The sequence below is a fragment of the Streptomyces nymphaeiformis genome, assembly GCF_014203895.1.
GTDB lineage: Bacteria > Actinomycetota > Actinomycetes > Streptomycetales > Streptomycetaceae > Streptomyces > Streptomyces nymphaeiformis.
On sequence record NZ_JACHJY010000011.1, the window covers coordinates 111,349 to 225,340 of the forward strand.

The 113,992-nt window shown below is 72.0% G+C and carries 104 protein-coding genes, 2 tRNA genes and 1 pseudogene (1 of these 107 cut by a window edge); 54 read left to right on the plus strand and 53 right to left on the minus strand.

All coding sequences use genetic code 11. From position 1 onward, the window contains the following. Window positions 1–117: 117 nt before the first annotated feature. Window positions 118–900 (minus strand): SDR family oxidoreductase, encoded by a 783-nt coding sequence (locus GGE06_RS33780; protein ID WP_184932573.1) that lies wholly within the window; start codon window positions 898–900, stop codon window positions 118–120. An 82-nt stretch (window positions 901–982) separates the two neighbouring features. Here GGE06_RS33780 and GGE06_RS33785 point away from each other — a divergent pair, with 82 nt between their 5' ends. After that, on the plus strand, window positions 983–1,816 hold the full coding sequence (locus GGE06_RS33785; RefSeq protein WP_184932574.1) for a hypothetical protein: 834 nt from the start codon (window positions 983–985) through the stop codon (window positions 1,814–1,816). A gap of 97 nt (window positions 1,817–1,913) precedes the next feature. Here the strand turns inward: GGE06_RS33785 and GGE06_RS33790 are convergent, their stop codons facing one another. From GGE06_RS33790 to GGE06_RS33800, 3 genes are all read right to left on the minus strand, one after another. Then, window positions 1,914–2,114, minus strand: a complete 201-nt coding sequence (locus tag GGE06_RS33790; RefSeq protein WP_116160455.1) for a DUF397 domain-containing protein — start codon at window positions 2,112–2,114, stop codon at window positions 1,914–1,916. 180 nt (window positions 2,115–2,294) lie between these two features. Further along, window positions 2,295–3,155 carry a helix-turn-helix domain-containing protein gene (locus GGE06_RS33795; RefSeq protein WP_116160456.1) on the minus strand — a complete coding sequence of 287 codons (861 nt, stop codon included), beginning with the start codon at window positions 3,153–3,155 and terminating at the stop codon, window positions 2,295–2,297. 206 nt (window positions 3,156–3,361) lie between these two features. Continuing rightward, window positions 3,362–4,060 carry a GOLPH3/VPS74 family protein gene (locus GGE06_RS33800; protein WP_116160457.1) on the minus strand — a complete coding sequence of 233 codons (699 nt, stop codon included), beginning with the start codon at window positions 4,058–4,060 and terminating at the stop codon, window positions 3,362–3,364. 183 nt (window positions 4,061–4,243) lie between these two features. On the opposite strand from GGE06_RS33800, the gene GGE06_RS33805 reads away from it, so the two are divergent. Continuing rightward, window positions 4,244–6,613 (plus strand): D-alanyl-D-alanine carboxypeptidase family protein, encoded by a 2,370-nt coding sequence (locus GGE06_RS33805; RefSeq protein WP_184932575.1) that lies wholly within the window; start codon window positions 4,244–4,246, stop codon window positions 6,611–6,613. Window positions 6,614–7,038: 425 nt separating this feature from the next. Next, window positions 7,039–8,697 (plus strand): DUF8823 domain-containing protein, encoded by a 1,659-nt coding sequence (locus GGE06_RS33810; RefSeq protein ID WP_246532915.1) that lies wholly within the window; start codon window positions 7,039–7,041, stop codon window positions 8,695–8,697. Between the two features lie 10 nt (window positions 8,698–8,707). On the opposite strand, the gene GGE06_RS33815 is transcribed toward GGE06_RS33810, so the two are convergent. Continuing rightward, window positions 8,708–9,073 (minus strand): hypothetical protein, encoded by a 366-nt coding sequence (locus tag GGE06_RS33815; RefSeq protein ID WP_116160459.1) that lies wholly within the window; start codon window positions 9,071–9,073, stop codon window positions 8,708–8,710. A gap of 159 nt (window positions 9,074–9,232) precedes the next feature. Between GGE06_RS33815 and GGE06_RS33820 the strand changes: the two genes are divergently transcribed. Next, entirely contained in the window at window positions 9,233–9,526 is a 294-nt protein-coding gene (locus GGE06_RS33820) for a hypothetical protein (RefSeq protein WP_181924609.1), read from the plus strand. Between the two features lie 53 nt (window positions 9,527–9,579). Here the strand turns inward: GGE06_RS33820 and GGE06_RS33825 are convergent. After that, window positions 9,580–9,652 (minus strand) — tRNA-Arg (locus GGE06_RS33825). Between the two features lie 163 nt (window positions 9,653–9,815). Between GGE06_RS33825 and GGE06_RS33830 the strand changes: the two genes are divergently transcribed. Then, on the plus strand, window positions 9,816–11,435 hold the full coding sequence (locus GGE06_RS33830) for a class I adenylate-forming enzyme family protein (RefSeq protein WP_184932654.1): 1,620 nt from the start codon (window positions 9,816–9,818) through the stop codon (window positions 11,433–11,435). Here the strand turns inward: GGE06_RS33830 and GGE06_RS33835 are convergent. Next, window positions 11,422–12,693 (minus strand): M6 family metalloprotease domain-containing protein, encoded by a 1,272-nt coding sequence (locus tag GGE06_RS33835; RefSeq protein WP_116160461.1) that lies wholly within the window; start codon window positions 12,691–12,693, stop codon window positions 11,422–11,424. The two genes, GGE06_RS33830 and GGE06_RS33835, sit on opposite strands and share 14 nt — an antisense overlap. A gap of 327 nt (window positions 12,694–13,020) precedes the next feature. Here GGE06_RS33835 and GGE06_RS33840 point away from each other — a divergent pair, with 327 nt between their 5' ends. Both GGE06_RS33840 and GGE06_RS33845 read left to right on the plus strand, forming a co-directional pair. Beyond that, on the plus strand, window positions 13,021–13,683 hold the full coding sequence (locus tag GGE06_RS33840) for a TetR/AcrR family transcriptional regulator (protein ID WP_116160462.1): 663 nt from the start codon (window positions 13,021–13,023) through the stop codon (window positions 13,681–13,683). Window positions 13,684–13,766: 83 nt separating this feature from the next. Then, complete coding sequence (locus GGE06_RS33845; protein WP_184932576.1) at window positions 13,767–15,302, plus strand: MFS transporter; 1,536 nt, start codon at window positions 13,767–13,769, stop codon at window positions 15,300–15,302. 75 nt (window positions 15,303–15,377) lie between these two features. Here the strand turns inward: GGE06_RS33845 and GGE06_RS33850 are convergent, their stop codons facing one another. Further along, window positions 15,378–15,884 (minus strand): MarR family winged helix-turn-helix transcriptional regulator, encoded by a 507-nt coding sequence (locus tag GGE06_RS33850; RefSeq protein ID WP_184932655.1) that lies wholly within the window; start codon window positions 15,882–15,884, stop codon window positions 15,378–15,380. Between the two features lie 99 nt (window positions 15,885–15,983). On the opposite strand from GGE06_RS33850, the gene GGE06_RS33855 reads away from it, so the two are divergent. Next, entirely contained in the window at window positions 15,984–16,772 is a 789-nt protein-coding gene (locus tag GGE06_RS33855; RefSeq protein WP_116160464.1) for a dioxygenase family protein, read from the plus strand. Window positions 16,773–16,775: 3 nt separating this feature from the next. Here GGE06_RS33855 and GGE06_RS33860 read toward each other — a convergent pair whose 3' ends face one another. After that, window positions 16,776–17,783 (minus strand): questin oxidase family protein, encoded by a 1,008-nt coding sequence (locus GGE06_RS33860; protein WP_116160465.1) that lies wholly within the window; start codon window positions 17,781–17,783, stop codon window positions 16,776–16,778. Window positions 17,784–18,155: 372 nt separating this feature from the next. Between GGE06_RS33860 and GGE06_RS33865 the strand changes: the two genes are divergently transcribed. After that, the gene (locus tag GGE06_RS33865; protein ID WP_116160466.1) at window positions 18,156–19,157 is read left to right on the plus strand and encodes a sigma-70 family RNA polymerase sigma factor; all 1,002 of its coding nucleotides are present in this window, start codon (window positions 18,156–18,158) and stop codon (window positions 19,155–19,157) included. Window positions 19,158–19,457: 300 nt separating this feature from the next. On the opposite strand, the gene GGE06_RS33870 is transcribed toward GGE06_RS33865, so the two are convergent. Continuing rightward, the gene (locus tag GGE06_RS33870; RefSeq protein ID WP_184932577.1) at window positions 19,458–20,417 is read right to left on the minus strand and encodes a helix-turn-helix transcriptional regulator; all 960 of its coding nucleotides are present in this window, start codon (window positions 20,415–20,417) and stop codon (window positions 19,458–19,460) included. A gap of 62 nt (window positions 20,418–20,479) precedes the next feature. Between GGE06_RS33870 and GGE06_RS33875 the strand changes: the two genes are divergently transcribed. Next, window positions 20,480–22,015, plus strand: a complete 1,536-nt coding sequence (locus GGE06_RS33875; protein ID WP_116160467.1) for an MFS transporter — start codon at window positions 20,480–20,482, stop codon at window positions 22,013–22,015. A gap of 124 nt (window positions 22,016–22,139) precedes the next feature. On the opposite strand, the gene GGE06_RS33880 is transcribed toward GGE06_RS33875, so the two are convergent. The 5 genes from GGE06_RS33880 to GGE06_RS33900 form a co-directional block, all read right to left on the minus strand. After that, window positions 22,140–22,982 (minus strand): DUF6227 family protein, encoded by an 843-nt coding sequence (locus tag GGE06_RS33880; protein ID WP_246532905.1) that lies wholly within the window; start codon window positions 22,980–22,982, stop codon window positions 22,140–22,142. A 72-nt stretch (window positions 22,983–23,054) separates the two neighbouring features. Further along, window positions 23,055–24,134 carry a P1 family peptidase gene (locus GGE06_RS33885; protein WP_116160469.1) on the minus strand — a complete coding sequence of 360 codons (1,080 nt, stop codon included), beginning with the start codon at window positions 24,132–24,134 and terminating at the stop codon, window positions 23,055–23,057. Window positions 24,135–24,160: 26 nt separating this feature from the next. Then, on the minus strand, window positions 24,161–24,937 hold the full coding sequence (locus GGE06_RS33890) for an SDR family oxidoreductase (protein ID WP_184932578.1): 777 nt from the start codon (window positions 24,935–24,937) through the stop codon (window positions 24,161–24,163). Between the two features lie 142 nt (window positions 24,938–25,079). Continuing rightward, entirely contained in the window at window positions 25,080–27,542 is a 2,463-nt protein-coding gene (locus GGE06_RS43545; protein ID WP_184932579.1) for an ATP-binding protein, read from the minus strand. Window positions 27,543–27,574: 32 nt separating this feature from the next. Continuing rightward, window positions 27,575–28,756 carry a low temperature requirement protein A gene (locus GGE06_RS33900; RefSeq protein WP_116160472.1) on the minus strand — a complete coding sequence of 394 codons (1,182 nt, stop codon included), beginning with the start codon at window positions 28,754–28,756 and terminating at the stop codon, window positions 27,575–27,577. A gap of 115 nt (window positions 28,757–28,871) precedes the next feature. On the opposite strand from GGE06_RS33900, the gene GGE06_RS33905 reads away from it, so the two are divergent. From GGE06_RS33905 to GGE06_RS33930, 6 genes and pseudogenes are all read left to right on the plus strand, one after another. After that, complete coding sequence (locus tag GGE06_RS33905) at window positions 28,872–30,017, plus strand: MFS transporter (protein WP_184932580.1); 1,146 nt, start codon at window positions 28,872–28,874, stop codon at window positions 30,015–30,017. Next, complete coding sequence (locus tag GGE06_RS33910) at window positions 30,014–32,338, plus strand: molybdopterin oxidoreductase family protein (protein ID WP_116160474.1); 2,325 nt, start codon at window positions 30,014–30,016, stop codon at window positions 32,336–32,338. The genes GGE06_RS33905 and GGE06_RS33910 overlap by 4 nt, the downstream gene beginning before the upstream one ends. Window positions 32,339–32,345: 7 nt before the next feature. After that, entirely contained in the window at window positions 32,346–32,945 is a 600-nt protein-coding gene (locus GGE06_RS33915) for a 4Fe-4S dicluster domain-containing protein (RefSeq protein ID WP_116160475.1), read from the plus strand. Continuing rightward, window positions 32,942–33,580: a QcrA and Rieske domain-containing protein gene (locus GGE06_RS33920; protein ID WP_184932581.1), complete on the plus strand. Its 639-nt coding sequence runs from the start codon at window positions 32,942–32,944 to the stop codon at window positions 33,578–33,580. The genes GGE06_RS33915 and GGE06_RS33920 overlap by 4 nt, the downstream gene beginning before the upstream one ends. Before the next feature lie 5 nt (window positions 33,581–33,585). Beyond that, window positions 33,586–33,894: pseudogene (locus tag GGE06_RS33925) on the plus strand (hypothetical protein); the annotation flags it as partial. Between the two features lie 42 nt (window positions 33,895–33,936). Continuing rightward, window positions 33,937–34,161, plus strand: coding sequence for a hypothetical protein (locus GGE06_RS33930; RefSeq protein WP_116160477.1), 225 nt, complete (start codon window positions 33,937–33,939; stop codon window positions 34,159–34,161). Between the two features lie 19 nt (window positions 34,162–34,180). Here GGE06_RS33930 and mscL read toward each other — a convergent pair whose 3' ends face one another. The 6 genes from mscL to GGE06_RS33960 all read right to left on the minus strand — a co-directional run bounded on the left by mscL (window position 34,181) and on the right by GGE06_RS33960 (window position 39,946). After that, window positions 34,181–34,702 carry a large conductance mechanosensitive channel protein MscL gene (mscL, locus tag GGE06_RS33935; protein ID WP_116160478.1) on the minus strand — a complete coding sequence of 174 codons (522 nt, stop codon included), beginning with the start codon at window positions 34,700–34,702 and terminating at the stop codon, window positions 34,181–34,183. 126 nt (window positions 34,703–34,828) lie between these two features. Continuing rightward, window positions 34,829–35,341 carry a hypothetical protein gene (locus tag GGE06_RS33940; protein ID WP_184932582.1) on the minus strand — a complete coding sequence of 171 codons (513 nt, stop codon included), beginning with the start codon at window positions 35,339–35,341 and terminating at the stop codon, window positions 34,829–34,831. Between the two features lie 123 nt (window positions 35,342–35,464). Then, complete coding sequence (locus tag GGE06_RS33945) at window positions 35,465–36,310, minus strand: S-methyl-5'-thioadenosine phosphorylase (protein ID WP_116160480.1); 846 nt, start codon at window positions 36,308–36,310, stop codon at window positions 35,465–35,467. A 97-nt stretch (window positions 36,311–36,407) separates the two neighbouring features. Then, a complete protein-coding gene (locus tag GGE06_RS33950; RefSeq protein ID WP_116160481.1) occupies window positions 36,408–36,731 on the minus strand; it encodes an FmdB family zinc ribbon protein in 324 nt (107 codons plus the stop codon). Window positions 36,732–36,799: 68 nt separating this feature from the next. Beyond that, window positions 36,800–38,080, minus strand: a complete 1,281-nt coding sequence (locus GGE06_RS33955; RefSeq protein WP_184932583.1) for an MFS transporter — start codon at window positions 38,078–38,080, stop codon at window positions 36,800–36,802. A gap of 252 nt (window positions 38,081–38,332) precedes the next feature. After that, window positions 38,333–39,946 carry a potassium/proton antiporter gene (locus GGE06_RS33960; RefSeq protein WP_246532916.1) on the minus strand — a complete coding sequence of 538 codons (1,614 nt, stop codon included), beginning with the start codon at window positions 39,944–39,946 and terminating at the stop codon, window positions 38,333–38,335. A gap of 214 nt (window positions 39,947–40,160) precedes the next feature. Here GGE06_RS33960 and GGE06_RS33965 point away from each other — a divergent pair, with 214 nt between their 5' ends. Beyond that, window positions 40,161–42,908 carry a penicillin acylase family protein gene (locus GGE06_RS33965; RefSeq protein WP_184932584.1) on the plus strand — a complete coding sequence of 916 codons (2,748 nt, stop codon included), beginning with the start codon at window positions 40,161–40,163 and terminating at the stop codon, window positions 42,906–42,908. An 18-nt stretch (window positions 42,909–42,926) separates the two neighbouring features. On the opposite strand, the gene GGE06_RS33970 is transcribed toward GGE06_RS33965, so the two are convergent. Continuing rightward, the gene (locus GGE06_RS33970; RefSeq protein WP_184932585.1) at window positions 42,927–43,529 is read right to left on the minus strand and encodes a 5-formyltetrahydrofolate cyclo-ligase; all 603 of its coding nucleotides are present in this window, start codon (window positions 43,527–43,529) and stop codon (window positions 42,927–42,929) included. Window positions 43,530–43,633: 104 nt separating this feature from the next. Between GGE06_RS33970 and galU the strand changes: the two genes are divergently transcribed. From galU to GGE06_RS34005, 7 genes are all read left to right on the plus strand, one after another. Beyond that, window positions 43,634–44,545: a UTP--glucose-1-phosphate uridylyltransferase GalU gene (gene galU, locus GGE06_RS33975; protein ID WP_116160485.1), complete on the plus strand. Its 912-nt coding sequence runs from the start codon at window positions 43,634–43,636 to the stop codon at window positions 44,543–44,545. A 4-nt stretch (window positions 44,546–44,549) separates the two neighbouring features. After that, a complete protein-coding gene (gene glp, locus GGE06_RS33980; protein ID WP_376582317.1) occupies window positions 44,550–45,899 on the plus strand; it encodes a molybdotransferase-like divisome protein Glp in 1,350 nt (449 codons plus the stop codon). A 59-nt stretch (window positions 45,900–45,958) separates the two neighbouring features. Beyond that, window positions 45,959–46,444 (plus strand): cyclic pyranopterin monophosphate synthase MoaC, encoded by a 486-nt coding sequence (gene moaC, locus GGE06_RS33985; RefSeq protein ID WP_116160486.1) that lies wholly within the window; start codon window positions 45,959–45,961, stop codon window positions 46,442–46,444. Next, window positions 46,441–47,007, plus strand: a complete 567-nt coding sequence (locus GGE06_RS33990; protein WP_181924610.1) for a MogA/MoaB family molybdenum cofactor biosynthesis protein — start codon at window positions 46,441–46,443, stop codon at window positions 47,005–47,007. The genes moaC and GGE06_RS33990 overlap by 4 nt, the downstream gene beginning before the upstream one ends. Next, a complete protein-coding gene (locus tag GGE06_RS33995) occupies window positions 47,004–47,615 on the plus strand; it encodes a GNAT family N-acetyltransferase (RefSeq protein ID WP_116160487.1) in 612 nt (203 codons plus the stop codon). The genes GGE06_RS33990 and GGE06_RS33995 overlap by 4 nt, the downstream gene beginning before the upstream one ends. Window positions 47,616–47,752: 137 nt before the next feature. Then, window positions 47,753–48,790 (plus strand): divisome protein SepX/GlpR, encoded by a 1,038-nt coding sequence (gene sepX, locus GGE06_RS34000; RefSeq protein WP_116160488.1) that lies wholly within the window; start codon window positions 47,753–47,755, stop codon window positions 48,788–48,790. A 96-nt stretch (window positions 48,791–48,886) separates the two neighbouring features. Then, a tRNA-Ala gene (locus GGE06_RS34005) sits at window positions 48,887–48,960 on the plus strand. Window positions 48,961–49,025: 65 nt separating this feature from the next. Here the strand turns inward: GGE06_RS34005 and GGE06_RS34010 are convergent. The 13 genes from GGE06_RS34010 to GGE06_RS34070 all read right to left on the minus strand — a co-directional run bounded on the left by GGE06_RS34010 (window position 49,026) and on the right by GGE06_RS34070 (window position 60,660). Further along, entirely contained in the window at window positions 49,026–49,751 is a 726-nt protein-coding gene (locus GGE06_RS34010) for a class I SAM-dependent methyltransferase (RefSeq protein WP_116160489.1), read from the minus strand. A 124-nt stretch (window positions 49,752–49,875) separates the two neighbouring features. Further along, window positions 49,876–50,541, minus strand: coding sequence for an O-methyltransferase (locus GGE06_RS34015; protein WP_184932586.1), 666 nt, complete (start codon window positions 50,539–50,541; stop codon window positions 49,876–49,878). Window positions 50,542–50,557: 16 nt separating this feature from the next. Next, on the minus strand, window positions 50,558–51,364 hold the full coding sequence (locus GGE06_RS34020; protein WP_116160491.1) for an aspartyl/asparaginyl beta-hydroxylase domain-containing protein: 807 nt from the start codon (window positions 51,362–51,364) through the stop codon (window positions 50,558–50,560). 45 nt (window positions 51,365–51,409) lie between these two features. Then, window positions 51,410–52,144 (minus strand): 2OG-Fe(II) oxygenase, encoded by a 735-nt coding sequence (locus GGE06_RS34025; protein WP_116160492.1) that lies wholly within the window; start codon window positions 52,142–52,144, stop codon window positions 51,410–51,412. A 28-nt stretch (window positions 52,145–52,172) separates the two neighbouring features. Beyond that, window positions 52,173–52,490, minus strand: coding sequence for an acyl carrier protein (locus GGE06_RS34030; RefSeq protein ID WP_181924611.1), 318 nt, complete (start codon window positions 52,488–52,490; stop codon window positions 52,173–52,175). Further along, a complete protein-coding gene (locus GGE06_RS34035) occupies window positions 52,487–53,794 on the minus strand; it encodes an AMP-binding protein (protein ID WP_184932587.1) in 1,308 nt (435 codons plus the stop codon). The genes GGE06_RS34030 and GGE06_RS34035 overlap by 4 nt, the downstream gene beginning before the upstream one ends. Then, the gene (locus tag GGE06_RS34040; RefSeq protein ID WP_116160495.1) at window positions 53,787–55,070 is read right to left on the minus strand and encodes an MFS transporter; all 1,284 of its coding nucleotides are present in this window, start codon (window positions 55,068–55,070) and stop codon (window positions 53,787–53,789) included. Before GGE06_RS34040 ends, GGE06_RS34035 begins: the two co-directional genes overlap by 8 nt. Continuing rightward, entirely contained in the window at window positions 55,070–56,071 is a 1,002-nt protein-coding gene (locus tag GGE06_RS34045) for a biotin synthase BioB (RefSeq protein WP_147321088.1), read from the minus strand. Before GGE06_RS34045 ends, GGE06_RS34040 begins: the two co-directional genes overlap by 1 nt. Further along, window positions 56,065–57,300: an alpha/beta hydrolase family protein gene (locus tag GGE06_RS34050; protein WP_184932588.1), complete on the minus strand. Its 1,236-nt coding sequence runs from the start codon at window positions 57,298–57,300 to the stop codon at window positions 56,065–56,067. Before GGE06_RS34050 ends, GGE06_RS34045 begins: the two co-directional genes overlap by 7 nt. Beyond that, window positions 57,297–58,190 carry a GNAT family N-acetyltransferase gene (locus tag GGE06_RS34055; protein ID WP_116160498.1) on the minus strand — a complete coding sequence of 298 codons (894 nt, stop codon included), beginning with the start codon at window positions 58,188–58,190 and terminating at the stop codon, window positions 57,297–57,299. Before GGE06_RS34055 ends, GGE06_RS34050 begins: the two co-directional genes overlap by 4 nt. Continuing rightward, window positions 58,174–59,559: a B12-binding domain-containing radical SAM protein gene (locus tag GGE06_RS34060; protein ID WP_116160499.1), complete on the minus strand. Its 1,386-nt coding sequence runs from the start codon at window positions 59,557–59,559 to the stop codon at window positions 58,174–58,176. The genes GGE06_RS34055 and GGE06_RS34060 overlap by 17 nt, the downstream gene beginning before the upstream one ends. Window positions 59,560–59,699: 140 nt before the next feature. After that, the gene (locus GGE06_RS34065; protein WP_116160500.1) at window positions 59,700–59,993 is read right to left on the minus strand and encodes a hypothetical protein; all 294 of its coding nucleotides are present in this window, start codon (window positions 59,991–59,993) and stop codon (window positions 59,700–59,702) included. A 187-nt stretch (window positions 59,994–60,180) separates the two neighbouring features. Further along, the gene (locus GGE06_RS34070; protein ID WP_116160501.1) at window positions 60,181–60,660 is read right to left on the minus strand and encodes a GNAT family N-acetyltransferase; all 480 of its coding nucleotides are present in this window, start codon (window positions 60,658–60,660) and stop codon (window positions 60,181–60,183) included. A gap of 49 nt (window positions 60,661–60,709) precedes the next feature. Here GGE06_RS34070 and GGE06_RS34075 point away from each other — a divergent pair, with 49 nt between their 5' ends. Beyond that, window positions 60,710–61,513 carry an exodeoxyribonuclease III gene (locus GGE06_RS34075; RefSeq protein ID WP_184932589.1) on the plus strand — a complete coding sequence of 268 codons (804 nt, stop codon included), beginning with the start codon at window positions 60,710–60,712 and terminating at the stop codon, window positions 61,511–61,513. A 74-nt stretch (window positions 61,514–61,587) separates the two neighbouring features. On the opposite strand, the gene GGE06_RS34080 is transcribed toward GGE06_RS34075, so the two are convergent. Beyond that, a complete protein-coding gene (locus tag GGE06_RS34080) occupies window positions 61,588–62,217 on the minus strand; it encodes a MerR family transcriptional regulator (RefSeq protein ID WP_184932656.1) in 630 nt (209 codons plus the stop codon). Window positions 62,218–62,413: 196 nt separating this feature from the next. Here GGE06_RS34080 and GGE06_RS34085 point away from each other — a divergent pair, with 196 nt between their 5' ends. From GGE06_RS34085 to GGE06_RS34105, 5 genes are all read left to right on the plus strand, one after another. After that, window positions 62,414–63,937 carry a flavin-containing monooxygenase gene (locus tag GGE06_RS34085; protein ID WP_184932590.1) on the plus strand — a complete coding sequence of 508 codons (1,524 nt, stop codon included), beginning with the start codon at window positions 62,414–62,416 and terminating at the stop codon, window positions 63,935–63,937. After that, window positions 63,934–64,851 (plus strand): alpha/beta fold hydrolase, encoded by a 918-nt coding sequence (locus GGE06_RS34090; protein WP_116160510.1) that lies wholly within the window; start codon window positions 63,934–63,936, stop codon window positions 64,849–64,851. The genes GGE06_RS34085 and GGE06_RS34090 overlap by 4 nt, the downstream gene beginning before the upstream one ends. Continuing rightward, window positions 64,848–65,750: an SDR family oxidoreductase gene (locus GGE06_RS34095; protein WP_116160511.1), complete on the plus strand. Its 903-nt coding sequence runs from the start codon at window positions 64,848–64,850 to the stop codon at window positions 65,748–65,750. Before GGE06_RS34090 ends, GGE06_RS34095 begins: the two co-directional genes overlap by 4 nt. 111 nt (window positions 65,751–65,861) lie before the next feature. Then, the gene (locus GGE06_RS34100) at window positions 65,862–66,035 is read left to right on the plus strand and encodes a hypothetical protein (protein WP_181924612.1); all 174 of its coding nucleotides are present in this window, start codon (window positions 65,862–65,864) and stop codon (window positions 66,033–66,035) included. Window positions 66,036–66,159: 124 nt separating this feature from the next. Beyond that, entirely contained in the window at window positions 66,160–66,666 is a 507-nt protein-coding gene (locus tag GGE06_RS34105) for a GNAT family N-acetyltransferase (protein WP_116160512.1), read from the plus strand. A 51-nt stretch (window positions 66,667–66,717) separates the two neighbouring features. Here GGE06_RS34105 and GGE06_RS34110 read toward each other — a convergent pair whose 3' ends face one another. Beyond that, window positions 66,718–70,092, minus strand: coding sequence for a S41 family peptidase (locus GGE06_RS34110; RefSeq protein WP_184932591.1), 3,375 nt, complete (start codon window positions 70,090–70,092; stop codon window positions 66,718–66,720). Window positions 70,093–70,264: 172 nt separating this feature from the next. Here GGE06_RS34110 and GGE06_RS34115 point away from each other — a divergent pair, with 172 nt between their 5' ends. Continuing rightward, entirely contained in the window at window positions 70,265–70,837 is a 573-nt protein-coding gene (locus GGE06_RS34115; RefSeq protein ID WP_116160514.1) for a TetR/AcrR family transcriptional regulator, read from the plus strand. Between the two features lie 105 nt (window positions 70,838–70,942). Next, entirely contained in the window at window positions 70,943–73,105 is a 2,163-nt protein-coding gene (locus tag GGE06_RS34120; RefSeq protein WP_116160515.1) for an MMPL family transporter, read from the plus strand. A 27-nt stretch (window positions 73,106–73,132) separates the two neighbouring features. Here GGE06_RS34120 and GGE06_RS34125 read toward each other — a convergent pair whose 3' ends face one another. Next, a complete protein-coding gene (locus GGE06_RS34125; RefSeq protein WP_184932592.1) occupies window positions 73,133–73,495 on the minus strand; it encodes an SsgA family sporulation/cell division regulator in 363 nt (120 codons plus the stop codon). A gap of 222 nt (window positions 73,496–73,717) precedes the next feature. Here GGE06_RS34125 and GGE06_RS34130 point away from each other — a divergent pair, with 222 nt between their 5' ends. From GGE06_RS34130 to GGE06_RS34145, 4 genes are read left to right on the plus strand one after another with little or no spacing between them, the layout of a single operon-like run. Then, complete coding sequence (locus tag GGE06_RS34130; protein WP_116160517.1) at window positions 73,718–74,737, plus strand: energy-coupling factor ABC transporter permease; 1,020 nt, start codon at window positions 73,718–73,720, stop codon at window positions 74,735–74,737. A gap of 1 nt (window position 74,738) precedes the next feature. Next, entirely contained in the window at window positions 74,739–75,500 is a 762-nt protein-coding gene (gene cbiQ, locus GGE06_RS34135; protein ID WP_116160518.1) for a cobalt ECF transporter T component CbiQ, read from the plus strand. After that, on the plus strand, window positions 75,488–76,237 hold the full coding sequence (locus GGE06_RS34140; RefSeq protein ID WP_116160519.1) for an energy-coupling factor ABC transporter ATP-binding protein: 750 nt from the start codon (window positions 75,488–75,490) through the stop codon (window positions 76,235–76,237). Before cbiQ ends, GGE06_RS34140 begins: the two co-directional genes overlap by 13 nt. A 37-nt stretch (window positions 76,238–76,274) precedes the next feature. Continuing rightward, window positions 76,275–77,480 (plus strand): serine hydrolase domain-containing protein, encoded by a 1,206-nt coding sequence (locus GGE06_RS34145; RefSeq protein ID WP_116160520.1) that lies wholly within the window; start codon window positions 76,275–76,277, stop codon window positions 77,478–77,480. 4 nt (window positions 77,481–77,484) lie between these two features. Here the strand turns inward: GGE06_RS34145 and GGE06_RS34150 are convergent, their stop codons facing one another. Further along, window positions 77,485–78,105, minus strand: a complete 621-nt coding sequence (locus GGE06_RS34150; RefSeq protein ID WP_116160521.1) for a LysE family translocator — start codon at window positions 78,103–78,105, stop codon at window positions 77,485–77,487. 121 nt (window positions 78,106–78,226) lie between these two features. On the opposite strand from GGE06_RS34150, the gene GGE06_RS34155 reads away from it, so the two are divergent. Beyond that, window positions 78,227–79,009, plus strand: a complete 783-nt coding sequence (locus GGE06_RS34155) for an SDR family NAD(P)-dependent oxidoreductase (protein WP_184932593.1) — start codon at window positions 78,227–78,229, stop codon at window positions 79,007–79,009. 92 nt (window positions 79,010–79,101) lie between these two features. Next, window positions 79,102–79,974 (plus strand): AraC family transcriptional regulator, encoded by an 873-nt coding sequence (locus GGE06_RS34160; RefSeq protein ID WP_184932595.1) that lies wholly within the window; start codon window positions 79,102–79,104, stop codon window positions 79,972–79,974. Between the two features lie 9 nt (window positions 79,975–79,983). Here GGE06_RS34160 and GGE06_RS34165 read toward each other — a convergent pair whose 3' ends face one another. The 4 genes from GGE06_RS34165 to GGE06_RS34180 form a co-directional block, all read right to left on the minus strand. After that, window positions 79,984–80,136, minus strand: coding sequence for a winged helix DNA-binding protein (locus tag GGE06_RS34165; RefSeq protein WP_181924613.1), 153 nt, complete (start codon window positions 80,134–80,136; stop codon window positions 79,984–79,986). Window positions 80,137–80,238: 102 nt separating this feature from the next. After that, complete coding sequence (locus GGE06_RS34170) at window positions 80,239–81,090, minus strand: EamA family transporter (protein ID WP_116160524.1); 852 nt, start codon at window positions 81,088–81,090, stop codon at window positions 80,239–80,241. Further along, the gene (locus tag GGE06_RS34175; RefSeq protein ID WP_184932596.1) at window positions 81,087–81,575 is read right to left on the minus strand and encodes a YbaK/EbsC family protein; all 489 of its coding nucleotides are present in this window, start codon (window positions 81,573–81,575) and stop codon (window positions 81,087–81,089) included. Before GGE06_RS34175 ends, GGE06_RS34170 begins: the two co-directional genes overlap by 4 nt. 52 nt (window positions 81,576–81,627) lie before the next feature. Then, window positions 81,628–83,265 carry a penicillin-binding transpeptidase domain-containing protein gene (locus tag GGE06_RS34180; RefSeq protein ID WP_184932598.1) on the minus strand — a complete coding sequence of 546 codons (1,638 nt, stop codon included), beginning with the start codon at window positions 83,263–83,265 and terminating at the stop codon, window positions 81,628–81,630. 219 nt (window positions 83,266–83,484) lie between these two features. On the opposite strand from GGE06_RS34180, the gene GGE06_RS34185 reads away from it, so the two are divergent. Beyond that, window positions 83,485–84,801 (plus strand): tachylectin-related carbohydrate-binding protein, encoded by a 1,317-nt coding sequence (locus GGE06_RS34185; protein ID WP_147321089.1) that lies wholly within the window; start codon window positions 83,485–83,487, stop codon window positions 84,799–84,801. A gap of 78 nt (window positions 84,802–84,879) precedes the next feature. On the opposite strand, the gene GGE06_RS34190 is transcribed toward GGE06_RS34185, so the two are convergent. Together GGE06_RS34190 and GGE06_RS34195 are read right to left on the minus strand one after the other, a co-directional pair. Next, window positions 84,880–86,229: a hypothetical protein gene (locus tag GGE06_RS34190; RefSeq protein WP_184932599.1), complete on the minus strand. Its 1,350-nt coding sequence runs from the start codon at window positions 86,227–86,229 to the stop codon at window positions 84,880–84,882. A 64-nt stretch (window positions 86,230–86,293) separates the two neighbouring features. Next, the gene (locus GGE06_RS34195; RefSeq protein WP_184932608.1) at window positions 86,294–88,042 is read right to left on the minus strand and encodes a dolichyl-phosphate-mannose--protein mannosyltransferase; all 1,749 of its coding nucleotides are present in this window, start codon (window positions 88,040–88,042) and stop codon (window positions 86,294–86,296) included. Window positions 88,043–88,094: 52 nt separating this feature from the next. Between GGE06_RS34195 and rsmI the strand changes: the two genes are divergently transcribed. From rsmI to GGE06_RS34225, 6 genes are all read left to right on the plus strand, one after another. Continuing rightward, complete coding sequence (gene rsmI / locus GGE06_RS34200) at window positions 88,095–88,982, plus strand: 16S rRNA (cytidine(1402)-2'-O)-methyltransferase (protein ID WP_184932610.1); 888 nt, start codon at window positions 88,095–88,097, stop codon at window positions 88,980–88,982. A 138-nt stretch (window positions 88,983–89,120) separates the two neighbouring features. Then, entirely contained in the window at window positions 89,121–89,558 is a 438-nt protein-coding gene (locus tag GGE06_RS34205) for a hypothetical protein (protein WP_116160528.1), read from the plus strand. Window positions 89,559–89,598: 40 nt separating this feature from the next. Continuing rightward, a complete protein-coding gene (locus tag GGE06_RS34210) occupies window positions 89,599–90,468 on the plus strand; it encodes a TatD family hydrolase (protein WP_116160529.1) in 870 nt (289 codons plus the stop codon). A 73-nt stretch (window positions 90,469–90,541) separates the two neighbouring features. Then, window positions 90,542–91,849 carry a resuscitation-promoting factor gene (locus tag GGE06_RS34215; RefSeq protein WP_312883396.1) on the plus strand — a complete coding sequence of 436 codons (1,308 nt, stop codon included), beginning with the start codon at window positions 90,542–90,544 and terminating at the stop codon, window positions 91,847–91,849. Between the two features lie 60 nt (window positions 91,850–91,909). Next, window positions 91,910–92,785, plus strand: coding sequence for a 16S rRNA (adenine(1518)-N(6)/adenine(1519)-N(6))-dimethyltransferase RsmA (rsmA, locus tag GGE06_RS34220; RefSeq protein ID WP_184932612.1), 876 nt, complete (start codon window positions 91,910–91,912; stop codon window positions 92,783–92,785). Next, on the plus strand, window positions 92,782–93,675 hold the full coding sequence (locus GGE06_RS34225) for a 4-(cytidine 5'-diphospho)-2-C-methyl-D-erythritol kinase (RefSeq protein WP_184932614.1): 894 nt from the start codon (window positions 92,782–92,784) through the stop codon (window positions 93,673–93,675). Before rsmA ends, GGE06_RS34225 begins: the two co-directional genes overlap by 4 nt. Here the strand turns inward: GGE06_RS34225 and GGE06_RS34230 are convergent. From GGE06_RS34230 to GGE06_RS34240, 3 genes are all read right to left on the minus strand, one after another. Continuing rightward, a complete protein-coding gene (locus GGE06_RS34230; RefSeq protein ID WP_184932616.1) occupies window positions 93,672–94,646 on the minus strand; it encodes an NHL repeat-containing protein in 975 nt (324 codons plus the stop codon). The genes GGE06_RS34225 and GGE06_RS34230 overlap by 4 nt on opposite strands. Window positions 94,647–94,790: 144 nt before the next feature. Continuing rightward, the gene (locus GGE06_RS34235) at window positions 94,791–95,183 is read right to left on the minus strand and encodes a PIN domain-containing protein (protein WP_116160534.1); all 393 of its coding nucleotides are present in this window, start codon (window positions 95,181–95,183) and stop codon (window positions 94,791–94,793) included. Continuing rightward, window positions 95,180–95,467, minus strand: coding sequence for a hypothetical protein (locus GGE06_RS34240; protein ID WP_116160535.1), 288 nt, complete (start codon window positions 95,465–95,467; stop codon window positions 95,180–95,182). The genes GGE06_RS34235 and GGE06_RS34240 overlap by 4 nt, the downstream gene beginning before the upstream one ends. 93 nt (window positions 95,468–95,560) lie before the next feature. Here GGE06_RS34240 and GGE06_RS34245 point away from each other — a divergent pair, with 93 nt between their 5' ends. From GGE06_RS34245 to GGE06_RS34280, 8 genes are all read left to right on the plus strand, one after another. After that, window positions 95,561–97,366 carry an ABC-F family ATP-binding cassette domain-containing protein gene (locus tag GGE06_RS34245; protein WP_184932618.1) on the plus strand — a complete coding sequence of 602 codons (1,806 nt, stop codon included), beginning with the start codon at window positions 95,561–95,563 and terminating at the stop codon, window positions 97,364–97,366. Between the two features lie 138 nt (window positions 97,367–97,504). Beyond that, the gene (locus GGE06_RS34250) at window positions 97,505–99,352 is read left to right on the plus strand and encodes a PQQ-binding-like beta-propeller repeat protein (RefSeq protein WP_184932620.1); all 1,848 of its coding nucleotides are present in this window, start codon (window positions 97,505–97,507) and stop codon (window positions 99,350–99,352) included. A 13-nt stretch (window positions 99,353–99,365) separates the two neighbouring features. Then, window positions 99,366–101,180, plus strand: coding sequence for an outer membrane protein assembly factor BamB family protein (locus GGE06_RS34255; RefSeq protein ID WP_184932621.1), 1,815 nt, complete (start codon window positions 99,366–99,368; stop codon window positions 101,178–101,180). A gap of 152 nt (window positions 101,181–101,332) precedes the next feature. Then, window positions 101,333–102,016, plus strand: coding sequence for a helix-turn-helix transcriptional regulator (locus GGE06_RS34260; protein ID WP_116165486.1), 684 nt, complete (start codon window positions 101,333–101,335; stop codon window positions 102,014–102,016). Window positions 102,017–102,143: 127 nt separating this feature from the next. Beyond that, window positions 102,144–103,187 carry a galactose-1-phosphate uridylyltransferase gene (galT, locus tag GGE06_RS34265; RefSeq protein WP_116160539.1) on the plus strand — a complete coding sequence of 348 codons (1,044 nt, stop codon included), beginning with the start codon at window positions 102,144–102,146 and terminating at the stop codon, window positions 103,185–103,187. After that, window positions 103,184–104,152, plus strand: coding sequence for a UDP-glucose 4-epimerase GalE (galE, locus tag GGE06_RS34270; protein ID WP_116160540.1), 969 nt, complete (start codon window positions 103,184–103,186; stop codon window positions 104,150–104,152). The genes galT and galE overlap by 4 nt, the downstream gene beginning before the upstream one ends. After that, the gene (galK, locus tag GGE06_RS34275; protein WP_184932622.1) at window positions 104,149–105,288 is read left to right on the plus strand and encodes a galactokinase; all 1,140 of its coding nucleotides are present in this window, start codon (window positions 104,149–104,151) and stop codon (window positions 105,286–105,288) included. Before galE ends, galK begins: the two co-directional genes overlap by 4 nt. Before the next feature lie 240 nt (window positions 105,289–105,528). Then, window positions 105,529–106,311, plus strand: a complete 783-nt coding sequence (locus GGE06_RS34280; RefSeq protein ID WP_116160542.1) for a response regulator transcription factor — start codon at window positions 105,529–105,531, stop codon at window positions 106,309–106,311. Here GGE06_RS34280 and GGE06_RS34285 read toward each other — a convergent pair. Continuing rightward, complete coding sequence (locus GGE06_RS34285; protein ID WP_024754861.1) at window positions 106,270–106,767, minus strand: MarR family winged helix-turn-helix transcriptional regulator; 498 nt, start codon at window positions 106,765–106,767, stop codon at window positions 106,270–106,272. The two genes, GGE06_RS34280 and GGE06_RS34285, sit on opposite strands and share 42 nt — an antisense overlap. A gap of 163 nt (window positions 106,768–106,930) precedes the next feature. On the opposite strand from GGE06_RS34285, the gene GGE06_RS34290 reads away from it, so the two are divergent. Then, on the plus strand, window positions 106,931–107,764 hold the full coding sequence (locus GGE06_RS34290; protein ID WP_116160543.1) for a trans-aconitate 2-methyltransferase: 834 nt from the start codon (window positions 106,931–106,933) through the stop codon (window positions 107,762–107,764). 60 nt (window positions 107,765–107,824) lie between these two features. Here GGE06_RS34290 and GGE06_RS34295 read toward each other — a convergent pair whose 3' ends face one another. From GGE06_RS34295 to GGE06_RS34310, 4 genes are all read right to left on the minus strand, one after another. Further along, a complete protein-coding gene (locus tag GGE06_RS34295) occupies window positions 107,825–109,525 on the minus strand; it encodes an FG-GAP repeat domain-containing protein (protein WP_246532906.1) in 1,701 nt (566 codons plus the stop codon). 242 nt (window positions 109,526–109,767) lie between these two features. Next, entirely contained in the window at window positions 109,768–111,459 is a 1,692-nt protein-coding gene (locus GGE06_RS34300) for an FG-GAP repeat domain-containing protein (RefSeq protein WP_312883401.1), read from the minus strand. A gap of 222 nt (window positions 111,460–111,681) precedes the next feature. Next, window positions 111,682–113,391 (minus strand): FG-GAP repeat domain-containing protein, encoded by a 1,710-nt coding sequence (locus tag GGE06_RS34305; protein WP_246532908.1) that lies wholly within the window; start codon window positions 113,389–113,391, stop codon window positions 111,682–111,684. Between the two features lie 254 nt (window positions 113,392–113,645). Continuing rightward, window positions 113,646–113,992, minus strand: partial view of a TetR/AcrR family transcriptional regulator gene (locus GGE06_RS34310; RefSeq protein ID WP_116160544.1) — the 3' portion only. 346 nt of this gene lie beyond the right edge of the window; the window shows 347 of its 693 coding nt (coding positions 347–693); the start codon falls outside the window, past its right edge; the stop codon is at window positions 113,646–113,648.

The window sequence follows — 113,992 nt, forward strand, 5'->3', positions numbered from 1 at the left end:
CCTGCCCCCCACCGCGCAGGCTCAGCGCATCAGCCTGCCCCCCACCGCACAGGCTCAGCGCATCAGCCTGCCCCTCTGCCCGACCGCAGCGCATCAGTGCTCCCCCTCCGCCCGGCCTCAGCGCATCAGCTCCCCCGCGTTGACCAGCAGCGACTGCCCCGTGATCGCCCGGGCCCGGTCCGAGGCCAGGAAGGCCGCCGCCTCCGCCACGTCCCCGTCCGTCGCCAGTTCCGGCAGGGCCATCCGCTCGGTGAGCCGGGCGAGGACCTCGGCCTCCGGCACCCCCTCGGTGTGCGCGGCGAACTGGACGTACGCCTGGACCGGCGGCCCCCACATCCAGCCCGGCAGCACGGTGTTGACCCGGATCCGGTGCGGCCCGAGCTCGTGCGCGAGCGAGTACATCGCCGAGGTCAGCGCCCCCTTCGAGGCCGCGTACGCCGCCTGCCGCACCTGCGAGGGCGCCGCCACCGCCGACTGCGTCCCGATCAGGACCACGGAGCCTCCGTGCTCCTTCAGCGCCGGCAGGCAGGCCCGGGTCATCCGCAGCGTGCCGAGCAGGTTGACGTCGAGGACCCCCTGCCAGGTCCCGAAGTCGGCGTCCTCCAGGCCCCCGAAGTAGGAGTCCCAGGCGGCGACGTGGACGACCGCGTCGATCCCGCCGAAGCGCTCGACGGCGAGCGCCGCGAGGGCCTCGCACTGCGCCTCGTCGGTGATGTCGGTGACCCGGTACGCGGTCTTCGTGCCGGTCGGGTCGATCTCGGCGGCGGACTTGGCGAGGTTGGCCCCGGTGCGGGCGCCGAGCACCGCGTGGCCCCCGTCCCGTACCACCGTCTCCGCGATCCGGTGGCCGAGCCCGGCGCCGACCCCCGACACGACGACCGTCTTCCCCTGGAGCAGCATCCGGATCCTCCTCGACCCTGGCCAAGTATCTGACGGTCCGTCAGAGTAGGTCTCCGTCACCGTCAAGGGAAGGGGTACGAGAGTGAGCGAGGAGACCCGCAGCGAGACGTACGCGGAACTGGCGGCCGTCGGCCCGTACGGGGTCCGCCCCGGCCACGCGCTGATCACCATGGTCGAACCGCACCCGGGCCAGGAGTACGCGTACAACCGCTGGTACGAGGACGACCACTACTACGCGGGCGCCATGGCCATGCCCTGGATGTACGCCGGCCGCCGCTGGGTCGCCACCCGCGAGCTCCAGCTCCTGCGCGGCCCGGAGAAGTCCGCCGTCGCCCAGCCGGTCACCGCCGGCTGCTACCTCTCCACGTACTGGATCACCGAGGGCCGCTACGACGACCACATGAAGTGGACGGTCGGCATCAACAAGCGGCTCAACCGCGACGCCCGCGTCCACCACGCCCGTACCCACGTCTTCACCGCGTTCCAGGACCACGAGGCCACCGTCTACCGCGACGGGGCGGCCGGCCCGCGCGACTTCCACGCCCTCGACCACCCCTACGCGGGCCTGATCCTCCAGGTGATCGACACGGACGGCCCGGAGCGCCGGGCGGACCTGCTCGACCGGCTGCGCGACCGGGAGCTGCCCCGCCGCCTCGCCGGCTCACCGGCGGCGATGGTGACGGTCTTCCGCCCGACCCCGCTGCCCGGCGACCGCATGACGTACGTGAAGCAGGTCGAGGGCGTCGACACCCGGCTGACCCTGCTCTGGTTCCTGGAGGAGGACCCCCGCACGTGCTGGACGGAGCACTTCGCGGACCTGGAGTCCCTGGGTGGCGGCGCGGGGAGGGTGGAACTGGTGGCGCCGTTCATCCCGACGGTCCCGGGCACGGACCGCTACGTGGACGAGCTGCGGTAGCCCGGCCCGGGCAAAGGCCGAGCCCCCTCGGCCAGGACGGCGGACCGGTCGAGAGGGCTCATACGTACTGCTGGTGACGGCGTGCGCGCACCGGGGCTCAGAGGGCCCCGTTGCTCACCTCGCCGACGAAGGCGTTCCACGATCCCGGGCCGAAAGAGAGGGACGGGCCCTCGGGGGCCTTGGAGTCCCGCACCGCGATCGCGGACACGACGGGGGACTTCACCTCGACGCAGGCCCCGTTCCCGCCCGAGTACGAGGACTTCGTCCAGGTGTCCGTTCCGCCCTGAATAATCGCCATGCCGCTCACTCCGGTTTCTGTCGAGTAGTGTGTCGCGCCAACGTTCTTGATGGCGTGATCGACGCTACTCGCCGGTCCCGGGCGGTGGGACCGGCGTTCACACGTCCGAGTGGCATATTCCAACTGGGCTTCCGTGAAAGCGATCACGGGGTGTACGGTGCCTGCCCCACCCTGTGGCGATCAGCCCTGGGCGTGCTTCTTCGCCATTTTCGAGATGAACTCCCGCGTCTGGTCCACGTTCAGCGCCTGCGCCCTGAGGTGCTCGTACATGACGGAGTACTTGCCGACGTCCTGCGCCTTCTCCAGGTACAGATCGCTCGTCACGCCCTCGATGTACACGACGCTGGAGTCCGAGGTGTCCGGGAACTCGAGGATCGAGTACTGCCCGCTGATCCCCGGGTGCGCGCCCATCTCGAACGGGATCACCTGCACGGTCACGTGCGGCAGGTGCGACTGCTCGATGAGGTGCTCCAGCTGGTCGACCATCAGCTGCCGGCTGCCCACGATCCGGTGCAGCGCGCCCTCGTCGATGACCGCCCACAGCCGCAGCGGCCGCTCCTCGTCCCGGATCCGATCCTGACGGCGGGTCCGCACGGTGACCCGCTTCTCGATGTCCGCCGGCGCGGACTCGGGCATCGCGCCGGAGATCACGGCCTCCGCGTACGCGGGGGTCTGGAGCAGTCCGGGGATGATCTGCGACTCGTACATCCGCAGGCTCTCCGCGTCGGTCTCCAGACCGATGTAGACGCTGTACGGGATGTCGCCGAAGGCGTGCCACCAGCCCTGCTGGCGCGAGTCCTTGGCCATCTGCATGAGGGAGTCGACCATGCGCTCGTCCTCGACCTCGTACACGCCGCACAGGTCCCGGACGTCACGCTGGCTGATGGAGCGACGGCCGTTCTCCAGCCGGCTGATCTTGGACTGGGAGACGAGAAGGCGCTCGGCGACCTGCTCGGCCGTCATGTTCTTCGCCTCGCGGAGCTTGCGCAGCTCCTGGCCCAATCGGCGTCGCCTGACGGTGGGGTTGACGTTGGACGCCACGGAAACTGCACCTCCGGCTGTCTGCTGCGTAGCTGTGAGTATCTACCGCTTGGCAGATTGCCACCAAAGGCCGGGTGCGCGCTGGAAAACCTGGACAACGCACATGTGCGGAGCGGCCGTCCAGACCGCTCCGCACATCTGTGCGGCTCCCGGGATGGTTCCAGGTGGTACGTGGTACTGGTTGCTTCGTGCGGGCCGCGCGTCGGTCAGTGCGCGGCCGCGCGGGCCATGCTGCCGCGAGGCTGCGCCGGGACGCCCGCGGCGCTCCGGCGCGGCTGTGCGGCCGCACCGTTCTGGACGTCCATCACGGCGTGCGCCACGAGTCCGCCCATGGGGTCGTGCCGGATCAGATCGCGCAGCCGGGACCGCGACGACCGTCCTTCGTTGCCGGGGTAGAGGTGCTTGCCGAGACCGACCGCGTGGGCCAGCGCGGCGAGCGCCGCGGTCCGCGGGTCCGGCGGTACGCCGGTGCGGATCGCACTGTCCAGCCGGGCACGGATCTCCCGACTGATCGCCGTGTCCGTCGCCTGGTAGCGAGTCGTCGGCAACACCCCGCACATCTGGCCCTCCACGGCATGCACCATGCCGCATCGCTCCAGATGCGAGAGATACGTCTGACGGAGCCCCAGCCGGGGCCCGCCGATCCAGTGGACGGCCCGAACCGGGCTGCCGCGCCTGCGCAGCAGCTCCAGCGCGGAGTCCAGTGTCGGATCTCCGGTCGGCCGTGGCATCACCACGGCGATACGATCCCCGTCAGGGGCTATCCGGCCTGCCAGAGCCAGCTCCACTAGCTGTGCTCCGGCCAGACCGAGGTCGAGCGACTGCGGCTGCGCTGTGGTACCCGTGGTCGGGTCCAGAGCGAGCAGCAGAAGCTCTTCCGGAATGGTTCTGCGGCTCCTGCCCATCCATGCCTCCCCGCGTGGATGAATGACAGGGTGACCCCTCTCACATTCATCTGTCGAGAGTGCCTGGGTGGTTCATCCGGGAACCAGTAGGTATGTCGTTCTCGTCTAGCACGGGAGCCAAGGGGTTCACACAGGACACTGGTAGACGGTTCGGACGTACGTATGACGCATGGAGGAGGCACGGTGGCGGGCGAGTCCCCCGACAAGGCGGAGCAGCAGGGGTCGTCGCAGGAGACGGCGGCCTCGGGCGGCGGCGGCCGGGATCCCAGGCTTTCCGTACTCCGTGAGTCGGAGTCCTCGCCGTCCTCGGCGGTCCGGGTCGACCAGCCGACGGCCGTGTTCAAGACCCTGGCACCGCGCACGCCGGAGGACGACGAGCCGACGACGGCCCCCGAGTCGGAGCCGGAGGGTGAGGCCGAGGGTGAGGCCGAGGGCGACCGTCTGAAGGCGGCCGTGGCGGCGTGGGTCGCTACGGAGGGGGAGCCGGAGGAGTCGGAGCCCAAGGCTTCGGAGTCCGCGGTTTCGGAGTCCAAGGCTTCGGAGACGGAGACCGAGGTGTCGGTCGAGGAGCCCGAGTCCGAGGACGAGGCCGAGCCGGAGGACGAGACCGAGGCCGACGACTCCGAGGCCGAGCCACTGGACGAGGAGCCGGACGACGAGCCCGAGGACGGCCCCGAGGAGACGGACGACGCGTCCGGCGACGAGGCGGACGAGGAGCCGGTCGAGGACGTAGAGGACAAGGCTCCCGTAGAGAACGTAAAGGACGGAGAGGACAAGGCGTCCTCCGCGGCCTGGTTCGCCGCGCGCAAGCAGCAGGCGAAGGAGGAGCCCTCTGACGCGCCCTCACCCGCCGCCTCCGAGGACGAGGGCAAGGGTGAAGGCGAGGGCAAGGCCGAGGGCGCGGACAAGGACGACGAGCCGGTCGACCAGCCGACGACCATGTTCAAGATGGTCCGTCCGCCGGTCGTGGACCAGCCGACGACCGCCCTGAAGCTCCCGCCCTCCCTGACCGGGGACTCCGACAGCGAGCGCACCAGCGTCTTCCGCGCACTGCGCCCCGACATCCCGGCCGACCAGAAGGCCGAGAAGGCCGAGAAGGCGGCCCAGGAGGCCACCAAGGCCCCCGAGGCGGCCGCGCCGAAGGCTTCCGCGCCGACCGCCGCGCCCAAGGCCCCCGAGGTCAAGGCGCCCGCGCCCGCCCCCGCCGCCGCGCGGTCGCGATCGGGGCTCTCCGAGCCGGAGCGGACCCGGCAGCAGCCGCTGCCGCCGCTGCCCCCGCTCGACCTCCTCGCCGAGCTGACCAACACGCCGCCCCCGCCGCCGAGCGCGCTGCGGACGACCCTGAGACGGCTCCGGATCTGGACCCCGCTGGTCCTGCTCCTCCTGATCGTCTTTGCGATCGTGCAGATGGTCCGCCCGCTGCCCCCGCCCGCGCTGACCCTGTCGGCCGATCCGACGTTCACCTTCGAGGGCGGCGAGCTGAAGATGCCGTGGCCCGGCGAGGGCCAGGGCGCCGTCGAGGTCGAGGGCGTCGGTTCCATGGGCATGTACGGAGCGCAGAAGCCGGCTCCGATCGCGTCCGTGACGAAGACGATGACGGCGTACGTGATCCTGCGCGACCACCCGATCAAGGGCAAGCAGCAGGGTCCCGAGATCACGATCGACAAGAAGGCCGCCGAGCAGGCGAAGCACGATTCGGAGTCGACGGCGCCGGTCCAGGAGGGCCAGACCTACACGGAGAAGGAGCTCCTGGAGCTCCTGATGATCCCCTCCGCGAACAACGTGGCCCGGCTGCTCGCGCGCTGGGACGCCGGTTCGGAGGCCGCGTTCGTCGAGAAGATGAACGCCGCGGCGAAGGACCTGGGGATGACCCAGTCGACGTACACGGACCCGTCCGGTCTGCTCGACAGCACGATGTCGACCCCGCAGGACCAGCTGAAGCTGGCGAAGGCGGTCATGCAGTACGACGTGTTCCGAGAGATCGTGAACATGCCGAACGTGACGGTCGACGGCATCCCCGGCCGGATCGAGAACAACAACAACATCCTGCTCCACGACGGTGTCAACGGCATCAAGACCGGTTCCTCCACCCCGGCCGGCGGCAACCTGCTCTGGGCGGCGAACACCGTCGTCGACGGCAAGAACCGCCGCATCCTCGGCATCGTCATGGGGGCGAAGGACGCCAAGCTCCTCATCGACAAGCTCCAGCTCGCCATCGACAACAGCCTCAAGCTGATCCAGCAGGCGCAGAAGGACGTCACCTCGGCCGCCGTGGTCAAGGAGGGCCAGGTCCTGGGCTACGTCGACGACGGCCTCGGCGGCCGGACGCCGGTCGTGGCCACCAAGGAGCTCAAGGCGGTCGGCTGGCCCGGCCTCCAGGTGAAGCTGGAGCTCACGGACGGCGGAAAGGCCCTCCCGCACTCCGGGAAGGCGGGCGACGTCGTCGGCCAGGTGTCGATCGGCACGGGCGCCGGCAAGGTCAGCTCCCCGGTCGCCCTCCAGAAGGACCTGGTGGAGCCCGGCTTCGACAAGAAGCTGACCCGCCTGGGCTGAGAGGCCACCCGCTCGGCCGGGCGCCCCGGGTTCTCCGGGGCGCCCGGCTGTTAGCGTTTCCGGGGGGACGAGAAGCACGGGTGACGTACGCGGGACACGCGTGACCTACGCGAGAAGCGAGACGGGCAACACGGGAAAGGGCCGCAGTGACCACCGCCGAGCCGACACGCGCCGACCGCGCGGACTCCGACCCCGACGTCTACGGTGAAGCCCATGAAGCACGTGACACTCGTGACGCTCGTGACGACAGGGACGCCGACGGCGCCGCGCCGCCCACGGATACCGGCTCCTCTTCGCTCTCGCGAATAGTGCTCCCGACGCAACGGCCGGCCCCCGCGCCGGCCCCGGCACCGTCTGCCCCCAGCCCCGTCCGGCGCCGCAAGCGCCGCTACACGGTCCTGGCGGCCACCGGGCTCGCCGCCCTCATGCACGTCCTGTGGTTCTTCCTCTTCGCGAACAGCGGCGGGGACCTGGCCGCGCAGGACGCGTGGGCGGAGTTCGTGGGACGGCACCCGGACTCCGCGTACAACCTGGCCTGGTACGGCGGGATGCACCCCGTCTCGTACAGCGTGGTCTCGCCCTATCTGATGTCGGTGCTCGGCGTCCGCAGCACGATGATGGTCGCGGGGACGCTGTCGGCCGGCCTGACGGCGCTGATCCTGGTGCGGGTGCGGGCGGTCCGCAACCCGATGGTCTGTTCGATCGCGGCCGTCTTCGCCTTCCTCTGCAACGCGCTCTCGGGCCGGGTGACGTTCGGCCTCGGCATGATGTTCGCGCTCGGCGCGGTCGCCGCGGTCTTCTGCTGGCCGTACCGCTGGCGGCGCAAACGCTGGGCGAAGGCGGCGGTCGCGGCCCCGCTGGCGGGCCTGGCGACGGCGTGCAGCCCGGTCGCGGGCCTGTTCCTGGGGGTCGCGGCGGCGGCCCTGTTCCTGAACAAGCGCCGCCCGGGCGCGTACGCCCTGGGTCTCGCCCCGGTCGCCGTCGTAGCCCTGTCCTCCTGGCTCTTCCCGTTCTCGGGCACGCAGCCGATGGCCTTCGGCTCGACGGTCCTGCCGCTCCTCTTCGGCGTCCTGGCCTTCGTCCTGGTCCCCAAGACCTGGCGGACGGTCCGCACGGCGGCAGCGGTCTACTCGATCGGCACGCTGCTGACCTGGCTGATCGACTCCCAGATCGGCTCGAACATCTCCCGGCTGCCGATGCTCTTCGCGGGCGTCGTGCTGCTCGCGGCCCTGCCGTACACGGCGCCGCGCTCACGCCGCTGGTACGCGCTGCTGCTCGCCGTCGCGGGGCTGAACTTCTGGATCGGCTTCAAGGGCGTCGACGACGTCATCCGCACCGCCCCGGACGCCTCCTGGGCGCGCGAGCTCGCGCCGCTCGTCAACCAGCTCCAGGTCCGGGACGCGGGCAAGGCGCGGGTCGAGGTCGTGCCGGCGTCCAGCCACCGCGAGTCCTCCGCGCTCAGCCCGTACATCAACCTGGCGCGCGGCTGGAACCGGCAGGCGGACATGGAGCGCAACCCGCTCTTCTACGACGACACGCTGAACGCCGCGAACTACCAGGACTGGCTCGACCGCTGGGCCGTCCACTACGTCGTCCTGCCCACCGGCGCCCCCGACTCGGGCGCCGAGCGGGAGGCGGAACTGGTCCGCGAGGGCCTGCCGTACCTGAACCAGGTCTGGTCGGACGAGAACTGGCGGCTGTACGAGGTCGAGAACCCGACCCCGCTGGCGGACCCGCCGGCCCAGGTGCAGAGCGCGGAGGAGAACGAGGTCGTGATCCGGGTCGACCGGCCCGGCCGGGTCCTCATCCGCGTCCCGTACTCGCCGTGGCTCGCCCTCGTGGACGAGAACGGCGCCAAGATCGAACCGCCGAAGGAGACGGAGGCCTCGAAGCTGGCCCGGGAGGCCTCGGACACGGAGCTCCCGAAGGTCTTCGCCAACGAGAAGGGCTGCCTCTTCAAGACGGAGGCGGACCCGGAGGGCGACGAATGGACGGAACTGATCGCCCCGAAACCCGGCACCTACCGCCTGGCGGCCCCGTACAAACTCTCCCGTGGCACGGCCTGCCCGGAGGAACTCCGCTGAGCCGCGGCCCTCAGGCCAGATCCGTCAGCTCGTCGGCGAACACCTGCGACAGCGGCTGCGGCCCGACGTACTGCTGACAGTTGCAGGCACCGGCCTCGTACCGCACCGGCTTCTTGTTCTCGTCCCAGGCGGTCGGCACCTCGACCCGCTCATGGCACCGCCCCTGCTTGTCGTGCTTCGCCAGGTGATGCGTACACCCGCACACGGGCTCCGGCGTCCGCTGCGAGGCCTCGAGCGCCAGCCGCTCCTGCTTGGCCGCCTCCAGAACCTCCATCTTCCGCTCGTGCCGATGCCGCAACGCGGTCCGCACGTTGTCAGCGGCCCAAGCGAACCCACCGCTCCAGAACAGAATGAGCACCCACCAGAACCACTCCATGGTTCCCCCCGTTTTCCCCCGGATAAGGAGCCCAGGATAGAACCGGCGGCGGCCTACGTCACGGGCCGCATAGTCACTCTGTGGATCCACTCCATTACCGAACGCTAGGATCGCGGGCGTCGCCGCAGCTGTGCGGCGGCTGGAGAGAGGGGCATTCACATGGCCGTCATCGTCACCTTCGACCTCCCCGGCGCCGGACAGGAGCTCTACGACGAGGTCATCGCGCGCGTGACCGGCGGGAAGGGCTTCGCACGCTTCGCCGACGTGGGGGATCCGGGCCTCCTCTCCCACGCCGCGGGGCCGGTCGACGGAGGGTTCCGCGTGACCGAGGTCTGGGAGAGCGAGGAGGCCCTCGCCGCCCACGCGAAGACCTTCGGCCCGATCCTGGCCGACCTCGGCCACGCCGACGCACGGCCCACGATCATCCCGGCGCACAACGTCGTCGTCCGGTAGGGGCACAAGCCGAAAGGGCACCTACCAAAATCGGTAGGTGCCCTTTCGGCTTGTGCCCCCGGCAGGATTCGAACCTGCGACACCCGCTTTAGGAGAGCGGTGCTCTATCCCCTGAGCTACGAAGGCGAGGGACCGCAGACAGACTAGCGGATGGGGGTTGCGCGGGTCGCCCCTGTTGTCGCCGAACGGCGCAGGCGGTCGTGTTCCTCCGTGTCGGGTTGACCCGGGGCGGGGAGCCGCATAGCGTCGCCGCGCTGGGTGAGCGGGCGCTTAGGAGGGGTTTGTGGTGGTGGCTGGTGGGGTCGAGCGGCTCTGCGCGCCCGGGGCGCCCTTCGCCGTCGAGGGCGGGGTGTACGTCGGCGGGCCGCGGACGTTGCGGGAGTTCGTCGAGGTGACCTGGGGGTACGGGGACCGGACGTTCCTCGTGGCCGAGGGCGTGCGGATGAGCTACCGGGAGTTCTTCGACGCCGCCTGCGGGCTCGCGCGGCGGCTCGTCGGGGAGTACGGGCTGCGGCCGGGGGACCGGGCCGTCGTGGCCATGCGGAACCTGCCCGAGTGGCAGGTCGCCTTCTGGGCCACCCAGCTCGCCGGGCTCGTCGCCGTGCCGCTCAACGCCTGGTGGACCGAGGACGAGTTCACGTACGCCCTCGACGACTGCTCTCCCGGCGTGCTGCTCGTCGACGGCGAGCGGGTCGGGCGCGTGCGGGAGTGGGCCGTGCGGAACGGCGTGCCCGGGATCGTCTTCCGGGGGGAGGGCGCGTGCGAGGGGTTCGTCGAGTACGTCGCCGATGACGATCCTCTGCTCGGGCCTCCCGACGTCCACGTCCTGCCCGAGTCCGACTCCACCATCATCTACACCTCCGGCACCACCGGGCGTCCCAAGGGGGCCGTCGCCACGCATCTCGCGCAGGTCGGGGCCGCCATGAACCCGCGGTACTTCGCCGCCGCCGCCGCCCTCGCGCGCGGTGAGGTGCCGGGAGTGGGGGCGGCGCCCGTCTCGCTCACCACCTTTCCCTTCTTCCACGTCGCCGCCTTCACCTCCTTCTACGCCGTCATGGCCGCCGGCGGGACCCTCGTGATGATGCGGAAGTGGGATGCCGCGAGAGCTCTTGAGCTGATGCGGGACGAAGGGGTCACCCACTTCGCCGGGGTGCCCACCACCGCGCTCCAGCTGCTCGCGCTCGCCCGGAGCCGCCGCGACCCGCTCGCCTGCCTGACCCTCCTCAGCACCGGAGGCGCCGCCGCCCCGCCCGGGATCGTCGGGGGGATCACCGAGGGGTACGGGGAGCGGATCGAGCCCCGGAACGGGTACGGGCTCACCGAGACCTGCGGAGGGGTCCTGTCGAACGTCGGTGCCGAGTACCGCGCGCATCCCGGGAGTGTCGGGCGGCCCTCGCCCGTCACCGAGGTGCGGATCGAGCGGCCCGATGGGGAGGGGGTGGGCGAGTTGTTGCTGCGCGGGCAGTGTCTTGTCCGCGGGTACTGGGGGAATCCTGACGCCACCCGCGCCGCCTTCACCGAGGACGGCTGGTTCAGGACCGGTGACCTCGCCCGCGTCGACGCGGACGGGCGGGTCAGTGTCGTCGACCGGCTCACCGACATGGTGATCCGCGGCGGCGAGAACGTGTACTGCGTCGAGGTCGAGGGCGTGCTGCACGAGCATCCGGATGTCGTCGATGCCGCCGTGTTCGGGGTTCCGCACGCACTGCTCGGGGAGGAAGTCGTGGCCGTCGTGCGGCTGCGGGGCGGCGCGGATGTGGGACCCGAGGCCTTGCGCGCTCACGTCGGGGCGCGGCTCGCCGGGTTCAAAGTGCCTGCCCGGATCCTCGTACGGGACGCGGAGCTGCCTCGGAACCCGACCGGGAAGGTTCTCAAGCGGGAGCTGAGGGAGCAGGTCAGCGGCGGGTGATCCGCACCCGGTACGTTCCCGTCTCGTCCTCCTCCAGGACCTCGATCCGGATCCCGTTCGCGCGGTCCGTGAACGTCTCGCCCGGGGCGTACGGCGCGTCCGACAGCTCCGCGTGGACGTTGGCCCGGCGCGTGCAGCCGCCGCTGGAGCGGTCGCTGTCGGCCACGGTCACCGGGCCGTGGCCGGTGTCCACGTCGGACTCCACCCGGTAGACGAGGACGCCCTGCTTGCAGACGGCCTCGTCGTTGCCGTCCTTGCTGCGGACCTCGACGGCGTATCCGGAGGTGCCGGAGAGCGGGACGAAGACGAGCTTGGGGCCGCCGGTGATCGCGAGCGGGGTGAGGCTGTAGTCGCCGGTGCCGGGCGTGGAGGCGCAGCTGACCTGGTCGTTGTCGAGCCAGCCCAGCTTCCACTTGTGCCAGCCGAGGAGGTCGTTGTCGGCGCCCCAGTCCTCGGACATGATGTCCCAGTGCCCGACGGTGCCTCCGCCGTCCGAGGTGTAGAGGTCGGGCAGGCCGAAGACGTGGCCGTTCTCGTGCGGCAGGACGCGGTAGCCGGTCTCGGGGAAGCTGCCGGAGCCGTCGTCCTGGCGGCTGTAGACGAAGGACGTGTTGGCGAGCGGCACGCCGTCGGCGTAGGGGGCGTCGTCGTTGCCGGAGAAGGTCACGGACAGCACGGTGTCGAGGGCGGAGGGCCCGGCGTTCGGCGTGACGAGGACGTTGACCAGGTCGTACGCGCTGAAGTCCACCCGCGCGTCGGCGGCCTTCACGATGTCCTCGACGAGGGAGCGGTAGCCCGGTTCGTACGGTGAGCCGCGCTCGATGCCGTACGAGGAGAAGGGCCGGGGCATCCGCAGCCAGTCGGGTATCGGCGCCTCGGCCTGGTAGTGCAGGCGCCCGTACGAGCTGACGCGGAACCAGTCGGCGGTCTGCGGGAAGAACTCGCGGAAGCGGCCCATCGCCGGGCCGTCCCCGGGGGCGTCGGGGAAGTCGATCATCAGGTTGAGGGCCCTGACGCGGCCCGTGGAGCGCACGTATCCGGGGGCCGTGGGCAGCCCCTCCGACATCTGCACGCCCATCGTGGTGGCGATGCGGCACGGTCCCAGCTGGGCGCCGCTCGGCGCGGCGGCCACGGGGCCCGCCGAGGCCGGGGCGGGCCCGGGAAGGGTGCTGCTCGCCGAGGCGAGCAGGGCGAGGGAGAGTGCCGTGGTCGCCGCCAGGGCGACGGGTCTGCGTATCCGTCGGCGGGGGTGCTGCATACGTCGCCTCTCCGGTGGGGCAGGTCGGCGCCGCGACCCCTTCCGCGGGTCAGCGCTGTGCGATCAGCCTGTGGCGCGGGGTCCGGGTGCGCGCGCCGGGTGGCCCGATCGTGGGTATCCCGGAGAGGGCGGGAGATTGTGACCCGGGTCACATGGAGGGTGGGAAATAAGCGGGGACTCGGTCCCCGTTTGCACCTGTGTCGCTGCAAGTGGGGAATCGTTCCCCGGATTCGTTCGTGGACCTGTTCTTCGTGGACCGGTCCTTCGTGGATCCGTTCTTCGTGGGTCCGCCGCTCGTGGATCCGTTGACTGTGAGGAGGTCGTGGCGTGACCAGCACCCCCGCCACCGCGCCCGCCCGCCGCGTACCCCGCCCGCGGGCCGACGCCCTGCGCAACCGCGAGCGGATCGTGACGGCGGCCCGCGAGATGTTCGTCGAGTTCGGCTCCCAGGTGCCGTACGACGAGATCGCGCGCCGCGCCGGCGTCGGGAACGCCACGCTCTACCGGAACTTCCCCGAGCGCGCCGACCTCGTCCACGAGGTCGTCCTCTCGCTCATGGCCCGGGTCACCGAGGTCGCCGAGCGGGCCGCCGAGGAGGAGGACGACACCTTCGCCGCCCTCCGCCGCTTCACCCACGGTGCCGCCGACGAGCGCGTCGGCGCCCTGTGTCCGATGCTCGACGGCGCCTTCGACCGGGACCACCCCGACCTGCTCGCCGAGCGCGACCGCCTGGAGGGGGTCGTCCAGGGCCTCGTCGAGCGGGCGCAGGCGGCCGGCCGGCTCCGTGTCGACGTCGGCGTCGGCGACCTGATGGTGGCGCTCTCCCAGCTGACCCGCCCGCTGCCCGGATCCGGCTGCGGGGCCTTCGACCAGTTCGTCCATCGCCACCTGCAGCTCTTCCTCGACGGCCTGGAGACGCCCGCCCGCTCCGAGCTGCCCGGGAAGGCCGCGACCCTCGAGGACCTGAGGCGGGACGCCTGCTCCTCGTGACCCGACCTTCTTCGGAGTAACCCGCACTCCCTCAAGACTTACGTCCCTTTTTCATCAGTACGCGCCAAGAGGTGGCTACCCCCATGCCGAAAATCCCCGACACGACCGCGGTCCAGGCCGACCCCGGCCGCTGGAAAGCCCTCATCTTCATCGCCCTCGCCCAGCTGATGGTCGTGCTCGACGCGACGATCGTGAACATCGCCCTGCCCTCCGCCCAGCACGACCTCGGGATCTCGGACGGCAACCGGCAGTGGGTCATCACCGCCTACGCCCTCGCCTTCGGCGGTCTGCTCCTCTTCGGCGGCCGCATAGCCGACCTGTGGGGCCGCAAGCGGACCTTCGTCACCGGCCTGATCGGCTTCGCAGCCGCCTCCGCCCTCGGCGGCGCCGCGACCAGCGAGGCGATGATGCTCGGTGCCCGCGCGCTCCAGGGCGCCTTCGGCGCGCTCCTCGCGCCCGCCGCGCTCTCCCTGCTCGCCGTGACCTTCACCGACGCCAAGGAGCGCGCGAAGGCCTTCGGCATCTACGGCGCGATCGCCGGCGGCGGCGGCGCCGTGGGCCTGATCCTCGGCGGCTTCCTCACCGAGTACCTGAACTGGCGCTGGACCTTCTTCGTCAACATCCCGTTCGCGATCGTCGCCGCCACCGGCGCGTACCTCGTCGTCCGTGAGCCGGCCGGCGGCCGCAACCGCTCGCCGCTCGACATCCCCGGCGTGATCCTCTCCACCCTCGGCCTGGTCTCGCTCGTCTACGGCTTCACGCGCGCCGAGTCCGCCGGCTGGAGCGACGCCGGCACGATCGGCCTCTTCGTCGCCTCCGGCGTGCTGCTCCTCGCCTTCGCGCTCACCGAGTCGCGGGTCAAGCACCCGCTGCTGCCGCTGCGCGTCGTGGCCGACCGCAACCGCGGCGGCGTCTACCTGTCGCTGGGTCTCGCCGTCATCGCGATGTTCGGCCTGTTCCTCTTCCTGACGTACTACCTCCAGGTCGTGAAGGGGTACTCGCCGGTCAAGACGGGCTTCGCGTTCCTGCCGATGATCGTCGGCATGATCACGGGCTCGACCCAGATCGGCACCCGTCTGATGACCCGCGTCCCGCCGCGGTTCCTGATGGCCCCGGGCTTCCTGACCGCCGGAGTCGGCATGCTGCTGCTGACCCAGCTGGAGATCGGCACCTCGTACGCCGGGCTGATCCTGCCCGCGCAGCTGCTGCTCGGCCTGGGCATGGGTACGGCGTTCATGCCGGCCATGTCGCTGGCGACGCTCGGCGTGGACCCGCGGGACGCCGGTGTGGCCTCCGCGATGGTCAACACCTCGCAGCAGGTCGGCGGCGCCATCGGTACGGCCCTGCTGAACACGATCGCCGCCTCGGCGACCGCCGCCTACGTGGCCGACCACGTCGCCGGCGCGACCACCCCGGCCGCGCAGAAGCTGCTCCAGTTCCAGAGCATGGTCGAGGGGTACACGGCGGCCATCTGGTGGGCGGTCGGCATCCTGGTCGTCTCCGCCACGATCGCCTTCGTGTTCATCAACACCGGGAAGCCGGGCGGCGGCCCGGTCGCCGGGTCCGGCGCGGACGCGGGTGCGGAGGACGAGGTGAAGGTGCCGGTCATCGCGCACTGACGATCGTTCTCGGACAGCGCCTGCCCCGGTTCCGCTCAGCGGAGCCGGGGCAGGTCCGTTTCCGGTTGCGGTGGCTCAGCGGAGCCAGGGCAGGTCCGCGTCCGCGTCCTGGGGTTCGAGGCCCGCGGCCATCACGCGCATGATCGCGCCGAGCTGTGTCACCTGCTCGGGGGAGAGGCGGTCGAACATGGCCTGGCGGACGGCCGTCACATGGCCCGGGGCGTTCCGCCGGAGGACCTCCATGCCCTCGTCCGTCAGCTGGGCGAACTGGCCGCGCTTGTCGGAGGGGCAGTTCTCGCGCCGTACCCAGCCGTTCTTCTCCAGGCGGGCGACCGCGTGCGAGAGGCGGGACCGGGTGATCTTGGCGCTGCGGGCCAGCTCGGTCATCCGGAGCCGGCGGCGCGGGGCCTGGGAGAGCTGGACGAGGAGCCCGTAGTAGACGTGCGGCATCCCGGCGTCGCGCTGCAACTGGCGGTCGAGGTGGTCCTCCAGGAGCGTGGTGGCGTGCAGGTACGCGCGCCAGACGTGCTGCTCCTCGTCGGTCAGCCAGCGGGGCTCGGCCATGTCTCCCCCGGTTCCCATGTTTCCCATGAATCCCATCGTAAGGCTCATTCTTGAAAGTTGAACTATGTAGGTTTACGCTGAACCCAAACACTTGAAGTTTCAAGATCGGAGGCCGACATGGACGCCACGCAGGAACGGATGCCCGCGCTCTACCTGTCCCACGGCGCCCCGCCGCTCGCCGACGACCCCGTCTGGCCCGGCCAGCTCGCCGCCTGGTCCGCCGGTCTGCCGCGGCCCAAGGCGATCCTCATGGTCTCCGCCCACTGGGAGGAGGCCCCGCTCGCGCTCGGCGCCACCGAGACCGTCCCCCTCGTCTACGACTTCTGGGGCTTCCCCGAGCACTACTACCGCGTCCAGTACGCCGCCCCCGGCGCCCCGCGGCTCGCCGAGGCCGTCCGCAAGCTGCTCCACGGACCCGGCACGCCCGTGCAGGACATCCCCGACCGGGGCCTCGACCACGGCGCGTACGTACCGCTCGTCGAGATGTACCCCGGCGCGGACATCCCCGTCCTCCAGATCTCCATGCCCACGCTCGACCCGCGCCGGCTCATGGACATCGGCCGCAAGCTCGCCCCGCTGCGCGACGAGGGCGTCCTGATCGTCGGCAGCGGCTTCTTCACCCACAACCTCGCCGCCCTCCGCCACACCGGCCCCGGCGTCCCCGGCTGGTCCGCCGAGTTCGACGCCTGGGGACACGAGGCGCTCGTCGCGCACGACGTCGACGCCCTCCTGGACTTCGAGCACAAGTCGCCCGCCGGGCGCCTCGCCCACCCCCGTACGGAGCACTTCGCCCCGCTCTTCGTCGCCATGGGCGCGGCGGACGCGGCCGGCGACCTCGACGCGGAGAAGTCGGTGATCGACGGCTTCTGGATGGGGCTCGCCAAGCGTTCCGTCCAGTTCGGCTAGGACTCAGAGCACCGGCGGATTGAGGTCGATCGAGCGGACGGCGGCGGCCAGCGCGAGCGGGTCGCCCACGTCGAGCGCCGTGTCCGTGAACTTGATCGTGTGGTCGTCGCCGTGGGCGGCGGCCCGCTCGAAGACCTCCTCGGCGGTGAGGGCCGTGTTCTCGTACGGGGCGGCCTCGCGCGGCGTGTAGGCCGCCGTCACCGCGGCCGCCGCGGCCCAGGCCGCGGACACGCTCGGCGCCCACAGCCTGCGCGGGAGCGCGGGCAGGGTCCGCAGGACCGCGTTCGGCGCGGTCGCCGCGTGCACCAGCATGATCGGCTCGCCGTGGCCGTGCGTCGCGTACCGGTGCGTCGCCGCCGTCACCAGCTCGGTGAGCAGCGCCTTCGCCGCGTCGGGATCCGGAGCCTCGCCCCAGACCGGGAACGCCGTCAGCTGCTCCAGCCGCGCCCGGATCCCGCCGTCCTGCTCGGGAACCGGCGGTACGGCGTCCAGCGCGGCCGCCGCGGAGGGTGCCGGGGCCAGCGGGGCGAGCGGCGGGAGGGGCTGGTGGCGGGCCGCCCAGTAACCGAGGGCGTGCGCCAGCTCGGCGCGGCGCGGCGCCGTCTCCTCCGAGCTCAGGAGGGTCCGTACGGCGTGACCGGTGCGGATCACCGGATGCGTCGCCCCGCCCGCGATGCCGGGCAGCAGCCGGGGCCACCACTCGGCGAGGACCTCCCGCCAGGGGCGGTCCGCCAGCTCGCGCGAGAAGAAACGGGTCCAGTCGGTGATCCGGACCGGGTCGCCGAGCGCCTCCCGCCAGTCGGCGGCGGTGACCGGGGCGTGCGGGGCGGGCGCCTCCTCCAGTCTGGGCGCGTAGTGGTCGAGCCAGCGGTGCACGGCGGGGGCCTGGCCGTGGCGGACCAGGGCCTCGACGGCCATGGGGGCGTGGTTGGTGAGCCAGCCGTTGCGCTCGGGACCCGTGGTGTGGAGCCGTTCGAGGGCCTCGTCGAGGGTGCCGGTGGTGTCGGTCATGGGGTGACGCTAGGCCGGGGGAGCGGGGCGGGGGAACGGGCTGGGGACCTAGGCCGCAGGGCTGAGGGGCGGCGGGGCAACCGTTGATCGCGCCGAGGCGTCTGAAGGGGTGGCGCCGCATGTGATCGCGGTCTCACCGACAGTGTGGTCGTGGGCTTCGCGAAGGGGCGCCGCTGCACCCTCCGTGCCGGTCTGACCTGCATCTCCGTGGGTATCCGCGGCGTGCCCGCGGGGGTGGCGGCCGCGCAGGATACTGCATGATCGCCAAAATCCATGTGCCGGGTGGGAATTCTGTCCTGATTCCAGTCGTTGTTTCCGTCGGATGCAGGGCACCCGCAAGGGTGTCGCGACCTACTCAGCAAGGGAGCACGCATGGCAACCCGTGCCGTCGCCCGTCGTCAGACCTCCGCCCAGAGCGGGGCCGCACGGGCAAGCAGCGTTCGCGCCGTGGGCGGGGAGATCGCCGACCGCGACCTGGTCGGCATGTACCTCGACGAGATCGCGCGCACGCCCCTGCTCGACGCCGCCAAGGAGGTCGAGCTCTCCCAGACGATCGAGGCGGGTGTCTACGCCCAGCAGATACTCGACGAAGAGGTGGAGAGCCAGGCCGGCGGGGCGACCCGCGAGGAGCTCGAAGCGCTGGTCGCCGAGGGCGAGCGGGCCAAGGACCTCTTCATCAAGTCCAACCTGCGGCTCGTGGTGGCCGTCGCCCGGCGCTACCCGCGCAGCGGGCTGCCGCTGCTCGACCTGATCCAGGAGGGGAACGCGGGCCTGGTGCGCGCGGTCGAGAAGTTCGACTACGCGAAGGGCTTCAAGTTCTCCACGTACGCGACGTGGTGGATCCGCCAGGCCATCACCCGCTCCATCGCCGACCAGTCCCGGACCATCCGCCTCCCCGTCCACCTCGTGGAGGAGCTCGGCCGGATCCGGCGCGTGCAGCGCGAGTTCAACCGGGAGCACGGGCGGGAGCCCGAGCCCGCCGAGATCGCGGAGGAGCTGGGCTCGACGCCCGAGCGCGTCACCGACGTCCTGGACTGGGCGCGGGACCCGGTCTCCCTCAACATGTCGGTCGACGACGAGGGCGAAACCCAGTTCGGCGACCTGCTCGAGGACACCTCGGCGGTCTCCCCGGAGCAGTCCGTCCTCACGCTGCTGCGCAGCGAGGAGCTCGACGACCTCATCGACAAGCTCGACCACCGCACGGCGTCGATCATCCGCATGCGGTACGGGATCGAGGACGGGCGCGAGCGGACGCTGACGGAGGTCGGCAAGGAGCACGGGCTGACGCGCGAGCGGATCCGCCAGATCGAGAAGCACGCGCTGCTTGAGCTCAAGAAGATGGCGCACGACACGGGCTTCGACGCGGTGGCCTAGGGCGGCCGGCGAATGTGGAGCGGGCGGGCGCCCGGCGGGGCGGTGCCCACCGCCGTGTGGGCAATCGTCCCGCAGGGCGAGGGGGTCCCCCCTGCCCGAGCGAAGCCGAGAGCTCGGGGGAGGGTGGGCACACGGGACGGCGCCCCCAGCGGCGCCTCCGCGTTCCGTGCCCTGACCCGCACCACTTGCGCGCCGCACCGCACGTGCGGGTTCAGGCACGAAGCCTCTGGCGCCGGCAAGGGCGCCGTTCCGTTGTGCCCACCCGTTCCGCCCCGGCGGAACGCATGCCCACAACGGGCGTCAGCCGTTCGTCGCCGACTCCAGGCGCGCCGACAGGTCCCGCATGTACGTGATCAGGGGCTCCGGGCCGTGGACCGTGAAGGCGATGTCCATCAGGGCCAGGCGTAGGGCCAGCCATTCCACCGAGTCCGTCACCCGGGCACGGAGCCGGCAGCGGTCCGGGCCCTCCGCCACCGGGACCAGGTGGGACGGCAGGCGCGCCACCACGAATTCGGCCGGCGCCGCGAACGACACGTCGAGGTCGACCTCGCCGTGGGCCCGCGACATGGAGCGGGCCATGTACGTCGCCGCATCACCGGACGGCAGCTCCCGCGGAGCGAACCGCGCGCCCGTCGCGAACGGCTCGCTCACCCGGTCCACCCGGAACGTCCGCCAGTCCTCCCGCCCCAGGTCGTACGCGACGAGGTACCAGCGCCGCCCCGTCGACACCAGCCGGTACGGCTCCACGAGCCGCTTCGTCTCCGACCCGTCCCCCGCCCGGTACCCGAACCGCAGCCGCTCGTGCGCCGTCACCGCGCCCGCGAGCGTGGTCAGGGTCGCGGGGGTGACGGTGGCGCCGTCGCCCCGGGTCAGCGGGATCGTCGCGTTCTGGAGGACCGAGACCCGGTGCCGGAGCCGCGACGGCAGCACCTGCTCCAGCTTCGCCAGGGCCCGTACGGACGCCTCCTCGACGCCCTCGATGGCGTGCCCGGCCCCCGCCCGCAGGCCGACGGCGATCGCGACGGCCTCCTCGTCGTCGAGGAGCAGCGGCGGCATCGCCGTACCCGCGACGAGGCGGTAGCCGCCGACCGCGCCCATCGTCGCCTCGACGGGATAGCCGAGGTCGCGGAGCCGGTCGATGTCACGGCGGATGGTGCGCGGGGAGACCGAGAGCCGTTCGGCGAGCTCGCTTCCGGGCCACTCGCGCGGGGTCTGGAGGAGCGAGAGCAGATTCAGGAGTCGTGCCGGGGTGTCCGTCATGTCTTCAAGGATGCGGCCCATCTAGGACGTGAACTGACCTAGATGACTTCTATCTTCTTCGTATGAGTTCACACGACGCCGCCACCGAAGCGGCCACGGCAGGCGACAAGCGGCGCTGGATCGCTCTCGCCATCGTCATGACCGCCGCCTTCATGGACCTGGTCGACGCCACGATCGTCAACATCGCGATCCCCAGCATCGAGAAGGACCTCGGCGCCTCGTTCGGGGCCATCCAGTGGATCACCGCCGGGTACGCGCTCGCGTTCGCCGCCGGCCTGATCACCGGCGGGCGGCTCGGGGACATCTACGGCCGCAAGCGCCTCTTCCTCCTCGGCACCGCCGGCTTCACCCTCGCCTCGGCGCTCTGCGGCTTCGCGGCCGACCAGGAGATGCTGGTCGGCTCCCGGCTGCTCCAGGGAGCGGCGGCCGCGATGATGGTGCCGCAGGTCCTGTCGATCATCCACGTCACCTTCCCGGCGCACGAGCGCGGCAAGGTCTTCGGGATGTTCGGCGCGATCATCGGCCTCGGCGCGGTCTCGGGCCCGCTGCTCGGCGCGCTGCTCACCCAGTGGAACATCGCGGACCTGGAATGGCGCCCGATCTTCCTCATCAACCTGCCGGTCGGCATCGCCGCGCTGATCCTCGGCCGGAAGTTCATCACCGAGTCGAAGGCGCCGAAGGCGCTCAAGCTCGACATGGTCGGCGTGCTCCTGGTGACGACCGCGCTGCTGATGCTGGTCTACCCGCTGACGCGCGGCCGTGAGCTGGACTGGCCGCTGTGGGGCCACCTGATGATGGCCGGCAGCCTGCTCGTCTTCGGCGCGCTCGTGGCGTACGAGAAGCACAAGGCGAAGAAGGACGGTTCGCCGCTGATCGAGCTGTCGCTGTTCAGGGTGAAGAGCTTCGCGGCCGGCATCGCGGTGCAGCTGACCTTCGGTGTCGTGCTCGGCATCTTCTTCCTGGTCTGGACGCTGTACATGCAGATCGGGCTCGGCTGGAGCCCGCTGAAGGCGGGCCTGACCGGGGTGCCGTTCTCGATCTCGGTGTCGGTGGCCGCGGGCATGTCCGTGCAGAAGCTGGTGCCGCGCTTCGGCCGGAAGGTGCTCCAGGCGGGCGCGCTGACGATGATCGCGGGCATCCTGCTCTACTTCTTCGTCGCGGGCCGGTACGAGACCGGGATCCACTCCTGGCAGATGATTCCGCCGCTGGTGGTCATGGGCCTCGGCATGGGCCTGATCGTGGCGCCGCTGACGGACGCGGTGCTCTCGGAGGTGCCGAAGGAGCACGCCGGTTCGGCCTCGGGCCTGATCAACACGACGGGCCAGATGGGCAACGCGCTCGGCCTCGGCCTGGTGTCGGTGGTCTTCTTCGGGACGATCGACGACGAGCGGCTCGCGAAGGCCCCGGCCGAGGTGGGGACGGCGTTCACGAACGCCTTCCAGAACTCGTTGGGTTGGGCGGCGGGCGTGCTCGCCCTGATCTTCCTGGTGATGTTCGCGCTGCCGGCGAAGCCGAAGCAGCACCTGGAGGGCGGCGGTGACGCCGAGGGCGAGGCCGTGACGGTCGACGTCGACAAGGAGCCGGTGCTCACGCACTGAGCCTCCGGAAGAGCTGGAAGAGCCGGAAACGCGAAGGGTCCTGGCCCCGGGATTCACCCCGGGGCCAGGGCCCTTCGCCGTGCCCGGCCCGGCGGGCCGCCGGCGCACGTGGGCCGGCGCGCCGTCAGCGCACCCGCGAGCGGGACTCCATCGCTCCCCGGGCCGTGTGCTCGTCCTCGTACACCTCGCACATGTGCCGGCCGTCCGGCGTCGCCGTGTGCTCGACCTCCCAGAGGCTGACCTCGCTGCCGTCGAGCAGCAGGAACTGGTGCTCGTAGAGGGTGAAGCCGGCGTCCCGGCCGCCCTCCACCGGGCAGTGGCGTCCGAAGGCCTGCGTGATGTGGTGCGCGAAGGCCAGCCGGAGCCGGCGGGCCGTCCGCTCGCCCGGCCGGTCCGCGTTCTCCGCGCGGCGCAGGACGCGGCGCGCGTGGTCGGCGGAGTTGTCCGGCACGTACATCCGGGGCTGGGCGGGTATCGGGCGGGCGAGCAGCGCGCTCAGCAGCTCCAGGTCGTCGTCCTCGTCGAGGACTCGGCCGTCGGAGCGCTCCGCCGTCCAGCCGTGCAGCGGCCCGGTCGGGAGGCGGGAGGCGGCGAGTCGCGCCTCCGACTCCTCCGCGTACAGCTCGAACTGCTCGGTGCCGTCCCGGCCGGCGTTGTGCGCGAGCTCCCAGAGGCTGAGCGCGCTGCCGTCGGCGAGCAGATACGTGTGGCGGTGGGTCGTGCGGTGCAGCGACGCGCTGTGGTGCGAGGAGTGCAGCGCGCTGGAGTGGGCGAGCGCCGTGCCGAGGCGCTCGACGATCGAGTCGGGCAGGTCGAAGGAGTTGAGCGCCCGGCCGAGGAGTCGCTCAAGGTGCGTCTCGGTCGTCTCGTACGGATCGTGAGGATCCTGCGGATCGTTCAAGAGGGTCTCCAGGCCGTCGCCGCATGTCACTTGGTGCTTGCTTAACGTAGTCCCTGGGTCTGACATCTGGTCCGGGGTTCGGGAAAACGAAGGGCCCGCTTGGGAAGTTCCCGCCCCTTTCCTTCAACTCCCTTGGGCTTACCGGGAGTACGCCTCCGCGTCCGTCCCGTACAGCTCGCGGTACGAGGGGAAGTCGCCGCCCGGACCGCGCAGGCCGCCCGGGGCGGCGAGGAGGGCGCGGACGATCGCCCGGGTCACGAGGTCCGCGCCGGCCGCCAGGACCTCGTTCAGGGCGAGCGGGCCCGGCCCCTCCGGCAGCTCCCGCGCCCCCGTGGCGAGCGCGAAGACCGTGTCCCCGTCGTTCATCAGGTGCACCGGGCGCACCGCGCGCGCGATGCCGTCGTGCGCCGTGCCCGCGACCTTCTGCGCCTGGGCCCGGGTCAGCGCGGCGTCCGTGGCGACGACGGCGAGCGTCGTGTTCATCGGGGGAGGGGCGGCGGCCTTCCGCGCCTCCGCGAGGCGCCGCCGGGCCGCCTCGTGGACCTCGGTAGCCGGGAAGGCGGGCCGGCCGGGCTCGAAGTAGCTGCCGTAGGGGACGCCGGTCGTCGGGTCGACGGCCGAGCCGACCGCGTTCACGACGACGAGTGCGGCGACCGTGATCCCCGACTCCAGGACGGTGCTCGCCGTCCCCACCCCGCCGCGCAGCCCGCCGGCCACGGCCCCGGTGCCCGCGCCGACCGCGCCCGTCTCCACGCGCGCGTGGTCCCCGCTCGCGGCGGCCGCCTCCGCCGCGGCCCGGCCCGTCGAGGCGTCCGGGCGGGCGGTGAAGTCGCCGCCCCGGCCCAGGTCGAAGACGCACGCGGCGGGCACCACCGGTACGACGTGGGACGGGTCGGGGCCCACGCGCACGCCGCGGTTCCGCTCCGCCAGCCAGGCCATCACCCCGGCGGCGGAATCCAGGCCGTACGCGCTGCCGCCGGTCAGGACGACCGCGTCGATCCGCTGGACCACGTTCCGCGGGTCCAGGGCGTCCGTCTCCCGCGTGCCGGGGCCGCCGCCCCGTACGTCCACGGCGGCGACGGCCCCGCCCTCCGGGGCGAGGACCACCGTGGTGCCGCTCAGCGCCCCGGGCCCGGCCACGCGCGCGTGGCCCACGCGCAGCCCGCTCACGTCGGTGATCGCGTCCCGCCGGTTCGTCGTCTCCTCGGGCAGTGTCATGTCCCCTGCCTACCACGGGTCTTGGCTCAGCGCTTCGGACCGAGGTACGTGCCGCCGGAGGCGTCGATCACCGTGCCGGTGATCCAGCGGCCGTCCTCCGAGGCCAGGAAGGCCACCGGGTCGGCGATGTCCTCCGGCTGCCCGACCCACGGCAGCGCCTGACCGTCGATCAGCATGCCCTCCAGCTGCGGCATCGCGGCGAGGGCGGCGGTGAGCTCGCCGGTCTGCGTCGGCCCGGGGGCGACCGTGTTGACGGTGATCCGGCGCGGTCCGACGACGTTGGCGAGGGTGCGGGTGAAGGTCTCCATCGCGCCCTTCGTCATCGCGTACGCCAGTTCGTCGGCGAGCGCGATGCGGGTGACGGCCGAACCGATGTTGATGATCCGGCCGCCGTCCCGCAGCACCGGCAGGAGGCCCTGCACGAGGAAGTACGGCGCCCGGACGTTGACCGCGAAGACGCGGTCGAACTGCTCGGGGGTCTCGTCCGCGAGGTGCCCGCCGGAGGCGGTCGCGGCGGCGTTGTTGACCAGGACGTCGAGTGCCGCCTCGCCGGTGTGGGCGGCGAGGCCGGCCCGGACGCCCTCGACGAGCGCGGTCACGCCGTCGGGCGTGGCCAGGTCGGCCCCGACGGAGAACGCCCGCCCGCCGTCCCGGACGATCAGGTCCACGGTCTCCTGCGCGGCGGCGGCGTCCTGCCCGTAGTGCACGGCGACGACCATCCCGTCGCCGGCGAGCCGACGGGCGATGGCCCGCCCGATGCCGCGGGAGGAACCGGTGACGAGGGCGGTGCGGGGCTGCGACATGGCGTTCTCCTCGGTCTGCGGCCCGGGGCGGTTCCCCGGGTCACGGAAGGAACACTCGCGCGACGCGCTGACGAACCACTGACGACGGACTGACACCCGCTGACGGCGCCCACACCGCGGGCAGGGGGCCCGTCGGGGACCGTCAGCCCGGCAGCCCCGCCCGGCGTGCCGTCTCCCGTGCGCGGGTGCGGTCCGCCGAGGCCGACTCCGGGTCCCCCGCCGCCTCGTGGACCGCGGCGCGGCGGTGGAGGAGGTCCACGATGTCCTCGGCGACGCCCAGGGACTCGAAGAGGGTCAGGGCCTCCGCGAGGAGGGGGAGGGGGTCCGGGGAGTGCGCCGCGAGGCCCTCCAGGGCCGTTGCCGTGCCCCAGCGTTCGCCCAGCGCCCGGAATTCGGTGAGGGCCTCCAGGAACAGCGCCTCCGAGGACGCCAGGTGGGCGTTGCCCACCAGGCCCAGGGCGTGCGACCAGGCGTCGTCGCCCAGGCGGAGGCCCTCCAGGGGGCCGATGGACGTCGACCAGAGGAAGGCCGTGTACGGCTGCCGCAGCGGAGCCGTACGCCCGGTGAGGAACCCCCGCGCCCGGTCCAGGTGTTCGCCCTCCCGCAGGCCCGCCGCCAGGACGCACAGCGCGTACTCCTCGCCGAGTTCCGCCGTCGGCTCCACCCGGTCCAGAAGCTCCGCGACCGGCGCCGCCACCCGGCCCCGGAGGCCGCGCAGCCACCAGTACGGACTGAGCGCCGCCACCAGCCGCAGCCCGTCCTCCGGCGTCCCGCGCCGCAGCGCCGCCCGCAGGTTCGCGTCCTCCGCGTCCAGCCGGGCCAGCCACTCCAGCTGCCGGGGGCCGCGCAGTTCGGGGTCGGCCGCCACGGCCAGGTCCCGGTAGTACGCGTGGTGCGCGGCGACCGCCGGGTCCCCCTCCGGGAGCCGCTCGGCGGCGTACGCCCGGATCGTCTCCAGCATCCGGTACCGGCCGTCGTCCCGTACCTCCACCAGCGACTTCTCCACCAGCGACGCCAGCGCGTCCGCGTCCGCCCCGCACACCCGGGCCACCGCCTCCGCCGTCGCCCCGCCCCGGAACACCGAGAGCCGCGCGGCCAGTTCCCGCTCGCCGGGTTCGAGCAGCGACCAGCTCCACTCCACCACGGCCCGCAGCGTGCGGTGCCGCTCCGGCGCCGTGCGGTCCCCGCGCGAGAGCAGCTCGAACCGCGCCCCGAGACCGTCCGCCAGCTCCTCCACGGACAGGGTCCGCAGCCGGGCCGCCGCCAGCTCGACGGCGAGCGGCAGCCCGTCGAGGCCCGCGCAGAGCTCCGCCACGCGCGCGTGGCCCGTGAAACCGGGCCGGACCGCCGCCGCCCGCCGCACGAACAGCTCCTCCGCCGCCTCCGGCGCCAGCGCGCCGAGCGGCAGCAGGGACTCCCCGGTGATGCCGAGCGCCTCCCGGCTCGTCGTCAGCACCCGCAGCCCCGGGCAGGCGGCGAGCAGCCGCCGTACGAGGAGTGCCGTCTCCGCGACGACGTGCTCGCAGTTGTCCACGACCAGCAGCGCCGGCCGCCCGGCCAGGGCCGCCTCGAGCCGCGCCGCCCCCCGCACCCCGAGCGCCGCCGCGAACGCCTCCCCGACCTCACCGGAAGCGGATCCCGGCCCCGTACCCCCCACCGCGCCCAGGTCCACGAACCCCACCTCCCCCGGCAGGCCCGCCCCCACCTCCACCGCCAGTCGGGTCTTGCCCGCGCCTCCCGGTCCCACCAGGGTCACCAGCCGTGCGGCGCCCAGCAGCGCCGTCAGCCGTTCCCGTTCCCGTTCGCGGCCCACGAAGTCCGTCAGGGGTGCCGGCAGAGGGGGGACGGAACGGTCCCGCGTCGCCGGCCCGCCCCGCAGTACCTCCAGGTGTACGGCCGACAGCTCCGGTGACGGATCCGCCCCCAGTTCCTCGGCGAGGGCCGCCCGTACCTCCTCGTACACCGCGAGCGCCTCCGCCTGCCGCCCCGTCGCGCCGAGCGCCCGCATCTGCAGCCCCCGCAGCCGCTCCCGCAGCGGCTGCTCCCGTACCGACTCCTCCAACTCCCGTACGAGGCCGGTCAGGTCGCCGCCGACGGCCAGCTCGGCGGCCGCCCACTCCTCCACCACGTCGAGCCGCAGCGCCTCGAGGCGGGCCGCCTGGGCCGCTGCGAACGGTGCGTCCCGTACGTCGGCGAGCGCCGGGCCCCGCCAGAGTCCGAGCGCCTCCCGCAGCAGGCCGGCCGCGCGGGCGGGGTCGCCGCCCGCCCTCGCGCCTTCCCCGGCGAGCGCCTCGAAGCGCAGGGCGTCCACGTCCGCGGCCGGGTCCCCGACCGCCAGCCGGTATCCGGCCGGCGAGAACTCCACCGTCACGCCCGGCGGGAGGGTCCGGCGCAGCCGGGACACCTGGGCCTGGAGCGCCCCCTGCGCGCCGGCCGGGGGCTCGTCCCCGTACAGCCCGTCGACGAGCCGCTCCACCGGGACGGTCCTGCCCGCGTCGAGGAGGAGCCGGGCGAGCAGTGCGCGGACCTTGGGGCCGCCGACGGCGGGGACCGGTGCTCCGGTGGCGTCCGCCATCGCGAGCGGCCCGAGGAGGTGGAAGATCATGTGCGGATTGTGGCCCGGCGGACGGCTGCCCGTCAGGCCGTCTCCGCCGTCGCGCGCGTACGCGGGTTGCGCGCCGTCAGCGTCACCCCGACCGCGACCGTGACCGCCGCGACGATCCCGGCCGCGAGCACCGCCCAGCGACCCGCGAACGAGCACATCAGGATCGCGAACGACGCGACCGGCAGGACCAGTTGCTGCGCGATGCCGACCTTGAAGTAGCGGGCGTGCAGCAGCCACACCGACAGCAGGAACACGGCCGACGGGATCGTCACGGCGGCCGAGGCCGCGAGCGTGGAGAGGTGGGCCTTGCCCACGGCCTGCTCGACGGCGATCTCCAGGCCCGCCCCGACGGCCGCGGCCGACGCGAAGATCACGTAGTGGCCGTAGCCCCACAGGAAGCCCTGGCGGCTGGAGGTCAGCCGGTCGTGGGCGGGCACGACGAAGTAGATCCACCAGGCGGAGAAGACGAGCAGCAGACCGCCCGCGGCGATCGGCAGCACCTCGCCGAGGGCGTCGTTCTCCGCGATGCCCGTCTTCACGGCGACCGTCGCCGCGGCGACCGTCTCGCCCAGCACGATGATGGTGAACAGGCCGTACCGCTCGGCGATGTGGTGCGGGTGCCAGTTGCTGGGGGCGTCCTTCTCCGCGTACACCGGCACCGCCATCTCGGCGAGCGCCATGACCAGGAACACCCACGGGCGGGCCGGCTCGGGCGCGAGGAGCAGCGCGAGCCAGCCGACCTGGACGACGAGGACCCCGCCCGCGTACCGGCGGCACATCGTCCGTTCGGCCGGGGCGGTGGCGTGGTGGGCGGCGCGCAGCCACTGCGAGGCCATGGCGAGCCGCATCACCACGTAGCCGATGTAGACGACGAGGAAGTCGTGCTCCTCGAAGGCGCGGGTGACGCCGGCGGCGAGGATCAGCACGCCGGCGATCTGGAGGAGGGTGATGATCCGGTAGAGGACGTCGTCGTTGTCGTAGGCCGAGGCGAACCAGGAGAAGTTCATCCAGGCCCACCAGATCGCGAAGAAGATCATCGCGTAGTTGGCGATGCCCTGGCCGGCGTGGCCCTCGGCGACGGCGTGCACGAGCTCGGCGCCCGCCTGGGCGACGGCCACGACGAAACACAGGTCGAAGAAGAGCTCCAGGGGAGTGGCGACCCGGTGGGACTCCTCGCGGGAGCGGGCGGTGAGGGGCAGGAACGGTTGTGTCATGGCCCCAGCACAGCAGAGCGGGCGGCGGGCCCGCTCCCCTGGCACGCCCGCCACGCTTCACCCTCAAAGTGGCCAAAACGGGACTGAACGGGGTATACGCCCTTACCGTGGCCGCGTGACCGAGCCACCGCAGACAGCCGAGCCGAGCCCCCCGTCCGGCGCCGCCCCCGCCCCGGGCCCCGCGCCCGGCGTCACCGCGGACGGCGGCCCCTCGCCGCAGGCCCCCGCCGCCGTGCGCCGCCGCGCCGTCCTCGCCGGCACCGCCGTCTCCGTCCTGCTGATCCTCGCGATCGTCTTCGGCAGCCGTCTGCTCCGCGACTTCGACTCGGCCCTCCTGCCCTACGCCGTGGCCACCGTCTTCCTCGCCTTCGGCGTCGCCTACCGCTACACGGTCTGGATCTCCGCCCCCGGCGCCCGCCGCCTCTTCCGGCAGGGCTGGCGCTCCTTCTTCTCGGCCGCGAACTTCCGCCGGGCACCCACCGCCCTGCCGAGGATGATCGCCACCTACCTCGGCTTCCAGAAGTTCCTCGGCGCCCGCTCGCACGCCCGCTGGGCCGCCCACCAGCTCCTCTTCTGGGGCTGTCTGCTCGCCGCGGCGATCACCTTCCCCCTCACCTGGGGCTGGTTCACCTTCACCTCCGCCACCGGCTCCGGACCCGGTTACGAGATGCGGATCTGGGGCTTCGAGATCATCGGCTTCGACGCCCTCGGCTTCCTCGGCTGGCTCATGTTCCACGGCCTCGACATCGCCGCCGTCCTCGTCATCGCCGGCGCCGCCTACTTCCTCTGGCGCCGCATGAAGGACCGGGGCGCCATCACCGGCCAGCGCTTCGCCTACGACCTGGTACCGCTGATCGCCCTCGTCGTCATCTCGGTCACCGGGCTGCTGCTGACCTTCTCCTCGATCTTCCTGCACGGCGGCGGCTACCAGTTCCTCGCCGTCCTCCACATGGTGTCCGTCGTCTTCACCCTCATCTACATCCCCTTCGGGAAGTTCTTCCACATCGTCCAGCGGCCCGCCGCCGTCGGCATGCAGCTCTTCAAGTACACCTCCCGTCGTACGGGCGAGGGCGAGGGCGAGGTCCTCGTCTGCCGCCGTTGCCACGAGCCCATCGACACCGCCCCGTACGTGGCGAACCTGCGCGGCACCATGCGCGACCTCGACCTCGGCTTCGACGAATGGGCCGAGTACTGCCCCCGCTGCAAACGCGTCCTCCGCGGCGCCGCCTACCTCGACCACGTGAAGAAGGGCTTCAAGTGACCGCGACCGACCCCGCGACCACCCCCGGTCGGCCGCTGCCGCTCGACCCCTCGCTCGCCCCGCCCGGCACCCGGAACTTCCGCGACGCCGGAGGCATCCCCGCCGACCGCTGGCACGCCGACCAGCACGGCGAGACCCTCGTCCCCACCCACTGCTGCTTCTGCGGCGTCCAGTGCGGCATGTACCTCCGCGTCGACCACCACGGCAAGGTCTTCGGCGTCGAACCCCGCAACCACGACATCAACCGCATGCGGCTCTGCCCCAAGGGCATCAACGCGTACCAGCAGGTCAACCACCCCGACCGGCTCACCGCACCCCTCATGCGCCGCAACCGCGACGAGGAGTTCCACGAGGTCAGCTGGGAAGAGGCCCTCGACCACACCGTCGCCGAGATCCGCCGCGTCCAGGGGCAGCACGGCAACGACGCCTTCGGGCTCCTCGGCGGCGCCAGCCTCTTCTCCGAGAAGACCTACCTCGTCGGCAAGTTCGCCCGCGTCGCCCTCAAGTCCCGGCACGTCGACTACAACGGTCGCCTCTGCATGGTCTCCGCCGCCGGAGCCAACAAACTCGCCTTCGGCATCGACCGCGCCGGCAACCCCTTCTCCGACATCCTCCTCACCGACTGCCTCCTCATCGCCGGCTCCAACGTCGGCGAATGCTTCCCCGTCATGACCCAGTACCTGTGGGGAGCCCGCGACCGGGGCGCCACCCTCATCGTCGTCGACCCCCGCGAGACCGCGATCGCGCGCACCGCCGACGTCCACGTCGCCCTCAAGCCCGGCACCGACTCGGCCTTCTTCAACGCCGTCCTGCACGTCGTCGTCGCCGAAGGCCTCACCGACGAGGCCTACCTCGCCGCACACACCACCGGCTGGGACGAGGTCAGGAAGACCGTCGCCGACTACCCGCCCGCCCGCTCCGCCGAGATCTGCGGCGTCCCCGAGGAACAGATCGTCCAGGTCGCCCGCATGTTCGCCGGCGCCGACAAGGCCATGGCCTGGCACGCCCGCGGCGTCGAACACCACTCCCAGGGCGTCGAGAACTGCCTGACCATCATCAACCTCTGCGTCGCCACCGGGAACATCGGCAGGCCCGGCGCCGGCTACGGCACCATCACCGGCCAGGGCAACGGCCAGGGCGGCCGCGAACACGGCCAGAAGTCCGACCTCCTCCCCGGCGGCCGCTCCATCACCAACCCCGAGCACCGCCGCCAGATCTGCGAGATCTGGGGCATCGAGGAATCAGAACTCCCACCCGCCGGCACCTCCATGATGGAGATGGTCTGGCAGATGCAGCGCCAGGAGATCCGCGGCCTCATCGGCATCTGCAACAACCCCTTCGTCTCCCTCCCGAACCACGCCACCGTCAAGGACGGCTACGACACCCTCGAATTCCACGCCCAGTTCGACTTCTTCCTCTCCGAGACCGCCGCCAACGCCCACGTCGTCTTCCCCGTCACCGTCTGGGCCGAGGACGAGGGCGTCATGGCCAACGCCGAGGCCCGCGTCGTCAAGCACAACAAGGCCCAGGAACCCCCCGCCGGCGTCCGCACCGACACCTGGGTCCTCTGCGAACTCGCCAAACGGCTCGGCGCCGGCGACAAGTTCGCCTTCCCCGACTCCCGCTCCGTCTTCGAGGAGCTCCGCACCGCCTCCGCCGGAACCGTCAACGACTACTACGGCATCACGTACGAACGCCTGGAGGAGACCGGCGGCATCGCCTGGCCCTGCCCGAGCACCGACCACCCCGGCACCCCCCGCCTCTTCGAGGACGGCCGCACCTACCACCCCGACGGCAGGATCCACCTGCAGACCGTCGCCTGGCACCCGCCCATGGACCCGTACAGCGACGAGTACCCCCTCTCGCTCACCACCGGCCGCACCGTCGCCCACTTCCTCTCCGGCAACCAGACCCGCCGCCTCGGCGCCCTCGTCGAACAGACCCCCCGCCCCTGGGTCGAGGTCCACCCCTCGCACGGCTTCCGCAACGGCGACCCCGTCCGCGTCGTCACCCGCCGCGGCAGCGAGGTCTTCCCCGCACTCGTCACCGAGGCCATCCGCCCCGACACCGTCTTCGTGCCCTACCACTGGCCCGTCCCCACGGCCGCGAACGCCCTCACCATCGACGCCCTCGACCCGCGCTCCAAGATCCCGGAGTACAAGGTGTGCGCCGCCCGCATCGAGGCCGCCGACCGCGTCGACGAGGTCCCCGCCCCGCCCACCGCCCCCGGACACCAGGCCTACCCGGAGACCCAGGTCTCCCGCACCGACCCGCTGCCCCCCACCTCCCCCCAGGGCCGCGGCACCGCGGAGAGGAGCTGACCCGCACATGATGGGCCGCACGATCTTCATCGACCCCGGCCGCTGCATCGGCTGCCAGGCCTGCGTCTCCGCCTGCCGCGAATGCGACTCGCACCGCGGCAAGTCGATGATCCACCTCGACTACCCCGACGAGGGCCACTCCGTCGCCTCCCTCCCCACCGTCTGCATGCACTGCGAGGACCCCGTCGCCCCCTGCGCCGAGGTCTGCCCCGCCGACGCGATCCTCGTCACCGCCGACGGCGTCGTGCAGCAGGCCGACACCACCCGCTGCATCGGCTGCGCCAACTGCGTCAACGCCTGCCCCTTCGGCGTACCGAAGATCGACCTCCAGGCGAAGCTCCAGATGAAGTGCAACCTCTGCTACGACCGCACCGCCTACGGCCTCGCCCCGATGTGCGCCACCGTCTGCCCCACCGGCGCCCTCTTCTACGGAACCCTCGACGAGCTGCGCGCCGAGCGGCCCGGCGTCCAGGTCGCCGACTCCTTCACCTTCGGCACCACGACCGTCTCCACCGGGGTGGCGATGGTCGTCCCCGCCGACAAGGTCCGGTGGCCGGTGCCCGGCGGGCTCCCCGTCGTCGAGATCAACGGAAGGGACGTACGTTGAGCGTCACCGACCCCCAGCCGCCCGCGCCCGACGCCGCTCGCACCGACGCGGCCCGGGAAGCGCTCCACGACCGGATCGCCGCCGACTCCCTCACCACCCGCCGCGACTACCTGCGGATCGTCGCCACCGTCTCCGGCGGCCTCGCCGTCGGAGGCGTCGCCGTCGCGTCCGGCATCCTGCAGCGGCACGGCGACCCCGACGGCCTCCCCGCGATCAAGAAGATCGCCGACCGGATCGAACCCGGCGAGTCGCTCGCCTTCCGCTACCCGGGGGACGAGGACCGGGCGATCGCCGTCCGCATGGACGACGGCACCCTCGCCGGCTACTCCGCCGTCTGCACCCACCTCGCCTGCGCCGTCCTGTGGCGCAGGGACCGGGGGAGCGAGGGCGAGCTGTACTGCCCCTGCCACGAGGGCGTCTTCGACGCCCGCACGGGCGAGGTCACCGCCGGGCCGCCCCCGCGCGGCCTGCCCAAGGTCATCCTGATCGAGCAGGTCGACGGCAGCGTCTGGGCCATCGGCACCGCCCGCTCCGGCGAGAGCCTCCAGGAGGGCTACTGCCGCCAACGTGGCGAGGGCAGCCCCCTCTGCACGCGCCTGGAGGGCGGGGCCACGGAGAGGAGTGAGGGCGCGTGACCGATGTGAACCGGCCCGTGCACAGGCGGTATCCGCAGATCCGGGCCACCAGCGGGTACGGCGATCCGCGGATCCGGCACACCGGGCCCGGGCCCGGTGCGGGGGCCGAGCAGGAGCCGGAGCGGTCGTCGAAGCTGTCGGCGCGGCTGGCGCTGGCGCTCACGGTGGTGATCGGCCAGCTCTGGGGGCTGACCGTCGTGGTGGACGAGTGGATGTCCGGTAACACCGGCACCGCCTGGTGGGGCGCGGGCTTCCTCGTCCTGTCGTTCCTGGTGGTCCTGGGCCTCTGGGTGATCGACCCGAAAGACCGCTGATCAGAGGGGTACGGGGCGGGCGGGCAGGCGTAGTCTGAAGAGATGAGCACCGCCCCCGCCCACGGACCGCGAGACGCGAAGCAGCCCGGCATGAAGTCCAGCCCCGAGAACACTCCGAAGAAGCCGGTACTCGTCTTCGACGATCCGCTGGACCAGCAATCCGCGGACGACACGGACCGCGGGTGGGGCGAGCGGCCTCCGGCCGGCGGCGACAGCGCCGCCGACCTCGCGCGCTTCCTCGACGAGAAGCCGCCGCACCACCTCTGACACCGGCGTGTCCCGCCGGTCAGGAGGTGGAGTGCGCCCCCGCGCCCCCACCGCCGGCGACCGCGGAGCCCGGCGTCGTGTTGTTCACGTGCGGGCCGCGCTGGGCGACCAGGTGGTCGCGGATCTCCTTGAGGACCTCCAGCTCGCTGACCTCCAGGACCTCCTCGACGCCCTCCTTCGCCTTCTCGTGCGCGGCGCGCTTGGCGAGGATCTTCGCCATCGGCAGCACCATGAGGAAGTAGACGACGGCCGCGGTGATCAGGAAGCTCAGCACCGCGCTGAGGACCAGACCCCACTGGATCTGGATGCCCTGCATCTCCCCGTTGACCACCACGCACGCGCCCCTGAGGCAGGACGCGTAGCTCTCCAGGTCCTTGGTGCCGAAGGCGCCGACGATCGGGTTGATGATCCCCTTGACCACCGAGTTCACGATGTTCGTGAAGGCGGCACCGATGACGACCGCCACCGCCAGGTCGATCACGTTGCCCCGCATCAGGAAGGCCTTGAAGCCTCCCAGCAAACTTTCCTTCTTCTCGGCCACCGAGGTGCCTTTCGTCGCCTGTGAAATCCCGTGTACCGCTGTGTGCGGAGCCATTAGGCCGTGAACGACGCAAGGGCGTCCAATCCGTACACACGGGACGGTGACTTGACAGCGAGTCAGTGCGAATCAGCACACCGTCACCGCCAGTCGGGACGTGACACCGGCACCTGCCAGCACCGCCGCCGTCGACCGCGGCACGGACAGGACGACGAGCGCCCCTCCGTCCGCCCGGGTCTCGTCCTGCCGTGGCACGTCAGCCACTCGGGCGCCCGCGGCGACCACCCGCGCCTCGCTCCCGCCGCCCGGGGGCGAGTCGGGCGCGGCGATGACGTCGACCCGGTCGCCGGGCCGCAGGAGTCGTACGGTCGCGGCGTCGGCGATCCGGACCGGCGCGGACACCAGGGGTGCGGGGGCGGGCGGCCGCGCGCGGGCGGGCGCCGGCCGTGGCGGTGCGGCCGGAGCGACGCCCGTGTTCGCGACGGCGAGCGCACCCGCCGTCAGGGCCAGGAGCAGCGCCGGGACGAGCCGCCCGCGCCGGAGCGCCCGCCGCAGCCGGTGCCGGGCGCCCCCGACCCGTAGCGGCTCGAACGCCGGGACCGTGCAGGGGGGAGGGACGGAGGAGGAGGTCGTCATGGTCATGGGAGTGCCGCCTGTCCTGTCGGGAACGGGATGTGCCCCCACTCTCCCGACTCCGTCGCCGTCCCGCTCCGGCCTGAGGATCACCCCGTGCCTGTGGACAACTTCCCCGCTCTCACGGGTGATTCACGGCAGCTCGATCCCCAGGTCCCAGCCCTCGTGCGCCCGTGTGCACAGGCAGTCCCGGTCCACCGTCGCCGGCAGCGCCCCCACCGCGTCGAAGAGCACCTCCCGCAGCCGTCCCACGTTCTCGCCGAAGACCCGCAGGACCTCGGTGTGCGAGACGCCGTCGCCGGTCTCGGCGCCCGCGTCCAGGTCGGTGACGAGGGCGAGCGAGGTGTAGCAGAGGCCCAGTTCGCGGGCGAGGACGGCCTCGGGGTGCCCGGTCATGCCGACGACGGACCAGCCGGCGGCGGCGTGCCAGCGCGACTCGGCGCGGGTGGAGAAGCGGGGGCCCTCGACGACGACCATCGTGCCGCCGTCCACCGGCTCCCAGTCCCGTCCCCGGGCGGCCTTGACCGCGATCCGCCGCCCGTCCGGGCAGTAGGGGTCGGCGAAGGTCACGTGGACGACGTTGGGCACGGCCCCGTCGGCCCGCCGTTCCCCGTCGAAGTAGGTCTGCGCCCGGCTCTTCGTGCGGTCGACGAGCTGGTCGGGCACGACGAGGGTGCCGGGGCCGTACTCCTCGCGCAGTCCGCCGACGGCGCAGGGCCCGAGGACCTGCCGTACGCCCACGGAGCGCAGTGCCCAGAGGTTGGCGCGGTAGTTGATCCGGTGCGGCGGGACGGTGTGCCCGCGGCCGTGCCGGGGGAGGAAGGCGACCCGCCGGCCGGCGATCTCGCCGAGGAACAGGGAGTCGCTGGGGCTGCCGTACGGGGTGTCGACGGACACCTCGGTGACGTCCTCCAGGAACGAGTAGAACCCGGAGCCGCCGATCACGCCGATGTCCGCGTACACGTCATGGTTGGCCATGCCGGTCACCCTACGCAGGACCCGCGGAGGCGCGGGTCGTACGGGAGACACCGAGGGCCCCGTCGCACACGGCGACGGGGCCCTCGGGGAAGTACGGTCAGGCGGCCGAGCTTCCGGTGCTCGACGAGGACGTCGAGGAGGAGGAAGCGGTCGACGCGGCCGGCTTCGCGTCCGAAGAGGACGAGGAAGACGACGACGACGTGGTCGAGGACTTCGACGAGGCCGGCGAGCTGCTGGACGACGAGCCGCGGCTGTCGTTCCGGTAGAAGCCGGAGCCCTTGAAGACGATGCCGACGGCCGAGAACACCTTCTTGAGGCGTCCGTGGCAGCTGGGGCACTCGGTCAGGGCGTCATCGGTGAACTTCTGCACCGCCTCGAGGCCTTCGCCGCACTCGGTGCACTGGTACTGGTAGGTCGGCACTTGACTTCCTCCTGGCACTCACACTCATCGAGTGCTAACGACGATCCATAGTGACGTATTCCCGGGGCTCAGTCCACCGCCACGGGCACGCGGTGACCGATACCACGTGCCGCGACCCGGCTCGCCTCGCGGGGTCGCAGCCGCGACCGCAGGGCGAGCAGCGTGGTCAGGGCGAGGGCCGTGCCCGCCATCGGCACCAGGAATCCGGTGCTCGCGCCGTGGGCGTCGGCGAGGCGGCCGGCGACCGTGACGGCGGCGGCCTGGCCGAGCGCGACGGCGCCGGTGAGCCAGGTGAAGGCCTCGGTGCGGGCCGAGGCCGGGATGAGGGTCTCGACGATGGTGTAGCCGGTGATCAGGGCGGGGGCGATGCACAGGCCGACGACGAGGCCCAGGGCGCCGAGGAGCAGCATGGAGTGCGCGGTCCACAGCAGGGAGGCGGCGACGGTGAGGCCCGCGTAGCCCAGGATCAGGCGGCGGCGGGGGCCGGTCTTCCAGGCGATGGCGCCCATGGCGATGCCGGCGAGCATGTTGCCGGCGGCGAAGATCCCGTACAGGAGGCCGTTGGCGCCGGGGTTGCCGATCTCCTCGGTGAAGGCGGTGAGGGAGACCTGCATGCCGCCGAAGACGGAGCCGATGCCGAGGAAGGCGACGACGAGGACGCGGACGCCGGGGATGGACAGGGCGGAGCGGTGCGGCTCGCCGCTGCCGTGGCCGGTCGCGGCGGTCAGGCCGTACGCGGGCTGGGTGGCGCGCTGTGCGGCGAAGAACAGGCCGCCGACGAGGGTGAGGGCGGCCTCGGCGATCAGGCCGGCGGCGGGGTGGATGCCGGTGCACAGGGCGGTCGCGAGGACGGGGCCGACGACGAAGGTGAACTCGTCGGTGACGGATTCGAAGGCGGCGGCCGTCGGCATCAGCGGGGTGCCGTCCAGCTTGGCGGCCCAGCGGGCCCGGACCATCGGGCCGACCTGCGGCACCGAGGCGCCGGAGGGCACGGCGGCCAGGAACAGCGCCCAGAGCGGGGCGCCGCTCAGGGCGAGGGCCACGAGCAGGGAGACGGACGCGGTGTGGACGAGGACGCCGGGGATCAGGACGGCGCGCTGGCCGAAGCGGTCGGCGAGCTTGCCGCTCTGGGGGGCGAAGAGCGCCATGGAGACGCCGGTGACGGCGGCGACCGCGCCGGCGCTGCCGAAGGATCCGGTGGTGTGCTGCACGAGCAGGACGATGCCGATGGTCAGCATCGCGAAGGGCTGCCGGGCGGCGAAGCCGGGGAGCAGGAAGGACAGGGCACCGGGGGTGCGCAGCAGCCGGCCATAGCCGGGCCGCTTGTCCGTGATGACCGTGGACGCCACGGTCCTTGCCTTTCTGCCGCCTGGTAGCGCGCTCCCTGCACGGTGGTGCGGGTGTCGCCGAGAGCTGTCCTCATGCGCGTTACTGCGGTAGATACCGGGCCGGCCCCACTGCGGAGGGGCGCCACGGCCGCCATACGGTCGCGCCAGCTCTGCGTCAGGCAGAGTTGGTTCGATCTGGTGTGCCTTCATGCTACAGGGAAGAGCGTCTTCCCGCCTGGGAAAACGCTCCCGTACCTGAATTAATGCCTGCGATTAACCGGAAGTTTTCTTCTGTTCGGAAGTTTTCTTCCACGGGCCCTCGCCCGGTACGTGCTTCCGCGCGTCGCCGCCCGGCAGGTGGAACCGTCCCGTGGCCGTCGGCGCCGAGGCCGCCGTCGCGCCCCCGGTGCCGAGCCAGCCGGCGAGCTTGCCGCCCTGGCCGACGGCCCGGAGCCGTCGTTCGGTGGCGTCCCGTACGGGGTCGGTGGCGACGACGAGGAGTTCGTCGCCGTGCCGCAGGACGGTCGCGGGCCCGGGGACGAAGCTGCTGTCCTCCCGTACGACGAGGGTGACCGCGGCTCCTGCGGGCAGGCGCAGCTCGGCGACCTCGACGCCGTGCATCCGGGAGCGCTCGGGGATGGCGACGGAGAGCAGGTGTCCGCGCAGTCGTTCCAGCGGGGCGGACTCGACGCCGAGGTCGGCGGCCTCGGCGGAGTCGCCCAGCTTGAGGGCCTTCGCGAGCCAGGGCAGCGTCGGGCCCTGGACGAGGGTGTAGACGACGACGAGGACGAAGACGATGTTGAAGATCCGCTCGCTGCCTTCGATCCCCGACACCATGGGGATGGTGGCGAGGATGATGGGGACGGCTCCGCGCAGGCCGGCCCAGGACATCAGGGCCTGCTCCTGCCAGGGGATCCGGAAGGGCACGAGGCTGATCAGGACCTCCATGGGCCGCGCGACCACCGTCAGGACGAGGCCGATGACGACGGCGGGCCAGAAGTCGTGGACGAGCTCGTGCGGGGTGACGAGCAGGCCGAGCAGGACGAACATGCCGATCTGCGCGATCCAGCCGAGTCCCTCGGCGAAGCCGCGGTTCGCGGGCGCGTGGGGCAGCTTGGCGTTGCCGAGGACCATCGAGGCCAGGTAGACGGCGAGGAAGCCGGAGCCGTGGGCCATGGCTCCGGCGGCGTACGCGACGACGGCGATGGCCATGACGGCGATCGGGTACAGGCCGGAGGCGGGCAGGGCGACGTGCCGCAGCCCGTAGGCGCCGACGAGGCCGACGACGAGGCCGACGGCGACGCCGATGGCGAGTTCGAGGGCTATCTCGGCGACGAGGACCCACCAGTGCTCGACGGGTCCCGCGGTGGAGAAGGCGACGACGAGGATGACGACGGGGGCGTCGTTGAAGCCGGACTCGGCCTCCAGGACGCCGGTGACGCGCGAGGGGAGGGGCACCTTGCGCAGGACGGAGAAGACGGCGGCGGCGTCGGTGGAGGAGACGACGGCGCCGATGATCAGTGCCTGGCGCCAGTCGAGGCCGACGAGGTAGTGGGCGCCGGCGGCGGTGATGCCGACGCTGACGGCGACGCCGACGGTGGAGAGGACGATCGCGGCGGGGAGCGCCGGCTTGATCTCCTTCCACTTCGTGCCGAGGCCGCCCTCGGCGAGGATCACGACGAGGGCCGCGTAGCCGATGACCTGCGTGAGTTCCGCGTTGTCGAAGGCGACGTTGCCGATGCCGTCCTGTCCGATGGCGATGCCGATGCCCAGGTAGAGCAGCAGGCTGGGGAGCCCGCTCCGGGAGGAGATCCGCACGGCCGCCACCGCCACGAGCAGGACGAGTGAGCTGACGAGCAGGAGTTCGTTGAGCTGGTGGACAGTCAGTGGCCGTTCCTTCCCCTCACGTGCGGCTGGATCGTTCCTCCAGCGGCCGGTACTTCGTTACCTTACCTAATCTTTAACGTTTTCTTGACGCTCTCTTTGCGTCTCGTCGCTCACCAGTACGGTTCTCTTCCTGACACCGAGTCCGGGCCGTCCGGACGCTGCGCCTAAGGTTGCTCCCGTACCCCAGGATCACCCTGCCCCTCGAAGGACAGCGATGCCCTCCAACACGACCGCGCCCCCCGGCAAGAAGACCGCCAAGAAGAAAGGGCGGCGTGCCCGCCTTCTCCTCCTCGTCCTGGTCCTCGCCTTGGTCGCGGGCATCGGCTTCGGCGGCTACTGGGGTGTCAGCACCGTCCGGGCCTCGTTCCCGCAGACGACCGGCGAGATCCGTCTCGACCAGCTCTCCGCGGACGTCGAGGTGAAGCGGGACGCCAACGGCATCCCGCAGATCTACGCCGACGACGAGGCGGACCTCTTCCGCGCCCAGGGCTACGTCCAGGCGCAGGACCGGTTCTACGAGATGGACGTCCGCCGCCACGTGACCGCCGGCCGGCTCTCCGAGATGTTCGGCGAGAGCCAGGTCGACACCGACGCCTTCCTGCGCACCCTCGGCTGGCGCCGGGTGGCGCAGGAGGAGTACGACAAGGTCCTGTCGCCGGAGACGAAGAAGTACCTCCAGGCGTACGCGGAGGGCGTCAACGCCTACCTGAAGGACCGCGCCCCGAAGGACGTCTCCGTCGAGTACGCGGCGCTCGCCCTCACCGACGACTACACGATCGAGCCGTGGACCCCGGTCGACTCGGTGGCCTGGCTCAAGGCGATGGCCTGGGACCTGCGCGGCAACATGCAGGACGAGATCGACCGCTCGCTGATGACGAGCCGGCTGAGCGCGAAGCAGATCAAGCAGCTGTACCCGGAGTACCCGTACGCGCTCCACCAGCCGATCGTCGACAAGGGCGCGGTCGACGGGTCCACCGGCGCGTTCGACCCGAAGGCCGACGCGAGCGAGGGCGACGGGACGACCACCGGCGACACCGCGGGCACCGGCCCGGGCGGTTCCGGCGGCGTCTCCTCCCAGCTCGGCGCGCTCTCCGAGGTCCTCGACACCGTCCCCGCGCTGCTCGGCCCGAACGGCAACGGCATCGGCTCGAACTCCTGGGTCGTCTCCGGCCGGCTCACCACCTCCGGCAAGCCGCTGCTCGCCAACGACCCGCACCTCGCGCCCCAGCTGCCGTCCCTCTGGTACCAGATGGGCCTGCACTGCCGCTCGGTCTCGGCGACCTGCCGCTACGACGTCGCCGGCTACACCTTCTCCGGCATGCCCGGCGTGATCATCGGCCACAACGACAAGATCGCCTGGGGTCTCACCAACCTCGGCGCCGACGTGACCGACCTCTACCTGGAGAAGATCGGCCCCGACGGCTACCTCGTCGACGGCAAGGTCAAGCCGTTCACGAGCCGCGAGGAGACCATCAAGGTCGCCGGCGGCGAGGACCGCAAGATCACCGTCCGCTCCACCGGGCACGGCCCGCTCGTCTCCGACCGCTCCTCCGAGCTGGAGACCGTCGGCCAGAAGGCCCCCGTCGGCAACGCCGCCCCCGACCGCGGCACCGGCTACGGCGTCTCCCTCCAGTGGACCGCCCTCCAGCCGGGCAAGTCGATGGACGCGATCTTCGCGCTCGACCGCGCCAAGGACTTCACCACCTTCCGGGCTGCCGCGAAGAACTTCGAGGTCCCCTCCCAGAACCTGATCTACGCCGACACCGAGGGCAACATCGGCTACCAGTCCCCGGGCAAGATCCCGCAGCGCACCAAGGGCGACGGCACCCTGCCCGCGCCCGGCTGGGACTCCTCGTACAAGTGGAAGGGCTACATCCCCTTCGAGAAGCTGCCGTACGAGGAGAACCCGAAGCGCGGCTACATCGTCACCGCCAACCAGGCCGTCATCGACGAGAAGACCTACCCCGACCTGCTCACCAAGGACTGGGGCTACGGCTCGCGCAGCCAGCGGATCAACGACCTCATCGAGTCGAAGACCAAGGACGGCGGCAAGATCTCGCCGGACGACATGCGGACCATGCAGACGGACAACCGCAGCGAGATCGCGACGCTGCTCAACCCGCTCCTGCTGAAGATCGACATCTCCGACCCGTCCGTCCGCGAGGCGCAGAAGCTCCTGGAGGGCTGGGACTACACCCAGGAGCCCGACTCGGCCGCCGCCGCCTACTTCAACGCGGTCTGGCGCAACGTCCTCAAGCTCGCCTTCGGCAACAAGCTGCCCAAGGAGCTGCGCGCCGAGGGCGACTGCATCAACGTCCGCCCGGCCGAGGCCACCGGACCGGTCGACGAGCAGAACAAGCTCGTCCGCGAGTGCGGCGAGCGCGACCCCGACTCGGCGCAGCCGGACGGCGGCGACCGCTGGTACGAGGTGGTCCGCCCGCTGCTCAAGCAGGAGAAGAGCGAGTGGTGGGTCACCCCGGGCAACCGGCTCGACGCTCCCACCGAGACCCGTGACCAGCTGCTCGCCCAGGCCATGAAGGACGCCCGCTGGGAGCTGACCGCCAAGCTCGGCAAGGACGTCTCCACCTGGAGCTGGGGCCGGCTGCACCAGCTGACCCTGAAGAACCAGACCCTCGGCACCGCCGGCCCCGGCGTCGTGCAGAAGCTCCTCAACCGCGGCCCGTGGAACCTGGGCGGCGGCGAGGCGGCCGTCGACGCCACCGGCTGGAACGCGGCCGGCGGCTACGACGTCATCTGGGTGCCGTCGATGCGGATGGTCGTCAACGTCGGCGACTGGGACAAGTCCCGGTGGGTCAACCTGACCGGCGCCTCCGGCCACGCCTTCCACTCGAACTACACCGACCAGACGGACACCTGGGCGAAGGGCGAGCTGTACGACTGGGTCTACAGCAAGGCGGCGGTCGAGGCGGCCGTGAAGGACACGCTGGTCCTCAAGCCGTAAGGCCTGGGAAGCCGCTTCTCACGCCTCGGCGCCCGAGAAGCGGGTGACTCCCCGCGGGGTCACCACCGCGTGCACGGGGTGGTCGTGCGGTTCCTCCGGGACCCGGGCGACCACCTCGTCCGCGTAGAGGAGCACCACCAGGGCCGGATCCACGCCCGCGCGTGCGAGCCGGGCGAGGACCCGGTCGTACGAGCCGCCGCCCCGGCCGAGCCGCATCCCGCGTCCGTCGACGGCGAGGCCGGGCAGCAGCACGGTGTCGGCGGCGCACACGGCCTCGGGGCCGAGCCGGGGCCCGGTGGGCTCCAGGAGGCCGCGGCCGGCCTTCGCCAGCGCCTCCGGTCCCTCGTACGCCGCCCAGTCCAGGTCGTTGTCGGGGAGCAGGACGGGGAGCAGGACCCGCACCCCGCGCGCGTGGAGGGCGTCGAGCAGCGCGCGCGTGCCCGGTTCGCGGCCCACCGACACATAGGCGGCGACGGTGGCGGCCTCGGCGAGTTCGGAGAGCTCCATGCCCTGCCGGGCGAGGGATTCGGCGGATTCCACGAGGGATTCGGGGGGCAGTGCGGCGCGGGCGGCCAGAAGTCGGCTGCGCAGCATGGTCTTTTCGGACATCTCGGGTGTCATGACGGCCTCGTGTGCAGAAAGGAAATTCTCGTAACTGTCTTTATGTGAAGGAAGTTAACCGAAGCCACATCTTCTTCTCATTCCGAACGACTAAGGTGCACGGCATGAATCAGTCGCTCCCCAGGCTCGGTCGGATCAGCAAGGCTGTCATCCCCGCCGCCGGTCTCGGTACCCGCTTCCTCCCGGCGACCAAGGCGACGCCGAAGGAGATGCTGCCGGTCGTCGACAAGCCGGCGATCCAGTACGTCGTCGAGGAGGCCGCCGCGGCCGGGCTTTCGGACGTTCTGATGATCACCGGCCGGAACAAGCGTCCCCTGGAGGACCACTTCGACCGGAACTACGAGCTGGAGGAAGCTCTGAGCCGGAAGGGCGACGCGGCACGCCTCTCCAAGGTCCAGGAGTCCAGCGACCTGGCCACCATGCACTACGTCCGCCAGGGCGCCCCGCGCGGCCTCGGGCACGCCGTGCTCTGCGCCGCCCCGCACGTCGGCGACCAGCCCTTCGCGGTCCTCCTCGGCGACGACCTGATCGACCCGCGCGACCCGCTGCTCTCGCGGATGGTGGAGGTCCAGGAGCGGGAGGGCGGCAGCGTCATCGCCCTCATGGAGGTCGAGCCCTCGCAGATCCACCTCTACGGCTGCGCGGCGGTCGAGCCCACCGCCGACTCGGACGTGGTGAAGGTGACGGATCTGATCGAGAAGCCGGACCCGGGCGAGGCGCCGAGCAATTACGCGATCATCGGCCGTTATGTGCTGGATCCGGCCGTTTTCGACACGCTGCGGGAGACCGAGCCGGGCCGCGGCGGCGAGATCCAGCTGACCGACGCCCTGCAGAAACTCGCCTCGGACGAGAAGATCGGCGGCCCGGTGCACGGTGTCGTGTTCAAGGGCCGCCGCTATGACACCGGTGACCGCGGGGACTATCTGCGTGCCATTGTCAGACTCGCGTGCGAACGTGAAGATCTGGGACCGGACTTCCGGGCCTGGCTCCGGAGATACGTCAGCGAGGAGATGTAGCACCTTGAGCAGCAGCGCGGCACACGATCACGAGCACGACCACGCGGCAGGCGCGCCGGACCCCTGCGCGGGCCCGGCCCGCGGCCTGTGGTCGGTGGACGAGCACCTCGCCGACATCCTCGCGACGGTCTCCCCGCTCGAACCGATCGAGCTGCAACTCCTCGACGCCCAGGGCTGCGTCCTCGTCGAGGACGTGACGGTGCCGGTCGCGCTGCCCCCCTTCGACAACAGCTCCATGGACGGGTACGCGGTCCGGGTCGCCGATGTCACCGGCGCCACCGAGGAGTTCCCCGCCGTCCTCACCGTCATCGGCGACGTCGCCGCGGGCGCCGGCGGCCTGCCCGAGGTCGGCCCCGGCCAGGCCGCCCGGATCATGACCGGCGCCCCCCTGCCGCCCGGCGCCGAGGCCGTCGTCCCCGTCGAGTGGACCGACGGCGGTACGGGCGGGGGCGCGGCCACCGGCATGACCGCCGCGAGCACCGCCCCCGAGGGCGCGGCCGGCGAGGTCCGGGTCCACCGGTCCGCCGAGGCCGGCGCCCACGTCCGCAGGGCGGGCAGCGACGTACGGGCCGGGGAGCTCGCCCTCGCGGCGGGCACGGTCCTCGGGCCGCCGCAGATCGGCCTGCTCGCCGCGATCGGCCGGGGCACCGTGAAGGTCCGCCCCCGCCCCCGCGTGGTCGTCCTGTCCACCGGCAGCGAGCTGGTCCAGCCCGGAGAGCCGCTCGGCGAGGGCCAGATCCACGACTCCAACAGCTTCGCGCTCGCCGCCGCCGCGCGGGACGCCGGCGCCCTGGCGTACCGGGTGGGGGCCGTCGCCGACGACGCCGAGTCCCTGCGCGCCACCATCGAGGACCAGCTCATCCGGGCCGACCTGATCGTGACCACCGGCGGGGTGAGCGTCGGCGCGTACGACGTGGTGAAGGAGGCGCTGACCGCCGACGGCCAGGTCGACTTCCGCAAGCTGGCCATGCAGCCGGGCAAGCCGCAGGGCTTCGGCGCGGTCGGCGCCGAGCAGATCCCGCTGCTCGCCCTGCCGGGCAACCCGGTCTCGTCGTACGTCTCCTTCGAGCTGTTCGTGCGGCCCGCGATCCGCGCGCTGATGGGCGTCGAGGACCTGCAGCGGCCCCGGGTGCGGGCGGTGCTCGACGCGGGGAAGGCCCTGTCGTCGCCGGCCGGCCGCCGCCAGTTCCTGCGCGGCACGTACGACCCGGAGGCGGGCACCGTCACACCCGTGGGCGGTGCCGGCTCCCACCTGATCGCGGCCCTCGCGCACGCGGACTGCCTGCTCGTGGTCCCGGAGGAGACGGAGAGCGTGGAGCCGGGCGCCGAGCTGGAAGTGGTCCTCCTCGGCTGAGGGAGCGACGCTGGGGGTACGGTGTCGTCCTTCACACAGCGACCGGGAGTGTCACGGCCATGAGCACGCAGCAAGGTCTCACCCACATCGACGAGGCGGGCGCGGCCCGCATGGTCGACGTATCGGCGAAGGACGTCACGTCCCGCACCGCGCGCGCCAGCGGGCGGGTCCTCGTCTCGCCGCGCGTGATCGAGCTGCTGCGCGGCGAGGGCGTCCCGAAGGGCGACGCGCTCGCCACCGCCCGCATCGCCGGGATCATGGGCGCCAAGAAGACCCCGGACCTCATCCCGCTCTGCCACCCGCTGGCCGTCTCGGGCGTCACCCTGGACCTGGCGGTCACGGACGACGCGGTCGAGATCCTGGCGACGGTGAAGACCACGGACCGCACGGGCGTCGAGATGGAGGCCCTCACGGCGGTCTCGGTGGCGGCCCTGACCGTCGTCGACATGGTCAAGGCGGTCGACAAGGGCGCGGTCATCTCCGACGTGCGGGTGGAGGAGAAGACGGGCGGCAAGTCGGGCCACTGGACGAGGGCCGAGGCGTGACGCGCGCGGGCCGGGTGGCCGGGACGCACGAGGAGCACACGGAGCCCGCCCCCGGGGAGACCGGGGAGACACCGGCCGAGGCCTACCGCGCCCTCGTCGTCACCGCCTCCAACCGGGCCTCGGCCGGGGTGTACGAGGACAGGGGCGGTCCGCTGGTCGCCGAGGGCCTGACCCGGATGCGGTTCGCCGTGGACGGCCCGCAGGTCGTCCCGGACGGGGCGCCGGTCGAGGCGGCCCTGCGCGCCGGGGTCGCCGCCGGGTACGACGTGATCGTCACCACCGGCGGCACGGGCATCTCGCCCACCGACGAGACCCCCGAGGCGACCCGCCGGGTCCTGGAGCGGGAGGTCCCCGGCATCCCGGAGGCCATCCGCGCGTACGGCCGCGAGAAGGTCCCGACGGCGGCGCTCTCGCGCGGTCTGGCCGGGGTCGCGGGCGGCACGCTGATCGTGAACCTGCCGGGGTCCCCGGGCGGCGTGAAGGACGGGCTCGCCGTCCTGGAGCCGCTGCTCCGCCACGCCGTCGACCAGATCCGCGGCGGCGACCACCCGAGAGCGTCGTGATCCCCTCCTGGCCGGTGGTCCTCGTCGACGGCGAGGTGCTGCTCCGACCGATAAAGATGCGCGACCAGGCGGCCTGGCGCGAGGTGAACCGGCGCAACCGCGAATGGCTGCGGCCCTGGGAGGCCACGGTTCCGCCGGCGCCTCCGGGCGCGCCGGTCGCCCAGCGGCCCACGTTCCGTCAGATGGTGCGCCATCTGCGGTCGGAGGCGAACGCCGGGCGGATGCTGCCGTTCGTGATCGAGTACCGGGGGCGTCTCGTCGGCCAGTTGACGGTGGCCGGGATCACCTGGGGTTCGATGTGCTCGGGGCACGTGGGGTACTGGGTGGACAGCGAGGTGGCCGGGCGCGGGGTGATGCCGACGGCGGTCGCGCTCGCCGTCGACCACTGCTTCCGGGTGGTCGGGCTGCACCGCATGGAGGTGTGCATCCGCCCGGAGAACGGGCCGTCGCGCCGGGTGGTGGAGAAACTCGGTTTCCGCGAGGAGGGACTGCGGCCCCGGTACCTCCACATCGACGGCGCGTGGCGGGACCACCTGGTGTTCGCGCTGACGGCGGAAGAGGTGCCGGAAGGGCTGCTGAGGCGCTGGCACCAATCAAGAATGAAATAAGTGTTCGAATTAAATCGCCAGTTGGCGGTCAATCGATCTGAACAATCACAAAAAAGTTCAGTGATATCAGCCAGATCGTGCGACACACCGGGCCAATTGGCCGATGCGTGTTACGGAACCCCTCTACCGTGTGAGGCGTGAGCAGCAGCGGCCTCATCTACGCAGTCATCGTCGGGGCCTGGGCCGCCTACTTGGTGCCGATGTGGCTCCGCAGGCAGGACGAGCTGAACGAAGCCCGTCCGACGGAACGCTTCAGCACCGCCATCCGGCTGCTTTCCGGACGGGCGGGCATGGAGCGCCGGTACGCCAAGGAGCTCAAGGAGCGGGACCTTGCGGCGGAGGGACCGACGCCCGACGTGGACCCGGACGCGGAGACCGAGCATCTGAGCTCGGTCGACGTCCGGGCCTTCTCCGCGCCCGCGGCCAGGACGGAGGCGCGCCTGGAACTCCCGGCGCCCGAGCCGGAACCGGCACCGGGCCCCGCGCCGGCCCGCCCGGCCGCGGGCGGCGCCGCCGAGCGCGCCCGGCGCGGCAAGGTCCTCGCACGGCGCCGCCGGACCACGACGCTCCTCTTCGCCGCCTTCACCCTCGGCGCGGTCGTCGCGGCCGTCGGCGGCGTCGCCTTCCTGTGGGCCCCGGCGGTCCCCGCGCTGCTCCTCAGCACGTACATCGTGCACCTGCGCGTCCAGGAGCGCCGGCGCTTCGTGTACGTCATGGACCGGCGCCGCGCCGAGGCGGCCGCCGCCCGGCTGCGCGAGAGCCGCCGCCCGGCCCCGACCCCGGAGCCGGAGGCCGACCAGGCCCCCGTGGTCCCGGCGGTCTCCCCGCAGGAGGCGGACCGGCGCGCCCTCGTCGAGCAGACCGACCACGCCGAGTGGGTGGACCAGCAGCGCGAGCGCGGCCCGGCCCGCGGCGACAGCTGGGACCCGGTCCCGGTGCCGCTCCCCACGTACGTCACCGCCCCGGTCGCCCCGCGCGCCACGAGCGGCATCGACATCACGGACCCGGAGACCTGGAGCGCGGCCCGCTCCTCCACGGCGGCGGACCCGACCCCCACGCCGGCTCCGGCCCCCCGCCAGCGCACCACCCCGCCGCGCCGCGGCCGCGACCACGGCCGCACCCCGCTGTTCGACCAGTACGCGGACGACGACCGCCCCCGCGCGGCCAACGAATGACCCCCGGCCGGGGGCCCGCGACGGCCCCCGGCTGACCTGCGGCGGAAGCGATTTTTGTTCTTCGCCGGAGGGATGCTAATGTTTCACACGTCGCAAGGGCCTGTGGCGCAGTCTGGTAGCGCACCTCGTTCGCATCGAGGGGGTCTGGGGTTCAAATCCCCACAGGTCCACAGACAATGACGGGATCCCGTCCGATCGCGAGATCGGGCGGGATCTTCGTCGTTCCGGGGTGCCGTCACAGTGGGCGCTGGAAGAGTCCGGTGTTCAGGAGCGACACACCGAAGAGCGGGGAGTCGGGCGACTGCCTCGTCATGGCGCGCAGCTCGACCGCGGTGAGGTCGGGGAAGAGTCCGCGCAGGTCGTCGAGGGTGTAGGCCAGTCCGCCGTCCAGGCTGCGGGTGCGGTAGAACTCCTCGTCGGGCAGTTTCGAACCCGTCGCTCCCGAGGCGAAGCACGCGAGACCGAAGTGGCCGCCGGGGGCGAGCGCCCGTTCCAGCAGGGCCAGGTAGCTGACACGGCGGTGCGGCGGCAGGTGGTGCAGGCAGCCGGAGTCGTAGATCAGGTCGTAGCGGCCGGGCGGCAGGTCGACGGTGAAGATGTCCCCGCAGTGGAAGCGGACGTCCACGCCGGCTTCCCGGGCCCTCTCCCGGCCCCAGGTCACCGCGGTACGGGAAAGGTCGACCGCGTCCACCTCGTAGCCCTGGGAGGCGAGGAAGACGGCGTTGCGCCCCGGCCCGCAGCCCAGGTCCAGGGCCCGGCCGGGTGTGACGAGGCCGCGTTCCAGGTACGAGGCCAGGTTCTCGTCCGGCTTGTCGACGAAGAACGGGATGTCCCGGGAACGGTTGGCGTAGAACTCGTCCCACCAGTCGCAGGATCCGTCCGTCCAGCGGTCCGTCTCCGCGGTGAACAGCCGATCCAACATGTGCAGGACGTCGTCCACCGTGCGGATATCACGGGTCACTGCAATTTCCTCCTCATCGGTCACGCCCGTTGATCGGCGTGACTCCTCGTGTCCCGTCGTCGCGGGCCCACGGGGCGCCTCCCGACGAACCGGTCGGGAGGCACCCGGAGGCCCCGTGCGACTGTCAGCTCATCCGGATGACGAGCATGCCGTCGTGCCCTCGGCGGCCCACCGTCTGGAAGACCACTCCGTCGACCCGGTCGGAGCCGCCGACCAGCTGGAGCACCCGCTGGGTGGCGCGGACGGCGCCGTTCGACGTCTCCAGGTCCCGGACCTCGCCGGCCCGCACGACGTTGTCGATGACGATGACGCTGCCGGAGCGGCCCAGGCGCAGGCAGCTCTCGAAGTAGGTCACGTTGTTGTGCTGGTCGGCGTCGATGAAGAAGAAGTCGAAGGGCTCGGCCTTCTCCTCCGCGAGCTGGGCCAGCTGTTCGGCGGCATTGCCCACGCGGACCTCGACCCGGTCGTCGAGCCCGGCCGCCTTGAGGTTGTCCGCGGCGACCACGGCGTGCACCGGATTGTTCTCGATGGTCACCATGCGGCCGCCCGGAGGCAGCGTCTTGGCCAGCCACAGGGCGCTGTAGCCGCCGAGGCTTCCCACCTCCAGGATCCGCCGGGCGCCGACCATCCGCGCCAGCAGGCTGATCTGCTTGCCCTGGAGCGCGGAGACGTTGATGATCGGCAGGTCCGCCTGCTCGCTGACGTCCAGCGCGCGGGCGAGGTCGGGGTCGGGCGCGCACAGCACGCCACTGAGGAAGTCCTCGGTCTCGGACCAGGTGTCGACAGCCATGACAGAAACAGTTCTCCTAAGCGGCGAGGGAAGTCGGGCCGGGGGACGAGGCGTCCATCTGGTGCGCCCAGAAGTGCCGCGCGTACATGCGCCGCCAGACGCCCATCATGTGCGTGAGGGCCTCGATCTCCGGCGGGGTGAGATCCGGGTGCCAGAAGTCGAAGAGCAGCACCGTCCGGCGCTCCTCGCCCTCGTTCCACACCTCGTGGTCGTAGGAGTCGTCGAAGACGAACGCCTTGCCCTGCTGCCAGGCGCGCGCCTCCGAGGCCACCCGGATGCGGGAGCCCTCGGTCGCCACCAGGGAGAGGTGGCAGCGCAGGTGGGCGTTGCTGAAGCCGGAGTGCGGGCGGATGTGCGTACCTCCCATGATGGTCGAGAAGTACGTCATGCCGCTGTCGGTGGCTCCGTGGATGGCCGAGAGCGTCCTCAGCGTGTTCGGGAACGCGGAGACGTTCTTGGCGTACGGCCGGCCGATGCACGACAGGTACAGCGCACGCCACTTGCCGTCCTCGGCCAGCCCCGTGGGATGCGACACGGCGCCGTCGAGGTTGCCGCCCAGGGCCTGCAGCTCCTCGAGGATCGCGGGAGCGGCGGCCTCCAGCTCGTCGAGCCAGGGGAAGTCCTCACGGCTCCACCACGGCCGGGCCGTGAGACCGGGGAAGTAGATCTCCGGTGTCTGCAGACCGCCCACCTCGGCGACCCGCCCCTCGGCGGTGATCTCCAGTCCCTCTCTGATGCGCTCGACCTGCGCGGGGTCGACCGTCCCCTGTGCGAGCCACCGGTCGAACTCCCGGGGGCCTTCGGTGATCCACAGTTCTTCCATGTTCCTCTTTCCAATCCAGCGAGAGAAGACGGCACCCGTGAGTGCTCAGGGGGCCTGGTCGGAACCGAGCAGGGACGTCAGCCGGTCCATGGACCGCTTTCCGGGCTCGGGAGCGGAGCCGGCGACGAAGCCGGTCATCGTCTGCCGCAGGGTCGTCCCCGCCGTCGGGTCCACCCGGTTGATGCAGTGGATGGTGCCTTCCTGGACGAGGACCAGTCGGTTCGGCTTGGGCACGATGGCCGTCAGGGCGTGCGAGGCCTGGCTCGCCTTCGCTTCGACGGCCTCCATCGCGGACATGCCGGTGGTGTCGACGTCGACGGTGTCGGGATCGGCGTCCAGGATGACCAGTTCGCCGGACCAGGACGCCTTCCACTCCTCGTGGAGGAAGAAGACGAACTCCCCCAGCCGGCCGGTCGCCACATCGTTGTGCCAGCCCAGTCGGCTTCCCGCGGGGTACTGCCAGAAGCTGAAGCCGACCGCGGACCAGTCCTCACCGGGCGCGCCGAACATGTCCGGATGCGCGCCGAGTTCCCCGAGGATCGTCCGGAAGGCGGCGGGCTGCGCGTCCTGTTCCCGCGACTCGGCCGTCGGCGTCCCGGTGTCCTGCCGGAGCACGGCCCCACGGGAGCGGAAGGCGCGCCCGTCCGTCTCCGGATAGATGACGCTGGCGACTTCGTCGAAACGCCTGTGCTGCATCACCGAACGGATCTCGGCGAGTTCGTCCGGCGGCAGGAAGTCGTCGATGACCCGGTACCGTGCGCCACTGGCGACGATGTTCATGAATGCTCGTCCTTTCTCTCTGTCCGACTCAGCGCCCTGCGCGCCGACAGTCCGCGAGTGCACGTGCCAGACCGAGGACCGTGCGCGATTCGGGAGACACGGCCACCGCGTCGGGCAGGAGGACGTCGAAGCGCTCTTCGAGCACCGTGAGCACCTCCAGCCAGGTCAGGGAGTCGAGCCCGAGCTCCGCGGGCGATCTCAGCAGCGTGTCCTCGTCCGCCGTGTGCAGGCACCGCAGCCGGGCCAGTACGGCATCGTCGACCCCGGCGTTCCCGGCCGCGGAGACGATCGCGTCCATCACCGCCGTCAACCCGTCACGGGAATCCGACAGCAGCTGTTCGGTCATTTCGCCCTGATCCATTCCGTGAGCGCAGTACGGTCCAGCTTTCCGATGGCGGTCCGCGGGAATTCTGCGAAGATCCTCAACCGTGGTGCGAAACCGGGCGGAACGCTCGCGTACAGCGCGTTCTCCACGGTCTCCCGCGAGGGCGGCCGTCCGGCCACCACCGCGTAGACGTCCTCGAACTCCGCGTCGCCGGACCGGGGGAGGACCAGGAACTCGACCTCCTCCACGCCCTCCACCCCGCCGACGGCGGTCCGGACCGGGGAGACGTCCACGAACTTCCCGTTGGCGCGTACGGCTCCGGGCTCGCGCCCGACGAACCACACCTGACCCGAGGCGTCGCGCTCGACGACGTCCCCGGTCCGCCACAGGGGCGAGTCGCGTACGGGCTCGTGTGCGTAACCCCAGACGGGGGCCGCCGTGCGCACGACCAGCTCGCCGCGGGATCCCGGATCCGGGCCGACGATCCCGACGGAGGGGATCGGCTGCCCGAGCCCGCGGGACCCGATGAACATCCCTCCGGTCTCGCTCGACCCGTACCCGCGGGTGATCGGGACTCCGAAGCGGGCCACGCAGGCGGCGTCCAGCTCGTCCGAGACGGTGCCGGCACCGACGAGGACCGCCCGCGGCCGGGAGTCACCCGTGCGCCGGGTCTTCGTCAGGAGCCGCAGCAGGGCCGGGGTGATGGCCAGCTTGCCGCTCCCGCCCCCGTCCAGGTCGCGGGCCACGGCCGAGGCCGTCGTGAACGGACGGGCGTCGACCCGGCACCCGGACAGGAGCGCGGCGAGCGCCACTCCGGAACCGAAGGAGTGCGCCACCGGTACCGGGATCCTCACCGTGTCCTCGGCGCCCAGTCCCATGCCCCCGCGGTAGCCGACGTGTTCGGCGCGGAGGCTCTCGACACTGCGCCTCGCGAGTCTGGGCTCGCCGGTGGACCCGGACGTCTCGTGCAGCAGACCGAGACCGGCGGGGACCGGCGGGGCCGCGGTGGCGATCCGTGCCACCGTGATCTCCTCGGCGGACCCGGGAGTGACGGTGAAGGACGCGCCGTGCGCCGTGAACGTCTCCGGCGCGCGGGGCGTCACCCACGCGGCGGCGCCGGTGCTCCAGCACGCGACCACGGCCGCCAGGAGCGTCTCCGGTGCGAGGCCGGAGAACACGAGCAGGTCGCCGTCCGTGACACCTGCCTTCCGGTACTGCTCGGCGCACCGCGCGACGCGGCTCGCGGTGGCCTCGGGGAGCGCCTCGCCGATCCGTCCTCCGGACGAGAGGACGGCTTCGGCCAGTTCGCGCCGGGCCTCAGACACCGGAACCGGGGGCCGGCGTCGTGGAACGGATCAGCCGGTCCATCCCGATGATGGGAAGAGCCGTCAGGAAGGCGCCCACCACACCGATCCACAGGCAGGGCACGACGCCGATGTGCGAGCCGAGCCAGCCGGCGAGGATCGACGCCACGGGCATGCTTCCCCACACCACGAAGCGGATCGACGCGGTCATCCGGGCCAGCATGTCCTTGGGGCAGACCCGCTGACGCACGCTCACCTGCGCGATGTTGAAGGTCACCGCACCCCAGGTCATTCCGAACTGGCCGAGGACGAGCAGGGCGACCGGGACCACGGAGGCGGACCCGTCCAGGGATCCGGCCACGGGGAACGCCGCCATGGAGACGCCCGCGAGGAGGAGGCCGACCGCCATGACCCTGCCCGCCTCGAACCGGGCACGGACCTTCGGGAGGGTGAACGCGGCCAGCAGGCCACCGAGCGTGCCGACGCCGAGGACGACCCCCATGACCGTGGAGCCGAGGCCCAGCGTCCTCAGGACGAGCAGGGGCGTCAGCGTCATGGCGATGGTGGCGAAGAAGTTCGACACCCCCACCGAGACCAGCAGCCGCCGCAGTACCGCGTTGCCCACGACGAACCGGACGCCGGCCAGGATGTCCCGGGTCAGCCGGGACTCCTCTCCCGCCTTCTCACGGCGGGACGGTTCGGAGTCCTTGACCGTCGCCAGGAGACCGGCGCACACCACGTAGGCCACCGCGTCGACGGCGATCACCACGGGCGCGCTCACGGCCTTGAGGAGGAGTCCCGCCGCGGCCGGTCCGCCGGCCGCGGAGATCTGGGCCGACGACTCCAGCCTGGCGTTCGCCCGTTCGATGTCCTTGTCGGAGACGATGAACGGCACGTACGACTGGTACGCGACGTCGAAGAAGACCGAGGCGACGCCGACGATCACCGCGACCGCGTACAGCCACCCCAGCGAGAGCCGGTCGAAGGCCCACAGCACGGGGAGGGCGGCCAGCACGACGGCGCGCACCACGGCCGCCCTGATCATGGTGGTCCGCTTCGACCAGCGGTCGACCCACGCACCGGCCGGCAGGCCGATCAGCAGGTAGCACACGGTGAGCGCGGCGGTCAGGTATCCGACCTCCTCCGCCCCGGCGTGGAGGGTCTCGATCGCGACCACGGGCAGGGCCAGCAACCCGAAGCGCTGGCCGACCTGCGACGCGGTCTGCGCGGTCCAGAACCGCAGGAACCGGCCGGTGCTCACGTCCGACACGGCGGCGTCGGACACGGAGACGCTCATCAGGCCGCCACCCCGCTCGTCAGGGGCTGCTCGATGAACCTCGATCCGCCCAGTTCGAGCCCGGAGGACCGGACGAGCCCCCGCACGTGATCGAGGGTGACGACGAAGCGGTCCTTCCCGTAGATCAGGTAGCGCTTCTGGTCGGCGGCGCTGGAGAAGTTGACGGTCATCACGTTGGCTCCGGCGTCCAGGCCGCGGGACTGACCGCCGCTGCCGACCCGCTCCAGCGCGCTGACCGACGGGATCAGCAACTGCGGGTAGCGCAGCCGGAGAAGGGCGATGACGTTGAGCGCCAGCTCGTTGTCCCCGATCGGGGCGATGCTCATCGGCGTGTTCGGGGCCGGGATGAAGGGGCTCACGCTGCACATGTCCACACCGAGCTCACCCGCCAGCTCGATGTCGTCGATGATGCTGTCCAGCGACTGCCCCGGCAGGCTGGAGATCAGCCCCGTGCCGACCTTGAAGCCGACCTCCTGGAGGTCCCGCATGCACCGCAGGCGCGACTCCAGGGTCTCGTGCCGAAGGCTGAGGTGGAGTGCGGGGTCGCTCGTCTCGTGCTTGAGGATGTAGCTCGTCGCGCCCGCGGCCTTCAGCCGCTCGTACTGGGCCCGCTTGAGGTTGCCGACGTTCAGCAGGATCTCGACCCGGTCGTCGTACAGCGCCCGGATCCGCGGTATCACCTCCTCCAGGAGCGGCATCAGCGCCGGCGTCTCGCCGCCCTGGAGCAGGATGACGTCGATCCCGTTGTCCCGGATCAGTCCGGCCAGCTCGACGATCTTGTCCGCGGCCAGGAAGTAGGTGTCGTTCTCGCGCACGTTGTCACGGCGCATCGGGCAGTAGTCGCAGTTCACCCGGCAGACGTTGGTCAGCTCGATGACACCGCGCAGCACGACGGCCGCACCGAAGTGCTCGTTCCGTGCCCGCCGGCTCTCCGCGAACAGCTGCTCCTGCTCAGGGCCGCGTGCCAGCAGCAGACGGCGCATTTCATCACGGCTCAGCAAGACGAACCTTCTTCCTCACGAATCTCGGGCACTGTCATGTCGACGACCATCTGCGCCATGCGGCCGGGGTCGGCATCCGCCTCTCCGTACGTGGAGATCGCATCGACCAGGGACGGACGGAAATCTATTTCTCGGGACCTGTCGTTGACCGTCACCAGCACCCGGCCGTGATCCACCAGCCGGTCGCTGAGGAGGAGGCGCAGCCGCGAGCAGCCGGACGCGCGGACGACCAGGTGCGTACGGTCCACCGCACGGGCGTCCACGGTCGCCGCGCTCCCCGGGTGGAGATCGTCCATCTCCACCCAGTGGGCCCGGCCGTGCGCCCTCTCGCGGGCACGGTGCCGGACCCGTCCGGGCCACGGCGTTCTCCTCGCGGCGCCGAAGCACCGGACGATCTCGTCGAACTGCGGGTTCCCCGGCTCGATCCCCATCGTGCTCAGCTTGTGTTCTCCGTCCGGCACTTCGACGAACGAGATGCCCCGATGGCCCCGGCCCCGCAGATGCGTCACGGCGTCACGGGCGAGGACGAGGGGGATCTGCTGGTCCCGGACCCCGTGCACCACCGTCAGCGGCACGCCCAGGACGTTGGGCAGCAGCTCACGCATCGTGTTGTCGGGCCCGAACATCTCCCAGATCGAGGGCGCGCCGTTGACGGACGCGGCCATGGCGAGGCCGTCCCAGCGGCGTGACGCCATGCCCCAGGTCGCGATGCCCCCCATGGAGGCCCCCACCAGAGCGCAGCGGTTCACGTCCACGGCCAGGCGTTCACGGGCCCAGCGCAGTGCCCGCACCGGGAAGTCGCCCGGCTCCGTCGTCCACCGGGCCTCCTTGAACCGGCTTCCGAAGATCCCGGCCACGTCGAAGTTGCTGCTCGACCCGAACGGTTGAAGCGCGGTCGGGCACAGCAGGACCGCACCGCAGGCGTCGGCGAGCGGCCGGAGGTGGTCCCGGAGCGCCGCCCCGGAACTCCCGACGCCGTGCAGGCCCACGATCAGGCCCGGGGGGCGCCCGTCCCGACGCGGCGGCACGTACAGCTCGGCCTCGGTCGGCCGCCCCCAGGCGTCCAGCAGCTCCACGGTCTCCGACCGGGCGGCCTCCCCCGCGTCGGCGGTCGAGAACAGCAGTCGCTCGAGACCCCGCGGGTCGATTCCTTGCCGCCCGAACAGCTCCGCCGCCGCCCCGGGGCTCTCGTCCAGGCAGGCGCGCCGGGCTTCGTGTGCTCTGATCACGGCGTCCTCGGTTCGGTCGCCGCCGGGCGGACCGGCGTGCCCGAGGGTTCCGCGCCCGCGAAGGACACCAGGCCCAGGGCGACCGGGGAACGGCTCAGCCGCCGCGCCCCCAGGCCGGCCATGGCCAGCGCGGCCGGGATGTCCGCCGCCTCGACCACCACCTCGGCGGCGGTCGCGCCGACGGACACCGCGGTGTCCTCGACGGCTGCCAGGAACCCGCCCAGGTCGGCCATGGAGCGGCACGGGTTGCCGCTCAGGACGAGTCGTGAGCGGTCGAGGACCCAGGCGAGCCGGGTGCCGGCCGAGGGCCCCTGCGGGACACCGAGCAGTTCCCGGACCATGGGAGCCGCTTCGTCCCCGCCCGGAACGAAGCCCGGAACGACGAGCGTGCCGGACGTGCGCGGGGGCGTCCCGGTGGGGCGCTCCGCGTCGGAGGCGTGCGGCAGCCGGACGAGGTAGCGGTGCAGGAGCGGGCCGACGGGACGCAGCCGCAGCCTGCCGGCCAGACGCGCCTCGGGCTTGTTCGGCTCCACCCAGGCGGCGACACCCTCGTATCCGGCTTCCCGGGCCCAGTCCCGGATGGCGAACGCCGCACCGAGCGCGGCCCCCGACCCCCGGAACCCGTCGTCGACGAAGACGCCCTTCAGCAGCAGGTGCCGGTGCCAGCGCATGGCCCGGTGCACCGCCGCCAGGGTTCCGTCCGGGGTGAACAGGCCCATCCAGCAGTGGTCCGCCCCGGCCGCCAGCTCCCGGCGGATGACGCCGGCGTCGACGTCGTCGAACGGGCAGAGCCGCAGAGCCGCGTCGACCTCTGCGTCGTGCAGGCGGCGGGCCGTCAGTCCTCCGGTACGCGGGATCGGGAGGGGCGCGACATCAGTCTCCGCAGCCACTGCCACCGCCTCCTCCCACCGAGGCCAGGGCGAGGTAGGTCCTTCCCGGGGGCGCGACCGCGGGCATCGCCTCTGTTCTCGCCATCTTGCGCGCGGCCGCACGGCCGGCCATCAGGTTCATCATGAGTTGGGGGGTGATGAATCGGGAGTCCAGGTCCTGGATGATCCAGTTGAACACGTCGAGATCGAAGGGATAGAAGACGGGGTAGAGCAATTGGTCGTCGTCCGCGCCGAGTTGCTTCGCGAGGTTGGTCTCGGGCAGGACCCGATAGCCGACGTGCATCACGAGTTCGTCGTCGCGGAGGTTCTCGTTGATGAATCGGGCGCTGTTCCGGACCGACTCCCTGTCCTCGCCCGGGCCGCCGAACACGACGTTCACCTTCACCGGAAGGTCGTTCTTTCGGCTGCGCTCCAGGAATCGGGAGACGTGCCGGGTCGAGAAGGACTTGCCCAGGTTCCGCATCATGGTGTCGTCGAGGCTGTCGGGTGACACCACGACGGCTTCCACTCCGCTGTCCTGGAGCATTTCGCCGAATTCGTCGTCGAAGGGCTTCGGCGTGAAGTACGCCGACCAGGTCAGGCCGTCCAGGGCGAGGTCCTTGACGAGCTGGACGACTTCCTTCGCGAACCGCAGTTCGCTGTTGAAGATGCCGTCCGTGAAGAAGATGCGCCGGAATCCCGCACGGTGGATTCCGCGGATCTCGTCCGCCAGGACGTCCAGCGGCTTGAGGTCTCCGGCGTTGTCTCCCTCGATGTACGCGTACGGGCAGTACCCGCAGGTCTGGTAGCAGGTCTTCCGGCGGGTCTCCACGCCGATCATCGCCTGGTGCGCGTTCGTGTACGCCGCCATGAGCGAGGCCGGGTGGCTCAGGGTGTCGGTGAGGAATCCGCAGTGCCGCCGTCCCTGGAGGACGCCGCCCCTTCCCTTGAAGGACCGCGGGTCCGTCGCGATGTCGAGCATGACCTGCTCGCCCGGGCCGATGACGCCCACGTCGAGCCCGAGCCTGTCGACGAGCGTGTCGCCGAACAGGCTGAAGCCCGGCCCGCCCCCGACCAGCACCGGGTCGAGCCCCCGCCGGTCGAGCTCGGCCCGCACGCGCTTCGCGAAGGAGACGTACTCGTCGACATGGGTGCTACAGGTGATGTCGATGGGGTCGATGTTCCGGATGGTGAACCCGATGACGTCCCATGCGTCACCGAGCCACTCGAGGTCGGTCAGACCGGCCGGCTCGGCGACGAAGTCCATGAGTCGCGTCACGTGGCCCGCGCGGTCCAGGGCGTCCTGGACGCACCGGACACCGATGGGGAATATGGGCTGATTCCCGTCCATGGGAAGACTGGCCAGGTTGACCAGCAGCACGCGTGACATACAAAACCTCTTCACCCAGAGAGAAGACCGGGGGCGCAAGGACGGCGGAGAATTCGCCTCTTGCGCCCCGGCCGAGGGGGCGAGTAGCGGCTCGGTTCCTATGGAGAATCACGGAGCCGCAGCGCGCCGGGATTTCTTATTCAGCCGCAGGACGGCGTGGACATCGTGATGAGGAAGTCCGAGTCGACCAGGTCGAAGAGAAGCTCGCACGCGCGGTCGAAGCGCTCGGCGTCGACGAGCATGAGCGACTCCATGGACTCCTTCTCGATGACGATGCCGGCGTCGGCGAGCGTCTTGCGGGGCTTGTCCTTCAGGGCCGCGGCGAACGACTCGTCGGAACCGAGGCGCGCCACGAGGGCCTCCAGGGTCTGCGCGGCCTTCTCGGCCTCGGCGACCTGCTGGGCGGTGAACGAGGAAACGGCGGTCTGCGTCATTCCATTGCTCCTTATCGAGGTTTTCTTTCGACGCATCGATCCTTGCCGATGGAGAAGAGCCGGACCAGAAGTCAGGCCTGGCACATTCCGCCCCTGACCGGTTCATGCCTGGGCCACGGAAACGGAAATCCCGCCCGATCGGAAGGGAGATCGGGCGGGATTTCTGCTGGTCGGATCGGCGGGGGCGTCAGACCAGGGGCTTCGCGAAGCAGCGGCTGGTGGGGTAGTCGCGGTAGTGGCCGAACTTGGCGCAGGGCTCGTAGCCGCTGGAGGTGTAGAGGGCGATGGCCTCCGGCTGGCGGACGCCGGTCTCCAGGACCATGCGGGTGCGGCCGGCGGCGCGGGCGTCGGCTTCGAGGGCCGCGAGGATGCGCCGGGCCAGGCCCAGGCCGCGGGCCTCGGGTATCACGTACATGCGCTTGAGCTCGGCGTCGCCGTCCGAGTAGCCCTCGTCGTTCTCGTCCTGGGTGCGCCAGCCGCCCGTGGCGACCGGCCGGCCCTCGGGGTCGTACGCGAGGAGGTAGAGGCCGCGGGGCGGGATGAACATGCCGGCGTCCAGCGGTGTGGCGTCGCCCTCGTCGCCGTAGCGGACGGCGTACTCCGCCTGGACCGCGTCGTTGAGTTTGACGGCGTCGGGGTGGCCGTAAGGCGTGGGCTGGATGTTCATGCGGTGGATCGTACATCTATGCGGAGCTGGGTGTCTGTATTCTCCCGGGATGCTCACTGTCACGACCGCGAATGTCAATGGTCTCCGTGCCGCCGCCAAGAAGGGCTTCGTCGAGTGGCTGGCCGGCACCTCCGCCGACGCCGTCTGCCTCCAGGAGGTCCGCGCCGAGGAGGCGCAGCTGCCCGAGGACGTACGGACCCCCGAGGGCTGGTTCACCGTCCACGCCCCCGCCGCCGCCAAGGGCCGCGCCGGAGTCTCCCTCTACACGCGCCGCGAGCCCGACGCCGTACGGATCGGCTTCGGGTCCGCCGAGTTCGACTCCAGCGGCCGCTACGTCGAGGCCGACCTGCCCGGCGTGACCGTCGCCAGCCTCTACCTGCCCTCCGGAGAGGTCGGCACCGAGCGCCAGGACGAGAAGTACCGGTTCATGGACGAGTTCCTGCCCTACCTCAAGGAGCTCAGGACCCGCGCCGCCGCCGACGGCCGCGAGGTCGTGGTCTGCGGCGACTGGAACATCGCCCACCAGGAGGCCGACCTCAAGAACTGGAAGTCCAACAAGAAGAACGCCGGCTTCCTGCCCGAGGAGAGGGAGTGGCTCTCGCGCGTGCTCGACGGGGAGGACGGGGGGTACGTCGACGTCGTGCGCGCGCTCCACCCCGAGCAGGAGGGCCCCTACTCCTGGTGGTCCTACCGCGGGCGCGCCTTCGACAACGACAGCGGCTGGCGGATCGACTACCAGATCGCCACCCCCGGACTCGCCGCCAAGGCCGTCAAGGCCCACGTCGAGCGGGCCGCCAGCCATGGTGAGCGGTGGAGCGATCACGCCCCCGTCACCGCCGTCTACGACGTGTAGGGCGTCCCCGCCGGACCGCGCGGTACCGCGCCGTGGAACGGCCGGTCCGGGTGGTCGGGGAACCCGTCAGGCGATCACGAGGCCGGTTCCCCGGGGCGCAGCCGCCGGTCGAGGGCCAGCGACAGCTCGGCCTCCACCACGCTCTTGGCGAGCGGGCGCAGCCGCTCCAGGTCGCCCTCGGAGGCGTAGGCGCCCAGGAGTTCGGCGAAGAGCCCGGCGAGGGCCTCGGCGTGCTCGCGGACGCGGGCGCCCGCCTTGAGGACCTCGGCGAGCGGGACGCCCTCCCGGACCAGGGCGGCGGAGACGTCGAGCAGTCGGCGGCTGACGTGGACGATCTCCTCGCCGTCGGTGACGAGGTAGCCGAGGTCGAGCGCGGCGGCGAGGTTCTCGGCGGTGACCTCGCCGGCGAAGTGGTCGGCGAGCTCCCCGGGGGTCAGCCGGACCGGCTCCTCCTCGGAGGGCGCGGGGAGGGCGAGGACCTCGCGGACGTTGCGGCCGCTCTCGAAGGCGGTGGTGAGGTCGGCGATGCCGTTGAGGGTGTGGCCGCGCTCCAGGAGGGCGGCGATGGTGCGCAGCCGGGCCAGGTGGTTGTCGTCGTACCAGGCGATCCGGCCCTCGCGGCGGGGCGGCGGGATCAGTCCGCGCTCCCGGTAGAACCGCAGGGTGCGCACGGTGATCCCGGCGGCGGTGGCCAGCTCGTCCATGCGGTACTCGCGGTGCTCGCGCCCGCCGTTGCCCGCGGTGCCGTTCGCCGTCTCTTCTGTCACACCCGCCAGCCTAAGTTGTACCGCCGGTAACTTTCCCCCGTCGTACCCCTACCGCTCGGTATGGAGCTGCTCTACAGTCCCCACTGTGCCAGTGATTGCTGGCGGAATCTTGGCCGGGCGCACGGGAGGCGGCATGGCGAAGCACGAGCACGTACGGGTGGCGGTGATCGGGTCGGGATTCGGCGGCATCGGGGCCGCCGTCCGGCTGCGCCGTGAGGGGATCACCGACTTCGTCGTCCTGGAGCGGGCCGACTCCGTGGGCGGCGCCTGGCGCGACAACAGCTACCCCGGCTGCGCCTGCGACGTCCCCTCCCACCTCTACTCCTTCTCCTTCGCGCCCAACCCGGACTGGCCCCGCACCTTCTCCGGGCAGCGCCACATCCGGGCCTACCTGGAGCACGTCACCGACACCTTCGGGATCCGCCCGCACCTCCGCCTCGGCCACGAGGTGCTGAAGGCGACGTGGGACGCCGAGGCGCTGCGCTGGGAGATCGAGACCAGCGGCGGCGGCTTCAGCGCCGAGGTCCTCGTCTCCGCCGGCGGGCCGCTCTCCGACCCGAAGATCCCCGACATCCCGGGCCTCGCCGACTTCCCCGGCAAGGTCTTCCACTCCGCGCGGTGGGACCACGACTACGACCTCCGCGGCAAGCGCGTCGCCATGGTCGGCACCGGCGCCTCCGCCATCCAGATCGTGCCCGAGATCCAGCGCGAGGTCGGGCGGCTCACGCTCTTCCAGCGGACGCCCCCGTGGGTCATGCCCCGCACGGACCGCGCCATCAGCGGCGCCGAGCGCTGGCTGCACCGCGCGCTCCCGGCCACGGCGACCCTGCGCCGGGGCGTCCTCTGGGGCATCCGCGAGCTCCAGGTCGGCGCCTTCACCAAGCACCCGAACGAGCTGGGCCTGGTCGAGAAGCTCGCCAAGGCGAACATCGCGCGGTCGATCAAGGACCCCGTGCTGCGGGCCAAGCTGACGCCCTCGTACCGCATCGGCTGCAAGCGCATCCTGCTGTCGAACGCGTACTACCCGGCGCTCGCCCGGCCCAACGTCGACGTCGTCGCCTCCGGCCTCCGCGAGGTCCGCGGCTCGACCGTGGTCGCCGCCGACGGCACCGAGACCGAGGTCGACGCGATCGTGTTCGGCACGGGCTTCCACGTCACCGAGATCCCGATCGCCGAGCGGATCGTCGGCGCCGACGGGCACACGCTCGCCGAGTCCTGGAAGGACGGCGTCCAGGTGCTGCGCGGGGCCACCTCCGGCGGCTTCCCCAACCTCATGATGATCATCGGGCCGAACACCGGCCTCGGGAACTCCTCCATGATCCTCATGATCGAGTCCCAGCTGAACTACATGGCCGACTACCTCCGCCAGCTCGACGTCCTCGGCGGCCGCGCCGCCCTCGCCGTCCGCCCCTCCGCCGTCAACGCCTGGAACCGCAAGGTCCAGGCCCGGATGGAGCGGACCGTGTGGAAGGCCGGCGGCTGCAACAGCTGGTACCTCGACGCCAGCGGCCGCAACACCACCCTGTGGCCGGGCACCACGGCCGAGTTCCGGCGCGAGACCCGGCAGGTCGACCTCTCCGAGTACGAGGTGATCCGCGCCCCCAAGCCGGCCCCCAAGCCGGCCCGCACGTCCCGGAAGAAGGAGACCGCCAAGTGACGCTCCAGAGCCTTCCCGCGCCCCGCGCCCTCACCGCCGTCTCCGCCGACGGCACCCCGATCCACGTCGAGGTGTACGGCCCCGAGGGCGCGCCCGCCGTCGTCCTCTCCCACGGCTGGACCTGCTCGATCGCCTTCTGGGCCGAGCAGATACGGTCCCTCGCCGCCGACCACCGGGTCATCGCCTACGACCAGCGCGGCCACGGCAGGTCCCCCGCGCCCGCCGCGACCGGCGGCGCCGGCTACTCCACGACGGCGCTCGCCGACGACCTGGAGGCGGTGCTCGCGGCCACCCTCGGCCCCGGCGAACGGGCCGTCCTGGCCGGCCACTCCATGGGCGGCATGACGATGATGGCGGCCGCCGGCCGGCCCGGCTTCCGGGCGCACGCCGCCGCCGTCCTGCTCTGCTCCACCGGCCCCTCCCGGCTGACCTCCGAGGCCACCGTCGTACCGCTCGGGCCCGGCGGTCTCCGTACCCGCCTCACCAAGGCCGTCCTCGGCGCGAAGGCGCCGCTCGGCCCGGTCAACGCCGTCTCGAAGAAGATCCTGAAGTACGCGACGATGGGACCGGGTTCCGCGCCCGGGCGGGTCGAGGCCTGCGCCCGGATCGTGCACGCCTGCCCGCGCGGCGCCCGGTACGGCTGGTCGCAGGTCCTGGCCGGCCTCGACCTCGAACAGGGCCTGCGGGAGCTCCGGCTGCCGGTGGCCGTGCTCGTCGGCACCGCCGACCGGCTCACGCCGTCCGTCCACGCGCGTGCGATGGCGGAGGCGCTGCCGCACTGCACGGGCCTCGTCCAGCTGGCCGGCATGGGCCACATGACGCCGGTGGAGGCCCCGGAGGCCGTCACCGCGCAGATCCGCGAACTGACCCTCACGTACCTGGGCGTGAAGGAGAACGAGGAGGCAGGGGCATGAGCAGGGTGAGCCTGGAAGGACAGGTCGCGGTCGTCACCGGCGGGGCCCGCGGGGTCGGCGAGCTCCTCGCCCGCAAGCTCTCCGCCCGCGGCGCGAAGATCGCGCTCGTCGGCCTGGAGCCGGAGCAGCTCAAGGAGGTCGCCGGGCGGCTGCACACCGAGGCCGACTGGTGGCACGCCGACGTCACCGACCACGAGGCGATGGCCCGGGTCGCGGCCGAGGTGAAGGAGCGCTTCGGGAAGGTCGACATCGTCGTCGCCAACGCCGGTGTCGCGGCGGGCGGTCCGTTCGTCGACTCCGACCCGGCCGCCTGGCGGCGGGTCATCGAGGTCAACCTGATCGGCGGCGCGGTGACCGGCCGGGCGTTCCTGCCGGTCCTCATGGAGTCCCGGGGGTACTTCCTCCAGATCGCCTCGCTCGCGGCCATCACGCCCGCGCCGATGATGACGGCGTACTGCGCGTCGAAGTCGGGCGTCGAGGCCTTCGCGCACAGCCTGCGCGCCGAGGTCGCGTACAAGGGCGTGAAGGTCGGCGTCGGCTACCTGTCGTGGACCGACACGGACATGGTGCGGGGCGCGGACCAGGACGACGTGATGAAGGAGCTGCGGCAGCGGCTGCCGTGGCCGTCGAACCGCACGTACCCCCTCGGCCCGGCCGTCGACCGGATCGTGGCCGGCATCGAGCGGCGCTCCGCCCATGTGTACGCGCAGTGGTGGCTGCGCGGGATGCAGTCGGTCCGCGGCTACCTGCCGAGCCTGATCGCCACGGTCGGACAGCGCGAGATGCGGCGCTTCGAACCGCGTCTGGGCTCGGTCTCCAAGGGTCTGGTGGGCGCGGGCGGCGCGGCGGACGAGCAGGCGCGGGCGGAGGGTTCCTCCCCGGCTTCCTCCCCGCGGTAGCCGTCCGTAATCGACCGACATGCGTGCGTTGTCCTGACGTGTCAGTCTGATGAGGCCCTAGGGGCGGAGTCCCGCCCCGTTCCCCTCACACCCTTCTAGGAGTGAACCCGCATGGGCATCAAGGACGAGATGCAGAACAAGGCACAGCAGACGAAGAAGAAGATGCAGGGGGCGAAGGACGAGGCCTCCCAGCGCGCCTCCAAGGGCCGCGAGCGGTCCGAGGAGGAGATGCGCCGGGCCCAGCAGGAGGCCCAGGACCGCATGGACATGGACTTCGACGCCTGACGTCGGCCCGTCCTTGACGGAGGCGCACCCGGGATTCCGGGTGCGCCTTCGCGCGTCCGCGCGGAACGGTCGGGACCGAAAAAGTTGTACGCACCGGGCGGCGGATCTTCGTACCGTGGCGGCCATGGCCGTACTTGAGCGACTCCGACCCGACCACGCGCCCGCGCTGCTCGCCTTCGAGCGGGAGAACCGGGAGTACTTCGCCGCGCGGGTGCCCGACCGGGGGGACGCGTATTTCGAGGAGTTCGACGACAGGCACCAAGAGCTGATCGAGGCGCAGGAGGCGGGCGAGATCCACTTCCATGTGCTCGTCGCCGAGGGCGGGGAGATCGTGGGACGGGTCAACCTCGTCGACGTGGACGCCGGCGCGGGCAGCGCCGAGCTCGGCTACCGGCTCGCCGAGAAGGCGACCGGGCGGGGGCTCGCCACCCGAGGGGTGCGGGAGGTGTGCCGGCTGGCCGTCGAGGAGTACGGGCTCAGCCGGCTGATCGCCGTCGTGGCCCTGGGCAACACCGCGTCGAGCGCGGTGCTCGCCCGGGCCGGCTTCGGCGCCGTGGGCGGCGTGACCCTCGACGACGGCGAACCGGGCACCGCCTACGAGCTGGACCTCGGCGAGCTGATCCCGGGGTGAGGCCGGGGCACGGGCCGGGTGCCCGGCCCGTGTGCTGTCGTCCCGGCCCGTCTAGGGCGCTCTCGGCGGGAGTTTCGGGCGGGAGCGGTCCGGGAGGGACTCGTAGCCCGGGGGACTCGCCGCCGGGGTCTCGTCCAGGAGGGCGAGGGCGACGTGGACGGCGTCGTCGAGCTGGGCGTGCCGGCCCTCGGCCCAGTCGAGGGGGGTGCGGAGGACCGCGAGGTCGGGTTCGACGCCGTGGTTCTCCAGGGACCAGCCGTACTCGGGGAACCAGGCCGCGTTCATCGGCACCGTGATCTGGGTGCCGTCGCCGAGCCGGTGGCGGCCTGTCATGCCGACGACCCCGCCCCAGGTGCGCTGCCCGACGACCGGGCCGAGGCCGAGCAGCTTGAACGCGGCGGTGATCATGTCGCCGTCGGACGAGGTGGCCTCGTCGGCGAGGGCGACGACGGGGCCGCGCGGGGCGTTGGAGGCGTACGACACGGGCTGGGCGTTCCTCGTGAGGTCCCAGCCCAGGATCCGGCGGGTGAGTTTCTCTATGACGAGCTCGCTGATGTTGCCGCCGGCGTTGCCGCGCACGTCGACGATGAGGGCCGGCCGGGAGACCTCCATGCGCAGGTCGCGGTTGAACTGGGCCCAGCCGGAGCCGCCCATGTCGGGGATGTGCAGGTAGCCGCAGCGCCCGCCGCTGATCTCCCGTACGACCGCACGGCGTTTGGCGACCCAGTCCTGGTAGCGCAGGGGCCGTTCGTCGACGAGGGGGACGACGGCGACGCGGCGGGCGCGGCCCTCGCCCTCGGCGGGGGTGAAGGTGAGCTCGACGGTGGTGCCGCCGGTGCCGGAGAGCAGCGGGTAGGGGCCGGTGACGGGGTCGACGGGCCGGCCGTCGACATGGGTGAGGACGGCGCCCTCGCGGATGCCGGTGCCGGCGAGCGGGGAGCGGGCCTTGGAGTCGGAGGACTCGCCGGGGAGGATGCGTTTGACTGTCCAACCTGCCTCGCGGGGAACGAGGTTGGCGCCGAGCAGGCCCATCGGTCGCTGGTAGTGCGGGGGTCCCTCGTTGCGGCGGGCGGGGGTGACGTAGGCGTGCGAGGTGCCGAGTTCGCCCATGACCTCGCGGAGCAGGTCGGCGAACTCGTCGGGGGACGCGACCCGTTCGACGAGGGGCCGGTACTGGTCGAGGACGGCGGTCCAGTCGACGCCGCCCATCTCGGGCTCCCAGAAGTAGGCGCGGACGATCCGGCCGGCCTCGTCGAAGGCCTGCCGCCATTCGGCGCCGGGGTCGATCTCGTGCAGGATGCGCCGCAGGTCCAGGTAGACGGTGGAGTCGCCGTCCCCGGACTCGGTGGCGGGCACGGCCCGCAGTTCGCCCTCGTCGGCGACGACGAGCCGGGTGCCGTCGCCGCTGACCGCGAACCAGTCGAGGTCCTTGGCGAGTTCGCTCTTGCGGGCCTTGGTGATGGAGAAGTGCTCCAGGGTGGGCTTGCCCGAGGTGTCGGCCGGGTTGGCGAAGGTCTCGCCGAGCGCGCCGGAGATGGGCCAGCGCAGCCAGACCAGGCCGCCGCCGCTGACCGGGTGCAGCGCCGAGTACTTGGAGGCGGCGACAGGGAAGGGCGTGACCCGCTCGGGGAGTCCCTCGATCTCGACGGTGACCGTGCCGTCGGCGCTCTCGGTGTCGTCGTCGGCGGGGTCGAGGCCGCCGGCCGCCGGGCGCCCGTCGGGGAGCAGCGCGAAGGGGGAGGGCGTGGCGGAGGAGAGCGGGACGAGGTAGGGGCGGCAGCCGAGCGGGAACGACAGGTCGCCGGTGTGGACGTCGTACACGGGGTCGAAGCCGCGCCAGGAGAGGAAGGCGAGGTAGCGGCCGTCGCGGGTGAAGACCGGGTTCTCGTCCTCGAAGCGGCCGTTGGTGACGTCGACGACGGTGCGGGCGCCGGGGCCCGAGATCCGGGCCATCTTGATGGAGCGCAGGGAGCGGCCGATGCCGGGGTGGGACCAGGTCAGCCAGTCGCCGTCGGGGGAGAAGGCGAGGTCGCGGACGGGCCCGTTGACGGACCGGATGAGTTCGGTGACCTCGCCGGTGGACGTCTCGCCGGTGGACGGCTCACCGTCGGCCTCCTCACCGTCGGCCTCCTCACCGTCGGCCTCCTCGCCGCCGGACTCCTCGGTCGCGTCGAGGAGGAGGAGCCGGCCGTCGTGCGAGGCGATCGCGAGCCGCTCGCCGTCCGGGTCGGCGACCATCTCCTCGACCCGGCCGAGGTCGCCGGAGGCGAGGCGGCGGGGCGGCCGGTCGCCGCTGGCGCGCGGCAGGTAGGCGACTTCGACGGCGTCCTCCCCGTCGGCGTCGGTGACGTACGCGACCTGGCCGCTGCTGCCGAGCATCTCGGGGAGCCGGACGCGGACGCCGGGGGTGTCGATGATGGTGCGGGCGGGGCCGTCGCGGTGGGTGAGCCAGTAGAGGCTGCCGCGTACGGAGACGGCGGAGGCGCGGCCGGTCTCGTCGACGGAGACCGCGTCGACGTGGTGGGCGGCCGGCACCTGGTAGGAGCGCCGGCCGACGCGCTGGCCGCCGAGCCGCACCTCCAGCTTGCGCGGGCGGGCTTCGGCGGCGAGGGAGTCGACGATCCACAGGTCGCCGGCGCACTGGTAGACGATCCGGCGTCCGTCGCTGGAGGCGTGCCGGGCGTAGAAGTCGTCGTGGTCGGTGTGGCGGCGCAGGTCGGTGCCGCCGGGCAGGCAGGAGTAGACGTTGCCGATGCCCTCGTGGTCGGAGAGGAAGGCGATCCGGCCGCCGACGGTCATGGGGGCGTCGAGGTGGCCGCCGATGTCGGGAAGGAGCCGTTCGCCGTGGAGCCAGAGGCGGCCGGTGGCGCCGCCGAGGTACCGCTTCCAGGAGGCCGGTTCGTGCGGCGGCTTCCCGGTGAGGAGGAGGGACCGGCGCTCGCCGCCGGTCCCGCAGATCGCGGGGTCGCCGGTGACGGCGATGTCCGAGACCGGGCCCCAGGGCAGGCGGAGGCCGGGGGAGCCGTCGGTGGGGACGGTGTAGGCCCAGGAGTAGTACGAGAAGGGCTGCCCGTGCGAGGAGACGGCGAGGATGTCGGAGCGGCCGTCCTTGTCGGGGGGCGTCCAGCCGCAGACCCGGGTGTCGGTGGAGCCCCAGTAGGTCAGCCGCCGGGCGGGGCCGCCGTCGATGGGGACGAGATGGATCTCGGGATCGAGGCTGCGCCAGTTCGTGTACGCGATGTGGCGGCCGTCCGGCGAGAAGCGCGGGTGGCCGACCCGCGTCCGGTCGACGGTGAGGCGCCAGGCCCGGCCGGGGCGGTGGCCCTCGGGGACGAGCGGGGCGATCCACAGGTCGTCCTCGGCGGCGAAGCACAGCAGGTCGTCGTGGAGGTGCGGAAAACGGAGATACGCGACGTCGTCACTCACCTCCTCATGCTTTCCGCGCGGACGGGGTGAGGCAACTCGTACGTGTATGCGGGCGTCCTGTGGGGTGTCGGCGCCCGTGTGGGCCAGGACACGTACGAAACGGTTTCGTTTCGCTGACGGCGGGGGTATCTTCGTACTGTACGAAACCGTTTCGTTCGGTCCGGAGGTTCGCATGGCTCGCAGCAGGCTCACTCCCGAGCGGGAGTCCGAGCTGTACGGAGCCGTGCTCGACCTCCTGCGCGAGGTCGGCTACGACGCCCTCACCATGGACGCCGTCGCCGCCCGCACCCACTCCAGCAAGGCCACCCTCTACCGCCAGTGGGGGAGCAAGCCGGAGCTGGTCGCCAGGGCGCTGCGCGCGAACAAGCCCGCCGATCTCACCCAGATCGACACCGGTTCGCTGCGCGGTGACTTCCAGGAGATGGTGGCGCAGACCGACGACTGCCAGATGGAGAAGGACTCCGCGCTGATGCGGGGCCTCGCCCATGCCGTCCACGCCAACCCCGAACTGCACCGGGCGCTCCGCGAGCTGCTCGTCGAACCCGAGATGACCGGCCTCGACGAAGTGCTGAACCGAGCGGTCCGCAGGGGTGAGGTCGACGCCGGGAACCCGGCGCTGAAACTCGTCCCGCACATGCTGATCGGTGCGTTCATCGCCCGGCCGCTGATCGACGATCAGACCGTCGACCGCGCCTTCCTCAGCGCCTACGTCGACGCCGTCGTGCTCCCCTCACTCGGCCTCTGACCCCGCACCACCCCGCACCACCCCTCTCCACCTGACGTCGCACCGCTCACGCCGTCGGGCCGGCTCCCCATGCCCTGTCCCACCCCACACCGGGAGTACGCCCCCGTGGCCACGTTCCTCTACAAGCTGGGCCGCACCGCCTTCCGGCGCCGCCGGCTCGTCGCCCTCCTCTGGGTGGCGCTGCTCGCGATCGCCGGCGTCGGTGCCGCCACCGCGTCCACGCCCACCTCCAGTTCCTTCTCGATCCCCGGCACCGAGGCCCAGCGCGCCTTCGACCTGCTCGAAGAGCGCTTCCCGGGCGCCGGAGCCGACGGGGCCACCGCCCGCGTCGTCTTCAAGGCCCCCGCGGGCGAGAAGATGACCGACCCGGCGCACAAGGCCGTCGTCGAGGAGACCGTCGCCGCGCTCAAGTCCGGCTCGGACCAGATCGTCCAGGTCACCGACCCGTACACCGCGCACGCCGTCTCGCAGAACGGCTCCACCGCCTACGTCTCGGTCTCCTACAAGGTCAACGGGATGGAGCTGACCGACGCGACCCGTGACGCCCTCAAGGACGCCGGTCACGACGCCCAGGGCAAGGGCCTGACCGTCGAGATCGGCGGCGACGCCCTCCAGACCATGCCCGAGCAGGGCGCGAGCGAGGCCATCGGCATCGTCCTCGCCGGCATCGTGCTCGTCATCACCTTCGGCTCGCTCGTCGCGGCCGGGCTCCCGCTGCTCACCGCCGTCATCGGCGTCGGCATCGGCGTCTCGTCGATCACGGCGCTGGCGAACGTCCTGGACCTCGGCACCACCACCTCCACGCTCGCGTCGATGATCGGCCTCGCCGTCGGCATCGACTACGCCCTCTTCATCGTCTCCCGCTACCGCGCGGAGCTCGCCGACGGCCGGGACCGCGAGGACGCCGCGGGCCGCGCGGTCGGCACGGCCGGATCCGCCGTCGTCTTCGCCGGACTCACCGTCGTCATCGCCCTGGTCGGCCTGGCCGTCGTCAACATCCCGATGCTGACGAAGATGGGCTTCGCCGCCGCCGGCACGGTCGTGATCGCCGTACTGATCGCGCTCACCCTGATCCCCGCGCTGCTCGGCTTCGCCGGGAACAAGGTCGTCGGCCGCAAGCAGCGCAAGGGCACGGCTCCCGCGAAGAGCGACAAGCCCAACGGCGGCACCCGCTGGGCCCGCTTCGTCATCCGCCGTCCGCTGATGGTGCTGATCGTCGGCGTCCTCGGCCTCGGTGCGATCGCCGTGCCCGCCGCCTCGCTGGAGATGGGCCTGCCGGACGACGGCGTCAAGCCGACCTCCACCTCCGAGCGCCGGGCGTACGACGCGCTGTCCGAGGGCTTCGGCCCCGGCTTCAACGGCCCGCTGCTCGTCGTCGTGGACGGGGACAAGGCGACCGCCGACCGGACGGTCTCCACGATCAAGGGCCTCGACGGCTGGGCCGCGGTCACCCCGGCCACCCCGAACAAGGCCGGCGACGCCGCCATGATCACGGTGATCCCGAAGGACCGCCCGTCCTCGACCGCCACCGAGGGCCTGGTCCACGACATCCGCGACGCCACCGGCGACGACGTCCTCGTCACCGGCGCCACCGCGATGAACATCGACTTCTCGCAGAAGATGAACGACGCGCTCGTGCCGTACCTGGCGCTCGTCGTCGGCCTCGCCTTCGTGCTCCTGACCCTGGTCTTCCGCTCGGTCCTCGTGCCGCTGAAGGCGGCCCTCGGCTTCCTGCTCTCGGTGGTCGCCGCCCTCGGCGCGGTCGTCGCGGTCTTCCAGTGGGGCTGGCTCGGCAGCCTCTTCGGGGTCGAGCAGACCGGCCCGATCATGTCGATGATGCCGATCTTCATGGTGGGCGTGGTCTTCGGTCTCGCCATGGACTACGAGGTCTTCCTCGTGACCCGGATGCGCGAGGCGTACGTGCACGGCGAGCGGCCCGGCGAGGCGATCGTGACCGGCTTCCGGCACAGCGCCCGGGTCGTCACCGCCGCCGCGGTGATCATGATCGCGGTCTTCTCCGGCTTCATCGGCATGGACGACCAGATGGTCAAGATGATCGGCTTCGGCCTGGCCGCCGCCGTCCTCTTCGACGCCTTCGTGGTCCGCATGGCGATCGTCCCGGCCGTGCTCGCGCTCCTGGGCCACAAGGCCTGGTGGCTGCCGAAGTGGCTCGACCGGATCCTGCCGAACGTGGACGTGGAGGGCGAGAGCCTCGCCACGTCGACGGGTGAGCCGGACGCAGCCAGGCCGGACCTCGTGAAGGTCTGACCCTCGGCCCGATCCGTACGGACGCCGTCAGTGTGTCGTCATCGACGACGTACTGGCGGCGTACGTGTGTTTCAGGAAGCGCGACAGGGCCGTCGTGTCGAACTGCACGACCGTGACGCCGCCGTCCTGGTGGAGCTCGACGACCGTCTGCACCCGGCCGCAGGGCCAGACGCCTATGTCGCCGCGGCGGGTCGGGGTGCGCATGCCCGTCTCCAGGACGGTGCGCGGGAAGGACCACTCGACGGCGTCGGGGAAGACGAAGCGGACGGTCGCGGGGGAGCGGCCGGGATCGTAGCGGAGGGCCACGGGGACCGGGCGGGAGAGAGGGGCGTCGCTGATGATGCGTCCCTTGGCATGGTCGTCGACTGCGTGATCGTCTACGGCAACCATGGTGACTCCTCACCGTTTGTCCTCTATCTACCAATGTCCCACTCCTTCCCGGTGGGGGCGCGGCGCATGCCTGTGGGGCGGGAGGTGTGGGCGGGCTCACGTGCGCGGGGCGGGAGACGCGGACGGGCTCACGCGCGCGGGGTCGTGCGCGCTCGTGCGCCGGGGTTCTGTGAGTGATGCGCTCTTGCAACCCATTCGCAGGAGCGTCTTAGAATTCCGGACGTGCATGTACCTGACGGATTCATCAACGCCCCCGTATCGGCCGCCGCCGGTGTCGTCGCCGCCGGCGCCGTCGCCGCCGGCCTGCGCGGAGCCCGCCGCGAGCTGGACGAGCGCACCGCGCCCCTCGCCGGGCTCGTCGCGGCGTTCATCTTCGCCGTACAGATGCTGAACTTCCCGGTCGCCGCCGGGACCAGCGGGCACCTGCTCGGCGGCGCGCTCGCCGCGATCCTCGTCGGGCCCTGGACCGGCGTCCTGTGCATCGCCGTCGTCCTGCTCATGCAGGGCATCCTCTTCGCCGACGGCGGCCTCACCGCCCTCGGCGTGAACATCACCGTCATGGGCGTCGTCACCGTCGTCGTCGCCTACGCGCTCTTCCGCGGCCTGGTCCTCGTCCTGCCGCGCACCCGCCGCTCGGTGACCGTGGCCTCGTTCGTCGCCGCGCTCGTCTCCGTGCCGGCCGCGGCCACCGCGTTCACCCTCATCTACGCGATCGGCGGCACCACCGACGTCCCCGTCCCCAAGGTCCTCACGGCCATGGTCGGCGTGCACGTCCTCATCGGCGTCGGCGAGGCCGTCATCACCATGCTGACCGTCGGCGCCGTCGTCGCCGTCCGCCCCGACCTCGTGTACGGCGCCCGCGGCCTGACCGCGCCGCTCAAGCTCCGCGTCGACGGCGAGCTGGTCGACGCGGCCCCGGCCCCCGTCGAGAAGGGCTCCCCGAAGAAGCTGTGGATCGGCGGCCTCGTCACCGCCCTCGTCCTCGCCGGCTTCGTCTCCTTCTACGCCTCCGCCAGCCCCGACGGCCTGGAGAAGGTCGCCGCCGACCAGGGCATCGACAAGAACGTCGGGAAGCACGCCTCCGCGGACTCCCCGCTCGCCGACTACGGCGTCAAGGGCGTCGAGGCCCCCCGGCTCTCCGGCGGTCTCGCCGGGATGATCGGCGTCGGCGCGACCCTCGCCGTCGGCTCGGGCGCCTTCTGGGTGGTCCGCCGCCGCAAGACCGCCTCCCTGGAGGCCTGACATGGGAGCGGGGCACGCCCACAAGCTCTACCGGCAGGGGCACTCGCCGGTCCACGAGCTGCCTCCGCACACCAAGCTCGCCGCCGTCCTCGGCTTCGTCGTGGTCGTCGTCTCGACGCCCCGCGAGGCCGTCTGGGCCTTCGCCCTCTACGCCGTCCTCCTCGGGGCCGTCGCGGCGAAGGCCCGGATCCCGGCCGGCTTCCTGCTGAAGCGGCTGCTCATCGAGATCCCGTTCGTCGCGTTCGCGCTGCTCATGCCCTTCGTGGTCCCCGGCGAGCAGACGACGGTCCTCGGGGTGCCGCTGAGCGTCCCCGGCCTGTGGGGCGCCTGGAACGTCCTCGCCAAGGGCACCCTCGGCGTCGCCGCCTCCGTGCTCCTCGCCTCGACCACCGAACTGCGGGCCCTGGTCCTCGGCCTCCAGCGGCTCAAGCTGCCGCCCCTGCTGGTCCAGATCGCCTCGTTCATGATCCGGTACGGCGACGTCATCACCGACGAGATGCGCCGCATGTCCGTCGCCCGCCGCTCGCGCGGCTTCGAGGCGAAGGGCGTCCGCCACTGGGGCGTCCTCGCCAAGTCCGCCGGCGCCCTCTTCATCCGCTCGTACGAGCGCGGCGAACGCGTCCACCTCGCCATGGTCAGCCGCGGCTACGCCGGCACCATGCCGGTCATCGACGAGGTGACCGCCACCCGCGCCCAGTGGACGTACGCCGCCGCCCTGCCGCTCACCGCACTCCTGATCTGCCTCCTGGGATGGACCCTGTGACACCTTCTCTCGAGGTCTCCGGCCTCGCGTACGCGTACCCCGACGGCCACCAGGCCCTCTTCGGCGTGGACCTGACCGTGGGCCGCGGCGAGCGGGTCGCGCTCCTCGGCCCCAACGGCGCCGGCAAGACCACCCTCGTCCTCCACCTCAACGGCATCCTCACCGGCGGCGCGGGCACCGTCACCGTCGCCGGGATGCCCGTCGGCAAGAAGCACATGGCCGAGATCCGGCGCAAGGTCGGCATCGTCTTCCAGGACCCCGACGACCAGCTGTTCATGCCGACCGTCCGCGAGGACGTGGCCTTCGGCCCGGCGGCGGCGGGCGTCCGCGGCGCCGAACTCGACGCGGTCGTCCTGCGCGCCCTGGAGAAGGTCGGGATGGCCGGGTTCGCCGACCGGCCCCCGCACCACCTCTCCTTCGGGCAGCGCCGCCGGGTCGCCGTCGCGACCGTCCTCGCCATGGAGCCGGAGATCCTCGTCCTCGACGAGCCGTCCTCCAACCTGGACCCGGCCTCGCGCCGCGAGCTCGCCGACATCCTGCGGACGCTGGACGTCACCGTCCTCATGGTCACCCACGACCTGCCGTACGCCCTGGAGCTCTGCCCGCGCTCGGTGATCCTCAGCGAGGGCGTCATCGCCGCCGACGGCCCCACCGGCGGGATCCTCGCCGACGAGGAGCTGATGGCCCGGCACCGCCTGGAGCTGCCGTTCGGCTTCGTACCGCAGTCGGTGGCCTGACACCCCGGAATCGGACCCCGGCCGTCCACGTTGCACCATGGGAAGCCGGAAACACGAGCAGGAAGTGGTGGCACAGGTGGACGTCCAGGGCACGGTGGCGGCGGGCTGGGAGCCCGTCAGGGACGCGTTCCTGCGCAACTTCGAGCAGCGGGGCGAGCGCGGCGCGGCCGTCGCCGTCCACCGCGACGGCGTGAAGGTCGTCGACCTGTGGGCGGGAAGCCGCGACGCCGACGGCACGGACCCGTGGACGGCCGACACCGCGCAGGTGGTCCGCTCGGCCACCAAGGGCGTCGCCGCCGCCGTACCCCTCCTCCTGCACCAGCGCGGACTGCTCGACCTGGACGCCCCCGTCGCCTCGTACTGGCCCGACTTCAAGGCCCACGGCAAGGACCGGGTGACCGTACGGCAGCTCCTCGCGCACCGGGCGGGCGTCCCGGTCCTCGACCGGCCGCTCACCCTCGCCGAGGCGGTCGACCTCCCGACGGCGACGGGCGCGATAGCCGCCCAGGCCCCCGTCTGGGAGCCCGGCACCGCCCACGGCTACCACGCCCACACCTTCAGCTGGCTGCTCTCCGGCCTGGTCCACCGCGTCACCGGCCGCACCATCGGCCGCTGGGTCGCCGACGAGATCACCGGCCCCCTCGGCCTCGACCTGTGGATCGGCCTGCCCGACGCCGAGGCCCACCGCGTCGGCCGGCTCGGCCCCGTCGAGGAGACCGCCCCGCCGGGCAGCGGGGAGCTCAAGCTCCGCCCCAAACGCTCCGTCACCGAGGCCTACCAGAACCCGGACTCCCTCACCCGGCGCGCCTTCGAGGTCATCGACCCCAGGCCCGACGAGAACGACCCCGTCTACCGTGCCGCCGAACTGCCCGGCTCGGCGGGCGTCGCCACCGCCCGCGCCCTCGCCCGCTTCTACGCCGCCACCCTGGGCCCCGTCGGCGGCGCCGAGCGGCTCTTCGCCCCGGCGACCCTCACCCTGGCCCGTACCGAGGAGTCCGCGGGCACGGACCGGGTGCTGCTCGTCGGCACGCGCTTCGGCCTCGGCCACATGCTGCACGGCCCGGCGTCCCCGCTCCTCGGCCCGTCCTCCTTCGGCCATCCCGGCCGCGGCGGCTCGCTCGGCTTCGCCGACCCGGACGCCGGGATCGCCTTCGGGTACGTCACCAACGGCATGCGCAAGACGGTCACGGCCGACCCGCGCGCCCAGGCGCTGGTGCGCGCGGTGCGGTCGGTGACCGGCTGACCCGTCAGGCCACGGCGGGCGTGAGCGCGAGCACCATCCCGAGCCCGACGAGCACGCTCCCGATGACCTTGTTCAGCACGGCCTGCTTCCGCAACAGCCGGGTCCGCAGGCTGGTGTGGGAGAAGAACACCGCGGCGAGACCGAACCACACCAGGTGCGCGAACGACATGAACAGGCCGTAGCCGACCTGCTGGACGAGGGGCGTGTCGGCGCTGACGACCTGGGTGTAGGTGCTGAGCACGAAGAGCATGGTCTTCGGGTTGAGCGCGTTGGTCAGGAACCCGGTGCGCAGGGCCCCGGCCTTCGAAAGCCCGGTCTCGTCCGTCTGGTCCACGTCGACCCGGGTGGCCTTGGCGACGAACGTCTTGTACCCGATGTACACCAGGTACGCGGCGCCGATCAGCTTCATCGCGGTGAACAGCATCGGCGTCCGCGACACCAGCAGGCCCACGCCGAGCATGGTGTACGTGACGTGGACGAGCACGCCCGCCGCGATCCCGACGGCCGCGAGGACGCCGGCGGTCCGCCCGTACAGGTAGCTGTTCCGGACGGTCATCGCGAAGTCCGCGCCGGGGCTGATGACGGCCAGGACGGTGATGACCGCGACGGCGATCAGTTGCCCCATGGGTCCCCCCAAGTCTCGACGAAAACTGCGAACCTAGCCGATCGCCGGCGGATGGCGCGAGGGCAAGGTGACGAAGTACGCGCACTGGTGCGGGCGGGCCGCAGGATGCTGTGATCGCCGCATGGAACTCACCCGGCGGTTCGAGGGATACGCGGTACTGATCACCGGCGCGGCGCGCGGCATCGGCGCGGCCACCGCCAGGCGGCTCACGGCCGAGGGCGCGCGGGTCCTCGTCACGGACGTCGACGAGGCGGCGGCCCGCCGCACGGCCGGGGAGCTCCCCGGGGCGGAGGCCCTGCGCTGCGACGTCGGCGACCAGGCGTCGGTCGACGCGGCGGTCGCGTACGCGGTCGAGGCGTTCGGCCGCCTGGACGTCCTGGTCAACAACGCCCTGGCCCCGGTCGCCGCCGACCGGGACCGCTTCGAGGACGAGCCCGACGCGAACTGGACGGGCCAGCTGGACGTCACGCTCATGGGCGCCGTCCGCTGCTCCCGGGCGGCCATGCCGCACCTCGCGGAGGCCGGCGGGCGCGGGGCGATCGTCACGATCGGCTCGGTCAACGCGGAGGCGGACTTCGGCAACCACGCGTACAGCGCGGCCAAGGCGGGCCTCGCGTCCCTCACCCGCACCCTGGCGGGGGACGCGGCGCCGCGCGGGGTGCGGGTCAACCAGATCAACCCGGGCACGATCGCGACGAGGGCGTGGGCGGGCAAGGAGTCGGAACTCAAGGCCCTGGCCACGCGCGTCTACCCCCTGGGCCGCGTGGGCACCCCCGAGGACGTGGCGGCGGCGGTGGCCTTCCTGGCCTCGCGGGACGCCTCCTGGATCACCGGCACGACCCTCCGCGTGGACGGCGGCCTGCTCGCGGTGAACACGCACTTCGCGGAGGTGCTGGCCGACTAGGGCCCGGACCCGACCGGAGCGGGCAGGGAATGTCGGGTCCGGCAGGCATGCTCCTTCCTAACGTCGGTGAGCGAAAGGGAAGGAGGCCGGGGTTGCTGGATCGACTGAACCAGGCCATGGAGCACATCGAGACCCGTCTCGACGAGTCCATCGACGTCTCGGAGCTGGCCCGGATCACGCTCACGTCGGAGTACCACTTCCGGCGGCTGTTCTCGTCGCTGGCGGGGATGCCGCTGTCGGAGTACGTCCGGCGCAGGCGGCTCACCGTCGCGGGGGCCGAAGTCCTCGCCGGGGAGCCGACCCTGCTGGAGATCGCGGTCCGCTACGGCTACACCTCGGGCGAGGCCTTCGCCCGGGCGTTCCGCGCCGTGCACGGCGTCGGTCCGGGCGAGGCCAGGCGCACCGGCGCGGCTCTGAACTCGCAGCCCCGGCTCTCCTTCCGCCTCACCGTCGAAGGGAACAGCACCATGCGGTACCGCATCGTGGAGAAGGAAGCATTCCGGGTCGTCGGCAAGAAGGCCCGCGTCCCGCTGATCTACCAGGGCGTCAACCCGCACATCGCCGACCACATCCGCGGCATCCCGCCGGAGACGATGCTGCGGATCGCCGGCCTGTCGGACCAGGACCCGGAGGGCGTGGTGTCGGCGACGGTCCGCCTCTCGGACGGCTTCGAGGAGGGCAGCGAACTCGACTACTACCACGCGGTGGTGACGAGCACCGCCGAGCTCCCCGAGGACCTCGACGCCCTGGACTGCCCGGCCGGCACCTGGGCGGTGTTCGAGAACACGGGCCCGTTCCCGCAGGCCCTGCAGCAGATGTGGGGCGACGTGGCGGCCCGGTGGATCCCGTCCAACCCGTACGAGTACCGCCCGGGCCCGGAGATCCTCCGCACCCGCCCGTCCCAGGAGGACCCGGCCCACTCCGACGCCCAGTTGTGGATCCCGGTGACCCGCACCACGGGCTGAGCGGGGCGCTCAGACGGCCAGGGCGGCGAGTCGCCGGAGGAGTTCCCTCAGGATCGTGTGCTCCTCCGGCGACAGGCACTCCATCAGGCGGAGCCTCAGGGTTCCGACCCGCTCGGAGATCCGCCGGTGCGCCGTCCGGCCCTCGTCGGTCAGGGCCAGCACGTCGTCGCCGTTCCTCCGTGCCCAGCCGATCGACGTTCGTGACCTCGTTCGCCGAGGTGGTCCCCGAGGCGGAATGAGCGTCCCGGCGTCCCCGCGCGAGGCTCACCCCGCGTGCAGCATCAGGCCGATCCCCACCACCATCAGGCCCGCCGCCGCGACCCTCGGGGCGCCGAAGCGCTCCTTGAAGAAGACCGCGCCGATGGCCGCGCCCACGATGATCGACGACTCGCGCAGCGCGGCGATCGGAGCCAGCGGGGCCTTCGTCTGGGCCCACAGGACCAGGGCGTACGCCGCGACCGACAGGGCCGCGCCGAGGAGGCCGCGGGCCGCGTACGGGCGGAGCTGGGGGAGGAGGGCCGAGCGCCGCTTCCACAGGGCGTACGCCGGGATCGCCAGGCCCTCCAGGACCATCAGCCACCCGATGTAGCCCAGCGGCGTGCCCGAGGCACGGACGCCGACGCCGTCCACGACCGTGTACAGGGCGATCGACAGGCCCGTCGCGCCCGCCGCGACCAGCGCCGGCCAGTCCGGCCGGCTCCCGCCGCCCCGGATGCCCCACAGCGCGAGGCCCGTCAGGCCCGCGCACGCCACCCCCACCCCGAGCAACTGCCAGCCGTCCGGCAGCTCGTGGACGAAGACCGCCGCGAGGACCGTCACGACCAGCGGGGCCGTACCGCGCGCGATCGGGTACATCTGGCCGAAGTCGCCGAGCGTGAACGAGCGCATCAGCAGGACGTAGTAGGCGACGTGGAGGACCGCCGAGGCGATCAGGTACGGCCACGCCCCCGCCGCCGGCAGCGGCGCGAAGCAGGCCACGATCGCGCCGATCAGTGCTCCGCCGCCGGCGATCAGGGTGAAGGACAGCAGCTGGTCCTTGATGCTCTTCGCCATCGCGTTCCAGCCGGCGTGCGTGACCGCCGCGACGAGGACCGCGAGCGTGACGAGCGGCGTCACGCCGAGAGCTCGCGGACGTCCACCAGCGCGCCGCCGGCATGCGCGACCAGCGTCTTCGGGTCCATCGCGAAGACCGTGTGCGGATTGCCCGCCGCCGCCCACACCACCGTGTGGTCGAGGATGCCCCGGTCGGCGAGGACCCGCGTCCTCGTCCGGTGCCCGAACGGCGGCACGCCCCCGATCGCGTACCCCGTCGTCTCCCGGACCGCCTTCGCGTCCGCCCGGGTCACCTTCTCCGCGCCCAGCTCCTGCCGCACCCGCTCGACGTCCACCCGCGAGGCGCCGTCCATCAGGACGAGGACCGGCACCCCGTCGGCCGCGAAGATCAGCGACTTCACGATCTCGGCGACCTCGCAGCCGATGGCCTCGGCGGCCTGCCGGGCGGTCCGCGTCTCGTCCGGGAAGCGCCGGATTTCGACGTCGAGTCCCAAGTCCTGGAGGGCGGCGGCGAACTGGGGGTGGGCATCGGCGTGTGACGTCGTCATGGCCCGCACGCTAGCGGTACGTGTAGGGGGCAGGCGACCCGGTTACGGGGACTCACCCCGCCTTCAGGACCTGCGCCACCACCGGGCCCGCCGCGTCGCCGCCGTGGCCGCCCGCCTGGACGACGGCCGCGGCCGCCAGGTCGCCGGAGTAGCCGGTGAACCAGCTGTTGGAGGCGGACTGGCCGTCGAGCTCGGCCGAGCCGGTCTTCGCGCCCTTGGGGGAGGGGACCCCCGCCATCGCCTCGGCCGCGGTGCCGTTCGTCGCCGCGGCGTTCATCATCCGGCGCAGGCCGGCGGCGATCTCGGACGGGAGGCGGTCGGCGGTGGCGAAGGGACGGTCGTCGAGCTCCCGCGCCACGAGGTACGGCTGGAGGAAGCCGCCGTTCTTCGCGGTCGCGGAGAGCGAGGCGACGTTCAGGGCACTCATCGTGATCTTGCCCTGGCCGATGTACGAGGCGGGGGTCTCGGCGCCCGCGGACTCGGGCACGGAGCCGTCCGCGGCCTGGACGCCGATGTTCCACTCCTGGCCGATGCCGAAGGAGTCGCGGGCGGTCGCGCCGAGGGCGGTGTCCGCGACGCCCTTGTCGCTGAGCTTGGTGATCGCCTTGATGAAGGCGGTGTTGCAGGAGCGGCGGAAGGCGTCGGTCAGGGTGCCGCCGGTGATGCTGAAGTCCTTGAGGTTGTGGAAGGTCCGGCCCCTCGACATGACGTCGGGCGGACACTCGACCCGGCTGCCGGGCATGGCCAGACCGTTCTTCATCATCATCGTCGCCGTGACGATCTTCATCGTCGAGCCGGGCGCCTGCTGCCCCATGAGCGCGGTGTTGAACTCCTTGGCGGGATTGTTGGCGACCGCCCGTATCGCCCCCGTCGACGGCTCGATCGCGGCCACCGAGGCCGAGTCGAAGCTCTTGACCGCCTTCTCGGCCGCCGCCTGGACGCCCGCGTCGATGGTGGTCTCCAGGGTGCCGGGCCTCCCCTTCGACAGGACGAGGAGGGGGGTGTCGGCGACCCCCTCGCTGCCCGAGTCGATCCAGGTCTCGACGCCGGCGCTGCCGCCCGCCTTCGACCCGTACCGCCTGCGCAGTTCGGTCAGGACCGGCCCGAGCGAGGGGTACTTCTCCGCCGTCAGCTCGACCCCGTTGCGGTCGACGGCCTTGATGGCGGGCGTCTTCGCCTCGCCCGTCCGCAGCGACCCGGCGGCGGTGAGCTTCGGGTGGATCACGGTCGGCCGCCACTTCACGAGCGGCCGGCCGGTGGTCTGTCCGCGCACCACGGTGAGTTCGGAGGCGTACGACAGGTCCTTCGACACGCCCCCGTACGTGATGGTCGCCTTCACCGTGAAGGGCACCGTCGCCCCGGCGGGCGTCCCCGGCGTGATGACCGCCTTCGAGACGCTCGCGCCCTCCCGGTACGCGGCGACCGCCGGCCCCGCCGTGACCGGGTCGTCGGTCAGCTGGGCCGCCTTGTCCGACTCCCCGGCGGCCCAGGCCGCCAGGAAGTCCTTCGCGGTGGCCGTGACCTCGTCGGGGGTGACGGGCCCCGACTTCGGCGCGTCACCGGCGTTGACGCCCACGGAGGTCTCGCCGCCCGTGATCCCGTTCCAGAGGTTGTAGCCCCCGTACCCGACGCCGCTCGCCACGACGACGAACACGCCCCCGACGATCGCGATCTTCGCCCCACTGCGCATGACTGCGCCTCCCCTCCCCAGGTGGACCGACGAGTCAAGCAGCCGTCACATGCGCGTGTCGAGCAACTTCCACGTCATCTGTCACAGCGGTCAGAAATCCACCGTGGATCACGTGCAACCATCCATGGAACACGCGTGTCCTACAGGTGAACATGAGGGCGGGTTGGCTCTTCCCGCTCTTGCAACTCACGTGAATCCGGGGGGATTTCCATGACACGCATGCGTTCGGCAGTAGTGGTGGCGACGGCTCTCGTGGCCGGTATCGCACCGGTGGCGCTCGGGGGAGCGCAGGCCTTCGCCGTCACCGCACCGACCCGGGCCGCCGCGGCGGCCGGGGCCGAGGACCTCGGCTTCATCACCCAGCCGGGTGGCCGGCTGACGGTGCCCGCCGGGGCCGAGGGGCCCGTGACGCTCGACATCACGGCCTCGCTGATGCCCGACACGACGGGGCAGCTGAAGGCCCGCATCACCCTGCCCATCACCAACTGGCCGGTCGGCGGGTGGACCGACTACCGCACGGCCGCGCAGATCAAGTCCACCTGCTCGGTCGACGGCGCCGCCGCCGTGCCGTGCTCCTGGAAGGGCACGAGCCTCGACGAGGACGGCCCGGCGCGCGTCGTCCTCGACCTGCCTGTGAAGCCGGCCGCGCCGCGGATCCATTACGCCGTGACGCTCGATCTGCCCGACACCCTCGCCTGGATCGGCTCCCTCGACGCGCCCGTCACCCTCACGGACGAGACCGGCAAGGTCGTCGCCGACGGCAAGGTCGGACTCGACGTCGTCCAGGGCACGCCGGACGCCTGGCGCCGCGCCGCGCTCCACGCCCGCGACAACGACGGCGTGCTGTGGCGGTACGAGGGCACGGGCAAGACCGGCAAGCCGTTCGCGACCCGTACCAAGGTCGGCGGCGGCTGGGGGGCCTACACGGCCGTCACCCCGGTCACGACCGCCACGGCGGACGGCCGGGGCGACCTCGTCGCCCGCGACAAGGCAGGTGTCCTCTGGTACTACAAGGGCACCGGCAAGCCCTCCGCTCCCTTCGCGCCCCGCGTGCGTGTCGGCGGCGGCTGGAACGAGTACACCGCCCTCGTCGGCCGCGACGGCGACCTCGTCGCCCGTGACAAGGCCGGAGTCCTGTGGTTCTACAAGAAGACCGGTGACGTCACCAAGCCCTTCGCTGCCCGCGTCCGGGTCGGCGCCGGCTGGAACACCTACTCCGCGCTGACCCCCCAGGACGGCGGCGCCCTCGCCCGTGACACGGCCGGCGTGCTGTGGAAGTACGCCCCCAAGACCGTCACGGCGACGAACACCACGCAGCCGTACCAGCCGCGCCAGCGCGTCGGCGGCGGATGGAACACGTACACGGCGATCGCCGGCACCGCCGACCTCGGCGCGTACAGCGTCCCGGACGTCGTCGCCCGGGACGCCTCCGGCAAGCTCTACGCGTACGAGGGCGTCGTCAGGAACGGCACCGTGGTGCCGGACGGCCGTACGCTCGTCGGCGGTGGCTGGAACATCTACGACCTCATCTTCTGACGCTCTCGCAGACCTCCGTACGAAAGGCCGTGGGCACCGGGAATTCGCCTTCCCGGGGCCCACGGCCCTTTTCGCGTCTCAGAACATCAGGTCGTAGGCGTTCCAGCCGCCGCCGACGAGGCTGCGGGTGGGGCCGGGAACCGCGGTGCCCCAGTGCGAGCCGGGCGTGAGCAGGGGCACGCCCTGGTAGAGCCAGAGCTTCCCGGCGGCGTCGCGGGCGACCAGGTCGGGATTCTCGTCACGTCCGAGTTCGGCCGTACCGGCGAAGGCGGTGTAGACGTTCCAGCCGCCACCGACGCGCAGCCTCGGCTCGAAGGGCGCACAAGGAGAGCAGCCCTGGCGTACGTACTTCCACAGCACGCCGTCCTTGTCACGGCTCAGAATCCCGTCGTACCCGCCCGACTTGGTGAAAGCGTTGTACGTGTTCCAGCCGCCGCCGACCCGCTGGCGCGGCGCGAACGGCCAGCTGTAGCCGTAGTAGCCGAAGTCGTTCCGCACGTACTCCCACAGCACGCCGTCCCTGTCCCGGGCGACCAGACCGCCCTCGCCGTCGCCGACGATGGCGGTGTAGACGTTCCAGCCGCCGCCGACCCGCTGGCGCGGCGCGAACGGGGCGGCGGGGTTGCCCGTCTCCCCGTAGTACCAGAGGACACCCGCCTTGTCGCGGGCCACCAGGTCGCCGCCTCCCGCCGCCGTGGGGCTCCTCAGCGGGGTCACGGCGGTGTACGCGTTCCAGCCGCCGCCGACGCGCTTGCGCGTCGCGAACGGCCGTGTGACGTCGCCGGTGCCCTCGTACCGCCACAGCACGCCGTACTTGTCCCGGGCGTGCAGCGCGCCGCGCCGGCTCGGAGGGGGCGTCCCGGGGACGAAGTCGAGGAGGACCGTCCCCTCGGCCACCACCGCTCCCGTGCCGTCCTTCAGCTCGACCCGGGCGTCCGGGTGGCCCAGCACCAACGCGGTCCGGTCCGCGTCCATGGTGACGGCGTAGGCGAGGGTGCCCGCGGCCGTCACGGTCGGAAGGGCGAGGGACGGCGGGTCCTTCTCCTCGCCGGCGCGCACGAAGGGCATGTCCCACAGACACGCCCCGTACGCCACGCCGTTGACCTTGCAGGTCGAACGGATCACGTTCTCGCTCACCGGCGAGCCGCCCGCACTCGCGACCAGCACGTCGGGCAGGCGCAGGACCGCGGTCACCGGCCCCCGCACGCCCGCCGGCAGCGACGCCGTGAACCGCAGCGTCACCGCCCCTTCCTCACCCGCCGGAACGGTCAGCCGGCCGCCCTCCTGGACGACGGTCCCGGTCTCGGCGGTCGTCCCGACCGCGGCCGTCGTCGCGGGCGCGGCGACGGCCGCCGCTCCCCCGAACGTCACCGGCGCCAGGGCGGCGACCAACGCCGCCGCGACCACGGCCGCACGCACTCGTGCCACGGAGTCCTCCAAGTCCTCGGATGCTGTTCACCCGTTCGACTTCCTGACGCCGTGAAGGGTTGTACTAGACCCAGGTGTCGAGCCAGATCCGGTTCCGCCACTGGTCCATCGGAATGGGAGTGCCGGTGTACAGGGGCCAGAAGTAGATGAAATTCCAGACGATGAGCAGGACGAGGCATCCCGCCGCCACCGCGCCGAATGTGCGTCGCCTTTCCGATGAACCGCGGGGGCCGATGAGCGCGCCCAGCATCATGGCCACCGCCAGGCACAGGAAAGGCACGAAGACGACCGCGTAGAAAAGGAAGATGGTGCGTTCCTGGTAAAGGAACCAGGGGAGCCAGCCGGCCGCGATGCCACAGGCGATCGCGCCCGCGCGCCAGTCGCGGCGGAAGGCCCAGCGCCACAGGACGTACAGGATCGCGAAGCAGGCGGCCCACCACAGGAGCGGGGTGCCGAGGGCCAGGACCTCCTGGGCGCACTTCTCGGTCGCGGTCGCCGGGCAGCCGTTCGTGCCGGGGGCGGGGGACTCGTAGAAGTACGAGACGGGGCGGCCGAGGACGATCCACGACCAGGGGTTCGACTGGTAGGTGTGCGGCGAGGTGAGGCCGACGTGGAAGGTGTACACCTCGGACTCGTAGTGCCAGAGGCTGCGCAGCCAGTCGGGGAGCCAGCCCCAGGTGCCGCCGCCGACCGCCTTGTCGTGCTCCTCGGCCCAGTGCCGGAAGTAGCCCTTGTCGCTGACCAGCCATCCGGTCCAGGTCGCCAGGTACGTCGCGATCGCCACCGGCACGACCGACGCGAACGCCGGGACCAGGTCCTTCTTGATCACCGAGAGGTACGGGTGGACCGCGCCGGCCGTGCGGCGGGCGCCGACGTCCCACAGGACGGTGAGGAGACCGAAGGCGACCATCACGTACAGGCCGTTCCACTTGGTCGCCGACGCCAGGCCCAGGGACACGCCGGCCGCGATCCGCCACGGCCGCCAGCCCAGGCGCAGGGTCTCCGCGATGTCCGCGTCCGGGCGGAGGACCCCCTCCTCGTCCTCGGGGAGGGCCGCCGCGAGCCGCGCCCGCGTCCGGTCCCGGTCGAGGAGCAGGCAGCCGAAGGCGGCGAGCACGAAGAACATCAGCACCTGGTCGAGCAGCGCGGTGCGGCTCATCACGAAGTGCAGTCCGTCGACGGCGAGCAGCAGGCCCGCCAGGCAGCCGAGGAATGTCGAGCGGAAGAGGCGGCGGCCGATCCGGCACAGCATCAGCACCGACAGCGTGCCGAGCAGCGCCACCATGAAGCGCCAGCCGAAGGGCTCGAAGCCGAAGAGCTTCTCGCCGACGCCGATCACCCATTTGCCCATCGGCGGGTGGACGACGTAGCCCGGGTCGGTCGGGATCAGGACCGACCCCGGGTCCTTCAGGATCGTCTTGTCGATGTCCTTCGGCCAGGCCCCCTCGTACCCCTGGTTGATCAGGGCCCAGGCGTCCTTGGCGTAGTACGTCTCGTCGAATATCACCGCGTGCGGCTTGCCCAGGTTCCAGAACCGCAGCACGCCCGCGACCGCCGTGACCAGGAGCGGACCGCCCCAGGCGAGGAGCCGCCACAGCCGCTCGGCGGGGCCGGGGCCGATGCCGAGGAGCGACCACGTCCGCGCGGAGGGCCGGGTGTACGGGGGGACGAGCCGCTCCCGCAGCCCGATCTGGTCTCCGGCGGGCGGCGCGTAGCCGAAGCGCCGCAGCCTGAGCTGCCACGAAGAGGACTCTGCCACGGGCGCCGCCACGGGGTGCTGGCCCTCCAGGGCCTCGGGTGCGGTACTGGTCACCGCGCCATCGTAGGGACTGCGCCTGTGCGCGTCGCCTGTCCGGGCTGGGAGGATGGTCCGTGTGACAGGAACGCTGGTACTCGCAGGGACCCCCATCGGCGACATCGCGGACGCGCCGCCCCGGCTCGCCACCGAACTGGAGGGCGCGGACATCGTGGCCGCCGAGGACACCCGGAGGCTGCGCGGCCTCACCCGGGCGCTCGGCATCCACACCACGGGCAGGGTCGTCTCGTACTTCGAGGGCAACGAGTCCGCCCGTACGCCCGAACTGGTCGAGGCGCTGGTCGGCGGCGCGCGCGTGCTCCTGGTGACCGACGCGGGCATGCCGTCCGTGTCGGACCCCGGCTACCGGCTCGTCGCCGCCGCCGTCGAGCAGGACATCAAGGTGACGGCCGTCCCCGGCCCGTCCGCCGTGCTCACCGCGCTCGCCCTCTCCGGCCTCCCCGTGGACCGCTTCTGCTTCGAGGGCTTCCTGCCGAGGAAGGCCGGCGAGCGCCTGGGCCGTCTGCGCGAGGTCGCCGACGAGCGACGGACCCTCGTCTACTTCGAGGCCCCGCACCGCCTCGACGACACCCTCGCCGCGATGGCCGACGTCTTCGGCGCCGAGCGCCGGGCCGCCGTCTGCCGCGAGCTGACCAAGACGTACGAGGAGGTCAAGCGCGGCCCGCTGGCCGAGCTCGCCGCCTGGGCCGCCGAGGGCGTACGGGGCGAGATCACCGTCGTCGTCGAGGGCGCCCCGGAGACCGGCCCCGCGGAACTCGACGCGGAGGAGCTGGTGCGCAGGGTGCGGGTGCGCGAGGAGGCGGGCGAGCGCCGCAAGGAGGCGATCGCCGCCGTCGCGGCGGAGGCGGGACTTCCCAAGCGGGAGGTGTTCGATGCGGTGGTCGCGGCAAAGAATGCGGACGCGTCGGGCCCCGGAAACGGTAAAGGACTAATCTGAAAGGCAAAGCCGAACCCGGCGCCGGGACTGTTCCCAGGGCGCTTGGCAAGGGAACGCCAAAGAGCCTTCCATGGTTCGTCCCCCGCTGATGCGCTCCGGCCCGAAAAGGCGTCCACTGATCAGTGGAGAGGAGCTGGCATGAGCGAGATCACCGGCACCGGCATATCCGTCGCCCATGAGGCGTACGCCTTCGCCTGCATGCGCTGTGGATACGGCTGGGAGCAGGCGTACGACATCGAGCACCACGTCGACGCCGCCGGCCAGGAACACGTCGTCTACAAGGCCGGGGGAGAGCGGGTTCCGTCCCCGCTTTCCAGCCCCACCTGCATGAACTGCGGCGGACACGTCGTCCGGATCATGCGTGCGGGGCAGATATCGTCGGTGGTCGACATGATCGCCGTGACCGAGGGGCACCATCGGGGGGCGCGGGCGACGAGGCCGATCTCCACGACCGGGCCCATCGGTCAGGAGCTGACCGAGGACGTTCCCGAGGAGCCGCCGGTGCCGTCCGAGCCGCCCGTGCCGCACCACTGGCACCTGTCGGACCTCCTGCACCCGTTCCGGCGTCACCAGTAGTCCACACGCCGGCACTCATGGTCCTCGTACGATCGGGACCATGAGTGCCAAGGACGCCCCGCCGCCGCTGCCCGAACCCCTCCTCGTGGAGGTCGCGGACTCGCACACCCACATGGACCTGCAGTCCGGGACCGTCGAGGAGGCCCTCGTCAAGGCCGCCGCCGTCGGCGTGACCACGGTCGTCCAGGTCGGCTGCGACGTGAAGGGCTCGCAGTGGGCCGCCGAGACGGCCGCCGCCCACGAGAACGTGCACGCCGCCGTGGCGCTGCACCCGAACGAGGCTCCGCGGATCGTCCTCGGGGACCCCGACGGCTGGTCCCGGCAGGGCGCCCGTCAGGGCGGCGGCGACTCCGCCCTCGACGACGCCCTCAACGAGATCGACCGGCTCGCCGCCCTGCCGCACGTCCTCGGCGTCGGCGAGACCGGCCTCGACTTCTTCCGTACGGGCCCCGAGGGCATCGCCGCGCAGGAGCGTTCCTTCCGCGCCCACATCGAGATCGCCAAGCGCCACGGCAAGACGCTCGTCATCCACGACCGCGAGGCCCACGCCGACGTGCTGCGCGTCCTCGACGAGGAGGGCGCCCCCGAGCGGACCGTCTTCCACTGCTACTCCGGCGACGCCGCCATGGCCGAGATCTGCGCCGCCAAGGGCTACTACATGTCCTTCGCCGGCAACGTCACCTTCAAGAACGCCCAGCCGCTGCGCGACGCCCTCGCGATCGCCCCGCTGGAGCTCGTCCTCGTCGAGACGGACGCCCCCTTCCTCACCCCCGCGCCCTTCCGCGGCCGCCCGAACGCCCCGTACCTGATCCCGGTCACCGTCCGGGCGATGGCGGAGGTCCGCGGCATCGGGGAGAACGAGCTGGCCGGGGCGATCGCCGTGAACACGGCCCGCGCCTTCGATTACTGATCCATAACGGTTACGTCATGTAGTCGGGTCGCTCGGGAGCGTGACCGGGGCCGGGGCTTAGGGTCCCGGCCTCGTGAGCACTTCCCAGGGCAGTCACCGAGCCGGACGGCGGGCGGCGGGCGCGACCCTGCCCCTGCACGAGCAGCCGACGATGGCGGCGCCCCTCGTCGTACCGGGCACCGCCCCCGCCCCCGCCCCCGCCCCCGGCACCGTCCCCGGCCAGGGCTCCCGCGCCGGGGACCGCCGCGCCGCCCGCCGCCGCAAGGCCTCCGCGGGCCCCGGGGCCGCCGAAGGGCTCCGGAAGCTCGTCCCGCAGGCCCTCGTCGTCGCCTTCCTGGCCGGCGGCACCAGCGCCTTCGTCGCCGACGACAAGGCCGTCGAGCTCACCGTCGACGGCGTCCCGCGCACCCTCCACACCTTCGCCGACGACGTCCGCGAGCTCCTCGCCGACGAGGGCGTCGCCGTCGGCGAGCACGACATCGTCGCCCCCGGCCCCACCGAGGCCCTCGCCAGCGGCGACGAGATCGTCGTCCGGTACGGGCGGCCGGTCTCCCTCACCGTCGACGGGCGGCGCCACCGGATCTGGACCACCGCCGAGACCGTCGAGGGCGCCCTGCACCAGCTCGGGGTCCGCGCGGAGGGCGCCTACCTGTCGGTCTCCCGCGGCGCCGCGATCTCCCGCCAGGGCCTCTCCCTCGACGTCCGCACCGAGCGGGCCGTCACCTTCCTCGCCGACGGACGCGAGCGGACCGTCCGGACGAACGCCGCCACCGTCCGCGAGGCCCTCGCCGAGGCCGGGATCACGCTCTCCGGGCAGGACACCACCTCCGTACCGGCCGGGTCCTTCCCCCGCGACGGCCAGACCGTGAACGTCCTGCGGATCACCGGCTCCCGGCAGGTGCGGGAGGAGTCCGTCCCGTACGCCGTGGAGCAGGTCCGCGACCCCGCGCTCTTCGCCGGCACCGAGGTCGTCGAACGCCAGGGCGTCCCGGGCGTCCGCCGCGTCACGTACAGCCTGCGCACGGTCAACGGCGTGAAGCAGCGGCCCCGCAGGACCGGCGAGGAGATCGTCCGCGAACCCGTCAGCCGCAAGGTGCGGATCGGCACCCGGCCGCTGCCCGCCTCCGTCACCGGCGCCGACGGCCTCGACTGGGGCGCGCTCGCCGCCTGCGAGTCCGGCGGCCGCCCGAACGCGGTCGACCCCTCGGGGACGTACGGCGGGCTCTACCAGTTCGACCCCGGCACCTGGCACGCCCTCGGCGGCAGCGGCACCGCCCAGAACGCGCCCGCCGCCGAGCAGACCTTCCGCGCGAAGAAGCTGTACGTGCAGCGGGGGGCGAGCCCGTGGCCCCACTGCGGGCGCCGGCTCACCCACGGGTAGCCCGCCGCCCGGACCGGTGAGCCGTAGGTCGGCCCCACCGGCGCCCCGTACGCTGTACCGGTGAGCACCACCACCGGCCCCGAAAGCCCCGACGCCCTCCTCGGCCCCGCCGACATCCGTGAGCTGGCCGCCGCCCTCGGCGTGCGCCCCACGAAGCAGAAGGGCCAGAACTTCGTCATCGACGCCAACACCGTCCGGCGGATCGTCCGCACGGCCGAGGTCCGGCCCGAGGACGTCGTCGTGGAGGTGGGTCCCGGACTCGGCTCCCTCACCCTGGCCCTCCTGGAGGCCGCCGACCGCGTGACGGCCGTCGAGATCGACGACGTGCTCGCCGCCGCGCTGCCGTCGACGATCGCCGCCCGGATGCCCGGGAGGAAGGACCGCTTCGTGCTCGTCCACTCCGACGCGATGCACGTCGAGGAGCTGCCGGGCCCGCCGCCGACCGCGCTCGTCGCGAACCTGCCGTACAACGTGGCCGTGCCCGTCCTGCTGCACATGCTGGAGCGGTTCCCGACCATCGAGCGGACCCTCGTCATGGTCCAGGCCGAGGTCGCCGACCGGCTCGCCGCGAAGCCGGGGAACAAGGTGTACGGGGTCCCCTCGGTCAAGGCCAACTGGTACGCGGAGGTCAAGCGCGCCGGGGCAATCGGCCGCAACGTCTTCTGGCCCGCGCCGAACGTGGACTCCGGGCTCGTCTCCCTCGTCCGCCGCACCGAGCCGCTCCCGACCAGCGCGAGCCGGCAGGAGGTCTTCGCGGTCGTCGACGCGGCCTTCGCGCAGCGCCGCAAGACCCTGCGCGCGGCCCTCGCCACGTGGGCGGGCTCGCCCGCGGCGGCCGAGGAGGCCCTGGTGAAGGCCGGGATCTCGCCGCAGGCGCGCGGCGAGTCGCTGACGGTCGAGGAGTTCGCACGGATCGCGGAGGCGAAGCAGCAGTGAGCGTGACCGTACGCGTCCCCGCCAAGGTCAACGTGCAGCTCGCCGTCGGCGCCGCCCGGCCCGACGGCTTCCACGACCTGGCGAACGTCTTCCTCGCCGTCTCCCTGTACGACGAGGTGACCGCCACCCCCGCCGCCGAGCTCACGATCACCTGCGAGGGCCCGGACGCCGACAAGGTGCCGCTGGACCGCACCAACCTGGCCGCGCGCGCCGCCGAGCTGCTCGCCGCCCGGCACGGCATCTCGCCGGACGTGCACCTGCACATCAAGAAGGACATCCCGGTCGCGGGCGGCATGGCCGGCGGCAGCGCGGACGGCGCGGGCGCGCTGCTCGCCTGCGACAGGCTCTGGGGGCTGGACACCCCGCGCGAGACGCTCCTCGACATCTGCGCCGAACTCGGCTCCGACGTGCCGTTCAGCCTCGTCGGCGGGGCCGCGCTCGGCACCGGGCGCGGCGAGAAGCTGACGGAGCTGCCGGTCGGCGGCACGTTCCACTGGGTGTTCGCCGTCGCGGACGGCGGTCTGTCGACCCCGGCGGTGTACGGCGAGTTCGACCGTCTCGCCGAAGGCGTCGACGTCCCGGAGCCGGCCGCCTCCCCGGCCCTCCTGGAGGCCCTGGCGACCGGCGACACCACCGCCCTCGCCGCCGCCCTCGCCAACGACCTCCAGGCCCCGGCGCTCTCCCTGCGCCCGTCGCTCGCCGCGACCCTGGCGGCGGGCACGGAGGCGGGTGCCCTCGCGGCGCTGGTCTCCGGCTCGGGCCCGACGACGGCGTTCCTGGTGAAGGACGCGGAGACGGCCGCCACGGTCGCCGCCGCCCTCACCGCCTCGGGCACCTGCCGCACGGCACGGACGACGACGTCCCCGGCCCCGGGCGCGGTCGTTCTTTAGAGCTTGTTCCTGGAGATGCGGGCGAGCAGCAGGTTCGGGTCCGGGTTCGTGGTGTCGAAGAAGGCCGCGCTGTTCACGTAGACCGTCTTGGCGCGGACCGCCACCGAGGTCGGGTTGTCGAGGCCGTCCGCCGCCGTGAGGACGGTCCTGTGGGTGCCGTCCGCGCGGACGAGTTCCAGTTCGTTCACCGTGTTCAGCGCGGCGAGGACCGTGTCGCCGTGGCCCGTGAAGGTGAAGTCGTCGATGCCGGTCAGCCCGATGGCCCTCGTCTCGATCGGGCCGGCGGTCCGGTCCGGGCCGAACGGGATGCGGAGCAGGGTGCCCTGGGCCGTGTTGGAGACCCAGACGGCGCCGTCGTGGAGCTTGAGGCCGTTGGCGCCGAAGGGGAGCTGCGGGGAGGGCGCGAGGGCCGCACCCGAGGCCCAGACCGTGGGGGTTCCGCCGTTCAGCGGGATGCTCCACACCTCGCCCCGGTTCGAGTCGGCGGCGTAGAGGGTGTCGCAGTGCTCGTCGAGGGCGATGCCGTTGGGGAAGGCGTCGGCCGGGAGCTGGGCGATCTGCTCGGGGGTGCCGCCGCCGGGGGCGATCCGCCAGATGCCGGTCTCGGCGGTGCCGGTGGCGTAGGCGACGTAGAGGGTGCCGTCGTGGGCGCGGGCGATGCCGGCGGCGACGGCGGCGCCGAGGTTCGGGGTCTGCGGGTTCGCGACGTCGGGGAGCGCGGCGATGGTCTTCCAGACGCCCTGCTTGTTCACGCGGGCGACGGCGTGGGCGAAGGCGAAGGTGATGTCCGCGGAGCCGTCGGGTTCGAGGGCGATGTTCTCCGGCGTCTGGCCCTTGGCGAAGTCGAAGTGGGCGATGACGCGGGGATCGGACACCGTCGGGTCGACGGCCGACGCGGGGCCCCCGGCGAGCAGGGTGAGGGCGGTGGTGGCCAGGGCGACGGCGGCCAGGCGGGGGTGTCTCGACGACATGGGCTTCTCCTCGTGGGGGGTGTAGAGACCTGAGGAGAGGCTGTCGGGTGGCCGCCCGGGGAGTACGGCAGCCGTGGCCGGGAGGTCGCCCGCGTGGCCGAGGGCTTGGGACCGGTTGGCAGCGCGGGGCGCCGACGGCCGGGGTCAGTCGTCGAGGCGCTCGTCGTCGATGTCCACGGTCACGGTCCCCGGCGGGTAGAGGTCCGCGCGGTCCGTCAGGATCAGGTCCATGGTGGGGCGATGAGGTGCGGGAAGCGCGGTGTAGAGCGCGTGGCAGACGTCCGGTCCGCCGAAACCGCCGCGCACCATCCGTGCCACGGTCACGGAAGCGACCGTGTCGAGCGGGACGACGTCGATGCCGGGCAGCGCGAGCGCCGCGTCGCCCGCGCCCTCGTCCTCGGTCTCGGCCTGGAGGAGGCAGAGGGCGGGTACCTGGAGGTGGCGGAACGGCGAAGCGGCCGCGTTGTCGGCGACACGCTGGAGCTTCCGGTGGCCGCGAGCGAGAGCCAGTACGGCGGAGGTGTCGAGGATGATCACGCCGCCGTGTCTCCGAGGGCCCTGCGGGCGTTCGCGGCGGCGATCTCGTAGACCTTGTCCAGCGCGTTCGGAGTCGCGTCGAACTCCTCGTCGGTGAGGGTGGAGTGCATCCGCTCGCGCATGATCCGCCGGCTCTCGGCCACCTTCTCCCGTGCCTGCGCGGCGGTGAGCTGGGTCGCGGCCAGTTCGGTGACGAGCGCTCCTATCGTGGTGCCCCGCTCACGGGCCAGCGAGGCGAGATGATCGCGAGTGGTGTCCGGCACCTTGATGGTGGAGTCAGCCATACGACGATGGTACACCGCTGGTGTACCGGAGGTGTACCGGCGGTGGCGCGACGTACCCTAGGACGTCGATCGATCCCCCGTACAGGAGTCAACGTGGCCGTCAACCTGGTCAATGTCGAGGCCGTCAGCAAGGTGTACGGCACCCGTGCCCTGCTCGACGGGGTCTCGCTCGGCGTCTCCGAAGGGGACCGGATCGGCGTCGTCGGGCGCAACGGCGACGGCAAGACCACCCTCATCCGGATGCTCGCCAAGCTGGAGGAGGCCGACAGCGGCCGCGTCACCCACAGCGGCGGGCTGCGCCTCGGGGTGCTCACCCAGCACGACTCCCTCGACCCGAAGGCCACCATCCGGCACGAGGTCATCGGCGTCATGGCCGACCACGAGTGGGCGGGCAGCGCCAAGATCCGCGACGTGCTCACCGGCCTCTTCGGAGGGCTCGACCTGCCGGGCTTCGAGAAGGGGCTCGACACGGTCATCGGCCCGCTCTCCGGTGGCGAGCGGCGGCGCATCGCGCTCGCCAAGCTCCTCATCGAGGACCAGGACCTGATCGTCCTCGACGAGCCCACCAACCACCTCGACGTCGAGGGCATCGCCTGGCTCGCCAAGCACCTCCAGGAGCGCCGCTCCGCGCTCGTCTGCGTCACCCACGACCGCTGGTTCCTCGACCAGGTCTGCACCCGCATGTGGGACGTGCAGCGCGGTGACGTGCACGAGTACGAGGGCGGCTACTCCGACTACGTCTTCGCCCGCGCCGAGCGCGAGCGGATCGCGGCCACGGAGGAGGCCAAGCGGCAGAACCTGATGCGCAAGGAGCTGGCCTGGCTGCGGCGCGGCGCCCCCGCCCGCACCTCCAAGCCGCGCTACCGCATCGAGGCCGCGAACGAGCTGATCGCCGACGTGCCGCCGCCGCGCGACACCAGCGAGCTGATGAAGTTCGCCAACGCCCGCCTCGGCAAGACCGTCTTCGACCTGGAGGACGTGAGCATCACCGCCGGCCCGAAGGAGCTGCTCAAGCACCTCACCTGGCAGCTCGGCCCCGGCGACCGCATCGGCCTCGTCGGCGTCAACGGCGCGGGCAAGACCTCACTCCTGCGGGCGCTCGCCGAAGCGGCCGTCAGCCAGGGCGAGAAGCAGCCCGCCGCCGGCCGGATCGTCGTCGGCAAGACCGTCCGCCTCGCCTACCTCTCGCAGGACGTCACCGAACTCCCGGCCACGCTGCGCGTCCTGGAGGCCGTGCAGCAGATCCGCGACCGGGTCGACCTCGGCAAGGGCCGCGAGATGACGGCCGGACAGCTCTGCGAGCAGTTCGGCTTCTCCAAGGAGAAGCAGTGGACGCCCGTCGGCGACCTGTCCGGTGGTGAGCGCCGCCGTCTCCAGCTGCTCCGCCTGCTGATGGACGAGCCGAACGTCCTCTTCCTCGACGAGCCCACCAACGACCTCGACATCGAGACCCTGACGCAGCTGGAGGACCTCCTCGACGGCTGGCCGGGCTCCATGGTGGTCATCTCCCACGACCGCTTCTTCATCGAGCGCACCACCGACCGGACGTTCGCGCTGCTCGGCGACAAGACCCTGCGGATGCTGCCGCGCGGCATCGACGAGTACCTGGAGCGCCGCCGGACGATGATCGAGGCGTCGGTCCCGGCGCCCGCCGCCGCGCCCGCGCAGCAGAAGCCGGGCGTCTCCGCCGCCGACGCCCGCGCCGCCAAGAAGGAGCTGCAGAAGGTCGAGCGGCAGCTCGACAAGCTCTCCGACAAGGAGGCGAAGCTGCACACCCAGATCGCGGACAACGCCACCGATTTCGAGAAGGTGGCCAAGCTCGACGCGGAGCTCCGGGAACTCGCGGGGGAGCGGGAGGAATTGGAGATGCGATGGCTGGAGCTGGCCGAGGACGCGTAGGCGTCGTTCGCGTCCGCGACGCATAACGAGGGCATCACAGGCCGGTCCTCCCTTGGGTACAAGGGGCGGACCGGTCGCTTTTGCGCCATCGCGTGAGTGGTAGAAAGAAAACCCGTTCACGTCAAGGGGGAACCGCTGATGACCCAGCCGCCCAGCAACCAGCCGCCGGGGGGCTTCGGAGCCCCTCAGGACCCGAACCAGGGCGCCGGCCAGGGCATGCCGCCCGTGCCGCCGGTCCCGCCGCAGGCTCCGCAGACGCCGCCCGCGCCGCAGACCCCGCCGGCGGCCGCGCCGGGACCGTACGGACAGGCGCCGCAGCCCGGTTACGGCTACCCGCAGCAGGGCCAGCCGGGCCCGTACGGCCAGCCGGGCCAGCCCGGCCAGCCCGGTCCCTACGGTCAGCCGGGTCAGCCCGGTCCGTACGGCCAGCAGCAGCCCTACGGCTACCCGCAGCAGGGCCAGCCCGGTCCGTACGGTCAGCAGCAGAACCCCTACGGCGGCTACCCCGCCCCGACCCCGCCGCCGGCCCCCGGCGGCGGCGGCCCGTTCAAGGGCCGGACCGGAATCGTCGCGGGCGTGGCAGCCGCGGCCGTCCTGGTCGCCGCCGTCACGACCTGGGCCGTCGTCGGCGGGGACGACGACAAGGACCCGGTCGCGAAGCCCACCTCCACCGCGACCGCCACCGGCGGGCCCAAGCCCACCGAGTCGGTGGACCAGGGCGACGGCTCGGGCGACGGCGCCAAGGACGGTGACGAGGACCTCAACGCGGGCCGTCAGGCCGGCGAGGCGAAGGTCGACTGGCTGCTGAAGAACGACGTCGACCTGCCCCGCAACGGCTCCGACGTCTTCGGCCCGTGGATCGTCGGCGACACCGTCGTGAAGGCGATGTACAAGGGCATCGACGGCTTCGCCCTGGGCGACGGCACGCGCAAGTGGCACGTGGACGTGCCGTTCGAGCTGTGCGCCGTCCCGCCGGAGCCCGCCGCCGACGGCTCCATGGTCTTCGGGTACGCCGAGAGCGCCAAGGACGGCGCCAAGTGCACCAACCTGCAGAAGATCGACCTCAAGACCGGCAAGGCCGGCTGGAAGAAGGCCGTCCCGAAGGCCACGGGCCTCTTCGCCTTCGACGACAACACCCTGGCCATCAGCGGCAACACGGTCACCGCCGCCGGTTCCAGCAGCGCGTACGGCTTCTCGCTCGCCGACGGCCACCAGCTCTTCAAGGGCGCCGACACCGGCTGCAAGCCCTTCGCGTACGCGGGCGGCAGCAAGCTGATCGCCGCCATGAACTGCCCGTCGGGCAGCACGACCAAGAAGATCCAGGCGGTCGGCCAGGTCGACCCCAACACGGGCAAGCCGAAGTTCACCTTCCAGCTGGAGGCGAACTGGGAGGTCGACAAGGTCTACTCGGTCGACCCGCTGGTCGTCTCGGCCACCCAGCGCGAGCAGAAGAAGTGGACGATCTTCTCGCTCGACGCCAACGGCCGGCTCCGCTCCACGATCCAGGGCGGCAACGACAAGTTCGCGCCCTCGTGCGGCGGCAGCTTCGTCATCTTCGGCAAGAACCTCCAGGGCTGCACGGGTGTCGCGGCCGACGCGAACACCTTCTACATGTCGACCGAGACCGACTACGGCAAGACGAACGAGGTCGTCGCCTACGACCTGAAGACCGGCAAGGCCAAGTGGCGTGCCAAGGCGCCCGAGGGGCGGAAGGTGACCCCGCTGCGCATGGAGGGCTCCGACGTCCTGCTGTACATGCAGACCACGTACGACAAGGGCGGTGCCGTCGCGACCCTCGCCCCGACCGGTGGCGCGCCGAAGATCCTGCTCCAGCACCCGGCCTCGACCTCCGAGATCGAGTCGAGCTTCTACAGCCCGGGTTACGCCTACGGCAGCGGCACCTTCGTGGTGGCGGCCGGGCGTGTGTCGGCGTCCAACGACAAGGAAGAGATGCAGGTCAAGACGATGATGGCCTTCAGCAAGTGAGGTACGCGGACCGATGACGCAGCCACCCCCGCCCCCGCCGAACCAGCCCCCGGACCCGAGGGGCGGATTCGGCGCGCCGACGCCCCCGCCGCCGCAGCAGCCGGAGCCGGGTTACGGATACCCGCAGCAGCCGCCGGCCGCCCCCCAGCCCGAGCCGGGGTACGGATACCCTCAGCAGGCGCCGCAGCAGCCGTACGGCTACCCGACCGCGCCGCAGCAGCCGCAGCAGCCCCAGCAGTACGGCTACCCGGCCCAGCCACAGCAGCCGGGCCAGCCCCCGTACGGCTACCCGGCCCAGCCGCAGCAGCCCTACGGCCACCCGCAGCAGACCGTCGCGGCTCCGGCCGTGTCCGGCGGCAAGAAGCTGTCGGCGCAGCTGCAGATCGTCATCGCGGCGGTCGTCGCCGTCGTCCTGATCGTCGGCATCGGCATCTGGTACGCCAACTCCGGTGACGGCGGCGACGAGGCCAAGGGCACGGGCGGCACCTCGCAGGGCTCCACCGGCGGCGACACCGGCGGCAAGGGCATCGGCGGCGGTGGCAAGGAGAAGGTCCCGGCGAACACCAAGGCGAAGGTGTCCTTCCTGGTCGGGGAGCCGAAGGTCGCGGACGTCACGGACGTCGCCGGTTCCTTCATCACCGACAAGGCGTTCGTGAAGCCGGGCGTGAACTCGCTCGTCGCCTACGACCTGGACAAGGGCAACGTCCTGTGGACGCTGCCGCTGACCGGTCAGATCTGCGGCACTTCGCGGCACGTCACCGCGGACAACAAGGCCCCGATCCTCTTCGAGGCCGCCAAGCGCGTCGCGCCGCGCTACTACCAGCAGTGCACCGAGGTCGGCGTCGTCGACCTGAACACCGGCAAGCTGCTGTGGTCGACCTCCGTCACCGGCGGTTCCGCGGGCGACGCGAAGGCCCGGTTCGGCGAGGTCACGCTCAGCGGGACGACCGTCGCGGCCGGCGGCACCGACGGCGGCGCCGCCTTCGACCTCGCCAACGGCAACCCGCGCTGGAAGCCGCAGGCCAACGACCAGAACTGCTACGACATGGGGTACGGCGGCGGCGAGGGCCTCGTCGCGGTCCGCAAGTGCGGTCAGTACGACAACCCGAACGTGCTGATCCAGAACCTCAACCCGACGACGGGCGCCCCGCTCTCGCAGTTCAAGATGCCGCCCGGCGTGAAGTACGCCTCGGTCGTCTCCACGAAGCCGCTGGTCGTCGCGACCGACATCGGCGACAGCTCCGGTGACGGCAGCGGCATCACGGACTTCTTCTCGATCGACGAGAAGACCGGGAAGCTGAAGGCGAAGATCACGGCGGACCCGGAGCAGTACGCGGCCCGCTGCCGCCCGACCGAGGTCGAGTCCTGCCAGCAGGCGCTCGTCGGCAACGGCCGGCTGTACCTGCCGACCGAGGAGCACGAGGGCAGCACCGGCGAGTACGGCGACGAGACGAACGAGATCATCGGCTTCGACCTGACCACCGGGCGCACGGTGCCGGAGAAGGCCGACGCCGGCGACAAGTACACGTTCGTCCCGCTGCGGATGGACGGCGGCAACCTCATCGCCTACAAGGAGCCCCCCTACAACCAGGGCGGCCGGATCGTCTCGGTCGACGGCGGCACGATGAAGGAGACGCTCCTCCTGGAGAACCCGGCGAACAAGTCGCTGAACAACCCCGAGTCGAGCTTCAGCCTGAACGGCGCCGAACTCCTCTACCAGAACGGGCGGTTCTTCATCTCGGAGAACATGGTCAGCAAGCCGCGGGAGAACCCCGGGCCCAACGACATCAAGGAGTACCTGATCGCCTCCTGGTCCGTCGGGCACTGACGCGCGCTGACGACCCGCACGACCCCGTGGGCCCCTCCGGTGATCCGGAGGGGCCCACGCGCATGTCGGCGGCCGGGGCGGGGGAGCGTGTAGCTTGCCGGTTTCAGGCCGCCGGGGCGTCCGGCCGGTCAGGAGGAGGGGGGATGACCGGGATGGGCGTACGCCTCGTGGTGGTGGACGACCACCGCCTGCTCGCGGAGGCGCTCGCCTCGGCGCTGAAGCTGCGCGGGCACCGGGTGCTCGCGGCGGCCGCGCCGGTGGCGGGGGCCGCGGAGCTGGTGGTGAGCCGGGCGCCGGAGGTCTGTCTCCTGGGCACCGCGGCGCCGGACGCGCCGGGGACCTTCGACCCGGTCGTACGGATCAAACGGGAGCGGCCGCAGGTGGCCGTCGTGGTGCTCGGCCCGGTGCCGTCGCCGCGCGGGATCGCGGCGGCGTTCGCGGCCGGGGCCTCGGGGTACGTCCGGCACGACGAGCGCATCGAGGGCGTCGAGCGCGCCCTGGTGAAGGCGCGGGCGGGGGAGCCGGCGGTGGCGCCGCAGCTGCTCCAGGGGGCCTTCGCGGAGCTGCTGCACCCCTCGGCGCAGCCGGACGACGAGGCGCAGCGCCTCCTGCGGCTGCTCACGCAGCGGGAGGTGGAGGTCCTCGTGCGGGTCGCGGAGGGCGAGGACACCCGGCTGATCGCGGCCGGGATGGGGATCGCGCCGAGCACGGCGCGGACGCACGTGCAGCGGGTCCTGATGAAGCTGGGGGTCGGTTCGCGCCTGGAGGCGGCGGCGCTCGCCGCGCGTACGGGGCTGCTCGACCGGGCGCTGCCGGGACCCCGCGGCCCGCACTGAGGTCGAGGATGCTCGTCCGGCCGGCCCCGTCCGTGTGAGGGGGCCGGCTTCGCCATTGACGGTGATGTTCGAATGTGGTTTTTTGTGCGTGGTTCTGTTTGGTTGGTCCTGCCCGGAGGGCACCCCCGTGAAGAAGACCGTCACCACGCTCGCCGACGGGCGCGAGCTGATCTACTACGACACGCGCGACGACCTCGTCCGCACCGCCGTCGACCCGCGCCCCCTCACCCCCGTCGTCTCCCGCTCCGAGATCCGGTACGACGAGCTCACCGGCGACCGCGTCGCCGTCGCCTCGCACCGGCAGGCCCGCACCTACCACCCGCCGGCCGACGCCTGCCCGCTCTGCCCCGCCCGGGACGGCCGCGAGAGCGAGGTCCCCGAGGAGAGCTACGAGGTCGTGGTCTTCGAGAACCGCTTCCCCTCCCTCTCCGGCGGCGTCGGCCGCTGCGAGGTCGTCTGCTTCACCGACGACCACACCGACTCCTTCGCCGACCTCACCGAGGAGCGCGCCGCGCTCGTCCTCGACGCCTGGACCGACCGGACCGCCGCGCTCGCCGCCCTGCCCGGAGTCGAACAGGTCTACTGCTTCGAGAACCGCGGCGCGGAGATCGGCGTCACGCTGCCCCACGCGCACGGCCAGATCTACGCCTTCCCGTACGTCACGCCCCGCACGGCCGCCATGCGTCGCCGCGCCGACGAGCACCGCGCGGCGACCGGCCGGAACCTCTTCGACGACGTCGTCGCCCGCGAACGCGCCGACGGCGAGCGGGTGGTCCTGGAGACCGAGCACTGGATCGCCTTCGTGCCGTACGCCGCCCACTGGCCGTACGAGGTCCACCTCCACCCCAAGCGCCGGGTGCCCGACCTGCTCGCCCTCGACGCCGCCGCGCGCACAGAGTGCGCACAGGTCTACCTGGAACTCTTGAGGCGCTTCGACCGGATCTTCGGCCCGGACGAGCCGCCGACGCCCTACATCGCCGCCTGGCACCAGGCGCCGTTCACGGACGAGCGGCGCGAGGACTTCGGACTGCACCTGGAGCTTTTCACCGTCCGACGGGCCTCTGGCAAGCTGAAGTTCCTCGCGGGCACCGAGTCCGGCATGGGTGCGTTCATGAACGACATCCGGCCGGAGGACGCGGCCCGACGACTCCGAGAGGTGGCAAGCGCATGACACGGAAGTATCTGGTGACGGGAGGCGCCGGGTACGTGGGCAGCGTCGTCGCCGCCCACCTCCTGGAGCGGGGCCACCGGGTCACCGTCCTCGACGACCTCTCCACCGGCTTCGCCGAAGCCGTCCCCGAGGGCGCCGAGTTCATCGAGGGCCGCATCCAGGACGCCGGGCGGTGGCTGGACCCCACGTACGACGGCGTCCTGCACTTCGCCGCCTTCTCCCAGGTCGGCGAGTCCGTCGCCCGGCCCGAGAAGTACTGGGAGAACAACGTCGGCGGCACCATGGCCCTGCTCGCCGCCATGCGGTCGGCCGGCGTCCGCAGGCTGGTCTTCTCGTCCACCGCCGCCACCTACGGCGAGCCGGAGAGCGTGCCGATCACCGAGACCGCGCCGACCGCGCCCACCAGCCCGTACGGCGCGAGCAAGCTGGCCGTCGACCACATGATCGGCGGGGAGTGCGCCGCCCACGGCCTGGCCGCCGTCTCGCTGCGCTACTTCAACGTGGCCGGGGCGTACGGAGTGCTCGGCGAACGCCACGCGCCCGAGTCCCACCTGATCCCGCTCGTCCTCCAGGTCGCCCTCGGCCGCCGCGAGGCGATCTCCGTGTACGGCGAGGACTACCCGACCCCGGACGGCACCTGCGTCCGCGACTACATCCACGTCGCCGACCTCGCCGAGGCCCACCTCCTCGCGCTCGACGCCATGACGGCCGGCGAGCACCTGATCTGCAACCTCGGCAACGGCAACGGCTTCTCCGTCCGCGAGGTCGTCGAGACCGTCCGCAAGGTCACCGGCCACCCGATCCCGGAGATCACCGCCCCGCGCCGCCCCGGCGACCCCGCCGTCCTGGTCGCCTCCGCCGAGGCCGCCCGCGAGCGGCTCGGCTGGACGCCGTCCCGCCCGGACCTCGCGGACGTCGTCGCCGACGCCTGGGCCTTCGCCCGCCTCCGGGAGGAGGGCGCATGAGCCTCGCCGCGGACTTCGAGGCGCTGTACGGCGCCGCGCCCGACGGCCTCTGGGCCGCCCCCGGGCGGGTCAACCTCATCGGGGAGTACACCGACTTCAACGACGGCTTCGTGCTGCCGCTCGCCCTGCCGCACACCACCGTCGCCGCCGTCTCCCGCCGCGACGACGGCGTCCTGCGCCTGCACTCCGCCGACACCGACGGCGGGATCGTCCAGCTGGCTACCGATGGCCTGGAGCCGCTCTCCGGCGGCGGCTGGGCCGCCTACCCGGCCGGTGTCGTCTGGGCGCTGCGGGAGGCCGGGCACCCGGTCGCCGGAGCCGACGTCCACCTCGCCTCGACCGTGCCCACCGGCGCCGGGCTCTCCTCCTCGGCGGCCCTGGAGGTCGTCGTCGCGCTCGCCCTGAACGACCTGTTCGGGCTCGGGCTCTCCCGCCCCGAGCTCGCCCGGATCGCCCAGCGCGCCGAGAACGCCTTCGTCGGCGTGCCCTGCGGGGTCATGGACCAGATGGCCTCCGCCTGCGCCGAGGAGGGCCACGCCCTCCATCTGGACACCCGGGACCTCTCGTACCGTCAGGTCCCCTTCGGCCTCGCGGGGGAGGGGCTGCGGCTGCTCGTCGTCGACACCCGCGTGAAGCACGCGCTCGGGGACGGCGCGTACGCCGAGCGGCGCGCCGGGTGTGAAGCGGGTGCGCGGGCGCTCGGGGTACGCGCCCTGCGCGAAGTCAGCGCCGCGCATCTGCCGGAATCACTCGCACGACTGAGCGACGAGACGATTCTGCGGTACGTGCGGCACGTCGTCACCGACAACGCGCGGGTGGAGCGGACCATCGCCCTCCTCGACGCCGGCGCCACCCGGGAGGTCGGCCCGGTCCTCACCGAGGGCCACGCCTCCCTCCGGGACGACCTGCGGGTCTCCTGCCCGGAGCTCGACCTCGTCGTCGAGGCGGCGAACGCGGCCGGGGCGCTCGGCGCCCGGATGACCGGCGGCGGCTTCGGCGGCTCCGCCGTGGTCCTGGTGGAGGCGGAGCGGGCGGAGGAGGTGTCCGCCGCCGTGGGGAAGGCCTTCGCCGCGGCCGGATACGCGCCCCCGGGGATCTTCCCCGCCGTGCCGTCGGCGGGCGCGCGCCGCGTCTGAACGGCGTCCCCGAACACCGCTCGCATTCCCACGACTTCGGACAGTTCCGCGAAACGGCCCCCACCGCGCCGCCCCGCCCCTACTCTGAGGGGCAGCGCCGGTGGGGGCCGGTGCTGTTCAGGGGGCGAGACCCGTCGGGTACGGCGCCAGAAGCGGGGTAGCAGTCAACGCACGGCGGCGGCCGTGCCGTCGACGGCCCCGCCTCCGGCGCCGTACCCGCGTCGGTCCGTTCCTCGACACTTGGGAGTGTCCGTGGCACGCATCCGCGTCCTGGTGGTGGACGACCACCGCATCTTCGCCGAATCGCTGGCCGCCGCCCTCGCGGCGGAGCCCGATGTCGACGTCGCCGCCGCCGGCAGCGGCCCGGCGGCCCTGCGCTGCCTGGAGCGCGGCGCGGCGGAGGGCCGCAGGTTCGACGTGCTGCTCGTCGACGCCGAGCTGGGCGCGGGACCCGCCGGCGCGGCCGTGGCGCGCGCGGTGCCCGACGACGCCGAGGGCGCGGTCGACGGGATCTCGCTGGTCACGGGCGTACGACGGGTGCAGCCCGCGCTCCGTACGGTCGTCCTCGCCGAGAAGGACGATCCGCGCCGCGCCGCCCTCGCGCTCCAGGCGGGGGCCTCCGGCTGGGTCGCGAAGGACTGCTCGCTCCAGCGGCTGCTCGCGGTGGTCCGGGGCGTGCTGCGGGACGAGACGCATCTGCCGCCCGCGCTGCTCACGGGCGTGCTGCGGGAGCTGACGGAGGCGCGCAGGCACCGGACGGACAGCGAGCGGCTCGTGGAGTCGCTGACGCCGCGCGAGCGGGAGGTGCTGCGCTGCATGGTGGCGGGTCTGGGCCGCAAGGCGGTCGCCGAGCGCCTCTTCCTGTCCCCGCACACCGTCCGTACGCACATGCAGAACGTGCTGGGGAAGCTGGGCGTGCACTCGACGCTCGCGGCGGTGGCGCTGGCCCGCCGGGCGGGCGTGGGTCCCGCGGAGCCGGTGCTACCCGGGGACGTTGTCGAACGGGGCGGTCAGCCGGCGTAGCAGCGCGGCCAGTTCGCCGCGCTGGGCGCGGGAGAGCTGGGCCAGGATGGCGCGCTCCTGGGCGAGGAGTCCGGCGAGCGCCTCGTCGGCGCGGTCGCGGCCCTCGGGGGTGAGCCGGACCAGGACCCCGCGCCGGTCGCTGGGGTCGGGGAGCCGCTCGACGAGGCCCTTCTTGGTGAGCCGGTCGATGCGGTTGGTCATGGTGCCCGAGGTGACCAGCGTCTGGGTGAGGAGCTGGCCGGGGGAGAGCTGGTAGGGCGCTCCGGCGCGGCGCAGCGAGGTGAGGACGTCGAACTCCCAGGGCTCCAGCTGGTGCTCGGAGAAGGCGAGCCGACGGGCGCGGTCGAGGTGGCGGGCGAGCCGTGAGACGCGGCTGAGCACCTCGAGCGGTTCCACGTCGAGGTCGGGGCGCTCGCGGCGCCATGCTGCGACCAGTCGGTCGACCTCGTCCTCCATGACGATCAGTGTAAAGGGTCTGTTGACATAAAGTCTCTTGTGTTCAAGCTTCTTGATCTCAAGTATCTTGGAGTCAAGATATATTTCCCTGGACTATGGGGAAGGGACCCCGCCGGAACTCCGTTCCGCTTCGGCAACACCTGCCAGCAAGGGGGCTTCGAACATGCATTCCGTGGACACCGCCGCACCGACCTGGGATCCACAGCAGTACCTCCGACACTCCGGCCACCGCACCCGCCCGTTCCTCGATCTCCTCGCCCGAATACCCCAGCTGCCCGCCCGGCAGCGTCCCGCCCGCATCGCCGACCTCGGCTGCGGACCCGGCAATGTGACGGTCCTCCTCGCCGACCGGTGGACCGACGCCCACATCACCGGGTTCGACCTGTCGCCGGAGATGCTGGAACGTGCGGAGAAGGACTGGTCGGGAACCACCCGGGGCGGCGGCTGGCTCGACTTCCGGACCGCCGACGCCGCCCACTGGACCCCCGACGAGCCGTACGACCTGATCGTCTCCAACGCGGCCCTCCAGTGGGTGCCCAACCACCCCGAGTCCTTCGCCGCCTGGATCGAGGGACTCCGCCCCGGCGGCACCCTGGCCTTCCAGGTCCCCGGCAACTTCACCTCGCCCAGCCACGCCCTGCTCGGCGAGCTCTGCGAGACCCCCGAGTGGCGCTCCCGCCTCGGCGACCAGGGCCGCCGCTACGTCCACATCCTCGACACCGACGAGTACCTCACCCGCCTCACCGACCTCGGCTGCGAGGCGGACGTCTGGGAGACCACGTACTGCCAGCTGCTCCAGGGGGAGGACCCCGTCCTGGACTGGGTCAAGGGCACCGCGCTGCGGCCCGTCCTCACGACCCTGGGCGACGACCGGGAGGCGGTCGACGCCTTCCTCGACCAGTACCGCCGGCTCCTGCGCGAGGCCTACCCGCCGGGCCCGCACGGCACGGTCTTCCCCTTCCGCCGGATCTTCGCCGTCGCCCGCAAGGGCTCGTGACACACGGGGGCGCCCCGCACCGGGGGTCCGGTGCGGGGCGCCCGCGAGGCACTCGGTCCGTTACTGGACGGAGTTGTAGATCCCCCAGCCGCCGCCGAGCTTGACGCGCGCGGTGAACTTGCCCGAGGTCGTGTTCAGGTAGCGGTAGAGGTCGCCGCCCGAGGTGATGCCGAGCAGGTCGCCCTTGCCGTCGGCGTTGAGGTCGCCGGGGGCGACGATCTTGGAGTACGTGTTCCAGCCGGTGCCGATCTTCAGACGGCTCTTGAACGGCGTGGTGGCGGTGCCGGTGCCGGCGTACAGGTACAGGTCGCCGGCGGAGGTGCGGGCCACGATGTCCGTGCGGCCGTCGCCCGTGTAGTCACCGGCGCCGACGATCTTGTTGTAGATGCCCCAGCCGGTGCCGACCTTGACGCGGGCGGCGAGGGCGGTGCCGGAGCCGTTGCCCTTGTACAGGTAGAGGTTGCCGGAGGCGTCGCGGGCGAGCAGGTCGCCCTTGCCGTCGCCGGACAGGTCACCGGGGGCGACCAGGGTGTTGTAGACGCCCCAGCCGCCGCCGAGGTCGTTGCCGTCGATCCACAGGTGGCCCTCGAACACGAAGCCGGTGTCGGACATGCCGTCCGCGTTCATCGAGGAGAAGTGGAGGGGGGCCGGACCGCCCGTCAGACCGCCGGCGCCGAGGATCTCCTCGCGCGGGTCCAGCTTGCCGGTGGTGCTGTTGTAGTACCAGTACCAGGCCCCGCCGGGCGTGGTGGCGAAGATGCCCTCCTTGCCCGTGTACGCGTTGTTGCCGGCGCCCGCGAACTGCTGGACGCCCGCCCAGCTGCCCGCGTCGCTGGCCTGCTGGCGCGAGGCCAGGGTGCCGTTGCCGTTGGCCGGGTAGTAGAACAGGGTGCCCGCGTTGTCCCGGGCGAGGAGGTCGCCGTCGCCGGCGGGCAGGATCTGGTTGTAGATGTTCCAGCCGCCGCCGACGGACTGGCGGGCGGCGAACGGCTGGGTGGTGCTGCCCGTACCGGCGTAGAAGTACAGGGTGCCGGCGGTGTCGCGGGCGTAGAGGTCGCCCTTGCCGTCGCCGTTGCCGTCGCCGAGGCCCACGAGCTGGTCGTAGGCGCCCCAGCCGCCGCCGATGAGGACGCGGCCGCCGAACGGCGCGTCCAGGTTGCCGGTGGCCAGGTACAGGTACAGCTGGCCGTCCTTGGTGCGGGCGACCACGTCGGCGCGGCCGTCGCCGTTCACGTCGCCGGGCGAGGTGACCTTGTTGTAGACCTGCCAGCCGCCGCCGACCACGTGCTCGTACGGCGTACCGGTCGGGTCGACGTCCGCGTACAGCTTGAGCGTGCCGTTCTCCGAGACGACGAGGACCTCGGGCTCGGTGGTGTCACCGCCCTGCTGGCCGATCGGGATGATGTCCTTGGCGACGTCGTCTTCGCGGTAGAGCTCGAAGACGTCGTCGAGGCTGGTGGCCGTGCTCGAGAGCTCGCCCTCCACGCCCCGGAAGATGACGTCGTCGATGCCGTCGCCGTCCAGGTCGGACAGCGGCAGCGAGGAGGCCTCGCCGGCGGCGGCGACGCCGGCGCGGGCGGCGCCCTTCTTCGGGAGCGTCAGCTTCGGCGGGGTGAAGGAGGGCGCCTCCTTCTTGACGGACGGAAGCGGCGCCGGGGTGTCGGCGGCGGAGGCCGTGCCCGCGAGGAGCATGCCGGCGGAGAGAGCGAGAGCGGTGCAGGCCGCGACGCGGCGAGCGCGCTTGGAGTGCTGGAACAGCAAGAGATCCCCCCCAGGGATCAGAGGTTCGACAGAACCAAACAGGGGGGCTCGTACGGCATCGAACGGCGTCAGCGCAGGCCAGTGGGCATGCGGAGACGACCTCGTTCGAAGGTCGGAACACCCCCCCGGATGTTGAACACGAGTCTACTCACGCTTGCGCCTGACGCCAGCGATCTACGGATGAACAACAGGCGCCCCGCACCCGAGCCGGGTGCGGGGCGCCTTCGGGCCCTGGCGGATCGTCAGGACATGCTGTTGTAGATGCCGTAGCCGGTGCCGATCTTGGCGCGCGCGGCGAACTTGCCCGGGGTGGTGTTCAGGTAGCTGTAGAGGTCGCCGCCCGAGGTGACGCCGAGGAGGTCGCCCTTGCCGTCGGCGTTGAGGTCGCCGGGGGCGACGATCTTGGAGTACGTGTTCCAGCCGGTGCCGATCTTCACGCGGGCCTTGAACGGCGTGGTGGCGTTGCCGGTGCCGGCGTACAGGTACAGGTCGCCGGCGGAGGTGCGGGCCACGACGTCCGTGCGGCCGTCGCCCGTGTAGTCACCGGCGCCGACGATCTTGTTGTACGTCCCCCAGCCGGTGCCGACCTTGACGCGGGCGGCGAGGGCGGTGCCGGAGCCGTTGCCCTTGTAGAGGTAGAGGATTCCGGAGGCGTCGCGGGCCAGCAGGTCGCCCTTGCCGTCGCCGGACAGGTCACCCGCGCCGACGATCGTGTTGTAGACGCCCCAGCCGCCGCCGAGGTCGACGCCGTCGATGGAGAGGCGGCCCTGGTAGATCTCCGCGATGTCCGACGAGGCGTCCGCGTCCATCGAGGACAGGTGGGTGAAGTTGGCGCCGTTCCAGCCGCCGACGTCACCCGCCTGGCTGCGGGCGTTGAGACCACCGCCGGTCGAGGCGCGGTACCAGAACAGCGTGCCGCGGGTGTCCCGCGCGAGGACGTCCTCCTTCTCGCCGGCGACCGGGTTGTTGCCCGCCCCGGCGAACTGCGGGATGCCGGTCCAGCCGCCCGTGTCGCTGAGCTGCTGACGGGCCGCGAGGGTGCCGTCGCCCTTGCCGGTGTAGTACCAGAGCGTGCCCTTCGAGTCGCGGGCGATCAGCTCGCCGTTGCCGTCGCCGTTGTCGTCGCCGACGGGCAGGATCTGGTTGTAGACGCCCCAGCCGGTGCCGATGGACCTGCGGGTGGCGAACGGCTTGGCCTTGTCGCCCGTACCGGCGTAGAACCACAGGTTCCCGGCGGTGTCGCGGCCGATCAGGTCCGCCCAGCCGTCGCCGTTGTTGTCGCCGATGCCGAGGAGCTGGTCGTAGATGTTGTAGCCGGTGCCGATCTTCACGCGCGACGCGAACGGCGCGGTGCGGACGCCGGTGGCGTAGTACAGCCACAGGTTGCCGTCGAGGTCGCGGGCGACCAGGTCCGCGCGGCCGTCGTCGTTGACGTCGCCGGGCGCGACGACCTTGTTGTAGATGTTCCAGCCGTTGCCCTGCCAGACGTAGCTCGCGCTGGTCGGCGTCGCGTCGGCGTACAGGCGGAGGGCGCCCTGCGAGGACAGCGTCAGGAGCTCGGGGCCGCTGGCGTTCCCGTCCTGGTTGCCGATCGGGATGATGTCCTTCGGCGGCGTGGTGATGGACGTGAACGCGTCCGCGGCGGCGGTCGTGTAGACCTTGCCGTCCCAGCCGCGGTAGATCAGGTCGCTGTAGCCGTCGCCGTCGAGGTCCGACAGCTGCGGCGAGGCGCCGACACCGGAGGCCGCCGTCGCGCCCTGACGGAGCGCGCCGCTCGTCGGCCGCGTCAGGGACGGCGGGGTGAAGTCCGCCGCCGGCTTCTCGACGGCCGGGCGCGGCGCCGGAGAGTCGGCGATCGCGGGGCTCGCGAGGAGCATGCCGGCGGAGAGGACGAGCGCGGTGCACGCGCCGAGGCGCGTACGCGTGAAGTGCACAGAACGCAAAGAGATCCCCCCCAGGGATCAGAATGTCGTGGGACCGGAAACGGGTCCGCGGCGCCTCGCTACGGAGGAAACGCGTACGAAGGGCGAACCCCCCGGGTGTGGGGGGAGCATACCTCCCGGTCGTGACGGCTCTCCGACCCGCAGGAGGCGGACGCGGGAACGCCCCGCACCGGGGAACCGGTGCGGGGCGTCCTGCGAGGTGCGCGGTACGACTTAGTACAGACCGTTGTAGATCTGGTAGCCGGTGCCGATGGAGGCGCGCGGCTTGAAGACGTAGCCCGTGTCGCCGGTGCCGGAGTAGCGGAACAGCTCGCCGCCCGAGTTCACCGCGAGGAGGTCGGCCTTGCCGTCACCCGTGATGTCACCGGGCGCCACGATCTTCGCGTACGCGTTCCAGCCGCCGCCGATCTTCACGCGGGACTTGAACGCGTAGCCCGCCTGGCCGGTGCCCTGGTACAGGTACAGGGTGCCGTCCTTGGCGCGGGCGATCAGGTCGTTGAGGCCGTCGCCGCTGTAGTCGCCCGAGCCGACGATCCGGTCGTACGCGTTCCAGCCGCCGCCGATCTTGACGCGGGCGTGCAGGGCGTTGCCGTCGTAGTTGCTCCGGTAGAGCCACAGGACGCCGTCGCGGTCACGGGCCACGAAGTCGCCGGTGCCGTCGCCGTTCAGGTCGCCGGGGCCGGCGATCTGGTTGATCGCGCCCCAGCCGCCGCCGAAGTCGGTCTCGTTGCCGTAGAGGTGACCGTCGAAGATCTCCAGCGTGTCGGAGACCGCGTTCCGGCCGAGGGAGTTGACCTCGAACAGCGTCGCGCCGTACCAGCCGTTGTCGTCGCTGATCTGGATGCGGGGCGCGACCCGGCCGTTGTTCATCGAGTCGTACCAGAAGAGCGTGCCGCCCTTGGTGCGGGCGACCATGCCCTCCTTGCCGTGCGCCGGGACGTTGCCCGCGCCGGAGAACTGGTCCACGCCGTCCCAGGCGCCCACGGAGCCGACCTGCTTGCGCGAGGTGTAGTAGCCGCGGCCGGTGCCGAAGTACTCGTACAGCGTGCCGTCGACGCCGCGCGCGAGGACGTCGGGGATCCCGTTCGCGTTGTCGTCGTCGATGCCGATGATCTGGTTGTACTGCTGCCAGCCCCGGCCGACCTCCTTGCGCGGCTTCAGCGTGTACGGGCTGTCGGAGCTCCCGTAGTAGAAGAGCACGCCGGAGGGCGTACGGGCGAGGAAGTCGCCCTTGCCGTCGCCGTCGCTGTCGCCGAGGCCGATCAGCTGGTCGTAGGCGTACCAGCCCTTGCCGACCAGCTTGCGCGCGTGGAACGGGGCGTTCGGGGTGCCGGTGGAGACGTACACGTACAGCTCGCCGGCGGGCGTACGGGCCAGCACGTCGGCGCGGCCGTCACCGCTGAGGTCGCCGGGCGAGAAGATCTTGTTGTAGATCTGCCAGCCCGCGCCGACCCAGCGGAGGCTGCCGTAGGACGTGGTGGCGTCGCCGTACACGCTCAGCGCGCCGAACTTCGAGAGCGTCAGGATCTCGGGACCGCTGCCGTTCTTGTCCTGGTCGCCGAGCGGGATGACGTCCTTGACGAAGGAGGTGTCACCGTCGTTGCGGATGAACTCGGCGCCCTCGGAGTTCGTCGTCGCCGTGCGCAGCGAGCCGTTGATGCGCATGATGAGGTCGGTCCGGCCGTCGCCGTCCAGGTCCGAGCGCGACGGCGGACGCTCCGCCGTGACGCCGGCGAGCCCGGCGCGGGCGCCGTCCGTCTGCGGGACGGTCCGCAGCGACGGGGCGGCGGGAGACTGCGCGGGCTTCTCGGTGGCCGCGTGCGGCGCCGGCGCGTCGGCCGACGCGGGGCCCGCGAGGAGCATGCCCGCAGAGAGGGCGAGGGCGGTGCAGCCCGCGAGGCGGCGGGCACGCTGGGAACGCATGAAGAACAAAAAGATCCCCCCCAGGGATCAGAGGTTCGACGGAACCAAACAGGGGGGCTCGAACAGGCGTCGAACGGCGTCAGCGCAGGGCGGAAAGCACGCGGAGACGACCTCGTAGGACGGTCGGAACACCCCCCCGGATGTTGAACACGAGTCTACTCACGGCGCCGCCGATTACCAGATGTTTACCTCGCCGAATCCGACCGTCCGGTCGTTTCTCGCCTCCCGGCCCCCCGCCGGGCCCGGCGCCGGCGTCAGTTCTTCCGGTGCCCTATCAGCCGCGGCTTCTGCTCCAGACCGTCCAGACCGTGCCACGCCAGGTTCACCAGATGCGCCGCGACCTCCGACTTCTCCGGCTTGCGGACGTCCAGCCACCACTGACCCGTCAGCGCCACACTGCCCACCAGCGCCTGCGCGTACAGCGGCGCCAGCTTCGGGTCGAAGCCCCGCGCCTTGAACTCCAGGCCCAGGATGTCCTCCACCTGGGTGGCGATGTCACTGATCAGCGACGCGAACGTGCCCGTCGACTGCGCCACCGGCGAATCCCGCACGAGGATCCGGAACCCGTCCGTGTAGTTCTCGATGTAGTCGAGCAGCGCGA

Bases quoted from the DNA above. Each gene is read 5' to 3' on its own strand.
- GGE06_RS33780 (WP_184932573.1), bottom strand. From the start codon at position 900: ATGCTGCTCCAGGGGAAGACGGTCGTCGTGTCGGGGGTCGGCGCCGGG.
- GGE06_RS33790 (WP_116160455.1), bottom strand. From the start codon at position 2,114: ATGGCGATTATTCAGGGCGGAACGGACACCTGGACGAAGTCCTCGTAC.
- GGE06_RS33800 (WP_116160457.1), bottom strand. From the start codon at position 4,060: ATGGGCAGGAGCCGCAGAACCATTCCGGAAGAGCTTCTGCTGCTCGCT.
- GGE06_RS33810 (WP_246532915.1), top strand. From the start codon at position 7,039: ATGCACGTCCTGTGGTTCTTCCTCTTCGCGAACAGCGGCGGGGACCTG.
- GGE06_RS33815 (WP_116160459.1), bottom strand. From the start codon at position 9,073: ATGGAGTGGTTCTGGTGGGTGCTCATTCTGTTCTGGAGCGGTGGGTTC.
- GGE06_RS33820 (WP_181924609.1), top strand. From the start codon at position 9,233: ATGGCCGTCATCGTCACCTTCGACCTCCCCGGCGCCGGACAGGAGCTC.
- GGE06_RS33835 (WP_116160461.1), bottom strand. From the start codon at position 12,693: ATGCAGCACCCCCGCCGACGGATACGCAGACCCGTCGCCCTGGCGGCG.
- GGE06_RS33845 (WP_184932576.1), top strand. From the start codon at position 13,767: ATGCCGAAAATCCCCGACACGACCGCGGTCCAGGCCGACCCCGGCCGC.
- GGE06_RS33850 (WP_184932655.1), bottom strand. From the start codon at position 15,884: ATGGGAACCGGGGGAGACATGGCCGAGCCCCGCTGGCTGACCGACGAG.
- GGE06_RS33855 (WP_116160464.1), top strand. From the start codon at position 15,984: ATGGACGCCACGCAGGAACGGATGCCCGCGCTCTACCTGTCCCACGGC.
- GGE06_RS33860 (WP_116160465.1), bottom strand. From the start codon at position 17,783: ATGACCGACACCACCGGCACCCTCGACGAGGCCCTCGAACGGCTCCAC.
- GGE06_RS33865 (WP_116160466.1), top strand. From the start codon at position 18,156: ATGGCAACCCGTGCCGTCGCCCGTCGTCAGACCTCCGCCCAGAGCGGG.
- GGE06_RS33870 (WP_184932577.1), bottom strand. From the start codon at position 20,417: ATGACGGACACCCCGGCACGACTCCTGAATCTGCTCTCGCTCCTCCAG.
- GGE06_RS33875 (WP_116160467.1), top strand. From the start codon at position 20,480: ATGAGTTCACACGACGCCGCCACCGAAGCGGCCACGGCAGGCGACAAG.
- GGE06_RS33880 (WP_246532905.1), bottom strand. From the start codon at position 22,982: ATGTCAGACCCAGGGACTACGTTAAGCAAGCACCAAGTGACATGCGGC.
- GGE06_RS33885 (WP_116160469.1), bottom strand. From the start codon at position 24,134: ATGACACTGCCCGAGGAGACGACGAACCGGCGGGACGCGATCACCGAC.
- GGE06_RS33890 (WP_184932578.1), bottom strand. From the start codon at position 24,937: ATGTCGCAGCCCCGCACCGCCCTCGTCACCGGTTCCTCCCGCGGCATC.
- GGE06_RS43545 (WP_184932579.1), bottom strand. From the start codon at position 27,542: ATGATCTTCCACCTCCTCGGGCCGCTCGCGATGGCGGACGCCACCGGA.
- GGE06_RS33900 (WP_116160472.1), bottom strand. From the start codon at position 28,756: ATGACACAACCGTTCCTGCCCCTCACCGCCCGCTCCCGCGAGGAGTCC.
- GGE06_RS33915 (WP_116160475.1), top strand. From the start codon at position 32,346: ATGATGGGCCGCACGATCTTCATCGACCCCGGCCGCTGCATCGGCTGC.
- GGE06_RS33930 (WP_116160477.1), top strand. From the start codon at position 33,937: ATGAGCACCGCCCCCGCCCACGGACCGCGAGACGCGAAGCAGCCCGGC.
- GGE06_RS33940 (WP_184932582.1), bottom strand. From the start codon at position 35,341: ATGACCATGACGACCTCCTCCTCCGTCCCTCCCCCCTGCACGGTCCCG.
- GGE06_RS33945 (WP_116160480.1), bottom strand. From the start codon at position 36,310: ATGGCCAACCATGACGTGTACGCGGACATCGGCGTGATCGGCGGCTCC.
- GGE06_RS33965 (WP_184932584.1), top strand. From the start codon at position 40,161: ATGCCCTCCAACACGACCGCGCCCCCCGGCAAGAAGACCGCCAAGAAG.
- GGE06_RS33970 (WP_184932585.1), bottom strand. From the start codon at position 43,529: ATGACACCCGAGATGTCCGAAAAGACCATGCTGCGCAGCCGACTTCTG.
- galU (WP_116160485.1), top strand. From the start codon at position 43,634: ATGAATCAGTCGCTCCCCAGGCTCGGTCGGATCAGCAAGGCTGTCATC.
- moaC (WP_116160486.1), top strand. From the start codon at position 45,959: ATGAGCACGCAGCAAGGTCTCACCCACATCGACGAGGCGGGCGCGGCC.
- GGE06_RS34015 (WP_184932586.1), bottom strand. From the start codon at position 50,541: ATGGCTGTCGACACCTGGTCCGAGACCGAGGACTTCCTCAGTGGCGTG.
- GGE06_RS34020 (WP_116160491.1), bottom strand. From the start codon at position 51,364: ATGGAAGAACTGTGGATCACCGAAGGCCCCCGGGAGTTCGACCGGTGG.
- GGE06_RS34025 (WP_116160492.1), bottom strand. From the start codon at position 52,144: ATGAACATCGTCGCCAGTGGCGCACGGTACCGGGTCATCGACGACTTC.
- GGE06_RS34030 (WP_181924611.1), bottom strand. From the start codon at position 52,490: ATGACCGAACAGCTGCTGTCGGATTCCCGTGACGGGTTGACGGCGGTG.
- GGE06_RS34040 (WP_116160495.1), bottom strand. From the start codon at position 55,070: ATGAGCGTCTCCGTGTCCGACGCCGCCGTGTCGGACGTGAGCACCGGC.
- GGE06_RS34060 (WP_116160499.1), bottom strand. From the start codon at position 59,559: ATGTCACGCGTGCTGCTGGTCAACCTGGCCAGTCTTCCCATGGACGGG.
- GGE06_RS34065 (WP_116160500.1), bottom strand. From the start codon at position 59,993: ATGACGCAGACCGCCGTTTCCTCGTTCACCGCCCAGCAGGTCGCCGAG.
- GGE06_RS34070 (WP_116160501.1), bottom strand. From the start codon at position 60,660: ATGAACATCCAGCCCACGCCTTACGGCCACCCCGACGCCGTCAAACTC.
- GGE06_RS34075 (WP_184932589.1), top strand. From the start codon at position 60,710: ATGCTCACTGTCACGACCGCGAATGTCAATGGTCTCCGTGCCGCCGCC.
- GGE06_RS34080 (WP_184932656.1), bottom strand. From the start codon at position 62,217: ATGGACGAGCTGGCCACCGCCGCCGGGATCACCGTGCGCACCCTGCGG.
- GGE06_RS34085 (WP_184932590.1), top strand. From the start codon at position 62,414: ATGGCGAAGCACGAGCACGTACGGGTGGCGGTGATCGGGTCGGGATTC.
- GGE06_RS34095 (WP_116160511.1), top strand. From the start codon at position 64,848: ATGAGCAGGGTGAGCCTGGAAGGACAGGTCGCGGTCGTCACCGGCGGG.
- GGE06_RS34100 (WP_181924612.1), top strand. From the start codon at position 65,862: ATGGGCATCAAGGACGAGATGCAGAACAAGGCACAGCAGACGAAGAAG.
- GGE06_RS34105 (WP_116160512.1), top strand. From the start codon at position 66,160: ATGGCCGTACTTGAGCGACTCCGACCCGACCACGCGCCCGCGCTGCTC.
- GGE06_RS34115 (WP_116160514.1), top strand. From the start codon at position 70,265: ATGGCTCGCAGCAGGCTCACTCCCGAGCGGGAGTCCGAGCTGTACGGA.
- GGE06_RS34125 (WP_184932592.1), bottom strand. From the start codon at position 73,495: ATGGTTGCCGTAGACGATCACGCAGTCGACGACCATGCCAAGGGACGC.
- cbiQ (WP_116160518.1), top strand. From the start codon at position 74,739: ATGGGAGCGGGGCACGCCCACAAGCTCTACCGGCAGGGGCACTCGCCG.
- GGE06_RS34140 (WP_116160519.1), top strand. From the start codon at position 75,488: ATGGACCCTGTGACACCTTCTCTCGAGGTCTCCGGCCTCGCGTACGCG.
- GGE06_RS34145 (WP_116160520.1), top strand. From the start codon at position 76,275: ATGGGAAGCCGGAAACACGAGCAGGAAGTGGTGGCACAGGTGGACGTC.
- GGE06_RS34150 (WP_116160521.1), bottom strand. From the start codon at position 78,105: ATGGGGCAACTGATCGCCGTCGCGGTCATCACCGTCCTGGCCGTCATC.
- GGE06_RS34155 (WP_184932593.1), top strand. From the start codon at position 78,227: ATGGAACTCACCCGGCGGTTCGAGGGATACGCGGTACTGATCACCGGC.
- GGE06_RS34175 (WP_184932596.1), bottom strand. From the start codon at position 81,575: ATGACGACGTCACACGCCGATGCCCACCCCCAGTTCGCCGCCGCCCTC.
- GGE06_RS34180 (WP_184932598.1), bottom strand. From the start codon at position 83,265: ATGCGCAGTGGGGCGAAGATCGCGATCGTCGGGGGCGTGTTCGTCGTC.
- GGE06_RS34185 (WP_147321089.1), top strand. From the start codon at position 83,485: ATGCGTTCGGCAGTAGTGGTGGCGACGGCTCTCGTGGCCGGTATCGCA.
- rsmI (WP_184932610.1), top strand. From the start codon at position 88,095: ATGGTCCGTGTGACAGGAACGCTGGTACTCGCAGGGACCCCCATCGGC.
- GGE06_RS34205 (WP_116160528.1), top strand. From the start codon at position 89,121: ATGAGCGAGATCACCGGCACCGGCATATCCGTCGCCCATGAGGCGTAC.
- GGE06_RS34210 (WP_116160529.1), top strand. From the start codon at position 89,599: ATGAGTGCCAAGGACGCCCCGCCGCCGCTGCCCGAACCCCTCCTCGTG.
- GGE06_RS34230 (WP_184932616.1), bottom strand. From the start codon at position 94,646: ATGTCGTCGAGACACCCCCGCCTGGCCGCCGTCGCCCTGGCCACCACC.
- GGE06_RS34240 (WP_116160535.1), bottom strand. From the start codon at position 95,467: ATGGCTGACTCCACCATCAAGGTGCCGGACACCACTCGCGATCATCTC.
- GGE06_RS34250 (WP_184932620.1), top strand. From the start codon at position 97,505: ATGACCCAGCCGCCCAGCAACCAGCCGCCGGGGGGCTTCGGAGCCCCT.
- GGE06_RS34255 (WP_184932621.1), top strand. From the start codon at position 99,366: ATGACGCAGCCACCCCCGCCCCCGCCGAACCAGCCCCCGGACCCGAGG.
- GGE06_RS34260 (WP_116165486.1), top strand. From the start codon at position 101,333: ATGGGCGTACGCCTCGTGGTGGTGGACGACCACCGCCTGCTCGCGGAG.
- galE (WP_116160540.1), top strand. From the start codon at position 103,184: ATGACACGGAAGTATCTGGTGACGGGAGGCGCCGGGTACGTGGGCAGC.
- galK (WP_184932622.1), top strand. From the start codon at position 104,149: ATGAGCCTCGCCGCGGACTTCGAGGCGCTGTACGGCGCCGCGCCCGAC.
- GGE06_RS34285 (WP_024754861.1), bottom strand. From the start codon at position 106,767: ATGGAGGACGAGGTCGACCGACTGGTCGCAGCATGGCGCCGCGAGCGC.
- GGE06_RS34290 (WP_116160543.1), top strand. From the start codon at position 106,931: ATGCATTCCGTGGACACCGCCGCACCGACCTGGGATCCACAGCAGTAC.
- GGE06_RS34305 (WP_246532908.1), bottom strand. From the start codon at position 113,391: ATGCGTTCCCAGCGTGCCCGCCGCCTCGCGGGCTGCACCGCCCTCGCC.